The 87,820-nt window shown below is 64.1% G+C and carries 82 protein-coding genes and 1 tRNA gene; 42 read left to right on the top strand and 41 right to left on the bottom strand.

Annotated features, from left to right (window positions below):
• Positions 1-194: hypothetical protein (locus tag QM659_RS06600; protein ID WP_415187821.1), on the top strand; the 194-nt coding region annotated here is incomplete at its 5' end.
• Between the two features lie 128 nt (positions 195-322).
• Here QM659_RS06600 and QM659_RS06595 read toward each other — a convergent pair.
• The 9 genes from QM659_RS06595 to QM659_RS06555 form a co-directional block, all read right to left on the bottom strand.
• The gene (locus QM659_RS06595) at positions 323-1,615 is read right to left on the bottom strand and encodes a CaiB/BaiF CoA transferase family protein (RefSeq protein ID WP_415187820.1); all 1,293 of its coding nucleotides are present in this window, start codon (positions 1,613-1,615) and stop codon (positions 323-325) included.
• Positions 1,612-2,793 (bottom strand): acyl-CoA dehydrogenase, encoded by a 1,182-nt coding sequence (locus QM659_RS06590; protein WP_415187819.1) that lies wholly within the window; start codon positions 2,791-2,793, stop codon positions 1,612-1,614. Before QM659_RS06590 ends, QM659_RS06595 begins: the two co-directional genes overlap by 4 nt.
• Before the next feature lie 114 nt (positions 2,794-2,907).
• Positions 2,908-3,786, bottom strand: a complete 879-nt coding sequence (locus QM659_RS06585) for a hydroxymethylglutaryl-CoA lyase (RefSeq protein WP_415187818.1) — start codon at positions 3,784-3,786, stop codon at positions 2,908-2,910.
• Positions 3,779-5,800 (bottom strand): biotin carboxylase N-terminal domain-containing protein, encoded by a 2,022-nt coding sequence (locus QM659_RS06580; RefSeq protein ID WP_415187817.1) that lies wholly within the window; start codon positions 5,798-5,800, stop codon positions 3,779-3,781. The genes QM659_RS06585 and QM659_RS06580 overlap by 8 nt, the downstream gene beginning before the upstream one ends.
• A gap of 7 nt (positions 5,801-5,807) precedes the next feature.
• Positions 5,808-7,415, bottom strand: a complete 1,608-nt coding sequence (locus QM659_RS06575) for a carboxyl transferase domain-containing protein (RefSeq protein WP_415187816.1) — start codon at positions 7,413-7,415, stop codon at positions 5,808-5,810.
• 89 nt (positions 7,416-7,504) lie between these two features.
• A complete protein-coding gene (locus tag QM659_RS06570) occupies positions 7,505-7,891 on the bottom strand; it encodes a PIN domain-containing protein (protein ID WP_127075681.1) in 387 nt (128 codons plus the stop codon).
• A 99-nt stretch (positions 7,892-7,990) separates the two neighbouring features.
• Entirely contained in the window at positions 7,991-8,362 is a 372-nt protein-coding gene (locus QM659_RS06565) for an AbrB/MazE/SpoVT family DNA-binding domain-containing protein (RefSeq protein ID WP_415187815.1), read from the bottom strand.
• A gap of 88 nt (positions 8,363-8,450) precedes the next feature.
• A complete protein-coding gene (locus QM659_RS06560) occupies positions 8,451-9,614 on the bottom strand; it encodes an isovaleryl-CoA dehydrogenase (protein WP_415187814.1) in 1,164 nt (387 codons plus the stop codon).
• Between the two features lie 74 nt (positions 9,615-9,688).
• Positions 9,689-13,141, bottom strand: coding sequence for an indolepyruvate ferredoxin oxidoreductase family protein (locus QM659_RS06555; RefSeq protein ID WP_415187813.1), 3,453 nt, complete (start codon positions 13,139-13,141; stop codon positions 9,689-9,691).
• Positions 13,142-13,305: 164 nt separating this feature from the next.
• Here QM659_RS06555 and QM659_RS06550 point away from each other — a divergent pair, with 164 nt between their 5' ends.
• Complete coding sequence (locus tag QM659_RS06550; RefSeq protein WP_127075675.1) at positions 13,306-13,794, top strand: Lrp/AsnC family transcriptional regulator; 489 nt, start codon at positions 13,306-13,308, stop codon at positions 13,792-13,794.
• Between the two features lie 16 nt (positions 13,795-13,810).
• On the opposite strand, the gene QM659_RS06545 is transcribed toward QM659_RS06550, so the two are convergent.
• The 5 genes from QM659_RS06545 to QM659_RS06525 form a co-directional block, all read right to left on the bottom strand.
• A complete protein-coding gene (locus QM659_RS06545) occupies positions 13,811-14,233 on the bottom strand; it encodes a hypothetical protein (protein ID WP_415187812.1) in 423 nt (140 codons plus the stop codon).
• A gap of 14 nt (positions 14,234-14,247) precedes the next feature.
• Positions 14,248-14,655, bottom strand: coding sequence for a hypothetical protein (locus QM659_RS06540; protein ID WP_415187811.1), 408 nt, complete (start codon positions 14,653-14,655; stop codon positions 14,248-14,250).
• A 175-nt stretch (positions 14,656-14,830) separates the two neighbouring features.
• Positions 14,831-15,226 carry a hypothetical protein gene (locus tag QM659_RS06535; protein WP_415187810.1) on the bottom strand — a complete coding sequence of 132 codons (396 nt, stop codon included), beginning with the start codon at positions 15,224-15,226 and terminating at the stop codon, positions 14,831-14,833.
• A 168-nt stretch (positions 15,227-15,394) separates the two neighbouring features.
• Complete coding sequence (locus QM659_RS06530) at positions 15,395-16,303, bottom strand: NAD(P)/FAD-dependent oxidoreductase (RefSeq protein WP_415187809.1); 909 nt, start codon at positions 16,301-16,303, stop codon at positions 15,395-15,397.
• Between the two features lie 42 nt (positions 16,304-16,345).
• On the bottom strand, positions 16,346-17,224 hold the full coding sequence (locus tag QM659_RS06525) for an ATP-binding protein (protein WP_415187808.1): 879 nt from the start codon (positions 17,222-17,224) through the stop codon (positions 16,346-16,348).
• A gap of 199 nt (positions 17,225-17,423) precedes the next feature.
• Between QM659_RS06525 and yajC the strand changes: the two genes are divergently transcribed.
• From yajC to pqqE, 9 genes are all read left to right on the top strand, one after another.
• Positions 17,424-17,813 carry a preprotein translocase subunit YajC gene (gene yajC / locus QM659_RS06520; RefSeq protein ID WP_127075666.1) on the top strand — a complete coding sequence of 130 codons (390 nt, stop codon included), beginning with the start codon at positions 17,424-17,426 and terminating at the stop codon, positions 17,811-17,813.
• A 42-nt stretch (positions 17,814-17,855) separates the two neighbouring features.
• Positions 17,856-19,502, top strand: a complete 1,647-nt coding sequence (gene secD, locus QM659_RS06515) for a protein translocase subunit SecD (protein WP_127075664.1) — start codon at positions 17,856-17,858, stop codon at positions 19,500-19,502.
• A gap of 88 nt (positions 19,503-19,590) precedes the next feature.
• Positions 19,591-20,721: a protein translocase subunit SecF gene (secF, locus tag QM659_RS06510; RefSeq protein ID WP_415187807.1), complete on the top strand. Its 1,131-nt coding sequence runs from the start codon at positions 19,591-19,593 to the stop codon at positions 20,719-20,721.
• Between the two features lie 14 nt (positions 20,722-20,735).
• A complete protein-coding gene (locus QM659_RS06505; protein WP_415187806.1) occupies positions 20,736-21,119 on the top strand; it encodes an MTH938/NDUFAF3 family protein in 384 nt (127 codons plus the stop codon).
• 4 nt (positions 21,120-21,123) lie between these two features.
• Positions 21,124-21,984, top strand: a complete 861-nt coding sequence (locus QM659_RS06500; protein ID WP_415187805.1) for a phytoene/squalene synthase family protein — start codon at positions 21,124-21,126, stop codon at positions 21,982-21,984.
• Between the two features lie 10 nt (positions 21,985-21,994).
• A complete protein-coding gene (locus QM659_RS06495; protein ID WP_415187804.1) occupies positions 21,995-22,711 on the top strand; it encodes an ATP12 family chaperone protein in 717 nt (238 codons plus the stop codon).
• Positions 22,712-22,870: 159 nt separating this feature from the next.
• Positions 22,871-23,656, top strand: a complete 786-nt coding sequence (gene pqqC / locus QM659_RS06490) for a pyrroloquinoline-quinone synthase PqqC (protein ID WP_415187822.1) — start codon at positions 22,871-22,873, stop codon at positions 23,654-23,656.
• Positions 23,653-23,973: a pyrroloquinoline quinone biosynthesis peptide chaperone PqqD gene (gene pqqD / locus QM659_RS06485; RefSeq protein WP_415187803.1), complete on the top strand. Its 321-nt coding sequence runs from the start codon at positions 23,653-23,655 to the stop codon at positions 23,971-23,973. Before pqqC ends, pqqD begins: the two co-directional genes overlap by 4 nt.
• The gene (gene pqqE / locus QM659_RS06480; RefSeq protein ID WP_415187802.1) at positions 23,943-25,085 is read left to right on the top strand and encodes a pyrroloquinoline quinone biosynthesis protein PqqE; all 1,143 of its coding nucleotides are present in this window, start codon (positions 23,943-23,945) and stop codon (positions 25,083-25,085) included. The genes pqqD and pqqE overlap by 31 nt, the downstream gene beginning before the upstream one ends.
• A gap of 108 nt (positions 25,086-25,193) precedes the next feature.
• Here the strand turns inward: pqqE and QM659_RS06475 are convergent, their stop codons facing one another.
• From QM659_RS06475 to QM659_RS06465, 3 genes are all read right to left on the bottom strand, one after another.
• On the bottom strand, positions 25,194-25,748 hold the full coding sequence (locus QM659_RS06475) for a DUF3280 domain-containing protein (RefSeq protein ID WP_415187801.1): 555 nt from the start codon (positions 25,746-25,748) through the stop codon (positions 25,194-25,196).
• Positions 25,749-26,244: 496 nt separating this feature from the next.
• A complete protein-coding gene (gene phoU / locus QM659_RS06470) occupies positions 26,245-26,943 on the bottom strand; it encodes a phosphate signaling complex protein PhoU (protein ID WP_303486944.1) in 699 nt (232 codons plus the stop codon).
• 173 nt (positions 26,944-27,116) lie between these two features.
• Positions 27,117-27,389 carry a metal-sensitive transcriptional regulator gene (locus tag QM659_RS06465; RefSeq protein WP_127076326.1) on the bottom strand — a complete coding sequence of 91 codons (273 nt, stop codon included), beginning with the start codon at positions 27,387-27,389 and terminating at the stop codon, positions 27,117-27,119.
• Between the two features lie 195 nt (positions 27,390-27,584).
• On the opposite strand from QM659_RS06465, the gene QM659_RS06460 reads away from it, so the two are divergent.
• Positions 27,585-28,331: a YebC/PmpR family DNA-binding transcriptional regulator gene (locus QM659_RS06460; protein WP_127075646.1), complete on the top strand. Its 747-nt coding sequence runs from the start codon at positions 27,585-27,587 to the stop codon at positions 28,329-28,331.
• 93 nt (positions 28,332-28,424) lie between these two features.
• Here QM659_RS06460 and QM659_RS06455 read toward each other — a convergent pair whose 3' ends face one another.
• Positions 28,425-28,940 (bottom strand): hypothetical protein, encoded by a 516-nt coding sequence (locus tag QM659_RS06455; RefSeq protein ID WP_415187800.1) that lies wholly within the window; start codon positions 28,938-28,940, stop codon positions 28,425-28,427.
• A gap of 135 nt (positions 28,941-29,075) precedes the next feature.
• Between QM659_RS06455 and ppa the strand changes: the two genes are divergently transcribed.
• From ppa to QM659_RS06425, 6 genes are all read left to right on the top strand, one after another.
• On the top strand, positions 29,076-29,609 hold the full coding sequence (gene ppa / locus QM659_RS06450; RefSeq protein ID WP_303486951.1) for an inorganic diphosphatase: 534 nt from the start codon (positions 29,076-29,078) through the stop codon (positions 29,607-29,609).
• A gap of 290 nt (positions 29,610-29,899) precedes the next feature.
• Positions 29,900-30,361: a hypothetical protein gene (locus tag QM659_RS06445; RefSeq protein WP_127075640.1), complete on the top strand. Its 462-nt coding sequence runs from the start codon at positions 29,900-29,902 to the stop codon at positions 30,359-30,361.
• 241 nt (positions 30,362-30,602) lie between these two features.
• Positions 30,603-31,400 carry a 4-hydroxy-tetrahydrodipicolinate reductase gene (gene dapB, locus QM659_RS06440; protein WP_415187799.1) on the top strand — a complete coding sequence of 266 codons (798 nt, stop codon included), beginning with the start codon at positions 30,603-30,605 and terminating at the stop codon, positions 31,398-31,400.
• Positions 31,401-31,435: 35 nt separating this feature from the next.
• On the top strand, positions 31,436-32,056 hold the full coding sequence (locus QM659_RS06435; protein WP_303486954.1) for a 2,3-bisphosphoglycerate-dependent phosphoglycerate mutase: 621 nt from the start codon (positions 31,436-31,438) through the stop codon (positions 32,054-32,056).
• Positions 32,057-32,350: 294 nt separating this feature from the next.
• On the top strand, positions 32,351-33,088 hold the full coding sequence (gene nth, locus QM659_RS06430) for an endonuclease III (protein ID WP_415187798.1): 738 nt from the start codon (positions 32,351-32,353) through the stop codon (positions 33,086-33,088).
• 198 nt (positions 33,089-33,286) lie between these two features.
• Positions 33,287-34,279, top strand: a complete 993-nt coding sequence (locus QM659_RS06425) for an adenosine kinase (protein WP_127075632.1) — start codon at positions 33,287-33,289, stop codon at positions 34,277-34,279.
• Positions 34,280-34,424: 145 nt separating this feature from the next.
• Here QM659_RS06425 and QM659_RS06420 read toward each other — a convergent pair whose 3' ends face one another.
• Complete coding sequence (locus tag QM659_RS06420) at positions 34,425-35,546, bottom strand: putative zinc-binding metallopeptidase (RefSeq protein ID WP_415187797.1); 1,122 nt, start codon at positions 35,544-35,546, stop codon at positions 34,425-34,427.
• 167 nt (positions 35,547-35,713) lie between these two features.
• On the opposite strand from QM659_RS06420, the gene QM659_RS06415 reads away from it, so the two are divergent.
• A complete protein-coding gene (locus tag QM659_RS06415; protein WP_303486961.1) occupies positions 35,714-36,139 on the top strand; it encodes a response regulator in 426 nt (141 codons plus the stop codon).
• A gap of 28 nt (positions 36,140-36,167) precedes the next feature.
• On the opposite strand, the gene QM659_RS06410 is transcribed toward QM659_RS06415, so the two are convergent.
• Positions 36,168-36,785: a hypothetical protein gene (locus QM659_RS06410; RefSeq protein ID WP_415187796.1), complete on the bottom strand. Its 618-nt coding sequence runs from the start codon at positions 36,783-36,785 to the stop codon at positions 36,168-36,170.
• 397 nt (positions 36,786-37,182) lie between these two features.
• On the opposite strand from QM659_RS06410, the gene QM659_RS06405 reads away from it, so the two are divergent.
• The 3 genes from QM659_RS06405 to QM659_RS06395 all read left to right on the top strand — a co-directional run bounded on the left by QM659_RS06405 (position 37,183) and on the right by QM659_RS06395 (position 39,131).
• Entirely contained in the window at positions 37,183-38,097 is a 915-nt protein-coding gene (locus QM659_RS06405) for a diacylglycerol/lipid kinase family protein (RefSeq protein ID WP_415187795.1), read from the top strand.
• Positions 38,094-38,891 (top strand): metallophosphoesterase family protein, encoded by a 798-nt coding sequence (locus QM659_RS06400; protein ID WP_415187794.1) that lies wholly within the window; start codon positions 38,094-38,096, stop codon positions 38,889-38,891. Before QM659_RS06405 ends, QM659_RS06400 begins: the two co-directional genes overlap by 4 nt.
• Positions 38,892-38,957: 66 nt before the next feature.
• On the top strand, positions 38,958-39,131 hold the full coding sequence (locus QM659_RS06395) for a DUF1328 family protein (protein ID WP_127075620.1): 174 nt from the start codon (positions 38,958-38,960) through the stop codon (positions 39,129-39,131).
• 151 nt (positions 39,132-39,282) lie between these two features.
• On the opposite strand, the gene QM659_RS06390 is transcribed toward QM659_RS06395, so the two are convergent.
• Both QM659_RS06390 and QM659_RS06385 read right to left on the bottom strand, forming a co-directional pair.
• On the bottom strand, positions 39,283-39,498 hold the full coding sequence (locus QM659_RS06390; protein ID WP_415187793.1) for a hypothetical protein: 216 nt from the start codon (positions 39,496-39,498) through the stop codon (positions 39,283-39,285).
• 202 nt (positions 39,499-39,700) lie between these two features.
• A complete protein-coding gene (locus QM659_RS06385; protein ID WP_415187792.1) occupies positions 39,701-39,973 on the bottom strand; it encodes a hypothetical protein in 273 nt (90 codons plus the stop codon).
• A gap of 428 nt (positions 39,974-40,401) precedes the next feature.
• Here QM659_RS06385 and ettA point away from each other — a divergent pair, with 428 nt between their 5' ends.
• Positions 40,402-42,060, top strand: coding sequence for an energy-dependent translational throttle protein EttA (gene ettA / locus QM659_RS06380; protein ID WP_127075612.1), 1,659 nt, complete (start codon positions 40,402-40,404; stop codon positions 42,058-42,060).
• 190 nt (positions 42,061-42,250) lie between these two features.
• Here ettA and QM659_RS06375 read toward each other — a convergent pair.
• From QM659_RS06375 to QM659_RS06365, 3 genes are all read right to left on the bottom strand, one after another.
• Positions 42,251-42,325: transfer RNA gene (locus QM659_RS06375), tRNA-Gly, on the bottom strand.
• A gap of 134 nt (positions 42,326-42,459) precedes the next feature.
• On the bottom strand, positions 42,460-42,822 hold the full coding sequence (locus QM659_RS06370) for a rhodanese-like domain-containing protein (protein ID WP_415187791.1): 363 nt from the start codon (positions 42,820-42,822) through the stop codon (positions 42,460-42,462).
• Between the two features lie 31 nt (positions 42,823-42,853).
• Positions 42,854-43,177 (bottom strand): ArsR/SmtB family transcription factor, encoded by a 324-nt coding sequence (locus tag QM659_RS06365; RefSeq protein ID WP_415187790.1) that lies wholly within the window; start codon positions 43,175-43,177, stop codon positions 42,854-42,856.
• A 68-nt stretch (positions 43,178-43,245) separates the two neighbouring features.
• On the opposite strand from QM659_RS06365, the gene QM659_RS06360 reads away from it, so the two are divergent.
• From QM659_RS06360 to QM659_RS06340, 5 genes are all read left to right on the top strand, one after another.
• Positions 43,246-43,599: a carboxymuconolactone decarboxylase family protein gene (locus QM659_RS06360; protein WP_415187789.1), complete on the top strand. Its 354-nt coding sequence runs from the start codon at positions 43,246-43,248 to the stop codon at positions 43,597-43,599.
• Positions 43,600-44,320: 721 nt separating this feature from the next.
• Positions 44,321-45,994: an L-lactate permease gene (gene lldP / locus QM659_RS06355; protein ID WP_303486993.1), complete on the top strand. Its 1,674-nt coding sequence runs from the start codon at positions 44,321-44,323 to the stop codon at positions 45,992-45,994.
• 47 nt (positions 45,995-46,041) lie between these two features.
• Entirely contained in the window at positions 46,042-46,824 is a 783-nt protein-coding gene (locus tag QM659_RS06350) for an FCD domain-containing protein (protein ID WP_415187788.1), read from the top strand.
• A 10-nt stretch (positions 46,825-46,834) separates the two neighbouring features.
• Complete coding sequence (gene lldD, locus QM659_RS06345) at positions 46,835-47,968, top strand: FMN-dependent L-lactate dehydrogenase LldD (protein ID WP_415187787.1); 1,134 nt, start codon at positions 46,835-46,837, stop codon at positions 47,966-47,968.
• 93 nt (positions 47,969-48,061) lie between these two features.
• Positions 48,062-49,249, top strand: coding sequence for an NAD(P)/FAD-dependent oxidoreductase (locus QM659_RS06340; RefSeq protein WP_415187786.1), 1,188 nt, complete (start codon positions 48,062-48,064; stop codon positions 49,247-49,249).
• A 71-nt stretch (positions 49,250-49,320) separates the two neighbouring features.
• Here QM659_RS06340 and QM659_RS06335 read toward each other — a convergent pair whose 3' ends face one another.
• Complete coding sequence (locus tag QM659_RS06335; protein ID WP_127075598.1) at positions 49,321-49,593, bottom strand: GlsB/YeaQ/YmgE family stress response membrane protein; 273 nt, start codon at positions 49,591-49,593, stop codon at positions 49,321-49,323.
• A gap of 265 nt (positions 49,594-49,858) precedes the next feature.
• Here QM659_RS06335 and hrpB point away from each other — a divergent pair, with 265 nt between their 5' ends.
• Complete coding sequence (hrpB, locus tag QM659_RS06330) at positions 49,859-52,330, top strand: ATP-dependent helicase HrpB (RefSeq protein ID WP_415187785.1); 2,472 nt, start codon at positions 49,859-49,861, stop codon at positions 52,328-52,330.
• Between the two features lie 18 nt (positions 52,331-52,348).
• Here hrpB and QM659_RS06325 read toward each other — a convergent pair whose 3' ends face one another.
• Positions 52,349-53,308: a TauD/TfdA family dioxygenase gene (locus QM659_RS06325; protein ID WP_415187784.1), complete on the bottom strand. Its 960-nt coding sequence runs from the start codon at positions 53,306-53,308 to the stop codon at positions 52,349-52,351.
• A 211-nt stretch (positions 53,309-53,519) separates the two neighbouring features.
• Between QM659_RS06325 and QM659_RS06320 the strand changes: the two genes are divergently transcribed.
• Positions 53,520-55,409, top strand: a complete 1,890-nt coding sequence (locus QM659_RS06320) for an OPT/YSL family transporter (protein ID WP_415187783.1) — start codon at positions 53,520-53,522, stop codon at positions 55,407-55,409.
• A gap of 68 nt (positions 55,410-55,477) precedes the next feature.
• Positions 55,478-56,788, top strand: coding sequence for an ATP-grasp domain-containing protein (locus tag QM659_RS06315; protein ID WP_415187782.1), 1,311 nt, complete (start codon positions 55,478-55,480; stop codon positions 56,786-56,788).
• A gap of 17 nt (positions 56,789-56,805) precedes the next feature.
• Here the strand turns inward: QM659_RS06315 and QM659_RS06310 are convergent, their stop codons facing one another.
• Positions 56,806-57,774, bottom strand: a complete 969-nt coding sequence (locus QM659_RS06310) for a hypothetical protein (protein WP_415187781.1) — start codon at positions 57,772-57,774, stop codon at positions 56,806-56,808.
• A gap of 229 nt (positions 57,775-58,003) precedes the next feature.
• Between QM659_RS06310 and QM659_RS06305 the strand changes: the two genes are divergently transcribed.
• Complete coding sequence (locus tag QM659_RS06305; RefSeq protein ID WP_415187780.1) at positions 58,004-59,479, top strand: DHA2 family efflux MFS transporter permease subunit; 1,476 nt, start codon at positions 58,004-58,006, stop codon at positions 59,477-59,479.
• A gap of 71 nt (positions 59,480-59,550) precedes the next feature.
• Positions 59,551-60,573, top strand: a complete 1,023-nt coding sequence (dusB, locus tag QM659_RS06300; RefSeq protein WP_415187779.1) for a tRNA dihydrouridine synthase DusB — start codon at positions 59,551-59,553, stop codon at positions 60,571-60,573.
• Positions 60,574-60,598: 25 nt separating this feature from the next.
• Here the strand turns inward: dusB and QM659_RS06295 are convergent, their stop codons facing one another.
• The 6 genes from QM659_RS06295 to QM659_RS06270 all read right to left on the bottom strand — a co-directional run bounded on the left by QM659_RS06295 (position 60,599) and on the right by QM659_RS06270 (position 67,952).
• Entirely contained in the window at positions 60,599-60,979 is a 381-nt protein-coding gene (locus QM659_RS06295) for a hypothetical protein (protein ID WP_415187778.1), read from the bottom strand.
• 341 nt (positions 60,980-61,320) lie between these two features.
• Positions 61,321-63,693, bottom strand: coding sequence for a heavy metal translocating P-type ATPase (locus QM659_RS06290; RefSeq protein WP_415187777.1), 2,373 nt, complete (start codon positions 63,691-63,693; stop codon positions 61,321-61,323).
• A 557-nt stretch (positions 63,694-64,250) separates the two neighbouring features.
• Positions 64,251-65,234 (bottom strand): efflux RND transporter periplasmic adaptor subunit, encoded by a 984-nt coding sequence (locus QM659_RS06285; protein ID WP_415187776.1) that lies wholly within the window; start codon positions 65,232-65,234, stop codon positions 64,251-64,253.
• Entirely contained in the window at positions 65,231-65,446 is a 216-nt protein-coding gene (locus QM659_RS06280) for a DUF1656 domain-containing protein (protein ID WP_127075580.1), read from the bottom strand. The genes QM659_RS06285 and QM659_RS06280 overlap by 4 nt, the downstream gene beginning before the upstream one ends.
• Complete coding sequence (locus tag QM659_RS06275; protein ID WP_415187775.1) at positions 65,443-67,482, bottom strand: FUSC family protein; 2,040 nt, start codon at positions 67,480-67,482, stop codon at positions 65,443-65,445. The genes QM659_RS06280 and QM659_RS06275 overlap by 4 nt, the downstream gene beginning before the upstream one ends.
• Positions 67,479-67,952: a MarR family winged helix-turn-helix transcriptional regulator gene (locus QM659_RS06270; RefSeq protein WP_415187774.1), complete on the bottom strand. Its 474-nt coding sequence runs from the start codon at positions 67,950-67,952 to the stop codon at positions 67,479-67,481. Before QM659_RS06270 ends, QM659_RS06275 begins: the two co-directional genes overlap by 4 nt.
• 683 nt (positions 67,953-68,635) lie before the next feature.
• On the opposite strand from QM659_RS06270, the gene QM659_RS06265 reads away from it, so the two are divergent.
• Positions 68,636-69,784, top strand: a complete 1,149-nt coding sequence (locus QM659_RS06265) for a trans-sulfuration enzyme family protein (protein WP_415187773.1) — start codon at positions 68,636-68,638, stop codon at positions 69,782-69,784.
• 12 nt (positions 69,785-69,796) lie between these two features.
• On the opposite strand, the gene QM659_RS06260 is transcribed toward QM659_RS06265, so the two are convergent.
• Together QM659_RS06260 and acs are read right to left on the bottom strand one after the other, a co-directional pair.
• Complete coding sequence (locus tag QM659_RS06260) at positions 69,797-70,312, bottom strand: OsmC family protein (RefSeq protein ID WP_303487038.1); 516 nt, start codon at positions 70,310-70,312, stop codon at positions 69,797-69,799.
• Positions 70,309-72,291, bottom strand: a complete 1,983-nt coding sequence (gene acs, locus QM659_RS06255; RefSeq protein WP_415187772.1) for an acetate--CoA ligase — start codon at positions 72,289-72,291, stop codon at positions 70,309-70,311. Before acs ends, QM659_RS06260 begins: the two co-directional genes overlap by 4 nt.
• Before the next feature lie 456 nt (positions 72,292-72,747).
• Between acs and QM659_RS06250 the strand changes: the two genes are divergently transcribed.
• The 5 genes from QM659_RS06250 to QM659_RS06230 all read left to right on the top strand — a co-directional run bounded on the left by QM659_RS06250 (position 72,748) and on the right by QM659_RS06230 (position 78,952).
• Positions 72,748-73,764 (top strand): ABC transporter substrate-binding protein, encoded by a 1,017-nt coding sequence (locus QM659_RS06250; protein WP_415187771.1) that lies wholly within the window; start codon positions 72,748-72,750, stop codon positions 73,762-73,764.
• A gap of 47 nt (positions 73,765-73,811) precedes the next feature.
• Positions 73,812-74,639, top strand: coding sequence for an ABC transporter permease (locus QM659_RS06245; protein WP_303487044.1), 828 nt, complete (start codon positions 73,812-73,814; stop codon positions 74,637-74,639).
• 23 nt (positions 74,640-74,662) lie between these two features.
• Entirely contained in the window at positions 74,663-75,433 is a 771-nt protein-coding gene (locus tag QM659_RS06240; protein ID WP_415187770.1) for an ABC transporter ATP-binding protein, read from the top strand.
• A 49-nt stretch (positions 75,434-75,482) separates the two neighbouring features.
• On the top strand, positions 75,483-77,969 hold the full coding sequence (locus QM659_RS06235; protein ID WP_415187769.1) for a glycyl radical protein: 2,487 nt from the start codon (positions 75,483-75,485) through the stop codon (positions 77,967-77,969).
• A 68-nt stretch (positions 77,970-78,037) separates the two neighbouring features.
• A complete protein-coding gene (locus QM659_RS06230; RefSeq protein WP_415187768.1) occupies positions 78,038-78,952 on the top strand; it encodes a glycyl-radical enzyme activating protein in 915 nt (304 codons plus the stop codon).
• Positions 78,953-79,092: 140 nt separating this feature from the next.
• Here the strand turns inward: QM659_RS06230 and QM659_RS06225 are convergent, their stop codons facing one another.
• Positions 79,093-80,205 carry a YncE family protein gene (locus QM659_RS06225; RefSeq protein WP_415187767.1) on the bottom strand — a complete coding sequence of 371 codons (1,113 nt, stop codon included), beginning with the start codon at positions 80,203-80,205 and terminating at the stop codon, positions 79,093-79,095.
• 277 nt (positions 80,206-80,482) lie between these two features.
• Here QM659_RS06225 and QM659_RS06220 point away from each other — a divergent pair, with 277 nt between their 5' ends.
• The 3 genes from QM659_RS06220 to QM659_RS06210 all read left to right on the top strand — a co-directional run bounded on the left by QM659_RS06220 (position 80,483) and on the right by QM659_RS06210 (position 84,937).
• Positions 80,483-82,771, top strand: a complete 2,289-nt coding sequence (locus tag QM659_RS06220; RefSeq protein ID WP_415187766.1) for a heavy metal translocating P-type ATPase — start codon at positions 80,483-80,485, stop codon at positions 82,769-82,771.
• Between the two features lie 133 nt (positions 82,772-82,904).
• A complete protein-coding gene (locus tag QM659_RS06215; RefSeq protein ID WP_415187765.1) occupies positions 82,905-83,600 on the top strand; it encodes a Crp/Fnr family transcriptional regulator in 696 nt (231 codons plus the stop codon).
• Between the two features lie 107 nt (positions 83,601-83,707).
• Complete coding sequence (locus tag QM659_RS06210) at positions 83,708-84,937, top strand: NnrS family protein (protein WP_415187764.1); 1,230 nt, start codon at positions 83,708-83,710, stop codon at positions 84,935-84,937.
• Between the two features lie 20 nt (positions 84,938-84,957).
• On the opposite strand, the gene QM659_RS06205 is transcribed toward QM659_RS06210, so the two are convergent.
• The 4 genes from QM659_RS06205 to QM659_RS06190 form a co-directional block, all read right to left on the bottom strand.
• The gene (locus QM659_RS06205; RefSeq protein WP_415187763.1) at positions 84,958-85,533 is read right to left on the bottom strand and encodes a DUF3299 domain-containing protein; all 576 of its coding nucleotides are present in this window, start codon (positions 85,531-85,533) and stop codon (positions 84,958-84,960) included.
• Positions 85,534-85,546: 13 nt separating this feature from the next.
• Positions 85,547-86,806 (bottom strand): ABC transporter permease, encoded by a 1,260-nt coding sequence (locus QM659_RS06200; RefSeq protein ID WP_415187762.1) that lies wholly within the window; start codon positions 86,804-86,806, stop codon positions 85,547-85,549.
• The gene (locus QM659_RS06195; RefSeq protein WP_415187761.1) at positions 86,803-87,573 is read right to left on the bottom strand and encodes an ABC transporter ATP-binding protein; all 771 of its coding nucleotides are present in this window, start codon (positions 87,571-87,573) and stop codon (positions 86,803-86,805) included. The genes QM659_RS06200 and QM659_RS06195 overlap by 4 nt, the downstream gene beginning before the upstream one ends.
• Positions 87,566-87,820 (bottom strand): ZrgA family zinc uptake protein (locus QM659_RS06190; protein WP_415187760.1); only part of this gene is annotated, 255 nt, incomplete at its 5' end. The genes QM659_RS06190 and QM659_RS06195, both read right to left, overlap by 8 nt.

Genomic DNA, 87,820 nt, shown 5'->3' with positions numbered 1-87,820 from the left:
GGACACCAAGCGTCAGTGAAGCGTTCGAACGTCCCGTTCAGGCTTTTCAGGCGCAGGTGCCGGCGACCGTCAACGACATCGGACGGCAGATTGAATACGCGGTGCGGACTTACGGACCGGTAAAAGTCGCCACGGCGGCCGCGGCAGGCGGCCTCGTCGCCGGTTTGCTCGCCAGAAAGTTCCGTCAGATTTAAAAGCTTGCCCGCCGCGTTGGCCCCGATGCGGCGGTTCCTTCTTCCCGAAAGGCGAAGCCCATGTGGCCCGATTGATCGCGAACCGCGAGGGCACTCGCGGTTTTCTTTTTGGGCGAGGCATTCCTGCCTTATTCCCCGATCGCGCCGCTTTCACGCAATGCCGCGATCGCATCTGCGTCGAGGCCGATGTCGAGAAGCGTCCGCTTCGTGTCTGCGCCGAGAAGCGGCGGCACGCGGTCATAGGCAACGGGCGTTTCGGAAAAATGCAGCGGATTGCCGGGGAGATCGACAGCGCCGGCCGGATGCTCCATGCGCACGGCCATGCCACGATGTCGGATCTGCTCATGGCCGAAAACCTGCGCGACGTCGTTGATCGGTCCGCACGGCACGCCCGCCGCCTCAAGCACCGCAATCCAGTCGGCGCTGGCGCGTGCGGCAAGGATGGGCTTCAGGAGCGCGACAAGTTCGTCACGATTGCGCACCCGCGCGGCGTTGGCTGCGAACTTCGGATCAGCCGCAAGAGCCTCGCATCCCGCCGCCGCGCAAAAGCGCCCGAACTGGGCGTCATTGCCGACCGCGACGATCACATGACCGTCGCGAGTCTCGAAGACCTGATACGGCACGATATTCGGATGCGCGTTGCCGAGCCGCTTCGGCACCACGCCACCGACGAGCCAATTCGTCGCCTGATTGGCAAGCACCGCCGCCTGCACGTCCAGAAGCGCGAGGTCGATATGTTGGCCCTCTCCGGTGCGGTCCCGATGCGCCAGCGCTGCGAGAACGCCCACGCTTGCATACATGCCGGTGAAGATATCGGCGAAGGCTACGCCGACCTTCATCGGTTCCCCTTCCGGCTCGCCGGTCAGGCTCATGAGCCCGCCCATGCCCTGGATCATGAAATCGTAACCCGCGCGCGCCGCGTAGGGGCCTGTCTGGCCAAAGCCCGTGATCGAGCAATAGACGATGTCCGGTTTCACCGCGTGGATCGCCGCGTAATCGAGGCCGTATTTCGCGAGGCCGCCGACCTTGAAGTTTTCGAGAAACACGTCGCAGGTCGCTGCGAGGCGGCGAACGAGCGTGTTCCCCTCCGCCTTCGCGATGTCGATGGCAACGGACCGCTTTCCTCGATTGGCCGACAGGTAGTAGGCGCTTTCCGCGGTCTCCGCGCCGCTCCCGTCTGTCAGGAAGGGCGGGCCCCAGCGGCGCGTATCGTCGCCCTCGCCGGGCTTCTCGATCTTGAAAACGGTTGCGCCGAGATCGGCGAGAAGCTGGCTCGCCCACGGCCCCGCCAGCACGCGGCTCAGGTCGAGAACACGAACATGCGCGAGCGGCCCCGGCTTCGCGGGTGCTCCCGCTTTTAAGGCCGTGCTCACGCCGTCTTCATCGCGTCCGCACGTTGCTTCATCGCCGCGTCCGCTCATGCCGTAAAAGCCTGAATGCCGGTCTGTGCGCGGCCGAGGATCAGCGCATGCACATCCTGCGTGCCCTCGTAGGTGTTCACCGTTTCGAGATTCGCCATGTGCCGCATCACGTGGAAGCTGTCCGCGATGCCGTTGCCGCCGTGCATGTCGCGCGCCGCCCGTGCGATGTCGAGCGCCTTGATGCAGTTGTTGCGCTTGATGAGCGAGATTGCCTCGGGCGCAGCGGTGCCGTCGTCGAGCATGCGGCCGACGCGAAGCGCGGCTTGCGTGGCAAGCGCGATTTCCGTCTGCATGCCCGCCAATTTGAACTGGATGAGCTGATTTGCGGCGAGCGGGCGGCCGAATTGCTTGCGGGCGAGCGTATAGTCGCGCGCGGCGTGCCAGCAGCACTCGGCCGCGCCCACGACGCCCCATGCGATGCCGTAACGCGCCTTGTTGAGGCAGCCAAAAGGACCGCCAAGCCCCGCCGCGCCCGGCAGGAGATTTTCCTCCGGCACGAACGCCTCGTCGAGCACGATTTCGCCTGTGATGGACGCGCGCAAACTGAGCTTGCCCTCGATCTTCGGCGTGGAGAAGCCGTTGCCGCCGCGCTCCACGATGAAGCCCTTGATCTTGCCGTCATGCGCGTCGGACTTCGCCCAGACGACCGCGATATCCGCGATGGGGCTGTTGGTGATCCACATCTTCTGGCCGGAAACGAGATAGCCGCCGTCGACCTTTACGGCGCGGGTGCGCATGCTGGCGGGGTCGGAGCCCGAGTCGGGTTCTGTGAGGCCGAAACAGCCGACGATTTCACCCCGCGCGAGCCCCGGCAGCCAGCGCTTCTTCTGCGCGTCCGTGCCGTAGGCGTGGATCGGATGCATCACGAGCGAGGACTGCACGCTCATCGCCGAGCGATAGCCGGAATCGACGCGCTCCACCTCGCGCGCGATCAGGCCATAGGCGACATGGCCCACGCCCGCGCCGCCGAATTCCTCAGGGATCGTCGGCCCGAGAAAGCCGAGTTCGCCCATCTCAAGCAGAATGTCCCGGTCGAACCGTTCCTCGCGATAGGCTGAGAGCACGCGCGGCTGCAAACGCTCCTGGCAATAAGCCCTGGCGCTGTCGCGGATCAGACGCTCCTCTTCCGAGAGCTGATCCTCAAGCAGGAACGGGTCTTCCCAGCTGAACGATTGCATGGCGCGTCTCCTTGCCTGGTCTTGCGATGGATATTGGCAGTGGTCATCGCAACGAAACATGTATCGTGACGCCGCGCATCCGGGATCGCGCGGGCATCGGGGAAAGGCGCTGGTTCAGGGCGTGCGCGGCGTTGCCCTCTTCTTGCCCAGCGCCTCGAAGGCGAACCGCGCCGCCTCGATGACGGCGGCGCGATCCACGCCCGTCTCGAAACCGAGGCCGTCGAGCAGATAAACCACGTCCTCCGTCGCCACGTTCCCGGAGGCGCCCGGCGCGTAAGGGCAACCGCCGAGACCGCCCGCCGCGCTGTCCACCACGCGCACACCCTCTTCGAGACAGGCGCGGATGTTCGCGACGGCGCGCCCCTCGGTGTCGTGGAAATGGACGGCAAGGCTGTTCATCGGCACTCGCTCCGCCACCGCCCGCAGCATCGCGCGCGCGGTGTCCGGCGTGCCGACGCCGATGGTGTCGCCGAGCGAAATCTCGTAGCAGCCGAGCGCCGCGAGCCGTTCAGCCACGTCCGCCGCGCGCGCAAGCGGCACCGCGCCCTCGTAGGGGCAGCCGAGGACGCAGGACACATAGCCCCGCACCGCCACGCCCTCCGCCCGGGCGCGCGCTACCACGGGCGCGAACCGCTCGAAGGATTCGTCAATCGAGCCGTTGATATTCTTCAGCGAGAAGGTTTCCGACGCCGCCGCAAAGACCGCGATCTCGCGCGCACCCGCCGCGAGCGCCGCCTCGAGCCCGGTCATGTTCGGCACGAGCACCGGCAGCGACACGCCGCGCCTTCCCTCGAACGCCTTCAATATGGCCGCCGTTTCGGCCATCTGCGGAACCTTGCGCGGCGAGACGAAGCTTCCCGCCTCGATCGTCTTCAATCCAGCCGCGATCAGCTTTTCGATGAAGGCGACGCGTGTGGCAACGGGCAGCGTCACGGCCTCATTCTGGAGGCCATCGCGCGGCCCCACCTCGACGATGCGGATGCGCTCAGCCATTGCGCGGCTCCCCGGCCTCGAAATCCATCAGCGCCGCGCCCTCGGAGACGAAATCGCCGACGGCGACGCTGTAGCGTGCGACGCGCCCGCGCGACGGCGCCCGCACCGTGTGCTCCATCTTCATCGCTTCGAGGATGAGGATCGGAGCGCCCGCTTCGAGGCTCGCTCCCGGCTCCGCGAGGAGCGACAACACCGTGCCCGGCATGGGCGCGAGCGTGCCCGTGGTGGGATGATGAGTGGCCGCTTCCGCCGCGAAAGGATCGACGAACGCAAGGCGGATCGGCTGCGGGCCGTCGAACACCGTGACGGCGCCGTCGCGCAGGACAGCGCCGACTGTGTGCCGCGCGCCGCCGAGTGTGAGCGCGAAACGATGCGGATCGCGCTCTTCGCGCTCGAACGCGAAAAGTGCCCCATCGCCACCGAAGACGAGGACCATGCCCGCGCGCTCCTGTTCGAGGCGGACGGTGAATGCTTCGCCATTCTTGCCGCGAAACTCAAGAACGCGGGCCCGTGAGCCGAACAGCATCCACGGCGCACCCGCAGACCATGGCGACCAAGGGTCCGCCGGATCGCGGCGCGTCTCGTCCGCCTCCCGCGCGAGGATCGCGGCCACCGCCGCCGCGAGATGCAGCGCGCGCGGCGCGGAGCTTTTTTCGAGGCCCGCGCGTTCGCGCTCGATATAGCCGGTGTCCAGCACGTTCGCCGCCACCGCATCCTCGCCGAGAAGCCGCGCGAGAAACGCGATATTTGTCGCAACGCCCCCGACCTCGAAGCTCGATAGCGCGCCGCGCAGGCGGGCGAGCGCGGCGGCGCGTGTCGGCGCGTGCGCGATCACCTTCGCGAGCAGCGGATCGTAATGCGGCGTAACCTCGTCGCCCGCGCCGAAGCCGGTGTCGATGCGAATGCCGAAGCCCGCTTCCGGTGCGCGCCAATGCGTGATGGCGCCGGTGGACGGCAGAAAGCCGGCGTTGGCATCTTCCGCATAAATGCGCGCCTCCACCGCGTGCCCGGCGCGCTTGATTTCGTCCTGTCGCAGCGGCAGCGTCTCACCCATCGCGACACGAATTTGCCATTCCACGAGGTCGAGGCCGGTGATCGCCTCCGTGACCGCGTGCTCGACCTGAAGGCGCGTGTTCATTTCAATGAACCAGGCGTTGGCAGCGTCGGCGACGAACTCCACCGTGCCCGCGCCGACATAGCCGATTGCCGCCGCAGCCTTTCGCGCCGCGTCGTACAGCGCTTCGCGGCGGGCCTCGTCGAGCGATGGCGACGGCGCTTCCTCGACGACCTTCTGGTGGCGGCGCTGGAGCGTGCATTCGCGCTCGAACAGCGAGACGACATTGCCATGCGCGTCCGCGAAGATCTGCACCTCGATATGGCGGGGACGCTCGACGAAGCGCTCCATCATCAGCGTCTCGTCGCCGAACGCCGCCGCCGCCTCTCGTCTCGCCGCCGGAAGCGCCGCTTCGAGGTCATCCGCCGCGCGAACGATGCGCATGCCCTTGCCGCCGCCGCCCGCGACCGCCTTCAGCAGCACGGGAAAGCCGAGCCGCTTCGCCTCGCGTGCGAAGGTCGCCGCATCCTGCTCCGCGCCACCGTAGCCGGGCACGACCGGAACGCCCGCGGCCTCCATCAGCGCTTTCGCGGTAGCCTTCGATCCCATCGCCTGGATCGCGGCGGCGGGCGGACCGACGAAGACGAGCCCCGCAGCCGCGCAGGCTTCCGCGAAGGCGGCCTTCTCGGACAAGAAGCCGTAGCCCGGATGCACCGCCTCCGCGCCGCTGGCCCTGGCGGCCTCGATGATGCGGGCAATGTCGAGATAGCTGTCGCGCGCGGGCGCGGGGCCGATAAGCCGCGCCTCGTCGGCGGTCGTCACATAGCGCGCGCGAGCGTCAGCCTCTGAATAGACGGCGATGGTGCGAAGCCCCATGCGGCGCGCCGTGCGCGCGATGCGGCAGGCGATTTCGCCGCGATTGGCAATGAGAAGCGACGTGAAAGGCCGGGCGCTCGACATGTTCGCCTCACATCCTGAAAACGCCGAAGCGGCCGCGCTCGGGCGGCGCGTTCAGCCCCGCCGAAAGCGCGAGCGCGAGCACCATGCGCGTGTCGGCGGGATCGATGACGCCGTCGTCCCACAGCCGCGCCGTCGCATAATACGGGTCCGCCTGCTCCTCGAACTGCGCGCGGATCGGTGCTTTCAGCGCCTCTTCCTCCGCATCGGCAGGCGTAGCCCCCTTCGCTTCCAGCGACTGCCTGCGCACGATGGCGAGGACGGTCGCCGCCTGCTCGCCGCCCATGACCGATATCTTCGCGTTGGGCCACATCCACAGGAAGCGCGGACCGAAGGCGCGCCCGCACATGCCGTAATTGCCCGCGCCATAAGAGCCGCCGACGATGACGGTATATTTCGGCACGCTCGCCGTCGAAACTGCCGTGACGAGCTTGGCGCCATCCTTGGCTATGCCGCCGGCTTCGTATTTGCGGCCGACCATGAAACCCGTGATGTTCTGGAGAAAGACGAGCGGAATGCCGCGCTGGTCCATCACTTCGATGAAATGCGCGCCTTTGAGCGCACTCTCGGAAAAGAGGATGCCGTTGTTGGCGAGGATGCCCACGGGGTAGCCGTGGATGCGTGCGGTACCGCAGACGAGCGTCGGACCGTAGCGCGCCTTGAATTCGTCGAAGTCGGAGCCGTCGACGAGGCGGGCGACGATTTCGCGGACATCGTAGGGCTTTCGCGCGTCGGCTTCGACGATGCCGTATAGCTCGTCGGCGGGATAGGCCGGAGCGCGGGGCGCCGCGATGTCGAGGAACGCCGGCTTTGTGCGGTTGAGGCGCGCCACGATCGCGCGCGCGATGCCGATCGCATGCGCGTCGCTCTCCGCATAATGATCGACGACGCCGGACTGGCGGGCGTGCACATCCGCGCCGCCAAGTTCCTCCGCCGTGACGATTTCGCCCGTCGCTGCGCGCACGAGCGGCGGCCCGCCGAGAAAGATCGTTCCGTGGCCCTTCACGATGACGCTCTCGTCGCACATCGCCGGCACATAGGCCCCGCCCGCCGTGCACGGCCCCATGACAAGAGCGATCTGCGGGATGCCTTCAGCCGACATCCGCGCCTGATTGTAGAAGATGCGGCCGAAATGGCGCTCGTCGGGGAAGATCTCGTCCTGCATCGGCAGGAACGCACCGCCCGAATCCACCAGATAGAGGCAGGGAAGCCGGTTTTGGCGGGCGATATCCTGTGCGCGAAGGTGCTTTTTCACCGTCATCGGGTAATAGGTGCCGCCTTTGACCGTCGCGTCGTTGGCGACGATCATGCATTCGCGGCCCGAAATGCGCCCGATACCTGCGATGATCCCCGCCGCGTGTGCGTCGCCGCCATAAAGGCCGTGAGCCGCGAGCGCGCCGATTTCGAGGAAGGGCGAGGCGGGATCGAGGAGGAGCGCGATACGGTCCCGCGCGAGAAGCTTTCCGCGCGCTGCGTGCCGAGCACAAGCCTCAGCCCCGCCGCCTTTCTGGACGGTCGCTGCCTTTTCACGAAGCCTCCCGACAAGGGCCGCCATCGCCACGGCATTCGCCTCGAAGGTTTCGGAGCGCCTGTCGATGGCGCTTTTCAGGACTGCCATGCCCGCTCCTCGTTTCTGCCGCGCAAGCGGAACCCTGTTTCACAACAAAGACGAACGGATAAAGGGTCGGGGCGTTCGGAAAGGTCGCCCTAACGCAAGACGTGCACCTCCACGGATAGCTCGATGTCGCGCCAGGTCCGGTCGGCGGTCAGCACCGGCACACGCAGTTTTTCGGCGAGCGCGAGGCAGGCGCGGTCGCCGAGCGAGAGGCCGAAGGGCTTCGTTGCGACGCGCAGCGCGCCCGCGCGAAAGGCCAGGTCTTCGTCGAACGGCATGATGTCGAGGCCATAGCGGGAAAGCGCCGCCCGCACGAGCGGCAGCGCGGCGCCGCGCTCCTGAAGCTTGGCCACCACTTCGGAGAGGTTGACCGTGGAGATCGCGGCGTTTCCGAAAAAAGTCTCCGCCCGTTCCGCCCCCGGTTCGCCGCCGAGATGGGCGAGGATGGCCGAAGCGTCGAGCACGATCGCGGCGCACATCAGCGGCGCCCCGGCAGTGGATCGCCCGCAAATCTGCGAGAGGCCCCGCCCGTGGGAGATCGAAGCGGTTCCCTTTTTTCGCCCCGCGAAGCGGTCGTATCAACCACGCGCTTCCGCCTCCGCTTCGCGGCGCCGATCTTTTATGAGGTCGTCTGCGAGACCGCTTCCAAGCAGCCCCTTCATCATCGCCTGGGCCTGTCTCGCGCCGACGCGCGGGCTGAGTAGATGAAGTTCGCCATCCTCAAGCCAGGCGAGAAGCGCATCGCCCTCCTCCACCTGCATGGCCTCGCGAAGCGCCGCCGGGATCACCACGCGGCCGCCGGGGCCGAGCGTCAGACGCAGGCGGTTCGCGACGCCGAAGCCGGGTTTTTCAGCGTTGTCGACAACGAACGGGGCCTGCGGCGCTTCCTCGAAGCCCCTCCCGCGCAATGGCGCATCGTCCGGCCGTTCGTCCTTTTTTCTGCGCGCCATGTCCGTTCCTCCACTTTGCCTCATCATACAATAATATCAAAAAATGACAATTACTATTTTTTGGCATCTCATCAAATATGACACCAAATCATATTTTGCCAAATAGCTCGCGCCCGATAAGCATACGGCGGATTTCGCTCGTGCCCGCGCCAATTTCGTACAGTTTCGCATCGCGAAGGAGCCGCCCCGTCGCCGTGTCGTTCATGTAGCCGGTGCCGCCGAGGAGCTGGATGGCGTCGAGCGCCACGCGCGTCGCCGCCTCCGCCGCATAGAGAATCGCGCCCGCAGCGTCCTCGCGCGTCGTCTGGCCCCGGTCGCAGGCGCGCGCGACCGCATAGACGTAGGCGCGCGCGGAATTCAGAGCGACCGCCATGTCGGCGACCTTGCCCTGCACGAGCTGGAACGTGCCGATGGGCTTGCCGAACTGCTTTCGCTCGTGGATGTAGGGAAGCACGATGTCGAGCGCCGCCTGCATGATGCCGAGCGGCCCGGCGGCAAGCACCGCGCGTTCGTAATCGAGGCCTGACATGAGAACGGCGACCCCGCGTCCTTCGCCGCCCATGACGTTCTCCTCCGGCACCTCGCAATCCTCGAACACGAGTTCGGCGGTATCCGAGCCGCGCATGCCGAGCTTGTCGAGCTTGGGCGAGACCGAAAAACCCGCCATCCCCTTCTCGATCAGGAACGCGGTGATGCCGCGCGGCCCGGCGGCGGGGTCCGTCTTCGCGTAGACCACGAGCACGTCGGCGTGCGGGGCGTTGGTGATCCACATCTTCGTGCCGTTCAGCACGTAGCGGTCGCCGCGCTTGTCGGCGCGCGTGCGCATCGACACCACATCCGAACCGGCTTCGGCTTCCGACATGGCGAGCGCGCCGACATGCTCGCCGGAGATCAGCTTCGGCAAATAGCGGCGTTTCTGCTCGTCCGTGCCGTTTCGTCGGATCTGGTTCACGCAGAGATTCGAATGCGCGCCATAAGATAGCCCGACGCTTGCGCTCGCGCGGCTCACCTCCTCGACGGCGATGCAATGATGCAGATAGCCGAGGCCCGCGCCGCCCCATTCTTCCTCGACCGTGATGCCGTGCAGACCGAGCGCGCCCATGGGCTGCCAAAGATCGCGCGGGAAGGCGTTCGAGCGGTCGATTTCAGCCGCGCGCGGCGCGATCCTGTCGTCGGCGAAGGCGCTCACGCTGTCGCGCAGCATGTCGGCTTCCTCGCCGAGCCCGAAGTCGAGACCGCGATAAGATGGCATTGAAGCGCTTCTCCCTCGTTATTTTTTTCTCATGAGGCGCTTGAGGCGGGCTTGCTGTCAACAGGGCGGAACGGCTATTCCGCCGCCTCGCGCATGTGTCCGCCGGTTGCGAGCGCGGCCTCAAGCTCGGCATAGCGGGCTTGCGCTTTCGCGATGTTGGCTTCCTTCACATGGCCGAAGCCGCGAACGATGTCCGGCACGGCGGCATAGGCGGTGGCGAGTGCGAGATTGGCCTTGGTCAGCGTCGGCAGAAGACGCTCGATGCGCGCCTCGTAGTCGGCGAGAAGCGCGCGCTCTGCCTTTCGCTCGGAAGCTCGTGCAAACACGTCGAGCCATGTGCCGCGCAGGCGCTTTCCCTTCGCGAGAAGCCGCAGTACGGGCAGCATCCAGGGGCCGAAGGTCATCTTCCTGAGCTTCCCGGTGTCGGGATCGCGGCGTCCGAGGATCGGGGGGGCAAGGTGAAACTTGAGCTTCACGTCGCCGTCGAACTCGGCCTCGATCTGCGCGGCGAACGCGCCATCGGTGTAAAGCCGCGCCACCTCATACTCGTCCTTGATGGCCATGAGCCGGAAGAGGTTCTGCGCGACCACGCGCGTCAGCACCTCGCTTTGCGGCGCAACGGCAATTTCGCGCGCGCGGACTCGGTCGACGAAGGCGAGATAGCGCGCGGCGTATGCCACATCCTGATAGGCCGCCAGTTCGGTCGCGCGAAGTCCGACGATATCGTCGAGCGTCTGCGCGAGCTTCGGCGCGGGATCGAGCAGCGCAGCGACGCGTTCGGGCCAGAGAGCCGCCTCGCGCCCCAATGCGAAGGCGCGCTTGTTTGCGTCGACGCTCGCTCCGTTCAATTCGATGGCGCGCAGGATCGCGCCGCGTTCCAGCGGGACAAGCCCGTTCTGCCAGGCGAAACCCGTCAGCACCATGTTGGCGAAGATCGCGTCGCCAACGAGCGCGACCGCAATGGCCTGCGCCGGGCATTCGTCGAGCGCGCGGGCGCGCTTTGCGAGCCTCGCGGTCATGGCCGGAGCATCGAAGATGACGGCGTTGTCGCGGACGAATTCGGCCGTGGGCGTGACGCGCGGATCGGCGACGACGGCGGTGCGCGTCTCGCTCATCATCGGCAGGCTGTTCTTGCCATGGGCTACGACGATATCGGCCGCCAGCACGAGATCGGCCTGCCCCGCCCCGATGCGCGGGCTGAAAAGGTCCGTCTGCGGCTCGCCGATGCGCAAGTGGGAATAGACGCCGCCGCCCTTCTGCGCGAGGCCGATCTGGTCGACGATGCGCACCTGACGGCCGTGGAGATGAGCCGCCATGCCGAGGATCGCGGCAAGCGAGGTGATGCCGAGCCCGCCGATGCCCGTCATCAAGATGTTGTAGCCGTCTTCCGGGATCGCGGGCAGCGCGGGCTCAGGCATTTCGGGCGAAAGATGCTTCACCTGTCTTCGCCTGCGCGTGCCTCCGTAGACCGACACGAAACTCGGGCAAAACCCGTCGACGCAGGTCGCGTCCTGATTGCAGGTTGATTGATTGATGCGGCGCTTCCGGCCGAACTCGGTTTCGACCGGCTCGACCGAAAGACAATTGGAGGCGCGGGAGCAATCGCCGCAACCCTCGCAGACGCCTGTATTGATAAAAAGCCGCCTATCCGATTGTTCCATAAGGCCGCGCTTGCGGCGGCGGCGCTTCTCGGTCGCGCAAACCTGATCGTAGATAAGAACGCTTACGCCCGGAACGGACCGTAGTTCGCGCTGCACCGCGTCGAGGCGGGAACGATGGTCGAAACTCGTGCCCGCCGGGATCGCGGGGTCCTTAGCGTGGCGGTCGGGATCGTCGCTCACGATGGCGATGCGGGACACCCCCTCCGCCCGCATCTGTGCCGCAATCCGCGGCACGGTCAGTTGACCGTCGACCGGCTGGCCGCCCGTCATGGCGACGGCATCATTGTACAGGATCTTGTAGGTGACGTTCGCGTGCGCCGCGATGGCCTGCCGGATCGCGAGACTGCCCGAATGGAAATAGGTGCCGTCGCCGAGATTGGCGAAGACGTGCGTCTCCTCAGTGAACGGCGCCTGCCCCACCCACAACACGCCCTCGCCCCCCATCTGGGTGAAAACGTCGGTGTTGCGGTTCATCATGGTCGCGAGATAGTGGCACCCGATGCCCGCCGTGCCGCGGCTCCCGTCCGGCACCTTCGTCGAGGTCGAATGCGGACAGCCCGAACAGAAATACGGAGTGCGCAAATGGATCGGTGCGCCGGCAGCCTGTTGCGCGGCCTCCGCGAGGCGCGCCTCGACGGCTTTCATGCGCGGCGTCTTCATCGCTTCCGGCAGAACGCGAAGGATCGCGCGCGTCACATGCGCGGTGTCGATATCGAGCACGTCGCTGACAAGCGGGCGACCTTCGAGGTCGCGCTTGCCGACGATGCGCGGGCGGCGACCGTCCGGCAGACCGTATAGCGCCGCGCGAAGCTGGTGCTCGATCATGTCGCGGCGCTCTTCCACCACGAGCACGGTTTCGAGCCCGTTCGCGAAGGCGCGCGCGCTGTGCTCCTCCAGCGGCCAGACGAGGCCGATCTTGTAAACGCGAAAACCGAGCGCGGACGCCTCCCCATCGGTGAGACCGAGGTCGCGCAGCGCCTGACGTACATGCAGATAAGCCTTGCCGGAAGCCGCGATACCGAAACGCGCGGCGGCGCCGTCGATGGCGAGGCGGTCGAAACCGTTCTCGCGCGCGAACGCCATCGCGGCGGGAAGGCGGAAATGGCGATGAATTTCCTCCTGCTCGGGCGGCGTGCGACCGAGCCTTGCGTTGCGGCCGCCGATCGGCTCGGCGACGCCGTAGGGCGTGAACGAGCGATAGCGCAACGGATCGATACGCACGGTTGCGCTCGCGTCCATGGTGTCGGAAACGGCCTTCAGGCCGACCCACAGCCCGGCGAAGCGCGAAAGGTCGAAGCCCTTCAGGCCGAATTCGATGATCTCGGCGATGTCCGACGGGCCAAGAACGGGAATTTCGGCATCCGCGAAGGCGAAATCGCTCTGGTTCGGCAGCGTCGAGGATTTGCAGGAATGGTCGTCGCCCGCGATTGCCAGCACGCCGCCATTTTTCGCGGTCCCGAAAAAATTCGCGTGCTTTAAGGCATCGCCGGAGCGGTCCACGCCCGGCCCCTTGCCGTACCAGATGCCGAAAACGCCGTCATGACGCGCGCCCGCAAACAGCGCCGCTTGCTGGCTGCCCCATACGGCGGTCGCGGCCAGTTCCTCATTCACGCCCGGCTGGAAGACGATCCGGCTTTCGGCGAGGCGCTTCTTTTCCTGCCACAGTTGCTTGTCGTAGGTGCCGAGAGGAGAACCGCGATATCCGGAGATGAAACCGGCCGTGTCGAGCCCCATCGCCGCATCAATCTGGCGGCGCAGAAGCGGAAGCCTGACAAGAGCCTGCACGCCCGTAAGAAAAACCTGGCCCTGATCGACGCGATACTTGTCATCGAGGCTGATGGAGGGCGCAGACGCGAGCGTGTCCATTGGCTTCTCCCATGGTCGGATTATGAGTATCCCATGGGAAAACTGAAAAGACTTTGCAAAGTTCGGTGAGGCGCTGGAGGCGGCGAGTTAAGGCTTTCACAAGCCGCGATTGAGAGCATAATTTATGCGCAATCGCGCCAATATGCCGCAGAGGAGACGCATCGATGCCCGGTTCCACCCCTTATCCGCTCGATCCCGTCGACCGCACCATTCTCATGCTCCTGCAGGCCGACGCCTCACTTTCCACAGCAGAAATCGCCACGCGAGCCGGCGCGTCGCAATCATCGGTGTGGCGGCGCATCGAGAAGCTGGAGGCGGCGGGCATCATCCAGCGGCGCGTCGCCATCCTCGACCGCAAGAAACTCGGCCTCAACATGATGGTGTTCGCGCATGTGAAGCTTCAGGCGCACGGCCAGCGGACACTGCCCGCCTTCGAGGACGCGATCCGCCGCTTCCCCGAAGTCGTCGAGTGCCACACGCTTCTCGGCGAAACGGATTATCTGCTGCGCGTCATCACGCGCGATACGGAATCCTACGAGACTTTCTTCCGCAAGCATCTGAGCCAGGTCGCATCCGTGCAGTTCACAAACTCGTCCATGGCCATATCGGAAGTGAAAAGCACGACCGAACTGCCGCTGTCGCTCTTATGGTAGGTCGCTCTTGTAACGGTTACTGCGACTTCGGCGCGGGTGCGGGGAAGAGGGCAACCTTCAGCTTGTGTCCCGCCTGATGCTTGCCTTGCTTGCCTTGAAATAGAACGCGGAAAACGACTTCGCCTTCAATCGGCTTTTCGATTTGCCCGATCGTTGCGACGACAACACCCCCCTTCACTTTATTGGGGCAGTTGAGCTTAGTTGGCTTCACGTCTTCCTCGCGAACGCTGAGTATGACGCCGGGAACGTCCTGCAAGACTTCAACTTCTGGCTTGGCGGTCAGCATGGACCGGCAATTAGCCACTCCCCAAACAGGGAAAAGATCGACGGACTCCCCGCTCTTGGCCGCGATCGACCAGTCCGCCGCGCTGGCTGACCCGATGAACAGGGCCATTCCCGCAACCACCAATCCGGCTTTGGCGGATACCTTGTCAAACATAAGGGCCTCGCAAGTTAGGGAACGAGCGTTAACTCGTAATTGTCGGTAAATTTACGGTCACCATCCTTCGTGGGATACGTAATTCGGAGGATCAGCTTCGATACGCTGTAGTCTTCGACCGCACCCGCCGTTGCATAAAGCTTTCCACCAAGCACAGGCTTGGCGCAGTGCTGCGCGCGCGGGACAACTTGCGCTTCCTTCACGGAAACTGTGACGCCCGGAGGACCATCGAGAATTTCCACGCTGGGAAGCCCCTTCAGACTGGATTTGCAATCTGGCGCGTAAAACAGGTCGTGAAGCTCGATTGTCTCATTGCTTTTTAACGCAATCGAAGCGAGGCGCTCGGCTGACCCTGCCTCAGATACAGCAAAGGTGAGAGGAAGGCTTAGCATGAAGCCGGCAAGAACATTGAAACGCCGCATGGGAGCCCCTTTTCGCGGGTCCAAAACCACCTTATTACTTCTAAAATTATTTACTCGCTGTGGACGCAAAGGGTCAAGCTAGCGATATCTTAAAATACAAATATGACGGGATGCGCGCTCATCGCCGCAATCCCGCCATATAAACTCCAAACTCAGACAAGCGCTGCTCGACCCATTACGGGAAGAGCTTGAGGTCGAAGGTATGCGCGGACTGGCGCGTGGCGTCCTTCGTCTTGTACTTCACGCGGAAGGTGAGCGGGCCGTCGAAGGGCTTTTCCACCTTGCCGACCGTGGCCACGACCACGCCGCCGTCCACCTTGTCCTTGCACTTGCCGCCGGGCGGCAGGATCTTGTCCGGGCGAACCGAGAGCGTCAGTTCCGGCGCGCCCTGAAGCACCTCGATCTCGGGCGTCGCCGTCAGCAGCGACTTGCAGTCCTTCACGCCGTACAGCGGCATGATGTCGGAAGTTTCGTTGCTCTTGAGCGCGAGCGTCTTTTCGGCGGCGGAAGCGGCCAACGGGCTCGCGGCGAGGAGCGCCACCGCGGCGGCGGCCATGGAAATTCTGAGCATGATATTCCCTCTATGCTGTGATGGAGCGAAACTTAAGGAACGGCCCCGCGCGGTTCAACGCGCTGCGGCTTTCCGGGCGCCTTAATTCTTGTTTAGTCAGCCGTGTCCGCATGGCGTCGAAAACATGCCCGAATTACGACATCGGATGGGTAAAAGCCGAGCCACACGTCAGAGGCGATTGTGGATGTGTGTTGCGGCGCGGGCAGCCTGCCCCATGCCGACCACGATCTGGTTGAGCCCTTCCGTTACGTCTCCCGCCGCGTAAAGCCCCGGTACGGTGGTTTCCGCATGCGCGGCAACCTTGAGCGCGCCCGCCTCGTTGACGGCGGCGCCGAGCGCCTTCGCCAGGCCCGAGCGGTAATCGCAGCCGATGGCGGAATAAACGATGTCGAACCGATGAACCGCGCCATCATACCCGAGCGCCTCGATGCCGTCGCCGATGCGAACGAGCGTGCGGATCGGTACAGGCACGAAATCGACATCGTGCTCGGCGAGCGTGCTTTGTTCGGCGCGTTCCGGCATCAGCGGCTCGTCGAGCGAAAGCAGAGTGACCTCCGCGCTCCAGGTGCTCGCGATGAACCTCGCTTCCCCGAGCCCGCAGGCTCCGCGCCCGATCACCCCCACGCGCTTACCCTTCGCCTCGTAACCGTCGCAGATCGGGCAATAGCGCACGAGACCTGAGAGAACCGCCGCGTCGGCGTCGGCAAGCGTCGGCGGAATGTCCACCACGCCGCTCGCGAGCAGCACGAATCGCGCGCGAAGCGTCTCCTCGCCATCCCGGTGGCTAAAGCCGACCGCGAAACCGTCGCCCCTCCTTTCGAGCGTCGTCGCCTCGCCGGACAGGATGCGCGCGCCGTATGTCTCGGCATGGTCTCGCGCGCGGCGCAACATCTCCACGCCGCCGATGCCTTGCGCGAAAAACGGCACGTTGTGGCTTTCCGGGATGAGTGCTGCGCGCGGTTTGCCCTTGTCGATAACGACGAAACGCCGCTCGAAGCGTGCGAGATAGAGCGCCGCCGTCAGCCCCGCCGGGCCGCCGCCAATCACAATGCAATCGAGTTCGTCGGCGTTCTCCATAAACGGAGAAGCGCCGAAGCCCGCGCGGGTTCCCGCCGCATGTCAGTCGTCAAGCGTCTGCCGGAGCCGCCCCGCCAGATCCTGCACGAACTGCCACGCCACGCGGCCCGAGCGCGAGCCTCGCGTCATCGCCCATTCGAGCGCCTGCGCCTTCAGATCCTCCGGCGCGATGGTCAGGCCGTGATGCGCGACATAGCCCTCGACCATCGCGAGATAATCGGCCTGCGAGCAGTTGTGAAAGCCGAGCCAAAGGCCGAATCGATCCGAGAGCGAAACCTTCTCTTCCACGGCCTCGCCTTGATGAATCGCGGTCGAGCGCTCGTTCTCCACCATCTCGCGCGCCATCAGGTGGCGACGGTTCGACGTGGCATAGAACAGCACGTTCTGCGGGCGCCCCTCGACGCCGCCTTCGAGCACTGCCTTGAGCGACTTGTAAGCCGTATCGTCCGCGTCGAAGGACAGGTCGTCGCAGAACACGATGAAGCGATGCGGGCTTTCACGCATGTGCGACAGGCAGCGCGGAAGGCTCTCGATGTCCTCGCGGTGGATTTCGACAAGCTTCAGGGCCGACGCGCCGTTGGGGGCAAGCTTCGCGGCCACCTCGGCATGCACCGCTTTCACGAGCGAGCTCTTGCCCATGCCGCGCGCCCCCCAGAGCAGCGCGTTGTTGGCGGGAAGCCCGCGCGCGAAGTTCTCCGTATTGTCGAGAAGCTTGTCGCGCACGCGGTCGACGCCCTTGAGAAGCGCGATCGGCGTGCGGTTCACGCGGCGAACCGCGAGGAAGCGGCTGCCCTCGGCCTGCCACACGAAGGCATCCGCGTCAGTAAAGGTTTCCTTGCCGGCTTCCGGCGGGGCAAGGCGCTCCAGCGCCTCCGCGATGCGGATGAGGAGCGGTTCCAGGGGATGCGGTGTCTGGGGCATGGTGTGAGGTCGCGGTTGTGGATGAAAAAAGCGCAAGGTCCGCGCGCCGATGTGGAAGAACGTGAAACTATGCGCTATTTAGCCACGGACGCAACGGCGCAGAAGTTGCCATATCAGGGCAAGCCATTATAAGAAAGCCACGACCTTCCGCGCGAAAAGGCTCGCGCCCATTCTTTCCGCACATCACGGAGTCCTCTCGATGATCTCTCCCGCATACGCCCAAGCGCCTGGCGCCGGAGCCGGCGACATTTTCGGCATGCTGTTCCCGCTCATCCTCGTCTTCGTCATCTTCTATCTGCTGGTGTTCCGTCCGCAGCAGAAGCGGATGAAGGAGCATCAGGCGATGCTGGATGCGGTAAAGCGCGGCGATACGGTCGTGACGGCGGGCGGCATCATCGGCAAGGTCGTGCGGATCGGCACCGATGGCGAACTGAAGGTCGAAATCGCCGACGGCGTGCAGGTGCGGGTGCTGAAGGCGACGATCACCGACGTTCGCGGCAAGGGCGAGCCGGTGAAGGGCGACACGTCGAAGGACAAGGAAGACGCGCCAGCCGAATCCGGGGCGAACGGCGACAAGACAGCCGCCTAAGCAGCCGGCCGAACACGCAGCGCATCAAGGGGAACAGGGTCGATGAGCGCATTCACGTTGCATTTTTCGCGCTGGGGCGCGGTGGCGACGATTCTCATATCCGTCGCGTCGGTGATCTTCGCGCTGCCGAACGTGATTCCGATCTCGACCTATGAAAGCCTGCCCTCCTGGGCACAGCTTCCCCGCATGCCGCTCGGCCTCGACCTTCGCGGCGGCACGCATCTTCTCTACCAGATCGACACCACGCAGCTGAAGAAGGACTGGCTGCAGTCCATCCAGACGGAATCGCGACGCGCGCTCAGCGAAGCGCGCATCGCCCATTCGGGCGTCGTCATCGCGGGCAATCAGGTGCGTGTGAACCTGCGCGACCCGGCAAATACCGACGCCGCGCTGACGAAACTCAAGACGCTGGCGCAACCGCTTTCCTCCTCGCTCCTGACGGGGTCGGGCGGCGATTCCGGCACGGACCTCTCGGTTCAGTCGACGCAGCCGGGCGTCATCACGCTTGAGCCGACGCAGGCGGGCGTGCAGCGCCGCATCGAAAACGCAATTTCCCGCTCCATCGAAGTCATCCGCCGCCGCGTCGACCCGCAGGGCACGACCGAAGCGACCATTCAGGCACAGGGCGGCGCAAGCGGCAAGGACCGCATCCTTATCCAGGTGCCGGGCCTCGCACCCGACGAAGTGAAGACCCGCGTCGGCACCACGGCGAAACTCACCTTCCAGCTTGTCGACACGTCGATCTCGCCGGAAGAGGCCAAGGACCATGGCGTGCCGCCGGATTCCCAGCTTCTGCCGGATCAGGAACGGCCCGGCCAGTTCGTGCTCGTCCACAAGGAAGTGATCGTTTCGGGCGACGACCTCGTGAACGCCTATGCGGGCTACGACAACCGCGCGGGCGGCGTCGGCGAGCGCGCGGTCGATTTCGAGTTCAACAGCCGTGGCGCTTCGGCTTTCGCGCGGGTAACGCGCGATAATATCGGCCGTCCCTTCGCCATCATCCTCGACGGCAAGGTGATCTCGGCGCCGGTCATCCGCTCCGAGATTCCGGGCGGACGCGGCCAGATTACGGGCAATTTCGGCGTCGAGGAAACGAACCGTCTCGCGCTGCTGCTGCGCTCCGGCGCGCTTCCGGCCGCGCTCTCCATCATCGAGGAGCGCTCTGTGGGCCCGAGCCTCGGCGCGGATTCCATCGATGCGGGCTCCATCGCCGCCGCCGTCGGCTTCGCGGCTGTCTCGCTGTTCATGATCTCGGCCTACGGACTGTTCGGCCTGTTCTCCGTGATCGCGCTTGCGGTCAACATCGCCATCATCATGGCCTGCCTTTCGCTCTTCCATGCAACGCTGACCATGCCGGGCATCGCAGGCATCGTGCTCACCATGGGTGTCGCGGTGGACGCGAACGTGCTCATATACGAGCGCATACGCGAGGAACTGCGAACCGGGCGAGGCATGATTTCGGCCATCGAGGCAGGCTTCGACCGCGCCTACGCAACCATCATCGATTCGCATCTGACCGCCCTTCTCGCCGCGCTGATCCTCTACGCGTTCGGATCGGGCACGGTGAAAGGCTTCGCGGTCACGCTGTCCTTCGGCATCGTGAGTTCGCTGTTCACCGCGATCACGTTGACGCGCCTGATGGTGTCGACATGGCTGCGCCAGACGCGGCCCACCGTCCTTCACATCTAGGGTGTCCCTTAAGGATACCCTGGCTTCTTATTTGTCGAGCAACGCCGCGCCGAAAAGCGGCTCGCTCTAGCGCCGAACGAGCCAAGCCATGCTGCTGAAACCGCTGTTCCGCCTCCCCCAGAAGACGAATTTCCATTTCGTCAAATACTTCCGGCTTTGCTTCGCGCTGTCGATCATCGGCATCGTCGGCACGGTCGTGCTGCTGTTCACCCACGGACTGAACTTCGGCATCGACTTCAAGGGCGGCACACTGATGCAAGTGCAGACGCCGACCGCCGCCGAGGCCGCCAAGCTGCGCACGACGCTGACGCATCTCGGCGTCGGCGAAATCCAGATCCAGAATTTCGGCAAGGCCGACGAACTCCTGATCCGCTTCCCCGAGCAGGAAGGCGGCCCGGAGGCGCAGAAGGCCGCCGCCGACAAGGTGCTGGCCGCGCTGCCCGAGGGCACGAAGGAACTTCGCCGCGAACAGGTCGGCAGCACCGTCTCGCAGGAACTCATCAACTCGGCGATCTGGGCCCTGGTGCTCACCAATCTCGGCATCTTCGCCTATGTCTGGTTCCGGTTCGAATGGCAGTTCGCGCTCGGCGCAGTCATAGCTCTGGTGCATGACGTCATGCTCACCATCGGGCTATGGTCGCTGTTCGAACTCGACTTCGACCTCACCATCGTGGCGGCGCTTCTCACCATCCTCGGCTACTCGATCAACGACACCGTCGTCATCTACGACCGTATCCGCGAGAACTTGCGCCGCTACAAGAAGATGCCGCTGCGGCAGTTGCTCGACCTTTCCGTCAACGAAACCATGTCGCGCACGATCATGACCGTGGCGACGGTGCTCATGGCGCTGATCCCGCTCTATATCTTCGGCGGCGAGGTCATCCGCGGCTTCACCTTCGCCATGATCTTCGGCACGCTGATCGGCACCTATTCATCCGTTTACATCGCCGCGCCGTTTCTGATCCTCATCGGCGTCAAGCGCGACTGGAGCGGCGTGGAGAAGGCATCCGCGAAGCCGGGCGCCCCCGGCGCGAAGCCCGCCAGGCCGACAGCCGCTCCTGCCGAAGATCGACCCGCCAACGAGGCGAGCGAAGCCGCCGCCTTCGAATCGACGGATGCGCCCGAAGTCGAAACGCCGGCTCCCGCGCGGGTCGCTTCAAAGCCATCCGGTTACCGTCCACCCGCCGGCCGCAAAGCCGGGCGCGGCAAGCGCCGCTGACGGGAGCGCGGCCAATGAGCGTTTCCCTGACACGCCTTGGCCCCCGCGCACCCGTCTCCTTGACGCCGGGTGGCGCGCTGCAATTCGCGGGCAAGATCCGCGATACGGCGCTCCTCATCTCGGCCGCCGAAGTCTTCGCTTGGGCCGCAGCGACCGAAGACACGCGGGAAACCGACATTCTCGGCTTTCTCGATACGCGCGAAACGCCCGGCGATTTCCTGCTCTACGGCACCGGCGCAAGCTTGCGCTTTGTCTCGCCCGCCTTCGCGCGGCAGATCGAAAAACGCGGCCTCGGCCTCGAAACGATGGACACCGCCGCTGCCTGCCGCACCTACAACGTGCTCATCGCCGAGCGCCGCCGCTTTACCGCCGCGCTGCTTCCGGTCTCGCGAGGCTGACCGCATGTCGCCCGCCGCCGAAACGCGCGACGACGGGCGAAGCGCAGCGGATCTCGTCCGCTCGCGCGACCGCGACCGCTATTGGGCCGCTATGTTCGCGCGCGAAGCCGCCCGCCCGGCTCTCTTCGCGCTCCATGCCTTCGACTCCGAACTGAACCACGTCCTTGCGGTCGCGCGCGAACCTCTGGCGGGACAGATCCGCCTTAAATGGTGGCGCGATGCGATCGAAAGCGGCGAGGCGAACGAAAAGACCGGCAACCCTCTCGCCGACGCGCTGAACGCCGCGATCATGGCGCATGATCTCCCGCGCGAGCGCCTCCTTGCGATGGTGGACGCGAACGTGCCCGAGCTTTTTGGCGACAGCCCCTCCGACGATGCGGAATTTGCGGCACTCATCGACGATTCGCAGGGCGCGCTGTTCGAACTCGCCTCCGCAGCGCTCGGCGACCGCAGCGAGGCCGCGAAAGGCGCTGCCCGCGAGGCCGGACTCGCGTTGGGCATCGTCGAAACGCTTCGCGGCCTCCCCGACTCCGTCGCGCGCGGACGCCTGCCTCTGCCGCTTGCGCTTCTCGAAGAGAAGGGCGTCGATTTCGAGGCCATGGGACGCGGCGAGGACAGCGGCGCGCTTCGGGCCGCGCTTGCAGAGTTGCGAGACGAGGCGGCAGCAGCCCTTCAGCGTTTCCGAGACATGCAGGCGAACATCGCGCCGGACGCTCGCGCGGCCTTTCTTCCCCTGACGCTTGTCGCCCCCTATCTTCAGGCGATGGCGGCGCCAGACTTTCAGCCCTTGCGCGACAGGATTGCGCTCAACCCGCTCGGCCGGCTCTGGCGCATCTGGCGCGCGGCGCGCCGCAACAAACTCTGACGGACGAACGATGACCGCATCCGACAAAAAGACCCTCAAGCGATTCTACAAGGCCGCCACCGTAGCCGAACAGGACAACGGCTCGTTCCAGATCCATCTCGACGGGCGCGCCGTAAAGACCCCGGCCGGTCGCCCGCTCGCCGTCCCCACGTGCGCGCTTGCCGAAGCCATCGCCGAAGAATGGAACGCGCAAGGCGAAACCATCGCGCCGCACAGCCTGTTCTACACACGGCTTGCCAACAGCGCCGCCGATGCCGTCGCGCCGCGCGAATGCGAGGTTGTCGGAGACATCGCGTCCTTCGCGGCAAGCGACCTTCTCTGCTATCGCGCGCCGTTTCCAGTCGAACTCGCCGCGCGGCAGGCGGAGGTTTGGGACCCGGTGCTCGCCTTTATCCGCGACACCTACGGCGCGACGTTCGAGGTGACCACGGGCGTCGGCCATATTGCGCAGCCGCCTGCCTCGATCGACGCTATTCGTAACGCCCTGACCGCCTTCGGGCCGTTCCGGCTCGCCGCGCTTCACATGATGACGACGCTGACCGGTTCCGCGCTTCTGGCGCTCGCGCATGTGGACGGATTCCTCGATACGGGCGCAAGCTGGGCTGCGGCGCATATCGATGACGCGTGGCAGGCCGCGCAATGGGGCGAGGATTACGAAGCCGCCGAGCGCCTCAAGCACCGTTTCGACGATTTCAGAAACGCGTCGCGTTTCTTCGCACTCGCCTGAACGCGGCCGGTCCGCGCCCGCTGATCGTGCCGCCAAGGATGGCACCAACTCGCTCGCAATGGTTTGTTCCAGTAGCCCCCGCCCGCACGGGCGGCACCCTATCGCGACGCGATTCGCCGGAGACTGGACGAGGCATCAAACAGCGTGGCAACTGGAACCATGAGCGCGGCGGACAACGTGTCGGCAAGCCCGGCCGCGCCCGATCTCGACACGACCGTGCCTGCGGGCGGGTTGTCGCCGGAGGGCCTCGAACTTCTCCTGCGCGAAATCGGCGCGCGCCGTTATCACGATCTGCATCCGTTTCACAAGCTGCTGCATGGCGGCAAGCTCTCCAGGCAGCAGGTGCGGGCGTGGGCGCTGAACCGCTATTATTATCAGGCCACGATCCCGCGCAAGGATGCGGCGCTGATGTCGAAGATGGTCGACCGCGCCATGCGCCTCGAATGGCGGCGGCGCTATTTCGATCATGACGGCATCGGCGACGACGAGGGCGGTATCGCGCGCTGGCTACGCCTGACCGACGCGCTCGGCCTTCCGCGCGATTATGTCGTGTCCGCGCGCGGAATACTTCCGGGCACGCGCTTCGCCTGCGACGCCTATCTCGATTTCGTGCGCCAAACAACGCTCCTCGAAGGCATCGCCTCCTCGCTGACCGAGCTTTTCGCGCCCGGCATCCATTCGGAACGCATCTCCGGCATGCTCGCCAATTACGATTTTATCGACGAGGCGATGATGGGATATTTCACGCGCCGTCTCGGTCAGGCCCCGCGCGATGTCGAGTTCGCGCTCGACTATGTGAAGGAACGCGCGCGCACGGCGGAGGCGCAGCAGGCGGTCGTGGATGCGCTTCTGTTCAAGACGCAAGTGCTTTGGGCGCAACTCGACGCGCTTTATCTCGCCTATGTCGAGCCGGGGCTCGTCGCGCCCGGAGCTTTCCGGCCATGACGAGCCTTTCAAAGGAGCCGCGCCTTTCATCGCGCACGCGCGCAGTCGCGACGGCGGACAGCGCACCCCGAATGCCGCGTCATGTGCGCTTGCAGTTCGATCCGGTGCGGGGCCGCTACGCCGTGCTCGCGCCGGAGCGGGTTTATTGGCCGGACGGCATCGCCGTCGAAATCCTGAAGCTCTGTGATGGCGAGCGGACGATTGCCGCCATGTCGGCGACACTCGCCGCCGAATACGCCGCGCCGGTCGAAACCATCGAAACCGATGTGATGGAGTTCATACAGGAATGGATGGATTTACGCCTGTTGACGCTGTGACAGCCAACCAGGCCCCGCGCGCAGGGCCGCCGCTCGGCCTTCTCGCGGAATTGACGCATCGCTGCCCTCTCCAATGCCCGTATTGCTCGAATCCGCTGAAGCTTCTGAAAGCGGCGGAAGAACTCGACACGGCCGAATGGCTTTCGGCGTTCGCGCAGGCGGCAGATCTCGGTGTACTTCAGGTCCATCTTTCTGGTGGAGAGCCGATGCTTCGGACGGATCTGGAAGAATTCGTGGCGGCGCTCAGCGCACGCGGCATCTATACCAATCTCATCACTTCGGGCGTGATGCTGACGCGCGAACGCCTGGGGCGGCTCGCGGATTGCGGCCTCGATCATGTACAACTCAGTTTTCAGGCGCTCGACGCCGAGACCTCCGACCGCATCGGCAACTACAAAGGGAGCCTCGCGGAGAAGCTTGAGGCGGCGCGATGGGTGCGGGAAGCGGGCCTTCCGCTCACGCTCAACGCGCCGACGCACCGCCACAACATCGGACAAGCCGCGCGCCTGATCGAGCTTGCGCTCGAACTGAACGCGGACCGCCTCGAAATCGCGCATGTGCAATATTATGGCTGGGCGGAGAAGAACCGCGCGGCTCTGATGCCCGACTACGACGCCGTTCTAGAAGAAGCCGCTATCGTCGGCAGCGCGCGCGAGCGCCTCAGGGGCATCCTCAACATCGACTACGTTACGCCGGACACCTACGCAGAATTTCCGAAACCCTGCATGGGCGGCTGGGCGCGCGACGTAATCACGATCACGCCGGGTGGAAAGGTTCTTCCATGCCACGCCGCCGAGAGTCTTCCCCTGCACTTCGACAACATACGGGAAAAGTCACTCGATGAAGTCTGGTATGACGGCGCGGCGTTCAACCGCTTTCGCGGCGACGAGTGGATGAAGGAGCCCTGCCGCACCTGCCCGCGCAGGGATGTCGATTTCGGGGGGTGCCGTTGTCAGGCTTTCGCATTGACAGGCGATGTGGAGGCCACCGACCCGGCCTGCAGCCTCTCGCCTCATCACGGCCTGATGGCAGCACTTGCCGAGGCGAGCAAGGCCGCGCCGCCGCCGTTCCTGTATCGCCGGGTCGGAAAAGGCCACGGCGCCGTGCTATGAACTAGACGCGGCAAACGTTGTGAAGGGTTGTCGAACGATTTCGCTTGCAACGAGCCCGTTTTTAAGCAGACCGACCCAGTGGAACACCTACAGACTCACGCGACACACTCAATTGTCCTCAAGAGCGAGGTGGTGCAGGCAGGTCTGGGCCAAACTGTCCACGGCTCCATTCCAACCCGCATCCGTGTCCTCGCGAATGTCGACGCTCTTGCTTGCGAGAAGTTTGCCGGTTTCCACATCGCGAACGAAGATCGCCATGGCGCGTGTGACATCCTGTACTTTCTGCACCGATCCGGTGATGGAAATCGCGGCATCGACCTTTCGTGCAAGCGCGCCGTCGCATCCGTTGCAGGCGCTCAAATTGAAGGCACGCGCGGATGGCTCCACCGCGCTCAAATCGGCCATCTCGTACTTGCCGGTGCGGACGAGAGCTTCGCGAAAACGGGCTGCCGCTGCCTTGAGCCGCTCCGCCTCTTCGGGACGGCTGCCGAGGCTCGCGGTATCGGAATTCGCATCGACCATTTCGAAATCGAAGACAGCAACGCGTTCCGCCGCCGAAACACCGCCGGCGGCAAGACAAAGGGACAGGGCAAGTGCCGAAGCGAACACACGCATAAGGAGAGTATGACCGCCCTGCTTGGGCTCGGCAACGGCGCACCGCATCGAGATCGTCCTATGGTTAGCGGTTGAGGCCGGTCCCGAATGGATCGTTGCAAAATCGCCACTGGAAGCACAGTGCCCCCCCCCGACTCCTCCAGCCCCGCCATGCTCAGCATATCACGACCGAACGAGCGCTCTCGTCCGTCATCGATGCGTCGAGGCGCGGGATGACGGTAATCGACGAGCTTCATGTTCGCCCGCGCCGACACGCGCCTCTTCAGGGCCGGGGATTAACGGAAAATGCCTTCGCTGTCGAAGCCGTCCAGAACGATTTCGGGCGCCGTCTCGGGCTCAAAGGCACGGCGGCGCGCGCCTTCGGTCCCATGCCTTCGCTTTTGGGATTCCCGCTTGGTGACGCACAGTTTACTTCGTCGCGTGCCCTTTCAACCGAGGCGCCCGCGCGATTCGGCAGCTCTCGCGACGGATGACGTTCGCGTACGCCGAACCGGCGAAGCCTTGGCCGGAAATCTGCGATGCCTGCGGCTTGCGCGCGTCCCGATCACCCTTCGGCTTGCGGGATATCCGCCCTTGGCCGGTTCTCGACAAGCGGCTCGCCGGTAATGATATAGGCTGCGATTTCCGCGATGTTCGTGCAATGATCGCCGATCCTCTCGATGTTCTTCGCGCAGAACAGGAGGTGCGCGGAGAAAGTGATCGTGCGCGGGTCTTCCATCATGTAGGTGAGCAGTTCGCGGAAGAGCGCGTTATACTGGCGATCGATCTCTTCATCGCGGTTCCACACGAGAAGCGCCTGATCGAGATTGCGCTGCGAATAGGCGTCGAGCACCGTCTTGAGCTGCAGAAGAGCGAGATCGCCGATAGCGGTAAGGCTCCTCGTCATCGGCGAAAGCCACGCCTTTTCATCGAACTGCGCGAGGCGCTTCGCCGTGCTTTTCGAGAGATCGCCGATGCGTTCGAGATCGCTTGCAATGCGAAGCGCGCCGAGCACCACGCGAAGGTCCACCGCCACGGGCTGGCGTCTCGCGATGAGCTGGACCGTCATCTCCTCGACCTCGCGTTGCACCGCGTCGATCACCTGATCGCCCGCGATCACCTTGATCGCCTTCTCCGGGTCGGCTTCCGTGACGGCTGAAAGCACAAGCCGCAATTGCTGCTCCGCAAGGCCCCCCATTCGGGCGATGGCATTTTCGAGAGCCTTGAGCTCCTGATCGTAAGCGGTGACGGTGTGGGCAGTCATTTCCCTATTCCTTCTTGAAGGGCGGCTCGGCTGCGAAAATGCATTGGATATTCGGACCAGGAACGGGAAGAGCGCCATGCGCCTGTACCCCCTTTTTGGATGAAGCCGAGTCCGCTTTTGTCACTATCGCCTTTCTTTAAGACAGAAACGTAACACCAATTTAACGCAACCGGTCAGCGCGTGCGACGGTTCAGCACTTCCATGAGTTCCGCAACCTTTCTGCGCTGTTCCTCGGCGTTACCGCTCTGGATGGCGTGCTCGACACAATGGCTCACATGGTTTTCAAGAATTTCGCTTTCGACCTTGCGAAGTGCGGCCTGCACCGCCGCGATCTGGGTAATGATGTCGATGCAATAGCGATCCTCGGCGACCATCCGCGCGATGCCGCGCACCTGCCCCTCGATCCGTGCGAGCCGTCCCAGCCTCTTGTCCTTGCCGTCCTGCATTGGGCATTCATACCACCATGGGGTATCGCTGACAACGAGCCCCCTCGGCGCTCCAGAAGCGCGCCGTGAGCCGGTTTTCGATATGCGCGCACCCGCCAGACGCAAAAGCGTGACGCAAATCTTGTGCTCGCGCGCGAAAATTGCGACAACGCATCCAATCAGCGGACAAATTCGAGACGAACACAAAGGCTACCCATGGCAGGGCATTCGCAATTCAAGAACATCATGTATCGCAAGGGCGCTCAGGACGCGAAGCGCTCGAAGATGTTTTCCAAGTTCGCGCGCGAAATCACAGCCGCCGCGAAGGTCGGTCTTCCCGACCCCGCCATGAACCCGCGCCTTCGCACCGCCATTCTCGCGGCTCGCGCACAGAACATGCCGAAAGACAATATCGAACGCGCGATCAAGAAGAGCCAGGAAGCAGGCGGCGCGGACTATGTGGAGGTGCGCTATGAAGGCTTCGCGCCCGGCGGCGTCGGCATCATCGTGGAAGCGCTGACCGACAACCGCAACCGCACGGCGGGCGAGGTGCGCTCGCTGTTCACCAAGTACGGCGGAAACCTCGGCGAAACGGGCGCGGTGTCGTTCAGTTTCGACCGCGTCGGCGAGATCGAATATCCGATTTCCGCCGGCAGCGCCGAGGAGATGCTGGAAGCCGCCATCGAGGCGGGCGCGGACGATTGCGAGACTGACGCGGAAGCGCACTGGCTGACGACCAGCATCGACGCGTTCAGCGAAGTTCAGGCCGCGCTTGAAAAGAAGTTCGGTCCGGCGAAATCGGCATCCATCGGCTGGCGGCCGCAAAACACCGTCGAGGTGGACGAGGAAAAGGGCGAGAAGCTTCTGAAACTCATCGATTCGCTCGAAGACTCCGACGACGTGCAGAAGGTCTACGCGAACTTCGAGATGAGCGACAAGGTCATGGAAAAGCTCAGCGCCTGATCGCGGAGTGCATCCGCCGCGTTCCCGCGCAAAAGCCGGGAGCGCGCGCTTGCCTCTTCAAACGAAGCCGCGAAACGCCCCGCAGCGTTTCGCTTACGACCCAGCGAAAACGAACTCGTCCACCTTCTTGCAGTCCTCCGGCGTGAGCACCACCACGGCGGGAATTTCGATGCGCTTGAAAACGGCCTCGATCTTCGACGCGCCCCAGCCGTTGTTGTTCGTGGTCTTGTCGAAGATCGGCTTCACATCTTTCACGATGCAGGTTCCGCGCGTATAGCTCGCGGTAAGGCCCATCGCGCGTCTGGCGGAGCCGTGAAGCCCCGGAATCGTGCCTTCGAGCCAACCGGTCGTCGAAAGGGCGTAGGTCTTCGGATCGGTTTCGGTCGCGAAAAAGCTTTCGACCTCGAACTCGCAGGAGAAGGCGCGGCAGTATATGCCGGTCTTTATGTCCTCGATCTGTTCCTTGAATATTGTCTTGACGAAAGACCTGATTTCTCGCGGCTCACCGCCAAGCGCAGGAACGGCTATGCCGAGCGTCATGGCAAGAGCAAGAGAGAACAAACGAAGCGCGGGCATCGGGAAAACCGGCTCAAGTTGCATAAAAAGCATTCCCCCCACCGTCTTCTGCTTCTAAAGAACTGCTCGCCTGGCGCCAAGGGTTATCTGCGCCGTATCGCCGCAAAAAGATGGAAAATCGGCTCCGACTGCGCTACGACACGCTCAAATTATCACAAGGGCAAACGAATGCGCATCGACTCCATCCCGATCGGCAACAATCCGCCTTTCGACATCAACGTGCTCGTCGAGGTTCCCATCGGTGGCGAACCGATCAAGTACGAACTCGACAAGCCATCGGGAACGCTTTTCGTGGACCGGATGCTCTATACAGCGATGCATTATCCGGGCAATTACGGCTTTGTGCCGCATACGCTGTCCGAGGACGGCGATCCGCTGGACGTGCTCATCGCGAACAACCGTCCCATCGTGCCGGGTGCGGTCTGCAACTGCCGCCCCATCGGCGTTCTCTACATGCGCGACGAAGCAGGCGGCGACGAAAAGATCATCGCCGTCCCCTCGGACAAGATTTCGCCGACCTATCGCGGCATCAGGGACTATACCGACCTGCCGGACATGCTTCGCAATCGCATCGCCCATTTCTACGAACACTACAAGGATCTCGAACTCGGCAAGTGGGTGAAGATCGACCGTTGGGGCGGCGAGGCGGAAGCGCGCGACCTTATTCTGAAGGCGATCGAGGACGGCCGGAAAAAGGTCTGATCCCCGGACGCTGACGGCTGTATTCGGGGGGTGCTGGTACAATTGCCGCGCCCCCGTCAAAATTCCGACATCTGATCTTGTACGGATCGGTGTCGGGTTACACCTGATCTTCCATGGGGGCGGCCTTGCCGGCGTAAGGCGAGGCTTTCCGGTTCTGCCGGATTTTGCCTTCGCCTGTGCATCGAACCGCCAAGGGCGATGCGGACACGAAATTCCGGCGCCGCGGCGGCTGCGAAAGCGGAGCACGACGCGGTTAGCTTTCACGCAATAGTCTCAAGGAAGGGATAGCCATGTCATTCGAAGACGATCGGCGGCGTCGCGCAAGCACGAACCCCGAGGAATGGTTCAGCATTCTTCTCGCTCTGTTCGCCACGATAGGTGGCGCATTTTTCATCGGTTCCTACCCGGACTACACGCCGGGCGAGACCGGCGGCGTGGCCTGGGCCGTGCCCGTCTGGATCGGGTTTTTCTACCTCATCATCCAGATGATGTTTCTGCTCTTCTCCGCGAGCCAGATCCGGGCGCTCGGCGTGCTCGATTCGGTGCTCGCCATCGCGCCCGTCGTAGCAGGCGTGGTGATCCTCGTGCAGACCATCATCAGCCCTACCTTCAAGGAGCAGATTTCGGCCTATCAGCTCAATTCGCTGGCCGTTCTGATCGTGGCGGGCGCTTCGGAATTCCTGCTGACGATCTGGATCCGGTTCGTGCTCAACCGCCGTACCGTCTCCTTCGGCGGCGGCGGCGACATGTAAGCGAAAGCTCTTTCCGATCTGGAGGGCGCGCGCCGCAGGGCCGCGCCCTTTTCTTTTTTGCCGGCGGGCGCTCGACTTTTTGCCGGTTTCCCGCGCCGACACGGTCCTCTTTCCGCGAAACTCCGCACAGCCGTCGGTCTTTTCTCGCCGATCAGGGCAGCTGGAACCGCGACCGATCTATGACTCGTAATCCCATCGGCCTTATGATATGCGCCGAAACAAAACAGGCGAGGTACAGGCCATGCGCTTGGCAATCATGGGCGCTGCCGGACGAATGGGGCGCACGCTGATCCGCACCGTTCACGAAACACCGAATTGCGATGTGGCGGGCGCCGTCGAACGCGCGGGTTCGCCCTTCATCGGCAAGGACGCGGGCGAGGTCGCGGGCGTCGGCCCGCTCGGCATCGAGATCACAAGCGACGCGCTTGCGCTCTTCACCCATGTCGACGGCGTGCTCGACTTCACAGCGCCCGCCGCAAGCGTCGAAACCGCTGGTCTCGCTGCGCAGGCGCGCATCGTCCACGTCATCGGCACGACGGGCTTTTCCCCCGACGACGAGGCGAAGATCGAGGCCGCCGCGCGCCACGCCACGATCATCAAGTCCGGCAATATGAGCCTCGGCGTCAATCTGCTCGCCGCGCTGGTGGAGAAAGCCGCCGCAGCGCTCGACGAGCGGTTCGACATCGAAATCGTCGAGATGCACCACAAGCACAAGGTTGATGCGCCATCCGGCACGGCTCTGCTTCTCGGCGAAGCGGCCGCCGATGGCCGTCGCATCCAGCTTGGCGATCACAAGATTACCGCGCGCGAAGGCCACACCGGCGAGCGCCCGCTCGGGGCGATCGGCTTCGCGGCGCTTCGCGGCGGCTCGGTCGTAGGCGACCACAGCGTGATTTTCGCGGGCACCGGCGAACGCATCGAGCTGTCGCACCGCGCCGAAGACCGACAGATTTTCGCGCGGGGCGCCGTTGCCGCCGCGCTCTGGGGCCAAGGCAAGGGCCCCGGTCTTTTCTCGATGCGCAACGTGTTGGGGCTTTGACGCCACTTTTTTCGCGAAACTCGAAGGATACCGCAATGAACAACGTGCTCGTGCTCGTTCGCCACGGCGAGAGCGAATGGAACAAGCTCAACCTCTTTACCGGCTGGCGAGACCCCGACCTGACCGAAAAGGGCGTCGAAGAGGCGCGCAAGGCTGGCGAACTTCTGAAAAAGGACGGCTATACCTTCGACATCGCCTTCACGAGCGCGCTCACGCGCGCGCAGCACACGCTGTCGCTCATCCTCGACGAACTCGGCCAGCGCAATCTTCCCGTCGTCGAGAATCAGGCTCTGAACGAACGCGACTATGGCGACCTCTCCGGCCTCAACAAGGACGACGCCCGCGCAAGATGGGGCGAAGAGCAGGTGCATATCTGGCGCCGTTCGTACGACGTGCCGCCTCCGGGAGGCGAAAGCCTGAAGGACACCGCAGCGCGCGTGCTCCCCTATTATGAGGCTGAAATCCTGCCGCAGGTGAAGGCGGGCAGGAACGTGATCGTTGCGGCGCACGGCAATTCGCTGCGCGCATTGATCATGAAACTGGACGGGCTTTCGACCGAAGAAATCCTGAAGCTCAACCTCGCCACCGGCGAGCCTTATGTTTATCGCCTGAACCCGGACGGCTCGGCCGCGTCGAAGATTACGCTCACCGTATAGTTTTCCTTCTCCGCAATCCGAATCGGGGTGCCCCTGATTCGGATTGCGGCTGCACCCACGCGTCGAAGCCCGAATAAGGCCCGGCGAAGGGTGTTTTGCGGCCGAAACAAGGCGCGCGCGGGTGCGGCGTCGCTCAAGAATACCTCACCTGCGCCTTGAGAACGACAAAGCTCTTGCGCCGACGCTCGCGATGAGGCAGCAAAGGCACGGGCAGCGGAAAATTCCGGCTTTGCTTTCCGATCCATCAAGCCGCCGCCGGACTTTGACTGAAGCATCGAAACTCACCGGCCCGACATGGAAAAGCCCTGTGTTGCGGGAAGCCGAAAGGCTAAGGCCAGGCTGAAGCCCGCTACGAAAGAGAAACGGACGGGCGACACCTCCTCCCTTCTTTCGGCGGAGGAGATCGGTGAGCTTTTCTCCCGGTTCGCGGCCGCCATGCCGGACCCGCGCACCGAACTCGACCACGTGAACCCGTTCACGCTCCTCGTCGCGGTGGTGCTTTCGGCACAGGCGACCGACGCGGGCGTCAACAAGGCGACCGGGGCGCTGTTCCGACAAGCGGACACGCCCGAAAAGATGGTGGCGCTCGGGGAAGAGAAGGTCCGCGACGCCATCAGGACCATCGGGCTTTTCAACACGAAGGCCAAAAACGTCGTAGCGCTTTCAAAGTCGCTCGTCGAAAACCACGGCGGCGGCGTGCCGCAAGACCGCGACGCGCTGGAAAGCCTGCCGGGCGTCGGGCGCAAGTCGGCGAATGTCGTGCTGAACGTCGCCTTCGGCGAGCCGACCATCGCCGTCGACACACACATCTTCCGCGTCGCGAACCGCACCGGGCTCGCGCCGGGGAAAACGCCGCTCGCGGTGGAACTGGGCCTCGAACGCGTCGTTCCCGCCCGTTTCGCGCTGAACGCGCATCACTGGCTCATCTTGCATGGGCGCTACGTCTGCAAGGCGCGAAAGCCGGAGTGCTGGCGATGTATCATCGTCGATTTGTGCCGGTTCGCACCGAAAACCCTAGTGGAGCCAGTTTGACATTTGAGTCCCGGCTGCCGGAGTTCTCGACCGGATATCAAATTGGAAGCTCTAAATCAGGAAGTTGGTAGTGGTCTTGTGATTGCGACATTTGCTCGCGAGGCTGCCGAATACGGATGCAAATGTCGGGAATTCGACCGCTTGTGCCCCGCGACTTGCGGCGGCACCAGTGTCAACTGAAACGGAATACGAAAAACCATGACGAAATCGCTTCACGTGCTCGGGATCGGCCATGCGCTGGTCGATATCATCGCTTCCTGCGAGGATAGCCTCCTCGAAGAGTTTTCGCTGGTGAAAGGCACGATGCGGCTCACTTCGCCGGAAGAGGCGACGGCGCTTTACAGCCGCATGGGACCGGCGGTCGAGGCGAGCGGCGGCTCGGCGGCGAATACCTGCGCGGGGATCGCGTCGCTCGGCGGCAAGGCGGGCTTTGCCGGCAAGGTCGGGCACGACCAGTTCGCCGACGCTTTCGCGCACGACATCAAGGCGACCGGCGTGAGTTTCTTCGGTGCGAAAGACGGCAGCGGCACGCCCACCGGGCGCTGCCTGATCCTCGTCACGCCCGATGGCGAGCGCACCATGAACACCAATCTCGGCGCGGCGGCGGAATATTCCGAGGCCAATCTCGATGCGGACGCCATCGCATCGGCGGGGATCGTCTATCTCGAAGGCTATCTGTTCGATCCCGTACCGGCGCGGCAGGCATTTTTCGCCGCGGGCGAGATCGCGCGAAAGGCCGGCACGAAACTCGCCTTCACGCTGTCCGATCCGTTCTGCGTGGACCGTCACCGCGAAGGCTTCCGCAAGTTCATCCGCGAAAGCGTGGATATCGTCTTCGCGAACGAGAAGGAGTTGCTGGCGCTTTATCCGGGCGCGTCGTTCGACGAAGCCTGCGCGGCGATCCGCTCGGAATGCGCGCTTGCCGCAATCACACGCAGCGAAAAGGGGTCGGTGATCCTTGAGGGCGAAACCACCGTCGCCGTGCCCGCGGTGAAGATCGAAAAGCTTGTGGACGCAACCGGCGCGGGCGACCTTTACGCGGCGGGCTTCCTGTTCGGTCTCTCGACCGGCCGCGACCTCGAAACCTGCGCGAAGATCGGCAGCCTGTGCGCCTCGGAGGTGATCACGCAGGTCGGGCCGCGCCCCCAACGCCCGCTGGCGGGCCTTGCGCAGTCGCACGGCCTCCTCTGATCCCCTCGGCGGTTCCTTTTTCAGGCGAAGCGATCCTTCGCCTGAAGACCCTCCAAAGTCTTGCGGCAAATCGGATATGGCACGACGCTGGAAGTCTGGTTGTCGATCCGCCTCCATGCATGCAATCCGGTTTGACGCTGGCCGATCAGGCGAAGAAGCTGGCGAGCCGCCGGACGAGACCCGGTTCCGAAGCCGCGTGCGCCGATGAAGCTATCGCGCCCTTCGAGCGGACGATCTCGTGGACGACGCGGAGTTTCTCGACGACTGCGGGCGAAATCACGAAGGGATAAAGGTCGTCGATGCCCATGCTGCGGTTGATCGAGTTCACCGCGAAGGTCACGGGAAGCCACGCATCGATGATCGTCTCGAAATCCTTGCGCGTATACGGGTCGAAGCTGACGCTGGCCGCGAGATTGTCGTCCTGTCCGGCACGCGGGCGCACATGCAGGCCGAACGCGTAGGCCGTCTCCAGCGTGTCGACCATGTGGAGATAATGCGCGAAGGTCTCGGCCCAATCCTCGTGCGGGTGCGCGCTTGCATAAGCCGTGATGTGATTGTCGCGCCAGTTCTGGGGCGCGCCGTTCGCGTAGTGGTTCTTCAGCGCCTCGCCGTAATCCGCCGTCTCGTCGCCAAAGGTGGCGAGGAACAGGGCATAGCCCGGCCCGCCCTTCACCAGCCGCTCGAAATAGTAATGCGCGATCTCGTGACGGAAATGACCGAGCAACGTGCGGTAGGGCTCGTGCATGTTCTCGCGGATCTTTTCGCGGATCGCGTCTTCCGCTTCGATGACGTTCAGCGTGATTTCGCCGTTGTCATGGCCGGTGATGATATCGCCCTGCCCGTCCTCTCCCGGCGGAGGCGCGAGAAAATCGAAGGCGATGCCGGTTTCGGGCGCTTCGCTTTTGCTTTCAACGGGCAAGCCCAGCCTCAAAAGGCTGTAGACGAGACGATGCTTGGCCACCTCGATGCGCTGCCAGCGCCGCAGGTTCTCGGGCAGGTCGGGAATGGTGCGGTTCAGAAGACAGGCACGGCAAAGCTCGCCCGGCTGCTCGACGAGCCAGTTGCAGGTGCCATGTTCGAAATTGGCGCAATAGGACACGGTGCGGGACTTGTCTGCGAGCGGCACGAAGCTGCCGTCTCCGTTTGGCTTCAGCGCCGTCATTTGCGCTACATCGGGAAGAAAGCCTAGAGCATAGCCGCACCGCTCGCACACCGTATTCTCGAAATAGATAAGTTGTCCGCAATGCTGGCATTCGAAAAGCTTCATCGTTTCTCTCCCGGGTGGGGAACGCCTCGGATGAACACGGAACCCGCGCTTTCGATCCCGCGCGGTTGTGGCGTCGCGCGACGTTTACTCTGATCAAAAGCCGATGGACGACTTTCGCGCAATTAAGGTAAGGTTCCAGCTCAATCGAAATCTACGGGTTTCAAAAGATGCGGGCTTCCTCTCCGGCGGAACCGACCACTGATCGCGACAAGTCGAATACGGACACTCCCCTCAAGGGCGTGCGCGTTTTTTTCGTGGAAGACGAGGTGCTTGTGGCCATGCTCATGGAGGATTTCCTGGAGGAGCTGGGCTGTGTCGTCGCCGCTTCCGCGCACAGGGTCGGCGCCGCCCTGAAGAAAATCGATCAGGTCAGCTTCGATGTGGCGGTGCTCGACATCAATGTCGCCGGCGAAACGGTAACACCCGTCGCCGAAGAACTTGAGCGGCGGAATATTCCCTTCATCTTCGCGAGCGGCTACTGCGGGAACGGTCTCGACGACCGTTTCGACGGTCGACCGCTTCTCATCAAGCCTTTCGGTCAGGCGGATCTCGCAAGCGCTTTGCTCAAGGCTCTTGCGAAGCACGCGGCATGAGAGAAGACGGCTTTCGCGCTCGCTTCGGTCAGGCCAGCGCGGCAGATGCGCCTTCTGCGCTTTCGATGCGTCGAGAAGGTGCCGAGCCCGCCTTTTCCCGACGGTGGGCCAGAATGCATCCGCGCATCTCGGCCAGCACCTCGCTCGCCGCGATGATGTAATCGCCCTTCCCGCCGAACGCCGCCGCGTAACGCGTGCGGATGCGGCTGTAAGGCGCGGGCGACCTCACCTGCCCCATCTGCCCGGGAAAGAATTCCAGGAGGACATCGGCTGTGGGCAGAGGCTCGGTGCAAAGGTTCACTATCGGAACACCAAGACCGAGCGCCCGCTCGATGTCGCGGCACAGGCGCCGAACGGGGTACCATTGGTGAATGGCGACGCGGTTGAGCCCCGACGCGTCGCGACCGATGAGAGCGCCCGCCGCGCCGTGGGTGATTGACGGCCCGAAGACATCCGGCAGCCTCAGCACAACGCCACGCGGAGCGCTTTCCGACACGGCGTTTTCCAACCGACCAAGCCCCGTGCGGGCCGCCCGAGGATCGAGATAACCCTCATCCAGCGGAAGACCTCGCATCGAATAGACGTCGAGCGATGACAGCAGAACGATCCGCTTCGCTGTTTCCGCCCCGGCCTTCACGAATGGCAAAAGAACGTTCTGACACGTATGATCGTCCGCTCCCGCAGCGACAATAACCACTTCGTCGCAAGGAGGCAGAGCCCCTCCCCCGTGAGACGAGACGCGCCATGTGGAATATGATCCAGAGGAAGAGAGAACGTCTCCGATCGCTTTTCCGGGATCGACGACAAAACGTATCATTATTGCCGCGCAACCTTCATAATTACTCTAATCCAAGCCGATAGCGGCGAATATTTTGTCACAGCGCCAAATGGACGACTGCCAGATCGCCGAAGGATGTTAGAATATATATTCCATTACTGAGAGCAAGTAAATTTAAACGCGGCCACCGCAAATTCGTTTCGCCGAACCGGCACACAATTCGAGTGTTCAAGGATACAATGGCTGAAAAGGCGGGGGAGCGGGAATGCGCGTGCATGCCGTGATAAACAGCCGGGCCGGGCAAGCGCTTGGAGTTTCAGGCGAAGATCTTGCCCGCGAGGCGAGAGCGGCTTTCGAGGCGGTGGGGCATACGATCACGTTGGACCTGGTAGAGCCCGCAATGCTGAGTGCGGCACTCGATCGCGCCGCAGCCGAAAAACCGGATGTGCTTCTGGCGGGGGGCGGCGACGGTACCGTCACCAGTGCGGCGCGCCGCCTGCTCGGCAGCAAGACCGCCCTTGCCATCCTGCCGCTTGGGACCGTGAACCGCCTCGCGCGCGACCTCGGCATTCCGCTGGCCCCCGACGCCGCGCTTGGTGCGCTTGCGTCGGGCGAGTTCCGCAAGATCGACGTCGCCGAGGTGAACGGCGAAGCGTTCCTCTGCAACTCGCTTCTGGGATTGCCGCCGAAAATCAGCGCCGGGCGACAGGCCCTTCGCGGGCGCCCCCTTGGCGAGAGGATACGCGGCTATTTCTCGCTTTTGAAAACGGTGATTGCCTCGCGCGGCCATCTCGACATCGCCATAGATGGCGCGGAGACGGAGCGCAAGCGCGTGCGGGTGTTTTCGCTCGCGGTTTCAAACAATCTCTATGATGAAAAGCCGGGTCTCGTATTTTCCCGCAAGGGCCTCTCCGACGGGAAGCTCGGCGTCTATATTGCAAAGCCGCATAGCGGGCTGGGCCTGATTTGGGTGCTGGCCCGCGCGTCGCTCGGGTTGTGGCGGGGCGACGACAGGCTTGAACGGCTCAGCGCCTCCGAGGTCACCATCATGACGCGGCGAAAAAAGACGCTGCGCCTGTCGAACGACGGGGAAGTCGTGAGGATGCGGACGCCGCTAAAATACCGTGTGCGCCCAGCGGCGCTCACCGTGCTGGTGCCGGTTTCGGAAGACGCGCGATGAAGATCGCCCTTTGCGCGGACCTTCATTTCGGCAGTGTGCCGGTGGGCCTCGAAGAGGCCCTGCGCGACGCGATGCAGGCGGAGGGTCCCGACGTCATCGTGGTCGCGGGCGACCTGACGCTGCGCGCGCGGCGGCGCGAATTCGAGGCTGCGAAGACTTGGCTCGGTGCGCTCGGCACGCCCGCGCTCGTGCTTCCGGGCAACCACGACCTGCCCTATTTCAACCTGTTTCAGAGGTTCGCCGATCCCTTTCATCGCTTCCATCAGGCAACGGGCACACCGCATCTGATGCCGGTGTTCGAAGGCGGCGGCGGCGCGGTTCTGGGGTTCAACACGGCGCGGTCCTGGCAGCCGCATCTGCGCTGGCAGGAGGGCGCGGCGAGACGGCGCGACATCGACGCGGCGGAAGCGGAGTTCGCACGCATGTCCCCGGACATGTTCAAGGCCGTCGCCGCGCATCACCCCATGATGCGCGTGCCGGGCGAGCCACGTGCGCGGCCCGTCCGCCGCGCGGACGAAGCGCTGCGGGCAATTGCGCGATCGGGTGTCGAGCTTGTCATGTCGGGCCACACGCATCGGAGCTTCGCCATCGAGGTGCAGAGCGCTTGGGGCAAGCTGGTTGCGCTCGGGGCCCCGACCGCGCTTTCCGCGCGCTGGCGGGGCGAGGCGAACGGCTTCTGGATCGTCGAGGCGGATGCGGCGGCTATCGTCTGCACGCTCTGGCTGAGAGAGGGCACGGCGGCGCGGGCGGATCGCTTTTCGCCCTCGGCGGCGAAATCCTTTGCTCGCGGCTGATCTCCCGGAACGGGCGGCGTCCACTCGTGTTTGACCTCACGAGAAAGCATTTTCAGGGAGAAAACCATGCTAGGCTGGGCCTTGACCTTCCTTGTGATTGCGATTGTTGCCGGCATTTTCGGCTTTGGCGGTATCGCCGCCGCATCCGCCGGTATTGCGCAGATCATATTCTACGTCTTTCTCGTGCTTCTTGTCGTTTCTCTGATCGGCTATCTGCTGAAAGGGCGCGGCAACATATGACCGTTGCACGATGAAGAAAAAGGAGCCGAAGAGGGCTCCTTTTTTATTTCGCGGGCTCCGCTTCGCTGCGTCGCCCCACGCTGCGGCCCCGGCGCGGCGGCAATTCCAAAAAAGGAGGAACCGTTTTGCGCGGGGAGAAGCGAAAAGGGGCCTATGGATTGTCTTCCGGGGTGCCGGTTCCGGCCGAGTCCTCCGCCATCTCCTCATCATACTTCTCAAGATCGCGCCGGATCTTCTCCTCGTCGGGCTTTTCGCGGTCGCGCCTGTCCCACGCCTTCTGGCCCACCTTCGCGTCGGCGTCGTCGGGCGAAATCGCGTCGTCATCCTCCGGCGAATAGGAGCCGATACCTGTCTTCGTCTTGTTCATTGTCTTCCTTCCGACTGGGCGGCCCAGCGATGAACCTCGAAGCCTTGCTTGGACGCCTTGTTGGGATCGGCACGGACGCCCTGTGCGCCTCGGTTCCTGTTCTTCGGCATTCTGCGCTCCCAATTGGATTCAACGAAGCCCGGCGGACGGTGTTCCCGCCGCCTCGAAGCCCTGCGTTGCGCGGCGGGTGCGGCGGCGGCGTTCAGCGCGCGCCTTCCTTGATGTCTTCGAGGATGCGGTCGCCGTCCGGTGCGACGTCGCTGTCCGGGCCTTCGGATGGCGGGCGCGGCTGGCCCCCAGGCTGCGGCTCTGGCCACACGCCGCCCCTGCCCGGTTTGCCGAAGCCGCCTTCCGGCGGCGCGCCCGGGATCGTATCGGGGCCGGGACCAGTCGGGATGCCCGGCTGATGGTCTGGCGGAATGCCGCCTGGAAGCCCCGCGCCCGCGGGTCCGCCCGGTGCTGTCGGGTCTGTCATGATTGCCACTCCTTTTACAGGGGAAGGAATGGCGGGGCGGGGTGTTCCTCATTGCCGCGAAGCAAGCGAGACATGACAGAGACTAACGCCGTGCCTAAACTTAGGGAGATCTGGACCTCATGTTTTGTTCCCCTTTGCCTCACCGCAATGGCTAGCATTATGCTCATTAGCGATAACCTCTTTCGTTGAGACATCGACACATCCCATGTTGAAGATGTCGCTCATGATAACGCGGTTTGCAGCGCGTAAACCTAGCGAGGGCCTCACCTTGTATTTCCGGTGCGAAATCGCCTCCACGCGTCAACTTAACGTTCCGAGCGATTTGCAGTCGGGCTACGCCCCCCAACCCCGAGGCTGACAACCGCGCGCAACCACGCTACATAGGGGCAAGATTCCCCATTCATCGACGCACACAAGAAGAGAAGCCCATGGCCGCGCCGCAATACGTTTACGTGATGCAGAAGCTTTCCAAGACCTATCCCGGCGGAAAGCAGGTGCTGAACAACATCTCGCTGTCCTTCCTCCCCGATGCGAAGATCGGCGTGGTGGGCGTGAACGGCTCCGGTAAGTCGACGCTGCTCAAGATCATGGCGGGCGTCGAAAAGGAACATCAGGGCGAGGCGTGGGCGGCGGAAGGCGTGCGCGTCGGCTATCTGCCGCAGGAGCCGCAGCTCGACGCGTCGAAGGACGTGCTCGGCAACGCGATGGACGGCGTGGCCGACAAGAAGGCGATGCTCGACCGCTACAACGAGCTTGCGATGAACTATTCCGACGAGACCGCCGACGAGATGGCCAAGCTTCAGGACATCATCGACGGGCACAATCTCTGGGATCTCGACGCGCAGGTCGAACAGGCGCTCGCCGCGCTGAACTGCCCGCCGCCGCATGCGAGCGTGGAAAATCTGTCGGGCGGCGAAAAGCGCCGCGTCGCGCTGACGAAGCTTCTGCTGTCGAAGCCCGACATCCTGCTGCTCGACGAACCGACCAACCATCTCGACGCCGAGACGGTGGACTGGCTGCAGCACTTCCTCGAAGACTATCCGGGCTGCGTGATCCTCGTCACCCACGACCGCTACTTCCTCGATTCGATCACCACATGGACGCTCGAACTCGATCGCGGTCAGGGCGTACCGTACAAGGGCAATTATTCGAGCTGGCTCGAACAGAAGGCCAAGCGCGCCGCGCAGGAAGCCCGCGAGGATGAAGCCAAGCAGCGCACCATGGCGCGCGAACTGGAGTGGATCAGGGCGAGCCCGAAGGCGCGCCAGGCCAAGAGCAAGGCACGCATCACCGCTTACGAAAAGCTGGCTGAGGAAGCCGGACGCGACAAGGTCGGCACGGCGCAGATCCAGATCCCGACCGGCCCGCGCCTCGGCGGCGTCGTACTCGAAGCGGAGGGGCTGAAGAAGGGCTTCAACGGCCGCACGCTGATCGACGGCCTCGACTTCAAGCTGCCGCCCGGCGGCATCGTCGGCGTGATCGGCCCGAACGGCGCGGGCAAGACGACGCTGTTCAAGATGATCATCGGCAACGAGAAGCCGGACGCGGGCTCGTTCCGCGTCGGCGAGACGGTGAAGCTCGGCTATGTCGACCAGAGCCGCGACGCGCTCGACCCGAAGAAGAGCGTGTGGGAAGAAATTTCCGGCGGCCTCGACCAGATCAAGCTCGGCACGAAGGAAGTGAACTCACGCGCCTATTGCGGCTGGTTCAATTTCAAGGGGCCGGACCAGCAGAAGAAGGTGGGGCTGCTTTCGGGCGGTGAGCGAAACCGCGTGCATCTGGCCAAGATGCTGAAGGAGGGCGGCAACCTCATCCTCCTCGACGAACCGACGAACGACCTCGACGTGGAAACCCTGTCGAGCCTCGAAGCCGCATTGGAAGATTTCCCCGGCTGCGCCGTGGTCATCAGCCATGATCGCTTCTTCCTCGACCGCCTCGCGACGCACATCCTCGCCTTCGAGGGCGACGGCCATGTCGAATGGTTCGAGGGCAACTTCCAGGCGTATGAAGAAGACAAGCTGCGCCGCCTTGGCGCCGCGGCGGCCGACACGCCGAAGGCCAAATTCGCGCGCTTCGCCAGGGGGTAACGACAAACCTGCCTGCAATTTGGGGAGCCGCGGAAACGCGGCTCTTTTTTTGGGAAGAGCGCCGGTAGCCGATTGCAGCGAACGCGAAGAAGACAGCACCGCGTGCGGGCGCACGCCGACGCGGCAGGACTGCATTGCCCATTATTGCGGGGAGTGCGGCGGCGGTTGGGTTGGGAAGTTTGGGAGAAACTGGAGCGGGCGAGGCGATTCGAACGCCCGACCCTAACCTTGGCAAGGTTATGCTCTACCCCTGAGCTACGCCCGCTCTGGCGATGCGGCAAGGTCGCGAGGGACTTCGCCGCCGGGTCCGTGACTTATACTCAAAACCGCGCGGAAAGCGAGCCAAAATTTGCATCGGGGCGCTGTTTTTCAGCCAAAGCGCCGAGCTTGCGCCGCTGTTCAGCCGCGCCCCGTGAGCCAGCTCAAGAAGCCCCGGCGCGGAGCGCGCTCCACCGGCAATCCCGCCTGTTTCCATGCCTCTATGCCGCCGTCGAGATTGTAGACGACCGCTTCGGACGAAAGCTCGCCTGCCAGCTTCTCGCACGCTTTCCCGCCGCGCCCGCCGAGCTTGCACATGATGACGAGCTTCTTTCCTGCGTGATCGGGCAGCTTCGCGCAACAGACCGTCCCCAGCGGCACGAGCGTCGCGCCCGCGACATGTTCTGCCGCGTATTCCTGAGGTTCGCGCACGTCGACGAGGATGACATCGCCGCGTTCGAGCCAGGCTTTTACCGAAGCGGGGTCGACGAGTTGAATCGGCATCGAGGTTTTCCTTTAGTTCTCTCTAATGTTTTCAGGGGCGGCAATAGATCAGATAAAGCGTCGAAAGCAGGGCGTGAACCTCCATGCTGCACAGCCGGTAATAAACCATCTGCCCCCGCTTCTCGGCGCCGACGATGCCGGACTCGCGCAGTTTCGCAAGGTGCTGAGAAACAGCGGACTGCGATAAATCGATTGTTTCACAGAGCTCTCCGACCGACTTTTCCCCGCCGATGAGCTGACAGAGAATGAGGAGCCGATGCGAATTCGCGAGTTGCTTCAGCATCTCGGCCGCGGCTTCGGCATGGGCTTTCATCGCATCCGCCGCGCCCGCGACCGTGGCATTCTCTTGCTTCATCTTGACACCATATTAGCGATATCTAATATACGAGGAACGTTTCCGCACACAAGCCCCGAGGAGGCTCCATGGAAAAGAATTACGCCGACATCACGCGCACCATCTCTGCAAACCTGAAGGAACTGCGCAAGGGCATACCCGAAACGATGCAGGGCTTTGGTGCGCTCGCCGCGGCCGCCACCAAGGACGGCGCGCTCGACAAGAAAACCAAGGAACTCATCGCTCTCTCGCTCGGCGTTGCCGCACGTTGCGACGGCTGTATCGGCTTCCACTCCGAAGCGCTCGTCAAGCTCGACGCGACGCGCGAAGAGGTGCTGGAAGTGCTCGGCATGGCCGTCTACATGGGCGGCGGCCCCTCGCTCATGTACGCCGCCGACGCCATCGCGGCTTTCGACCAGTTTTCCGGCAAGCGCGCCGCCTGAAGCGCAATCGCTTATAAATAGCACCTGTAATTGTGCACTCGCCCGTCATCACAAGGCAGCTTGGCGGAAGCTGTCGGGCGAGTGCCATTTGCCCCCCCTGCGCGAACGTCAGGCGGCGTTTACGTCATCACTTGCGAGGCAAAAAGCGGATGGCTTTCGCAGCGCGGCGTTGGGCGACCGGTTCAGCTCGTTCGATAAAGAGAAGCCGGGGCGCATTCCGTTGGAGTGAAGGCGGAACTTCGATCGGTTCCACTCCGCCTACGGGCCTAATCGGGCTGACGCAGAGAAGCTGGCCGACAACCAAAGCTCGCGCACCGCGCGACGCGATAACCCGAAGGCATCCGCAACCGGGTCGACAGCCTCGCACGGCAACCTGCCGGAAACCGTCGCGTTCAAAGCCGGAGTTTTGGTCAAGCCGATACGGCGAGCATGATGCCCGGGCGTTTCCCCAACGATGCGCAAAAGTCGAACCTTCAAGATTGCAGGAAGTCGCTCACACGTAGAATTGAACGCGAGCGAGACGGACCAGGCTTCCTGAATTTCGCGCGGAATAAAGCGGCGTGCACTACTCGCCCGATTTGAGCTTATCGCTCTAAAGCTCCTTTGGTCCGACCAATCCCTTGATCTTCTACCATAGTCTCGTTTGACACATTCCGTCTTTCTCAAGAATAGGTAGCCAGCGTCTGCTCCGGTTGGTCAGACCAAATTTGAGGGGTATGGAATGGCAGTCTGGCAGCAGAACTACGATCCGCTCGGGAATATATGGCTTTCGAGCCTCGTCGCGGCGATCCCGATCATCTTCTTCTTCATCGCGCTCACCAAATTGCGTCTGAAGGGCTACCTCGCAGCAACCATTACGCTGCTGCTCGCCATCGGCATCGGCATCGGCTTTTATCGGATGCCCGTCGAAACCGCCGCGGCGGCTGGCGTCTACGGCTTCCTCTACGGCCTCTGGCCCATCGCCTGGATCATCATCGCCGCGGTTTTCCTCTACCGGGTTTCGGTTGAAACGGGTCAATTCGACATCATCCGCCGCTCGATCCTGCACGTCACCGAAGACCAGCGGCTCCAGCTTCTGCTCGTCGGCTTTGCCTTCGGCGCGTTCCTGGAGGGTGCGGCAGGCTTCGGCGCGCCTGTCGCCATCACGGCCGCGCTGCTCGTCGGTCTCGGCTTCCGACCGCTCTATGCAGCGGGCCTCTGCCTCATCGCCAACACCGCGCCTGTCGCGTTCGGCGCGATGGGCATCCCGATCATCGTGGCGGGACAGGTTTCAAACATCGATCCGTTCCTGATCGGACAGATGGCGGGCCGCCAGCTTCCGCTCCTGTCGATCATCATCCCCTTCTGGCTGATCCTCATCATGGACGGCGTCAAGGGCGTGCGTGAAACGTGGCCGGCGATCCTCGTGTGCGGCATCTCCTTCGCCGTCGTGCAGTTTTTCACCGCAAATTTCATCGGCCCGGAGCTTCCCGACATCACGGCCGCGCTCGCGTCGCTCGTTTGCACATCACTGTTTTTGAAGGTCTGGCAACCGCGCAATATCTTCCGCTTCGACGCCAGGGAAGTCGCGGCCGATGGATCGACCGCCGTCCCGCTGAGCGTGGAGCCGGTCGCTCGCTACACGACAGGCCAGGTCGTCAAAGCGTGGGCACCCTTCCTGATCCTGACCGCGTTCGTCACGCTGTGGAGCATCCCTGCCTTCAAGGCGCTGTTCGCGGCGAACGGTCCGCTCGTGAATACGATCCTCTCCTTCCACGTGCCATTCCTCGACATGCTGGTGCAGAAGGTTCCGCCCGTTTCGGCGCAGCCGAAGCTTCTTGACGCGGTGTTCAAGTTCAACTGGCTGTCGGCGACCGGCACCGCCATCTTCCTTGCCGCTATCGCCTCGATCATCCTGCTCGGCATGCGCCCCGGCAAGGCCATTGCGACGTTCGGGGGTACGCTGAAAAGCCTCGCCATCCCGATCTATTCCATCGGCACGGTCCTCGCCTTCGCCTTCGTCGCCAACTTCTCCGGGCTGTCGTCGACGCTGGCGCTCGCGCTCGCGCATACCGGCCCGGCTTTCACGTTCTTCTCGCCGTTCCTTGGATGGCTCGGTGTGTTCGTGACGGGCTCGGATACGTCCTCGAACGCTCTGTTCGGCGCGCTTCAGGCAACGACCGCCCATCAGATCGGGGTGAGCGACGTGCTTCTCGTCGCGGTGAACACCACAGGCGGCGTGACGGGCAAGATGATCTCGCCCCAGTCCATCGCCATCGCCTGCGCGGCGGTGGGGCTCGTCGGCAAGGAATCGGACCTGTTCCGCTTCACGGTGAAGCATAGCCTTGCGCTCGCCGCGCTCATCGGTGTTATCACCACCGTTCAAGCTTACGTGACGCCCTGGATGATCCCTTGATCGCTCATACCAAAGCACATCAGGCCAAAGCGTCTCCGGCACCGCGCGTGTCGGAGCGTGCGGAAGCCATGATCCAGACCTTCATCGAAGATCATGGCCTTCGCCCCGGCGACCGTCTGCCCTCGGAACGCGCTCTCGCGGAAATGGCCCGGGTCTCCCGGGCCAGCCTGCGGGAAGCCGTGGGGCGCATGGCGGCGCGAGGCTGCCTTACGGTTCGGAAAACCGGGATTCTGGTCGCCGAGCCGCACACCTCGATTGCACCACAAGCCCCCGTTGCTTCCTCGTGGGCGAAAGAAACGATCAGCGCGCCGCTTGCGCCTCTCGTCGCCTACGATACGGGCTATAGCCACGACGTGCTTGAAATCCGTCAGGCGCTTGAGGGCGCCGCGGCCTATTATGCGGCGCTTCGCGCCGATGCCAACGACAAGACCCGGATTCGCGTCGCTTTCGACGCGATGGGGAAGAACCACGGCGCCGTGACCCCGATAGAAGAAGCGCGCAAGGACGCCGCTTTTCATCTCGCCATCGCCGAGGCTTCACACAATGCCGTTCTGAGACAGGTGATGTCGAGCATGTTCGGCCTTCTTCAAGACAGCATCTCGCAAAGTCTCGAAAAGCTCTACACCGTACCCCAGACGTTCGATGCCCTTTCGCAGCAGCATCGCGCGCTCATCGACGCGATCGAGGCGGGCGATGCCGAAGGCGCAAGGCAAGTCTCGGACCGCCACCTCCATTTCGTCGAAACGACGATCAAAAGCATCGATGACGATCTCGCCCGCAAAGCACGGCTTGCCGCCGCGCGTTCGTCAGCATTCCAGAATAAAGGCTGAGTCTCTTTCCATGATCATTTCCGCGACCACAGACTACCGGGAGGCGGCGCGCCGCAGGCTGCCGCCCTTCCTGTTCCATTACATCGACGGCGGCGCTTATGCGGAGCACACGCTGCGTCACAACGTGTCGGATCTGGCCGGCATCGCGCTGCGTCAGCGCGTTCTGAAGAACGTTGCGGATCTCAGTCTGGAAACAGAGATTTTCGGCCAGAAGCTCGCCATGCCAGTAACGCTCGCCCCCGTGGGTCTCACGGGCATGTACGCGCGGCGCGGCGAGGTGCAGGCGGCGCGCGCGGCTGCTTCGCGCGGTGTGCCCTTCACGCTCTCGACCGTCTCCGTCTGTTCCATCGAGGAGGTGCAGAAAAAATCGCCCGCGCCGATCTGGTTCCAGCTTTACGTGCTGAAGGATCGCGGCTTCATGCGGAACGCGCTGGAGCGCGCGCAGGCCGCCGGCATAACGACGCTCGTGTTCACCGTGGACATGCCCGTCCCCGGCGCGCGCTACCGTGACGCGCATTCCGGCATGTCCGGCAAGAACGCCCATTTCCGGCGCATGCTTCAGACCGTCACGCATCCGGGCTGGTCATGGGATGTGGGCCTGCGTGGGCGCCCGCACGATCTCGGCAATATTTCCGCCTATCTCGGCAAGCCGACGGGGCTCGGCGATTATATCGGCTGGCTCGGCGCGAATTTCGATCCATCGATCAGCTGGAAGGATCTGGAGTGGATCCGCGAATTCTGGAAAGGTCCGATGATCATCAAGGGCATCCTTGACGTGGAAGACGCGCGCGACGCGGTCCGCTTCGGTGCCGATGGCATCATCGTGTCCAATCACGGGGGCAGGCAACTCGACGGCGTGCTGTCGTCGGCGCGCGCGCTTCCGGCCATCGCCGACGCCGTGAAGAGCGATCTCACCATCCTCGCCGACTCCGGCATCCGCTCCGGCCTTGACGTCGTGCGCATGCTGGCGCTAGGGGCCGACGCGACAATGATCGGCCGCGCCTACACTTACGCGCTTGCGGCGGCGGGCGAGGCGGGCGTCGCCAACCTCCTCGACCTCTTCGCAAAGGAAATGCGCGTCGCCATGGCGCTGACCGGCGCACGGAGCATTGCGGAGATCACGCGCGACTCGCTCGTCCATTGAGGGCGAGGGCATTGCCCTCCCCTCCCTCTCCCCGGAAGTACGGCCGCAAAACCGCTGGTGCATCGAGAGCGCGACGCCTTATAAAGCGAACGCATGCGCCAGAGCACCACAGATTTCGACGTCATCATCATCGGCGCGGGCGCGGCGGGGCTGATGTGCGCTCTGACCGCCGGGCAGCGCGGCCGCAGGGTCTTGCTGCTCGAACGCACGGACAAGGCGGGCGCCAAGATCCTGATTTCCGGCGGTGGACGCTGCAACTTCACCAACCGCGGGATCGCGCCCGACCGCTTCGTTTCGGGCAATCCGCATTTCTGCGTCTCCGCGCTTCGCCGCTACACGCAATGGGATTTCCTCGCCCTCGTCGAGCGCCATCGCATCGCCTACCACGAGAAGACCCTGGGGCAGTTGTTCTGCGATGGCTCCGCGCGCGCCATAGTGGACATGCTGCTTGAGGAGTGCGAAGGCGGCCAGGTGACGCTGCGTTTCGGACAGGGCATCTCCGGCATCTCGAAACCGGACGGTTTCAGGGTGGAGACGAACGCAAGCGTCTTCACGGCGCCCGCGCTGGTGCTGGCAACGGGCGGACTTTCCATCCCGAAAATGGGGGCCACGGGCTTCAGCCATGATGTGGCGCGGCATTTCGGCCTGCGCGTTACCGAGACTCGGCCGGGGCTTGTGCCGTTCAGGGCAAAGGCGGAGGCTCCCGGTTTCGATGCGTCTCTCGCGGGCGTTTCCCTCGATGCGATCGTCTCTTGTGAGAGACGCTCGTTCCGCGAGAGCATTCTTTTTACCCATCGCGGTCTATCCGGTCCGGCAATCCTGCAAATTTCGTCATACTGGCGACCGGGCGCTTCGGTTGCCGTCGATCTTCTGCCGGGTATCGATGCCGCCGCGTTTCTGAAGGAGCGCAAACGCACGCGGCCAAGGGCTTCGGGGCGCGCCGTGCTTTCGGAGGTTCTGCCCGCCCGACTTGCGCAAGTGCTGGCTGACATTCACCTTCCGTCCACCGAGATGGCCAACATCCCGGACCGGATCCTGTCGGCGCTCGCGGAGCATCTGAACAGCTGGCATTTCGCGCCGCTGGAAACGGAGGGGTTCGCAAAGGCCGAGGTGACCGTGGGCGGCATCGATACGCGGGATCTGTCGTCGAAAACGATGGAAGCGCGCGAGGTGAAGGGGCTTTATGCGATTGGCGAAGCCGTCGACGTCACCGGATGGCTCGGCGGCTACAATTTCCAGTGGGCCTGGTCGAGCGGCTGGTGCGCGGGACAGGCGGTTTGACCCGGACGGATGATGCGGCACAAAAAAGGGCGCCTCCCCGGCACCCTTTTCGCAACGGCCGGCCAGACCCTTTAGAGGCGCGAGGCCGTGCCGGATCTCCTCACGAGACCGATAAGAAAAAGCAGGATGACGGCACCGATCGTCGCGCTGACGATCTGCCCGAGCAAGTCGCTGCCAGTGAACAGCCCCAGCCGCGGCAATATTGCCCCTCCCAAGAATGCACCAAGAATTCCAACAACGATATTGCCGATTATCCCGAAACCGTATCCCGTGACGATCAGGCCAGCCAGGAATCCCGCGACTGCACCGATTATCAGCCATACTATCAGTGTCTCGACTGCCATGACTCTCCTCCAGAATTATTGCCACCACGCAAATCCTCAGTCAGAGAAAAACTTGGCGGAAGCCTCCGTTCCGTTAAATATGTGATTATTTGTATAACGCGAAGTCTCAGCCTTGGGCTTACATCTGCCCGGACTTGAGCGGTTGCATGCCCATCCGTTTCAGCGGCCCCGCCCGGCTTACCGATTTGATCGGATCGGACCGGGCTCGCGAAGATCAACGCAGATTGCGCTTGCGATGCGGAATTTGCGCCTCGATACAAACGGCATGAAGTTCGATACGCCGCTTCCGATCGACGATGTCCTCGATGCCTTGAGAGGTGCGCTCGGCGCGCGCGCCTCGGCGGTCCTTGTCGCACCGCCGGGAGCCGGGAAAACGACGCGCGTCCCGCTCGCGCTGATGGGGGAAAGCTGGCTCGGCGGGCGCAAGATCCTCGTGCTGGAGCCGCGCCGCATCGCCGCCCGGGCTGCCGCCGAGCGCATGGCGCGCACGCTGTCGGAGAGCGTTGGCGAGCGCGTCGGGCTTCGCGCGCGCATGGTCTCGAAATCGGGGCCGAAGACGCGGATCGAGGTGGTGACGGAGGGCGTCTTCACGCGCATGATCCTCGACGATCCAGAGCTTTCCGGCGTCGGCGCGGTGCTGTTCGACGAGTTTCACGAGCGCTCGCTCGATGCCGATCTGGGGCTTGCGCTGGCGCTCGATTGTCAGCGGGGATTGCGCGACGATCTTCGCATCCTGCCGATGTCGGCGACGCTCGACGGCGCGCGCGTGGCGAAGCTTCTCGACGACGTGCCCGTGATCGAGAGCGAAGGCCGCGCCTTCCCCGTCGAGACACGTCATCTCGCCCGCGATCCGAACGCACGCATCGAGGATCAGATGGCGGACGCGGTGCTGCGTGCGCTGCGCGCGGAAACCGGGTCAATTCTCGCATTCCTGCCGGGACAGGGCGAAATCCGCCGCGTCGAGGAACGGCTGAAGGAGCGCGTCTCCGATCCGGCGGTGGTTCTGGCTCCGCTCTATGGCGCAATGGACGCGAAGGCGCAGGATCTTGCGCTCGAACCAGCACGCGCGGGCCAGCGCAAGGTCGTGCTCGCCACCTCCATCGCCGAAACGTCGATCACCATCGAGGGCGTGCGGGTCGTCATCGACTGCGGCCTCGCGCGCGTGCCGCGCTTCGAGCCCGATGTCGGCGTGACGCGGCTCGAGACCGTTCGCGTGTCTCGCGCCGCCGCGGATCAGCGAAGGGGCCGCGCCGGCCGCACCGAGCCGGGCGTCTGCTATCGCCTCTGGGACGAGCCGCAAACGCAAAGCCTGCCCGCCTTCGGGGAACCTGAAATCCGCTCCGCCGACCTTTCGGGCCTCCTCCTCGATTGCGCCGAATGGGGCGCGACCGATCCGCTTTCGCTGTCGTGGATCGATCCGCCGCCTCGTACCGCGATCGAGGCCGCGCGCGAGGAACTGACAGAGCTGGAAGCGCTCGACGCGAAGGGCCGCATCACGGCCATGGGAAAGCGGCTGCGCGCCCTGCCCTTGCCGCCCCGGCTCGCCCGCATGGTGATCGCCGCCGCCGGAAACGGCCAGGCGGACGAAGCCGCCGAAATCGCCGCGCTCATGGTGGAACGCGGGCTTGGCGGCAACGATATCGATCTTGCGCTGCGGCTGGAAGGATTCCGCCGGGACCGCTCGCGCCGCGCGGGCGACATGCGAAAGCTCGCTGCGGGTTGGGCCCGTGTAGCAAGCTCGGGGCACGCCGCCGCGTTGCGGGAAGACATGTCGCTCGCGCGGCTGCTGGCGCTTGCCTTTCCGGAGCGGATCGGCAAGGCGCGGGGCGCTCCCGGCCAATTCCTTCTCGCCAATGGTCGCGGCGCCAATCTCGATCCGGCGCATCCCCTCGCGCGCTCGCCCTATATCGTCGCGGCGGAGCTTTCCGGCTCGGCGGCCTCCACGCGCATCCTGCTTGCGGCTGCCGCCGATGAAGCCGACGTCATCGCCGCCGCAGGGCACCGCATCCGCGAGGCCGATGAAACGGACTTCGATCAGGAAACGGCCACTCTCAAGGCGCGCCGCGTCCGGCGTCTCGACGCCATCCGTCTTGCAAACGAGCCGCGCGCGGTGGTGGCGAGTGACGAAACCGCACGCATGCTGGCGGCAGGCATCGCAAAGCTCGGCCTCGGCCGTCTGCCGTGGAGCAAGGCTCAGATCCAGCTTCGGCACCGCGTCGGCTTCCTGCGCGCCGCCGGGGGCGAAGAATGGCCGGATCTGTCCGACGATGCGCTCGCCGCCACGGCGGGCGAATGGCTTGGGCCTTTCCTCGACGGAAAGACGAAGCTGGCGGAAATCGGCGCGGACGATCTGGGCGCCGCGCTCGACGCGCTTTTGCCATGGACCTTGAAGCGGCGCGTCGACGACGAAGCGCCCACGCATTTCGAGGCACCGACCGGAAACCGCCATGCCATCGACTACGAGACAGCCGGAGCGCCCGCGCTGCATATCCGGGTCCAGGAGTTGTTCGGGCTGACGCGGCATCCCTGCGTCGCGGACGGCAAGCTGCCGCTTACGCTGCACCTGCTTTCGCCCGCGCATCGACCGATCCAGATAACGCGCGATCTTCCGGGCTTCTGGAAGGGGTCATGGGCAGCGGTGAAGGCCGAGATGAAGGGCCGTTATCCGCGCCATCCGTGGCCCGACGATCCCGCATCGGCCGCCCCGACAGCACGGGCCAAGCCGCGCGGAACGTGACGCCTTCCCGAGCACGGTCTATGCGGCGCGGGCGTCGTTCCCCATCGCGACGAGCACCAGCCGCTCGCCGGTGAACGATGACCGCCCATGAAGCGCGATGCGGTTGTCGACGAGCAGCACATCGCCCCGACGCCATTGGAACGCGCGCAGCTCCGCCAGAATCGCGGTTCTGATTTCATCGACCATCCAGGGCTCGATTTCGTCGCCGTCCTCAAACCGGCAGTATTGTGGGAACTCCTCCGCCGCGCGGTCCGCGCCTTCTCGACCGCCGCCGAGTTCGCTCGTGCCGCGATACCATGTGTCGAGCGGGCAGAACAAAGCCTCCGCCCCCGTGACCGGATGCACCTTGAACGGAATAACGGTCTCCTCGACGTGGAGCGCCCCGTCCGGCTTCCAGCGGAAGCGCGCGCCGCTGGAGTTGAGGAAGGCCTCGACCTCGCCTTTGTCCCCGGTTTCGTAAGCCGCCATCCACGATTTTCCAGCACCGGTGCCGCCGTGCAGATTCTGGATATAGGTGATTTTCGTCGAGCGAAGCCGGTCCTTGAGGCGCTTGCTCAGCCTTTGCCAGACGCGGCGGCCATCGGCGAGAGGCGTCGCCCCGCCCGTGGCTGCCACCGTCACGCTGCAAAAGAGCACGAGATCGGGGTGCAAGACCGAGTAGGATTTTTCATTGTGGGCGGCGAGCGTCCGGTCTGCGGGCATCTCGGTTGAGTTGTAGACGCCGCGGCCAAGCTGGTGCCGCCGCGCCACGCCGCCGCGATAATCCAGCAGAGGCCCGGCCATCCGATTTCCTGCGGCGCCGAACGCCGTCTCGTCGACGATATCGAATCCGCGAAAAAGGATCGCGCCATGCCTGTAGAGCGCCCGTCGAAGAGAAGGCTCGTTCAAGGTGAAATAGTCGATGAGTGAAACAGGACACGGCGCCTGTTCCACTGACGCGATGAACGGCAACGCATCGCACGTGTCTTCGTGAACCATCTCTTTCTCATCCGGGCTGCGGGCGCGATCAGGCTCCCTGCCGGCACGGCTCATGCCTTCGCGCACCTCTTCCCTGACTGGACCACAAAAACTTCAAAAGTCCTTCCGCGAGCGCGCGGCAATCGAGTTCGTTCGCAAAGCTCGGTTTTGCTGATCCATTACGAAACCTTTCATGCGTATCGTGGGTTGAGTTGCCGCGCGCGATGGGACCATGGATCACTCGCTAGACCCCTCTGGCATACCCGAACGGGTCACGCGGCCCGACAGGTCGCCGCTTCGAGCGATTACATGGCAATCCGTCATTGGCGCCGCCCTGATCTCGTCGCTTGTCGCGGGCGCCTATCCCTACATCGTCCTCAAGCTTGGCTTCGGTCCGAACGCGAGCGTGGTGTCGGCCTTTCTGGGCGCGATGTTCCTCAACGTCACCGCCTACCGCACGCGCGGCCAGAACCGCTTTCTCAACAACGTCATCCAGACCGCCGGGACAAGTGCGGCTTCGACCGCGTTCATGTGCGTTGTCGCCGCCGCATTCGGCTATCTCGACCTGAACGACACCGTCGAGATGCACCTCAAGATCGAACCGTGGCCGATGTTTCTGTGGCTGACCTGCTCGGGGATGATCGGCGTCGTGTTCACGGTGATTTTCCGAAGGCACATTCTGGATGACCCGAGAATGGTTTTCGCAAGCGGCGTGGCTGCGGCGGAAACCATCGAGGTTCTCGACTCTCATCCGAGCGAGGCGCGGCACAAGATGCGCGCGCTCGGACTGGCTGCGCTCGCCTCGGCCGCAGTGGTGTGGCTGCGCGAAGGGCTGTCGTGGCTGCCGACGCTCTATTTGTCGAAACCCTATCGCATGGGGTTCGAGTGGAGCTTTCTCAACATCGGCAGCGGCCTGCTCGTCGGGTTGAATGTCGGGCTTTCCATGCTGCTCGGCACGCTCGTGACGGGATACATCATCGGCCCCTGGGTGATCGGGTCGGGGATCGGGGACAGCATCGTCCGGGGCCAGATCGCGCCCGAATATTGGGACAGATGTCAGGCGCTCGTCGCGCTCGTCAAACCGACGCGCGATCAGGCGCTGTTCATCTCCCAGCATTGCGGGCTCATGCAGAACATGCACGCCCAGAAATATTTCCCGATCGTCGTCTTCTGGGTGATGTGGCCCGCGACCGCGCTCATGGTGACGGCGACCTTCACGACGCTGTTCATGAAATGGCGTTCGATCATGGAGATTTTTCAGGATCTCCACATCGAGCGGGGTTTCAGAGAAAAGGATATTCCGCTACGAGCCGTCGCCGTCAGCGCCGTATGCCTGACGGTGCTGCTCGCCTTGATCCAGCACGCCTTTTTCCAGATGTCCTACCTTCAGACCTTCGTTGCGGTGCTCGCATCGTTGCCGCTCATGCTCATCGGCATGCGCGTTCAGGGGGAGACCAACATCGGCCCGGTCTCGGCCATGGCGAACGCCCTTCAAGCGCTGTTCGCGGTGTTCTGGCCGACGCATATCAGCTCGAACCTGATCGCGGCGGGCATAGCCGGAAACATAACCTCGCAATCCGAGGGGATGATTCAGGACTACAAGACCGGCAGGATCGTCGGCTCGTCCCCGCAAATTCTCACCTATGTGCAGATCGCGACCGTTCCGATCGGCGCGGCGGCCGTCGCCATCATGTACCCGATCCTCATCGACAAATACGGTCTCGGCGGCGATGGCCTCGTCGCACCCACGGGGCTCAAGATCGCCAACATGGCCGTGCTGCTTTCCAAGGGCGTGGAGGCGTTGCCCGACTATGCGCTCATTGCGACAATCATTGCCGCTATCGCCGGGGTCGCCGTCAGCGTCGTCAGGGAGATGTCGGACAGGGCATGGGTTGGCTGGATACCGAGCGTCACAGGGTTCGGGTTCGCGCTCATTCTTCCGGGGGAATTGAACATTCCCATTGCGCTTGGCGGCATAGCGGGCTTCGTCTGGAGGCGCCTCCACCGGCAAACCTACGACCGGTATGCGATCACCGTCGCTTCGGGAATGATCGCGGGCGAGGCGGTGCTTGGAGGTCTGCTCATTCCCCTGCTGGCCGCCGTCGGGGTGCACATCAGGTAAGGCTATCGAAATCGAAGGGATTTTCGCACATCGTACGCCCGGTTCGGAACTGACGCAGAGAGCGGAACATGGCTGTGGATGTGGCCCTGATACTCGGCTACGACGCGCTTGGCGGGGTTGTACCCGCGATCCAGGCCGCCAAGGCAGCGGCCCTGACACCGATCGCGATCCTGAACCGGGCCGGTGCCGATTACAGCGGCTGGCTGCCCGACCGGCAGATCCTGCGGTCGGCCAACGTCAATCGCGATCACCGCGCGCTGGCGGACGAAATCCGCCGGCTTGGGCGCTTCCTCGGAGAAAGGCGCATCCGCGTCAAGGCCATCCTCAACGGGCAGGACCGCATGTGGCTCTGCTACCTCGACCTCAGACGCGCCTTTCCCTCGGCGGCGGGGATGCCCCCGTCTCATATCGTCAAGACGTCGGTGAAGCCCAATCTGCGGTTCCTCCTGAGGCAGACGGAGCATCACGTTCCCTATGTTCTCCTGCCGAGGCGTTACGTCGCCAGCCCGGACATCCTTCGATTTCCGCCGTTGCGCGCGCTGGCGGAGCGGAGCGGCAGCCTGATCGTGAAGCCCGTCGTGGGCTCGGGCGGGCTCGGCGTGACCCTTGTCGGGAACGGCGATGCGTTCGAGCGCAATCTTGGGCGTGCGGCCGAGAAAGCCCTTTCCCTGCAGCGTGGCATGTACGGCGACAGGATCGCAGCGCCCTTTCTGGAACTCGCCAGCCGTCGCCCGGTGAACGATTTCGTCCTCGTCGAGGCCTATATCGAAGGAACCGAACAGAGCATGGAAGGCTTCGCCACTCCGGGCGGCGGCATCGACTATTTCGTGGCGCAACGGAAAACGAGAAGGGTGGAGGAACCGGTTTTCCGCGACCTGGAATATCTCGTCTGCAACGATCATCCGACTAAACAGGCCGTCGACTGCGTTTCATCGCTTCTGCGCATTCTGGGGTTCGAGAATTCGCCCTTTCATATCGAGGTGAAGGGATCGGGCAGATACGGAATGAAGCCGGTTGAATTCAATCCGAGGGTTGGCGGCGGCTCGATTGCGGACCTTGTCGCTTCGATGCACGCGATCAATCTGCATGAGCTTGGCATCAGGACCGTGCTCGACAAGGTCCGCGTCGACCGGAGCTTCGTTACCGTCGTGGTCCAGCCGGAGAAATCCGGCACGGTGGCGAGCTACCGAGGGCTCGACAAGGTGCAGAAGCAGTCCGACTGCGTATTCATCAGGAAGCTCGTTCCCGAGGGGAGCGAAATCGACCGGATGGACAGGGAAGCCTATCTCGTCGAGTTCTGCGTGTCGGGGAAGACGGCCGCCGCCGCGCAACGCAGAGCCAACGAACTCTTGGGATGGATCGGCGTCGAAATCGAGTAGCGGGCACCCCCCGCGCATCACAGGTGCACCCAATGCCAGGCGCCGATCTCGATCCGCCCTGCACGCCGCGCCGCTTGCAGCGACCAGGGGTTTTTTGCCGAAATCGTACCGATGATGACCGCTTCGGGCGCGGTCATCGCAACCGCCTCGGCGAAGAGCTGATGGACCGTCGGTCCAAGCCTCTGGCCGCGCACGTGACCGTCAAGCACAATCTCCACCATGAAGACGCCCCGGATGCCGGCAAGCGTCCGCCACTTCGCGGCAACGACGCCGGCCCATTTGCCGTCGACGAGAATCTCGAAAAGGAAGCCGTGCCTGAGACAGAAGCCAAGGCTGTCCTCTGTCTCGGTTCGCACCTCTCCGCGCAGTCCCGGGCGCTCCACATAGGTCGCCTCGTAGACGGCCTTGTAACGCGGGTAGAATGCGAGGCTGGAGCTTCGCTTCAGTGTGACGCGCATTGACCCTGCGGCCTTCGGCATCCCGCTCATTTTCCCGACGGGAGCAGCAAGGAGGTGATCGTCGATCCCCGCGGTTTCCACACAGAGCGGAAGATGGGACGGATGGAAGAAAAGAACCTCCCCCGGCCCGAACGCGGCAAATCGACGGAGAAGCCGCCGCTTCAGGCCGGGCCAGTCCGCGATCATGCCCGGCGGCACTGTCGACCGGAAAAGACGGATGAACGGATGGCCGCCCGCCGGGTTATGAGCATCGAGCGTCGCAATCAGCCGATGGCCGTCGAACTCGATGAGACGGCTCATGTCTGGCGGCGGCGGCGAGGCAAAAAACGCCCGACGCCGCCCCGCTCCTCCTTCGACAGCCGCGCGGATTGCGTCGCGCTGCGCCTCGCGCAACTCCGCGTCGGTGGCGATGGCGCCCCAGTCGCGGATCAGCGGATGAACCTGCGCCAGCGATGCATCGACGAAGAGCCGGTCGACAGCTTCGATCCGGGCTTCATCAGGGTCGAACAGGAGAGCGTCCGTCTGCATCGTGAACCTTTTTCTCGGCGAGCAAAGCGACTGCTTTTCAAGGCGACGATTCTAGTGGGCGCTGGTTCACCGCAAATAAAGGCCCGAAGAAAGATTATCAGAGCAATATTCTTTAGATGTGAAAGAAGAGCATCGACAATGTTTCATTTAGCCAAGGCTCGGCTTGAAGGATTTACTCGAACAATCAGCCCATGATTTCCAAACCAGATCCGGGCAGACAGCAGACAGAATGGACGATCAAGTCAGCACCCGTCGAACCGAAACGATGAACGCTTCCCCGGAGCCGTCCGAGGCGGTCAAGCGGCTTGTCCCGTGGCTGGTCGCGGTCGCCTATTTCATGGAGTCGCTCGACACGACCATCCTCAACACTGCCGTGCCGGTGATCGCGCAAGCGATGAACGTGCCTCCGCTCAGCATGAAGGCCGTGCTGGCGAGCTATACACTCAGTCTGGCGATCTTCATTCCCATCAGCGGATGGATGGCGGACCGCTTCGGCACGCGCCGCGTGTTCGCGTGTGCGATCGGGCTGTTCACTTTGGCGTCATTGCTGGCCGGCTTCTCGCAAAACATCTACATGCTCATCGCCTGCCGAATCCTTCAGGGGTGCGGCGGCGCCATGATGGTGCCGGTGGGTCGGCTGACGCTGGTGCGGACGTTCGACCGGACCGAGTTCATCCGCGTGTTAAGTCTTGTCACCATTCCGGGCTGGGCGGGGCCTGTCATCGGCCCGACGATTGGCGGCTTCATGGTCGCTCACCTCCACTGGAGCTTCATTTTTTTCGTGAACGTCCCGATCGGAATTCTCGGCCTCATTCTGGTCGCCCGCTATCTTCCCGATTATCGCGAAGCGAGAAGGCCCCCCGATATCCTCGGCTTCGTGCTCTTCGGAGCGGGCATCGCCCTGATGTCCTATGTCCTAGAGATCTTCGGCGAGCATGTCTTGACGCCAAGCCAAAGTCTCGCGGCTCTTGCTGTTTCCGTCGCCCTCATTCTGGCGTACGGCTACCACTCGATGCGGACGCGCTGGCCGCTTCTTGAGCTGAGCCTGTTCCGTATCCGCACGTTTCGCATCTCGGTCAGCGGCAGTTTTTTCACCCGCCTCGGAGTCGGCGGCGTGCCCTTCCTCCTGCCGCTTCTCTACCAGATCCCGCTGGGCTTCACGCCGATGCAGTCGGGACTTCTCATCATGCCTCAGGCCATCGGCGGCATTCTCGCCAAGCTTGCGCTGTCGCGCATCCTCGACAAGCTCGGCTATCGCAACATGCTGACGTCGAATACCATCATTCTCGGTGCGCTCCTGATGCTGTTCGCGACGGTGGGACCGCAAACGCCGGTCTGGCTCATCGTCTTGCAGGCGTCGCTCTATGGAGCTTTCAGCTCGTTGCAGTATACAACGATGAACAGCATGGCCTATGCCGACATGGACCCGCACAAGACGAGCAGCGCAGGCTCCATTGCGAGCACGGCGCAGGAACTCTCCATAAGCTTCGGGATCGCCGTCGCGGGCCTGATAACGGCGTTCTTCATTCCGGAGCATCCGCCTTCCCATATGAAGGAGATGATGGGCTTCGGCCTTCACGAAGCCTTTATCGTCCTCGGGATCATGACGATCCTCTCGACGTTCATCTTCGGCGGATTGAAGAGAGAGGACGGAGAACGTGTCGTCCACCGCAGTCAGGTTCGTATGAACCGGGGCTACCGCTGATCGCGAGCAGGCACGCCAACGGACTGCGGCCATGTTGCTGGCCGCCGCAAAGTGGTGATACGTTTCGGCCCATGCTCGATGACGCACCGCATTTCCCGGCAGGCGAGGCCCGTTTGCGCCCGATCCGCCTCGGCGGACTGACGCTGCAAAGCCCGGTCATCCTGGCGCCGATGTCCGGGGTCACCGACCGGCCCTTCCGCCGCATGGTGCGCAAATTCGGCGCGGAGCTGGTCGTGACCGAGATGCTCGCCAGCAAGGCGGTGATCCGGGAGCACCGGAAGACGCTGAGAATGTCGGAGCGGGAGGCAACGGACGAAGGGGGCCTTCTCGCGGTGCAACTGGCGGGCCGCGACCCCGAAATCATGGCGGAAGCCGCCCGTCTCGCCGAGGAGCGGGGTGCCGACATCGTCGATCTCAATTTCGGCTGCCCGGTGAAAAAGGTGGTCAGGGATCAGGTGGGCGCGGCGCTCATGCGCGACGAGGTTCACGCGGCGAAGATCTTCGATGCCGTGGTGAAGGCTGTAACGGTGCCGGTAACGGTCAAGATGCGGATGGGCTGGAGCCCGGATCAGCTCAACGCGCCTCGTCTTGCGAAGATCGCCGAAGAGCGCGGCATCGCGATGGTCACCGTGCATGGCCGCACGCGATGCCAGTTCTACGGCGGCGACGCCGACTGGCGCTTCGTCGCCCGCGTCAAGGAGACGGTTTCCATTCCGGTCGTGGTGAACGGCGACATTCGCGGACCCTCCGACGCGGCGCGCGCGCTGGCTCTGTCGGGCGCCGATGGCGTCATGATCGGGCGCGGGGCTTATGGACGCCCGTGGATCATCGCGGAGGTCGCCGCATTTTTGCGGGGGAACGCCGCACGGGGTGCCCCCGCCATGCGCGAGCAGGCCGAAACGGTGGCGGAGCATTTCGAGGCAATGCTTGGATACTACGGCGAGCGCGCGGGTGTGCGGATCGCGCGAAAGCACCTCGCCTGGTATGGCGAGGGCCTGCCGGGAGCAGAGGATTTTCGCCGCGCCGTCAACGGAGCCGAAGAAGCGGGGGAAGTGCGCGCACTGATCCGCGCTTTCTGGGCGCCGCTGGTGTAGATTTGCGAGGATCGGCAGGAGCTACCTATCGGGCGAGGCCGCCGAAGAGAGAAGCAACGCCGCGAAAGAACGGAACGTTGGAGTTGCGGGTTTGCCGTGAAGGGGGCTGTGTTCGCGCTCGCCTGCGCTGCGCATCGGCCTGCTGCGACACGGCATTGGCCGCCGGTCTCGCCGCCGCGGCAGCACCCGCGCCTGACGCCGCCGAGGGGCCAGCCGCCGAGGTTTGGGACGCGGTCTCACCGTCCTTTTTCTGCATCCACGGTGGGAGGTACGACTTGCCGCCTCCGTTTTCGGTCTGAGGCGTGCCGTTGGCCGGCGCTTCGTCGGTCGCGGCAAACGCGGTGGCGCTCACCGCCATGGTCAGCGCCACAAGCGACGCGCCCAGAACTTTCACCGTGTTTGCCATACTTGACCTCCTCGAAAGCGCCCTGGCCTCCGCGACTGTCGCGGAACCGTATTACAGAGTTGCGACCCTGGCAGAACTCACCCGCAGGAATAACACGCCGGGATGCGATTGAGCTTAAGCTCGCCGCGCCAATCTCTGCGCCGAAAATTGTATCGCGCTTACCACTCGGCCGAGGTCTGACGGGTAATGCGAAATTTTTCTGACAAACGGGCTCAAAACCTGGCGGCTCCCGCCTGCGGCCGGTCCAAAGCCTCATGCCGCAAATGGGGCGCGGCGCCTCGGATTTGTCTTGCCGATCAGCTTGTCTGCATCGCATCAATGCCGGTTCAGCGCGAGCTGATCTATAACCTCGCATCGCGCAGCCTGAGCGCGTTTGCGATCACGCTCACCGATGAAAGCGCCATCGCCGCCGCCGCGATCATCGGCGAAAGCAGGATGCCGAACGCAGGATAGAGCACACCCGCCGCAATCGGCACGCCCGCTGCGTTATAGACGAAGGCGAAAGTGAGGTTCTGACGGATGTTGGCGAGCGTCGCTTCCGACAGACGCCTTGCGCGCACAAGACCCATCAGGTCGCCCTTTAGCAGCGTGATGCCAGCGCTTTCCATGGCGACATCCGCGCCGGTTCCCATCGCAATGCCGACATCGGCGGCGGCGAGCGCGGGCGCGTCGTTCACGCCGTCGCCCGCCATGGCGACGACACGACCTTGCGCGCGCAGGCGCTCGACCACCTTCGCCTTGTCTTCGGGAAGCACGTCTGCCTCGACATCCGCGATGCCGAGTTTCCGCGCCACCGAGCGCGCCGTCGCAGCGTTGTCGCCGGTCAGCATGACGACGCGGATGCCGTCGGCTTTCAGCGCCGCAAGAGCCGCGGGCGTGCTCGTCCTGATCGGGTCCGCGATGGCAGCCACGCCAGCGGGTGCGCCATCGATGGCGATGAAAACCGCCGTTGTACCTTCGGCGCGGAAGCGGGCGGCCTCGGCTTCGAGCGCGCCCGGTTCGACGCCCGATTCGCCCAGCATGCGCGCATTGCCGATGGCGACGCGCTTGCCGTCGACGATACCGGCGACACCCTTTCCGGTCGGGGCGTCGAAGCTTGTCGCATCGTCAAGCGCCAGTCCGCGTGCCGTCGCCGCCCTTACGATGGCCTCCCCCAGCGGATGCTGGCTCGTGCGTTCGAGGCTCGCCCCGATGCGCAACACCTCCGCCTCGTCGAAGCCGGGTGCAACGTGAAGGGCGGCGAGCGCGGGCTTGCCTTCCGTCAGCGTGCCGGTCTTGTCCACAACGAGCGTGTCGACGCGCTCCAGCCGCTCAAGCGCCTCCGCGTTCTTCACGAGCACGCCCGCTTGCGCGCCCCGCCCGACGCCGACCATGATCGACATCGGCGTTGCGAGGCCGAGCGCGCAGGGGCACGCGATGATGAGCACCGAGACGGCCGCGACGAGCGCGAAGGTGAGGCGCGGTTCGGGTCCGACAAGCGCCCAAGCCGCGAATGCAGCGGCAGCGGCTGCGAGCACGAGCGGCACGAACCAGCCCGACACGCGGTCGGCGAGGCGCTGGATCGGTGCCCGGCTTCGCTGTGCGGTCGCGACCATGGCGACGATCTGCGAGAGCATCGTCTCGCGGCCAACCTTCTCCGCGCGCATGACGAAGCTGCCGCTCTTGTTGATGGTGCCGCCGATGACCTTCGCACCGGGCTCCTTCGACACAGGCATCGACTCCCCGGTAACAAGCGACTCGTCCACGGCGCTCGCGCCCTCGATCACCTCGCCGTCGACGGGCACGGCCTCGCCGGGGCGGACGCGCAAGCGGTCGCCCTTTGAAACGACGCCGAGCAAAACGTCTTCTTCCGTACCGTCCGCTCGAATGCGGCGCGCCTGTTTCGGCGCAAGGTCCAAAAGCGCGCGGATCGCCCCGCCGGTTGCCGCGCGTGCGCGAAGTTCCAGCACCTGCCCCAGCGCAACCAGCACCGTGATTACCGCCGCCGCCTCGAAATACACCGGCACGGCCCCGTCATGCCCCCGGAACGCGGGCGGAAACAGGCCCGGCGCCAGCGTGGCGACGACACTGTAGGCGTAGGCGACGCCCGTGCCGATGGCGATCAGCGTGAACATGTTGAGATGGCCGGTCCGCACCGATTGCCAGCCGCGCACGAAAAATGGCCATCCACACCACAGCACCACGGGTGTCGCGAGTGCGAATTGCAGCCAGTTGAGGCTTTGCCGGTCGAGCGCATGCCAGCCGAAAAAGTGCGAGCCCATCTCGGTGACGAACACCGGGAGCGTGAGCGCAAGGCCGATGCTGAAGCGGCGGGTCATGTCGATGAGTTCGGGGTCCGGCCCGGTATCGGCGGCGGGCATCTCGGGTTCGAGCGCCATGCCGCAGATGGGGCACGTGCCGGGGCCGATCTGGCGGATCTCCGCATGCATCGGGCAGGTATAGACAGTGCCCTCCGGCACCGGCGCGGATGGAGGTGCGCTGTCCTTTTCAAGGTATCGGCGCGGGTCGGCCTCGAACTTCACCTTGCAGCCGTCGCAGCAGAAATAATAAGTGCGGCCCGCATGAGCTGCGCGATGCTTCGCGCTATGTGGATCGACGGCCATGCCGCAGACGGGATCGATGGCGCGCAAACTCTCCGCCGGATTGCCGCCCTCGCCCTTTTGCCCGCCGCCGCGGCAGGCGCGGTGCTCGTTCGGGGACTTGTGTCCGGTCATGGCAGGCTCTCCTTGCCCGCAATCTATACCCCCGTATGGTATATTTCAACGCCTAGTGGTCCGATTCCGACATTTGCATCCGTTTGCAGCACGCTTGCGAGCAAATGTCGGAATCGAACGGACCACTAGCAACATCATGATTCTAGTGGAGCTTTTGAATTTGACATTTGAGTGAGAGCTCACAGCAACCGGGACTCAAACGTCAAATTCGCTCCATGAGGCGTTCGCGAAGACGTGTCGTCGTCGGCCTCGGGCCTTCGGAACAGGGCAAGGTTTGCGAACCCGCCCTGACTCGCGGATTATACCTGCAATAGGGGAAGGAGTGCTCACAGCGGCCTTTATGGCAACATCGGCCATCCTTCTTAGCCGGGGACCGGCCAACACGATGCCGGCGGCGTCCGGCGCAACGCCTGGATGGCTCAGTGCCGTGCTTCTGCCTGTTGCCGAGACGGTGGGCTCACGCGGTCGCCATCTCGATTTTCGCCCTTATTTCCTCGATCGCGAAGAACGGCGCAGCCCCTGAAGGCATTTTCCGCGCCGCGTTGCCGCTCCCTATGTCATCGCGATCTTTTCGCCTGAATGTCTCCTTCCGTGGACAAGGATGCGCTGGTATCGAGCTTGAGGTCCGGCACCCACTTCTTCAGCGCTCCGTTCTCGATGAACACGGTCGCCGTTCGGCCAGACACGAGCTTCTCGCGGTCGGCCACGTTATCGAGCGCGATACGGACCGGCACACGCATCGCGAGCCGCACCCATGAGAAAGTCGGGTTCACGTTCGGAAGAAGCTTCGCGCCGGAACTGCGCTCGCGGTCTTCCACGCCTGCGGCGATGCTTTCGACGCGGCCCATCAACTCCATGCTCTCGCCCATCAGCCGGATGCGCGCCTTGTCGCCGACATGGATGCGTCCGAGCTTCGTTTCCTCGAAATAGCCTTCCACGCGCAGGCTGTCCTCGTCGAGCAGAGCAAAGACGCCCTGACCGGTGGCGACGTAAGCGCCCGGCAAGAGCGACACGTTCACGAGGCGCCCGTTGACCGGTGCGCGCACGGTGGAGCGTTCGAGGTTGAGCTTCGCGACGGCCTTGTCCGCAATCGCCTGATCGTAGGCCGCCTTCGCGGTGAGCTTGGCTTCGAGCGCTGCCTCGACCTTCTGCTTTGAGACGGCGATTTCGGTCATGGTGCGATAGCGGTCGTAGTCGCTCGATGCCTGTTCGAGCGCGGCCTTGCGGCCCTCCAGCACCGCGTCAGCCTGCGCCAGCGCAAGACGGAACCGCTCGGGATCGATGCGGAACAGGACATCGCCGCGCTTCACGCGCTTGTTGTCCGCCGCGAGCACTTCCGTCACGAGGCCGGGCACATCCGGCGCGACGGCAACGACATCGGCGCGCACGCGTCCGTCGCGCGTCCAGGGTGCATCGATGTAGTAATACCAGAGCGAGGCTCCGATCAGCAGCGCCGCGCCCGACATCGCAAGTGTCACCAAAAAGCGCAGGAGAAAGGGAGCGGACGCCTTCGACGGCGAGGTTTTTGCGGGTGTTGTCATGATCCGGGTAACAGGCTCGTTTCGAGCGCGACGACCGCGCCCAGCACAATAAAATAGAGGGAGATGTCAAACAGCGCGCGGTGCCACGCATAGCGGTAGAGGCCAAGACGCTGGCACAGGCTGCGCAAGACGGCGGTGACGGCGTAGGCGATCAGCATCCAGAAGAGCAGCGCCGGCGCGAACACGCCGTAGATGTCGAGTTCGCCGATCATGCCGCCACCGCTCTTTGGTCGGCGAACCGCGTCAAGCGAGGGTCGGGAGCGGCGGGGAAGAGCGCCCGTCTTAGTCCCGCAAGGCCAAGCGTCGCATGTTGGGCGGCGCTCGTTTCCGGCTCGCGAACGCAGACGGCAAGCGCGGCGTCGATGGCTTCGATGAGCGCGGCAGACGGTTTGTCGCCGCCGCTTCTGAAGTGGCGCGCGACTTCGGCAAGGACTTGGTTGATGGCAAGCCGCGCGGACTTCGAGACCTGCCGCCGCACGCGGCGCAGTTCCACGACGTTGATGCCGATGCGCACCTCCCGGAGCAGCGTGGCCGACAATGCGGACTTGTCGGGCGGCTGCTTGGAAAGCCGTGTCGCCATCAGCGCGACGCGGTCGAGCATGAGGGCTGCGAGTTCCAGACCGCTCTCGCTGCCCCGCCCGCTCGCCGCCAGCGCCAGGCTCGCGCGATTTTGCGCGTGGAGCCGCCTTGCCGCCCATCCGGAATCGAGCGAGCGGAAGACGGCAATGGATGCCGTCGCGATCCACACCCCCGCGACGAGCGCCAGCCCCGAATTTGCGAAGGCCGCGAAGTCTGCCGAATAGTGATCCTGAATGGCCAGCGCCATGGCGCCGTTGACGGCGGTGCCGAGGCCGATGGCGGCGGTCGCCGGGTTCGTCATGAGAAGGCCGCTCAAGATAAGGCCGGGCGCGAGCGCCAGCGCAATCATCTCGAACGAAATTGCGCGAGGCAGCAACGCGAACTGATGGAACAGGGCGCCAACCACGCCCAGGATGGCGGCGGTGGCGAAGCCTATCATGGCGGGAACCGGATCGTCCTGAGTAGCGAAGAAACAGCACGCCACGGAAGCGAGCATCGCCGCGGCGGCCCCGTCTTGCCACCCCGTCGCGATCCAGACCGCGCACACCATGACAATGGCGACGAAGGCGCCGAACCCGGAAAAAACTGCCATCATGTGATCGCGATGGCGCACCTCCCGGGCCTTCGCCGTATATTGGAAGGCGCACGGTGCCGCAAGCGGGCCGCCTGTCTCGATATTCGCGCGAAGGTGGCGGATATCCTGCTTGAGGTTCACGAGTTCGCGCAGCCGCTCGACCAGCCCTGCAACGAGGAGGTCGCGCCAGAGATCGCCCTCGCGCAGGCTGTGTTCGAACGCATCGAGGCGCGCCAGCAGGATGGCGGCATCCTCCGGGGCTGGGGCGTCGGCCTGAAACCAGTCGGCCACGTCGTCGAGGACAGGCTGGAGAGCGGCAGCCGCTTCCGTTCCGTCGATCGCCTTGAGGCGGTCGGAAACGGAGGTCAGAAGCGGGAGAAGCATCAGCATATGCTGGCGCAGCAGCGCGAGCGCTTGCTCCGAGACAGGAGAGCTTGTGGCCTCGTGAGGAAGTTGCGCGGCGAGCGCTTCCAGCGCAATCGCGTCGGAGGCGAGCCGTAGCCGCCCGGCCCGCGTATCCATCACGGCACGCGGCTCGCGGCGCAGCACTTCGCGCGTCCAGGCTCTTGCGGACGTGAGCCACGCACCGAGTTGCGCGGCAAAAACCGGCGCGGCGGATCGCGGCAGCACGAGGCCCGACACAAGCGCCGCGCACAGGATGCCGAGCGTGATTTCCTCGGTCCGTGACACCGCCGCCTCAAAGATGCCCGCCGGGTCATCGACCGCCGGAAAACCGATCAGCGCCACGGTGTAGCCCGCGAGCATGGCGGTGTAGCTCCGCGCCGTGCGGTCGAGCATCGAGATGTAGAGACAGACCGCAACCCAGAGCGCGATGGCAAGCACGGTCAGTTCAGGCGAGTTGACGACATTTGGCAGGATGGCGACCGCCGCCGCAGCGCCAATGGCGGTCCCGAGCGCGCGATAGATCGCCTTCGATTGCGTCGCACCGTCGAAGGCCTGGCTCGTGATGTAGGCGGTGGCGAGCGCCCAGTAGGGACGACTGAGCCCGGCCCACATCGAGATGTAAAGCGCGAGCAGCCCGGCGGAGAAGACCTTGACCGAAAAGACCCACGCGCGGAAATCGGGAAGGGTCACTCGTCCACTCCTGCCGCTTCGGTCCGGTCACGGGTGAAATCGCGCATGGCGGCGAAGACGCGAAGCGCTGCTTCGATGTCGCGCTGATCGACGTCGGCGAAGGCCGCGTCGCGCAATCTTTCAAGTTCCATCTGGATTTCGGCGACGAGATCCTTGCCCGCCCTGGAGAGGCTTACAAGTTTCGCGCGCCGGTCGTCCGGGTTTTCGCGCCGGTCGATCCGGCCCTGCTTTTCGAGTTGGTCGAGAAGCCGCACGAGCGTCGGCCCTTCGATGCCGATTTCGCGGGCAAGTTCGATCTGTGTCACGGCGCTGCCGAGGCTGTCGATGACGATGACCACGAGCGCCGTCGCGTGCGAGAGGTCGCGGCTTTTCATGGTCGCGTCGGCGAGCGCTTTCCAGCGGCGAGACGCGAGGATGAGCGAGCGCGTTAACGACGCCCGAAGTTTGCGGACGGACTCGTCCGGCGGCATATCGCTCCCATATTGCTGCATGGCTATTAATTAGTATGCTAATGATATGGATGCAAGACGATTGTGCCGGCATGACGCGAATATGCGTGATGCGAGGATAGCCCACCGGGACAGCCGCGCTGTTTTCCATGAACTGGCAACCGGGGACCTCCGTGATCGGCGCTGCATGATGGTGTGTTCCCGTTGCGGGTGCGGATTGTCGCGCGGCCGATGTCACGACAAAGCCGGCCCGCGGCTTGGCTGAAGCTCTGCGGCAAGCGTTTGGTAGCTGAGCCCGGCCCTTATCTTTTCGGCGGCGACGGTCGGCTGAAGCGCATCGAAGGCAAGGGCGTTAGCGGAAGCTTGAACGGGCCGGACGCTTGAGCGAGGGAGCCTTGAGGGTCCATCGCAAAAGACGGCCAATGGCGCGAGGTTAGGCTGAAGCGGCCTCCCGAAGCGTGCCGCCCTCAAGCCTCACCCATCGGTTCGCGACTTTCGCAAGCGCCCTCGGAAGGCTGACGAACCCTGCGGTTGCGCCGCGAGGGCGAGCGAGTGCCCTGAGTTTCCCTCTGCACGAGATTTCGGATGAAATCGCGTTCGAGAATCAAGGGGAGGTGATAGGGTTTCGACAAGATCCGAAGCGCCACAACGCGCGCAAATATGGGACGATGCTCAGGAGACCATCCAACCGGACGAAACCCGACATGACAAAGAAACGTCCCGAAACCGTCGCGGCCAGCGCGCTTGGCCGGGAAGACGAAGCGACGGGGGCACTCATTCCCCCGCTCTATCCGACGACGACCTATATCCGCGATCCCGACAATCTCTATCGGCGCGGACGCGTCTACTCCCGCGCACAGAACGCCACCTTCGACACGGCGGCCGAGACGCTGACCGCGCTGGAAGGCGGCGCCGAAACGGCGCTGTTCGGCTCGGGCATGGCGGCGGCGAACGCCGTGTTTCTGGCGCTTACGCCCGGCGATCATGTCGTCGTTCCGCGCGTGATGTACTGGGCGTTGCGGGCATGGCTCGAAGGCTTCGCGTCACGCTGGGGGCTTGTGGTGGATTTCGTCGATGCGGGCGACATCGACGCGCTGAAAGCCGCGATCGCTCCGGGCCGCACGAAGCTCGTCTGGCTCGAAACGCCGGCGAATCCGCTGTGGACCGTGTACGACATCGCGGCGGCTGCCGAGATCGCGCATGCGGCGGGCGCGCGCCTCGCAGTCGACTCCACCGTCGCCACGCCGGTTCTCACGCGGCCGCTCTCGCTCGGCGCCGACATCGTGATGCACTCCGCCACCAAGTATCTCAACGGCCATTCGGATGCGGTCGTCGGCACGGTTACGACTGCGCGGCAGGATGAGTTCTGGGCGAACATCAAGACGGTTCAAAGTCAGAACGGCGGCGTACCCGGCACATTGGAGGCGTGGCTTCTTCAGCGCGGCATGCGTACGCTGTTCGCGCGCGTTCGCTGGCAATGCGCCTCGGCGCAGGCGCTGGCGGAACGCCTTTCCGCCCATCCAGCGGTTGCGGAGGTTCTTTATCCCGGGCTGCCTGGCTTCAAGGGCCACCAGCTCGCCAGCCGCCAGATGCAGGGCGGCTTTGGCGGGATGCTCTCCATCCGGGTGCATGGGGGCGAGCGGGCCGCTATCGCCACGGCTGCGCGCGTATCCATCTGGAAGCGTGCAACCTCGCTTGGCGGCGTCGAAAGCCTGATCGAGCATCGCGCCAGTATCGAAGGGCCGCGCTCGCCCGTCCCCGAAGATCTTTTGCGCCTTTCGGTGGGCCTCGAAGCGGTCGACGATCTTTACGAAGACCTTTCGGAAGCGCTCGGAGAGGCGCGCGCGGAATAGCCGGGGCGGCGCTTATGCCGCCGTCGTCCTGACGGTAAGACCGAGGTCGGCAGGCTTCGCAAGCGTCTGATAAACGACGCAATAGCGCTCGGTCAGCTTCACGAGCTGGTCGATGCGCTCCTGCGGCTCCGAGGTTTCCAGATCGAAGGCGAGGCGGATGGCGCGAAAGCCCACGGGCGCGTCCTTCGCAACGCCGAGCGTACCGCGAAAATCGAGGTCGCCTTCCGCCGACACGACGCCGCCCCTGAGCTCGAAGCCGATGGCTGTCGCAACCGCCTTCAGCGTCACGCCCGCGCAGGCCACGAGCGCATCGAGCAGCATGTTGCCCGAGCAGGCGAAAGCGCCCGTTCCGCCGGTCGCGGGATGCAATCCCGCCTCGACGAGCGCCTTGCCGGTGTCGACGCGGCAGACGACGCTGTCGGCGTCGAGGTCGCCGCGAGCCTTCAGCGTGATGGTGGCAGCCTCGGGCTCGGCTTTGTAACGCTCCTTCAGCGGCGCCTGAAGGGCGCGGAGGTCGTCGGCGTTCATGCGTTTCCTCTTTTTGTTCTGGCGGCTTCGGTTCTGGCGAGTTCGGCCTTGCGGCGTGCGACGATGTCTTCGACGATGGAGGCATCGGCGAGCGTCGAGGTGTCGCCGAAATCCGAAAAATCGTTGTTGGCAATCTTCAGGAGAATGCGGCGGAGAATCTTGCCCGCGCGGTTTTTCGGCAGCGCCGGCGCCCACTGGATAACGTCCGGCGAAGCGATCGGGCTGATGCGCGCGCGCACCCATTGCGTGATCTCGCGCCGTAATTCGTCCGTTTCGGGCACCTCCGCCTTGAGCGTGACATAGGCAAAGACCCCCTGCCCCTTCACGTCGTGATTGTAGCCGACGACCGCGGATTCCGCGACAGCCGGGTGAGAGGCAATGGCGCTTTCGAGTTCGACAGTGCCGAGCCGATGACCCGATACGTTGATCACATCGTCCACACGTCCGGCGATGCGGTAATAGCCGTCCTCGTCTCTGGTGACGCCGTCGCCGGAAAAGAACCGCCCCGGAAACGGCGCGAAGTACGTTTTCAGGAACCGCTCGTGATCGTGCAGGATGGTGCGCGCCTGCCCGGGCCACGAGCCACGGAAGCACATGTTTCCATCCGCCGGGCCTTCGAGCGTAACGCCTTCGGGGCTGACGACCTCGGGACGAATGCCGAAATAGGGTTTTGCCGCCATGCCCGGCTTGTTCGGAATCGCGCCGGGAATCGGCACGAGCGTCACCGCGCCCGTTTCGGTCTGCCAGTAATTATCGACGATGGGGCAGCGCCCTCCGCCGATCACGGAATGAAACCAGCGCCACGCATCCGGATTGATCGGCTCGCCGACCGAGCCCAGCACGCGAAGGCTCGACAGATCGTGCTTTCTCACCGGGGCCTCGCCTTCACGCATGAGCGAGCGAAGCGCCGTCGGCGCGGTATAGAAGATATTGACCCGGTGCTTTTCGATGATCGACCACCAGCGCGAAGGGTCGGGGTAGCTCGGCACGCCCTCGAACATGACGGTTGTCGCGCCATTGAGCAGCGGCCCGTAAAGCTTGTAGCTGTGCGCCGTGACCCAGCCGACATCGGCCGTCGACCAGAACACATCCCCCTCATGCCAGTCGAAGATGATGCGCCACGACGTGCCCGCATGCACGAGATAGCCGGCGGTCGTGTGAACGAGCCCCTTCGGCTTGCCGGTCGAGCCGGATGTATAGAGAATGAAAAGCGGGTCTTCCGCGCCCACCTCGACCGGCTCGCACCACGGCTCGGCCGCCTCCGTCGCCTCGTCGTACCAGAGATCGCGGCCCGGCGTGAACGGAACGTCGGCGCCCGAGCGGCGCACCACGATCACGTGTTCGATGCTCGGCTGATCTCGCACTGCGTCGTCGGCGTTGCGCTTCAGCGGCGACACGCGCCCGCCGCGAAACCCTTCGTCGGCTGTGATGAGAACCTTCGCTTTCGAATCGGCGATCCGGTTTTCGAGCGACTCCGCCGAGAAACCCGAAAACACCACCGTATGAACCGCACCGATGCGGATGGTGGCCATCATCGCCACCATGACTTCCGGTATGACGGGCAGATAGACTGCAACGACGTCCCCCTTGCCGACGCCGAGGCTTTTCAGCACGTTCGCGAGCCGGTTTACCTTGTCCGCGAGTTGGCCCCACGTGACGACGCGGCTTTCGCCCGGTTTATCGCTTTCCCAAAGAACGGCGGGCTTGTTCGCCTTCGCCGGAAGATGGCGGTCGATGCAGTTGACGGAACCATTGAGCGTGCCATCGGCGAACCAGCGAATGCGGAAATCGCTCAAATCGAAACTGGTGTCCGACACCTCGGTAAACGGCTTGATCCAGTCGAGGAACGCGGCCTCTTCACGCCAGAACCCGTCCGGATCCTCGATGGACCAGCGATAAAGGCGTTCATAGGCGGCCGAGTCGACATGCGCGCGGGCGGCAAAATCCGGCGGCACCGGGTAAACTTCGGAATGAGCCATGTGCATTTCTGATTTGGAATTGGCGACGCGGCGCAACGAGCGGCCACCCGGGCCCGCTCGGGGCAAGCCCAGAATCCGATGATTTATAGAGAGACGACACGAATGGTCCAGTCATTTTTGAGTAGATCGCTAGACGTACTTAGATACCTTTTCACTTTGAACGCCAGTTTGCCGGTTCCCGCGCTTTCGGCACCGAAGTCCTCATGACGATCCCGCTGGGCGTTGCTGATGCCTGTGAATGGCCAATGAGGGGCTGTCTTTCGCATCGCATCGGATTATGAGGGGAAGCTTTTGCCTCCACGGAGGTGGAATTTGATTTCACTGGAGAAAATCTTTGCGTTGACAACGCCCTCATCGTCTATAAAAGATATCATCATAAACTTTGAGAGGATTACCGTGAATAGCAGGATCAGCCGGTGGGTGCGCATTGCATCTTGTGCAGCAGCAGTGTCGATGATGGTTGGGGTGAGCGCTCCCGTGGCGCGCGCCGACGTTCTGCCTTCAATTAATCTGCAGCTGACGCAGTGGACCGTGATTGCGCGGGAAAAGGGTTTCTTCAAAGAAGAGTTCGACAAGATCGGGACGACGAAGATCAACCTCATCGCGGGCGGTGCCGCCGATCTTCTCGGCGCTGAAGCCGCCGCGGTCGGTGGCGGCGCTATCGCCATCGCGCAGCGCATGATCTATCCGGCGACCATTCACCGCGCCAACGGCCTCGACGGCGTCATCATCTGGGCGTCCGAGCCCTCGAACCGCTATCGCGCGCCGATCCTGGCGCGGGCCGATAACGACGCGATCAAGACCGTCAAGGATCTCGACGGCAAGAAATTCGGTTCCAGCCGTATCAGTTGCTACTGGTCGTCTCCTTTCGAGCAGTTGACCCAGGCGGGCCTGCCGTTCGATTCACGCCTGAAGCAGGGGCGCGTGCGCTACGAATCCATCGACAACTCGGCCGTTGCGATTTCCGCCGTCCTTTCCGGCGCGACCGACGCCACGACCGCGCATCTTGCCGCCAGCGCCTTCACCGGCCCGTGGCTTTCCGGCAAATTCAAGGTCGTGAGCCGCTCCCCTGATGACGGCATCTACGTGAATCACGCCGGCCGCGTCACCTATTTCGCGCGGCGCGACTTTGTGAACAAATACCCCGAGGTGGTGAAAGCGTTTCTGATCGCGCGCGAACGCACCCGCGAATGGGCGCTCGACCATGTCGAGGAAGCCACTGAAATCGTGGCCCGCGAAACACGCGTTCCGGCTGAGGTCGCCCGCTTCCAGATTACGCACCCCGGCGAGTGGGAATTCATGGCCGGTGAGCCGCGCGCGGACAAGGCTCGCCTCGCCATCAAGACCTTTCAGGAATGGTATGTGGCCAACGGCGACGACATCCTGAACGAGCGCAGGCTGACCGATGACCAGGTCGACACCTTCATCGACGGGCGGTTCTTCGTCGGCGGCGAGTACTCCATCTACAACTAGTTAATTTCGGGCGCCTCCAGAGCGAGGCGCCCGTCGGGCGGATGGAAATGAGCACCACAAGCAGCTATCTGGACCTGGCAGAAGCCCGGCCGCCCTCGCGAAGGGCGGCAAGGTTTCTCGGGAAAATCAACGTCATCGGGCTTCTTTTGCCCCTCATCATCGTCACGCTCTGGCAGGCGGCTTCCACCTACCAATGGGTGGAGGCCGTCTTCCTGCCTGCGCCGGTCAAGGTGGCCGAAGCCTTCTGGCTGATGATCACGAAGCAGCGCCTCGCCAACGACTTCATTTCGAGCGTGTCCATCGTCGGGCAGGCGCTGGTCTACGGCGCGACCGCAGCCATCGTGCTCGGCATCGCCGCCGGGCTTTCAAAACGCGTCGAGCAGTTTTTCGGGCCGACATTCGATACCTTGCGCCATATTCCCGGCATCGCCTGGCTGCCGCTCATCGTTCTTTGGCTCGGCATCGGTGCGCCCGCGAAGGTGCTCGTCATCGCGAAGGCTGTCTTCTTCCCTGTGTTTCTCAACACCCTTCAGGGCATCAGGAACGTGGAAAAGAGCCATATCGAACTGGCGAACGTACTGACGCTGACGCGCTGGCAGATGGTGCGGAAAGTCGTCCTGCCTTCCGCCTTCCCTTCGATCATGGTTTCGCTGCGCTACGCAGCCGGTCTCGCATGGGCGATGGTCGTTATCGCGGAAGGACTGAGCGGCCTCGAAGGGCTCGGCTTCCTGATTTTCCGCGCGCAAGGGCTGCTGCTCACCGACCAACTCGTCGTCTGCATGATCATCATCGGCCTCGTGGGCTTCACCATCGACAGGATCATGTACCTGGCGCAGCGCAGGCTGTTGCGCTGGAAGCAGGGTTTCGAAGGCTGATCGATCTCAAACGGAAAACACAGATGTCCAAACTGCAAATCAGGTCGGTCGGCAAACACTACCAGGGCCACGACGGCGGACGCCTGACCGTCCTCTCGAACATCGAACTGAACGTCGAATCCGGACAGTTCCTCAGCATCGTCGGCCCTTCCGGCTGCGGAAAGTCGACGCTGCTTCGCCTGATCGCGGGTCTCGATCAGGATTACGAGGGAAGCATTCTTCTCAACGGGAAACAGATCTCGGGGCCGAGCCTCGCGCGGGGCATCGTCTTTCAGGATCACCGGCTGCTGCCCTGGCTGACGCTTGAGCAGAACGTCGCGCTGAGCCTCGAAAACGCGCCCGGGTCGTCGAAGGAAAAGGCGAAGATCGTTCGTGAGCATATCACGCTCGTCGGGCTGAACGGCTTCGAGCAAGCCTACCCCTACCAGTTGTCGGGCGGCATGGCCCAACGCGCGGCCATCGCCCGCGCACTCGTCAACAAGCCGGAAGTGCTCCTGCTCGACGAGCCGCTCGGCGCTCTCGACGCGCTCACCAGGCTGCGCCTTCAGGACGAGTTGCTCCGCATCTGGCGCTTCGAGAAGACGACCATGATCCTCGTAACGCACGACGTCGGCGAGGCGATCTTCCTCAGCAACGAGATCGCCGTGATGAGCGCCAAGCCCGGCCGTATCTCCCGCCAGCTCACCGTCGATCTCGACTATCCCCGCAGGCGCTCCAGCCCCGAATTCGTGGCGCTGCAAAGCGAAGTGCTTGCGGAAATGAACGTCTTCGAGGCCGCTTCGGAAGCGGCCTGACCCCACCCGCGCCTGCAAATTCAAATTTCACACTGAAGGAGCCCGCTCCATGCCCGTACAGAACGCCTCACCGGAGGCCTTGCTCGTATCTTCGATTCCCGGCCTCAGCCCGTTCCGCGCGGACGGAAAGCTGACGGACGCCGCCCAGTCCGCTCGCTGTGCCGAGGCCGCCTCGCGCGCAAAGGAATTTCTGCTCGACGCCCCTCAGAAGATCGACACCGAACGGCTGACCCATCTCCTCGACGTGTATCGTGAATACGCGCAAGAGCCGACCGTGGTTCTTCGCGCCCGCGTCTTCGAGCGCGTTCTGCAAAAGAAGACGCTCTACATCGACGACAACCCGCTCGTCGGCACGGTGACGAGCAAGCCCGCTGGCGTTTACCCCTATCCCGAATGGGGCGCGGAGTGGATCCTTCGCGAAGCCGATCAGCCGATGGTGAGCCATCTGGGCGAAGTGGAGTTGAGCGATGAGGAACGCGCGACCCTCATCGAGACCGCGAAATACTTCCAGACGCGCTCCGCCGAGGCGCGGGCCCGCGAGCTTTCGCGTGAGCTTCACGGCTTCGATCCGCGCGACAGCGTCGCCGCTGGCCTCATCACCGAAACCGCGCCCTACACCATCGGCTCGGGCACCCTCGACTATGCAACCTTCATCCGGCGCGGCCTTGGCGACATCATCCGCGAAACGGAAGGGCGGCTGAAGGCGCTTCCGCTTACTCAGGACAACGCGTCGAAGATCGACTTCTATCGCGCAGTGCTGATTTCGCTCAACGCGCTGATCCATCTCGCGCACCGCTACGCAGATCTCGCCGACAAGCTCGCGGGCGAGACGGGCGACGCCGTGCGCCGCGCGGAGCTTCTGCAAATCGCCGAAGTGTGCCGCCACGTGCCGGAGAATCCGCCGCGCAACTTCCGCGAGGCCATTCAGTTCTGGTGGTTCCTGCATCTCGGCAACCAGATCGAACAGAGCGGCTGCGGCTCGTCGCCCGGACGCATCGGCCAGTATCTCGACCCTTGGTTCCAGGCCGACAAGCTGCAAAACGGTTTCACGCGGGAAGACGCGCAGGCATGGTTCAAGTGCCTTTTCGTGAAGATCCTCGAATATGGCTATTATCAGGGTCTCATCTCGGCGCGCACCAACTCGGGCCACACCGGGCACACCATCAATCTCGGCGGCTTCAACGCGGCCGGACAGGATGCCACGACTGAACTCGATTACGTCCTCCTCGACACGCAAATCGAGCTGCAAAACATCCAGCCGACCATCACCATCCTCTATCACGACGGCCTGAAGGAAGACTTCCTGCTCAAGGCCGTCGAACTGGAACGCACGGGCCTCGGCCAGCCGCAATGGATGAACACGCGCCTCATCATCGAGCGGACGCTCGCGCGGCACGCCAAGGTCGGCGTCACCATCGAGGACGCGCGCGCCAGCATCAACATGAGCTGCGTCGGCACGGGCGTCGAAGGGCGGACTGCGTTCATTCATGAAGGCGGGACGTTCAACCTCGCGAAGTGCATCGAACTCGCGCTGCATGACGGCGTCGACCCCGGCACGGGCCTCTTCGTCGGCGCCCGCACCGGCGACGCCCGCGCGTTCAAGAGCTTCGAGGACGTCTATGCCGCGTGGCTCCGCCAGGTGGAGCACCTCTTCAACGTCCAGCGCGCGTTCGGTTCCGTCTCGACCAAGGCGCTCGGCGACACGATCGCGCCCGCGTTCCGCTCCGCGCTTTACGGCGGTTGCCTCGAACGCGGCAAGCACGTGTTCGACGGCGGGGTGGATTACTACCTCTATTTCGTCATCAGCAATGCGGGTATCGATGCCGCGAACTCGCTCGCCGCGATCAAACATCTCGTGTTCGACACCCAGCGGCTGACACTCGGCGAACTGCTCGATGCCGTCGACGCAAACTTCGAAGGCCATGAGCGCATTCAAACGCTGTGCCTCAACGCGCCGAAGCACGGCAACGGCGATCCCGAGATCGATGCGCTTGTGCGCCGCGTCTATGACGACGCCTTCAAGACGTTCCACGCCGCCGGCTACAGCTACTTCGGCGACCACATCGCGAACATCGAGGCCTACTCGCTCTCGATCCACAACTACTACGGCCTGAAGACCGGCGCGCTGCCGAGCGGACGCCAGAAAGGCCGGCCGCTGACGGACGGCAGCGTGTCCGCGACGCCCGGAACCGACAAGAAAGGACCGCTCGCGCTGATCCAGTCCGCGGCACAAGCCGTTGACGCGGTGAAGTACGGCTCGAACCACTTCAACATGAAGTTCCATCCGAGCGCTCTTTCCGGCATCGGCGGGGCGCGGAAACTTCTGTCCCTCATCAAGACGTACATGGATGCGGGCGGTTCGCACATTCAGTTCAACGTGGTGACGTCGGACACCCTGCGGAAGGCGCAGGCGAACCCGGACGCCTACAAGGGGCTGACGGTGCGTGTGGCGGGCTTCAGCGCCTACTTCACGCGCCTGCACAAGGGCGTGCAGGACGAGATCATCGCGCGCACGGAACTGACCTTCGACTGCTGACAAAACCGCGGGCGAGCCCGATGGCGGCTCGCCCGTGCCCCGCATGCCGGGACCAGGAACCATCTCACATGAAACCGGCGGACAATCCGAGCGGCATCGTCTTCGACATCCAGCATTTCAGCGTGCATGACGGCCCCGGCGTCCGCTCGACCGTCTTTCTCAAGGGCTGCCCGCTGACGTGCCGGTGGTGCAGCAATCCCGAGTCGCAGAAGCACCTGCCCGAACTTCTCCATTTCGAAAAGCTCTGCACGCTGTGCGGCATTTGTGTCGAGGAATGCCCGAACGGGGCGCTCGCCGTCGCGGATGATGAACTGCGCCGCGACGAAACGGCCTGCAAGCTGTGCGGGCTTTGCGTTTCGGTCTGTCCGCAGGATGCGCGGCAATTATCGGGCCGACGCATGACGGTGGAGGAAGTCTCGACGGAGGTGCGCCAGCATTGGCGGATCTTCATGCAAAGCGGCGGCGGCGTCACGCTGAGCGGCGGCGAGGCGCTGGCACAGCCCGCATTTACTGGCGCGCTTCTCGGCTTTCTGCATGATGAGCTTGGCTTTCACACCTGTCTCGACACGACCGGCTTTCTGCCGTGGGAGAGCTTCGAGACGCTTCTCCCAGCGATCGATCTCATCCTGCTCGATCTCAAGCACATGGACGACGCCCGCCACCGGGAGGCCACCGGCATAGGCAACGCCCGCATCCTCGAAAACGCGCGCCACCTCGGCGAACGGGGATTTCCGGTCATCGTCCGGCTGCCGCTCATTCCCGACTACAACGATACGGACGACAATCTCCACGCGCTCGGCCGCTTCATGAAGACCGCGCGTCTGCCGAAGATCGAAGTCCTGCCTTACCATGAGTTCGGCGTGTCGAAATATACCGCGCTCGGAAAGACCTACACCGTTCATTCGCGGATAGAGCCGAAGGCGGAGCGCGCCGCTTCCATTCTCGGCAGCTACGGGCTCGACGTGACTGTCGCGCCCCGGTAGGGAGCAACGGCGTCATGCCGCAAATCTGCGGGCACGACGCTGCGATTTGCGTTGTCGATCGAGCCTGTCTGCTTCAAACAGAGTTTAGCGCAGGCTGATCCAGCCTGAAGCGTCTTCGGGATTTGAGGACAGGCTTCTGTTCAGTGGCACACGCCATAGCCGCCAGCCATGACGGCGAGCGACGGCGAAAAATCGAGTTTTATCCGCCCGGCCACGGCGCGCGACGCGGCATCGATCACGAGCAACTCCCCCGCATCGGCGACCGGAAGATAAAGCTTCGTGCTTTCCGGCGTGACGACACCGGGCCCCGGCGCGCCCGGAAGCGGGATTTCGTCCAGGGGCTTCAGCCTGTCCAGATCGTAGACGAAAACCGATTTTGCGCCGGGCACGAAGGCGACGGTATCGAAAAGTCCGCTGTAAGCGGCGTAGACGCTCGCATCTGCGCCGAACCGGGTTGGCTTCCGTCCACCGTCGAGCGGCAGCAGATCGACGGTCCGCGATGCGGGATCGGGAAGGAGAAGCCAACGAATCGCCGGGTAGATGGCCGCTCCGCGGCCCGGCATTTCCGAGAAGGCACCGGTCTCCATGTCGAAGCGTGTGACGAACCGCGCATCTCGCGCATCTTCGGCGGATAGGGCAAAGCCGTCGTGTCCGACAAGCGAACGCGCCAGCGCGCTGGCCTGCCGCCGACCGATAATCGAGGTTCGTTTCCCGGTCGAGGCGTTGTAGACGGCGACGCCTTCTACGGACTTCGCGGCGATGAAGATGGATCGTCCGTCTCGCCGGGCCATCAGGTCGCGGATGCCGGTTGGCCCATCGATCCGCACTTTTTCTCGCAACGCCGTCAGATCGAGAAGCGCGATTTCGCCGGTCTCGTCCCTTGCGGCTATCGCGGTGCGCCCATCTGTCGTCAGCACGAGGCGCACCGGCACAAACCGAAGCGGGACAACACTGACGAAGCCTGAAGCCAGATCCGCCACGAAGACGCCGGCGCTCTTGCCGTCGACCGCCACCAGCTTGGCCAGCGCCTCCGAGACCTGAATGCCGCGCGGCACCACGCCAAGGTCGATGCCGCCGACGAGAGTATCCGTATCCGTGCGGACAGCAACGACCGACGTCGTATCGCGCCCCGCCACGAAAACCAGCCGCTGAACATTCGCAAGGCCGTCTGACGCTGAAGCCGGACGCATCAGGATCACGAGGACCAGCAGGAGGCTCAGACGAAAAAGGGACGGCTTCACAGCGTTGATCACATCGGTTGTCGTTATCGGCCTCAGGCCGACGTTAGGGCGCACAACACCTTTTGCGCATAAGATTCCGGGCGCGCTTTCCGGCGGCTATTCGCTCTCAGGCTATGCCAAAACTCTCTCGATCAAGTCTATCGAATAACAGGCAACGCGAGGTTCCGCCACTCCGTTTCGCGCTTCGTGCGACAAGACGCGACCTCTCCACGCGCACCTCCAATCAAGATTGGAGGGCGGGGGCGAGGAACGCGCACGGCGCCCGTGCTGGCGGCAAGAAAGGTCCGCGATGATCGGTCAACGGTTCATACGGCGCGGATTGATCTTCTATTCGCTTGTTGCGCTTGCGGCGGGGCTGGCGGCGTACTCCGTGCGAAGGCCGGAGACTGCGCAGTTATTCTGGCTTCTCGGCACGCTGCCTGTCCTCCTCGCGCTTGGCGTATCCATCGCCCGCGATCTGGCTGCGGGCCGGATGGGCGTCGACGCCGTGGCCTTCATCGGCATGGGGGCCGCGGTCCTTCTTGGAGCGAACCTCGCCGCGATCGTCGTGGCCGTCATGTATGCGGGCGGAAACGCGCTCGAAGATTTCGCGGTAACTCGCGCCGAGCGCAATTTGAAAGACCTGCTGGACCGCGCCCCTCGCCTCGCTCACCGGCTTGTCGGCGACCGTCTCGACGACGTGTCGGTCGACGCGATCGGAACCGGGGACAGGCTGCTCGTCCGCGCGGGCGAGATTGTTCCGGCCGATGGAACTCTCCTCGCCACGAAGGCTACGCTCGATGAATCGGCGTTGACCGGCGAGCCCATCCCGGTGGAGCGCAAGGCGGGCGAACCGGTGCGAAGCGGCGCCGTCAACGCGGGGGAAGCTTTCGAGATGCAGGCCACCGCCTCCGCAGCCGACAGCACCTATGCGGGCATCGTCAAGATGGTGACGGCCGCCCAGACCGCGAAGGCGCCGTTCATCCGCATGGCGGACCGTTATGCCTTGCTGCTTCTTCCGGCGACGCTCGCGCTGGCCGCCATCGCGTGGTTCATCTCGGACGATCCCATGCGCGCCTTGGCGGTGCTCGTCGCCTCTACGCCCTGCCCTCTCATCCTCGCGGCTCCCGTCGCCTTCATCGCGGGCGTTTCCCGGGCCGCGCGCCATGGCATCCTCGTCAAGGGTGGCGCACCGCTCGAGGCGCTCGGCCGCGTCCACACCGCGATGTTCGACAAGACCGGCACGCTGACCGCTGGCGGAGCGCGCCTGTCGGCCATCGAAACGGCGCCGGGCGAGGACGCAGACGAAGTGCTGCGCCTCGCCGCCGGTCTGGAACAGGCCTCCCATCACGTCATCGCCTCGGCCATCGTCGCCGCCGCGAGGAATCGAGGGCTTTCACTCGATTTCCCCGCAAATGTCCGTGAAGAGGCCGGTTCGGGGCTCGAAGGCATGTTGGCAGGGCAACGTGTCAGGGCCGGATCGGCCGAACTGATTTTCGGCGGACGAAGCCTGCCCGACTGGGCGACGCGGGCCCTGCGGCGAGCCAGCTGGCGCTCGGCTCTCTGTGTGTTCGTGGCGCGGAACGGTCAGGTAATCGGCGCACTGCTTTTCGCCGACGAACTGCGCAGGGAAGCGCCGCGCGCGATCCAGACGCTGCGGGCGTCGGGCGTCCGCCGCATGGTCATGGTCACGGGCGACCGGGCGGATGCCGCCGAAACCATAGCCGCCGCTCTCGATCTCGACACGGTTCTGGCCGAACGCTCGCCCGCGGACAAGGTCGATGCCGTGGCGACCGAGCGCAAGGCCCACGCGACGGTCATGGTGGGAGACGGGATAAACGATGCCCCGGCTCTGGCCGCGGCCGACGTCGGTATCGCCATGGGGGCGCGCGGTGCGACGGCCTCGTCCGAGGCGGCAGACGTCGTCATTCTCGTGGACCGCCTCGACCGGGTGGCGGAAGCCGTGCAGATCGCGCGCCGCACGGTTGCGATTGCGCGCGAGAGCATCGTCGCCGGCATGGCCCTTTCCGGCCTCGCCATGATCGCGGCGCTGCTCGGCTGGCTGGCGCCCGTTCCCGCCGCCATCTCTCAGGAAGCCATCGATGTGCTGGTGATCCTTAATGCCCTTCGGGCACTCGGAGCGGGCAGGAAGCGACCGCCTCTTGCATCGGTAGGGCTTTCCCCCGAGTTTTTCGGAGCGGATCACCGCGCGCTGGAAAAGAGCCTCGATCGCTTGCGCGAGATCGCCGACGCGCTTGACGATGCGACGGGCCGCAGCGCCGCGACGCTCATCGCGGAAGCCAACCGGATCGTCCAGCAAAGCGTCGTCCGACATGAACGCGCCGATGAAAGCGAGCTTTATCCAAAGCTCTCGACATTCCCGGAGCATGTTTCCGCCATGTCGGCGATGAGCCGCGCGCATCGGGAAATCCTGCACCTGGCTCGGCTTCTGGCGCGGCTTGCCGAGAGCCTGTCATCGGGCGACGCCGACCGTTATCTCATTCGCGACGCGCAACGGGTCATCGAGAACCTCGAATCTCTGGTGCGCCTCCACAACGCGCAGGAGGAGGACGTTTACGAGTCCCTCGCAAGCGCATGAAGCGGTTTCGCTGAAACACCATTCCAGACTTGCGTTTGAAGTGGCGACCGGCGTTTTCCTGTATGATGGGTTCCAAGCTTACCGCTGTCGGCTCGGAAACGATCGAAGAGCGGCCAGGAGAAAGGCAGTCATCGTGGCGTTGGACAAGGGCGTGTTCAAGGGATTTGCGCTGTTCGCATCGATGACCGACGCGCAAATCGAGCTGCTCGCATCGCGTGCCACGGCGCGACGTGTCGCCGAAGGAGCGGCCGTCTTCGAACAGGGTGCGGCGGCCACGTCTTTCTATCTGCTCCTCGACGGCCGCCTGAAGGTCCACCAGATCGCCGCCGACGGTCAGCAGATCATCGTGCGCATCGTCAATCCGGGCGACCTTCTGGGCTTCGCCTGTGCGCTCACCCGCCCCGATTACCCTGGCACCGCGACGGCCGTGGTCGACAGCGTCGTCGCGGGGTGGCCCTCCGCCAACTGGAACGCCTTCGTCGAGGCGAACCCGAATCTCGCCATGAACGCGATACGAACCATCGGGCAGCGGCTCGATGAGGCCCACACGCGCATCAGGGAAATGTCTACACAGGAAGTGGAGCGGCGCGTGGCGCACACAGTGCTGCGGCTCGTCGATCAGGCGGGCAAGGCGGATGCGGGCGGCACGCGCGTCGATTTCCCCATCAGCCGGCGCGACATCGCCGAGATGACCGGCACCACGCTGCACACCGTATCGCGCATCCTGAGTGCTTGGGAGGCGCAAGGGCTTGTCGAAGGTGGACGCCGGAAGCTCGTGGTGCGCGATCCCGCGAAACTCGCAAGGCTCGCCGACGCAACGCGCGATTAACCCTTCTCCCGACCGAAAGAGGAGCGAACCGCTTCTGAAGTTGCGCCGCGACAAACAGGCGCCCGCCGGAATTCCGCTAAAGTGAGGCGAACGAAGGATTTTCGCCCATGACCAGCGCCACAGCCACAGCTACCGTCTCGCCCCGACCCGCCGCCGCTCCGCGCGGAGGCACACCGCGCGGCCTCGCCCGCACCGGCCCGGTTCTCTTCTCCTACGGCTTCCGGCCGTTCTTCCTCGGGGCGGGCATATGGGCCTTTGCGTCGATGGCGCTCTGGATCGCGGCGCTTGCCGGACACCTGCCCATCGGCGGCAGCTACGGGGCGACATACTGGCACGCGCATGAATTGCTGTTCGGCTTCTCCACCGCAGCGCTCGCGGGCTTCCTGCTGACGGCCATACCCAACTGGACGGGGCGCCTGCCCGTCTCTGGCTGGCCGCTCGCGGCCCTGTTTGCGATCTGGTGCGCGGGGCGCGCCGCCATGCTTGCGCCGGACACGCCAGGCGTCACCTCCTCCGCCGCAATCGACGCGGTGTTTCTGCCTGCGCTTGCCTTCATCGTGGCGCGGGAACTCATCGCGGGGAAGAAATGGGGCGATCTGAAAATCCTCGCCGCGGTGCTGTTCCTGACAGGCGCGAACGTCTGGTTTCATGCGGCGGTCATCACCGGCGGCGACGAGACCACCCCCGCGCGGCTCGGCGTCTCGGCCTTTACCGTGATGGTGATGCTGGTCGGCGGCCGGATCGTTCCGAGCTTCACGCATAACTGGCTCAACCGCTTCGGGAAAAGCCCGTTGCCAGCGCCTTTCGGCCGCTACGACATCGCCGCCATAGCCGTGGGGGCGGTCGCGCTCGGCTTCTACACAGCCGCGCCGTCGACCCCCTGGACCGCGTTCCCGGCGGCCCTCGCCTTCGCGATGCAGAGCTACCGCCTCTATCGCTGGCGCGGCTGGAAGGCGGCAAACGACCCGCTGCTCTTCATCCTGCACGTCGCCTATGCGTTCGTGCCGCTCGCATTCGCCGCCATCGCCGCCGCCGCGCTCGACCTCGTGCCGACATGGTCGGTGCTCCACATCCTGACGGTCGGCGTCATCTCCACCATGATCGTGGCCGTGATGACGCGGGCGAGCCTCGCGCATACGGGCCGGGCGCTGGCGGCCTCGCGCATCACGCAGGCGAGTTATGTCACGCTCGTGCTGGCGGGGCTGTCGCGGCCGCTCGCCGGGTTTTTCCCGGACCATGCGATGGTTTTTTATACGGCTTCGGGCGTGCTCTGGCTCGCGGCGTTCGGCCTGTTCCTGATCCAGTACGCGCCGATCCTCGTGTGCGAGCGCCGGTAAAACCGAAAGGTCGGGGCGCGCTACTCCTTGCGCGTCTCGACCGCGTCCGCGTCGATGGCGTAGCCCGTTTCGGCGAGCCCGGTGAATTGCGAGGCGACCGAAATCCTGCCCGTCACCCATACGGGATCGAACGAGCCTGCCACGTCGAACCCGTTCGAAACCTTCACATAGATGATCTGGTTCGGCGGCGGCGGCGGAACGTGGATGCAGGCGCCGACGAAGGGCACAAGCAGAAACTCCTTCACGTTCGTCGCGTCGAAATCGAGCGGCACGACATAGCCGCCGATCTTGACGCGCTTGCCGTCCAGTTCCTGCACCACCGGCACGGGTGCGCCCGCCCCCGGCTGATTGCGCCGCTCGGAAAGCCACGGCCTGTCCTCGCCGGGCGGAAGCAGCGGCGGTGGCGGCTCGCTGCCGCCGAGCGCGGGCGAAGGCGTCGCGCCCGACAGGAAGCTTTTTGACTTCACGTTCGGCGGCACGACGGGCGCGGGCGGAACAAGCTTGCTCCACCCGATTTCAACCGGCGGCTCGTTGTCGATCGGCGCGAAAGCCGTCGTCAACAGAAGCACCACGCATGCCGCCGCCAGTCTCTTCATCTGTCCTTCTCCGTCAGGTGCGGACCGTCATGCCGTCCGCGAGCGAGAGGCGATAGGCGCGAAGCGCAGGCAACAGCCCCGCAAGGAAACCCGCCGCCACGATGCCGCCGAGGATCTTCAACTGATCCGCGCTCGGCGGATCGACCGCGATATGAAGCCCGTAAGTACGGTCAATATAGGGCTGAAGCCCGATCAATGCGCCATAGAGCAACAGCGTTCCGGCGAGAACCCCCAGAAAAGTCAGCACGCCCGCCTCGACGACGAGCAGCGAAAGGATCGTGGACGGCCGCGCGCCAACCGAACGCAGGATCGCCATTTCGCGGCGGCGTTCGTTGAGCGTCGTCAGGATCATCGTCACCATGCCGAGCAGCGCCGTGACGACCACCATGCCGGAGACAGCCGAAAGCGCGGTTTCCGCCGTGCCGACGAGGCCCCAAAGCTCCTGAAGCGTCGCGCCCGGAAGAATCGCGGAAAGCGGCTCCTGCCGATAATTGTTCACCTCGCGCTGCACGCGGAAGGCGGCGAGCCGCGACTTGAGCCCCACGAAGGCCGCCGTGATCGCCTTGGGCGTCAGATCCATCCTGCGCACGTCGTCGGCAGACACGGCCTTCGTCGGATCGCGCGAGCCGCTCTGCCAGTCGACATGGATCGCTTCGATGGCTTCGAGGCTCACATGCACGGTGCGGTCGACCGGCGTGCCGGTCTTCGCGAGAATGCCCGATACGCGGAAGGGCTTGTCGTCGTGCTCGACGAAAGACACCGCGCCCGCCCCATGCGCGACGACGATCCTGTCGCCCACCTTGTAGCCGAGCTGTTCGGCAACGTCGGCGCCGATGACCGCATCGAAAAGATCGCTGAAAGGCGCGCCCCCCGAGAACGCGAGCGGCTGGCCGCGCCGGTAATGATAATGCGTGAAATACTCGGGCACCGTGCCCATGACGCGGAAGCCGCGATGGCTGTCGCCGAGCGAGATCGGCACGGTCCACCCGATGTCCGGGTGCTGCTTGATGTCCTGATAGGTCTTCCAGGTGATGTTGTTGGTCGCGTTGCCGATGCGGAAAACCGAATAGAGCAGCAGGTTCAGATTGCCGGACCGCGCGCCGACGATGAGGTCGGTGCCGGAAATCGTGTCAGCGAAACTCTGGCGCGCGCCGGTGCGCACCTTCTCGACGCCCAGCAGAAGCATCACGCTGAGCGCGATGGAAAGGATCGTGAGGCACGCCGTCAGCCAGCGGTTGGCGAGCGACTGCAGCGCGAGGCGAACGATAATCATGACCGTCCCCCGCGCGAGGTTTGCGCGATTTCGGCAAGGTCGGAGACGCGCGAGAAGCGTCCCGCGAGGCTCTCGTCGTGGCTCACCATGACGAGCGTGGCGCCCGCCGCTTCCACTTCCGCGAACAGGAGGTCGAGAAAAGCCTGCTGGCGGTTGCGGTCGAGCGACGATGTCGGCTCGTCGGCGATGACGATTTCGGGCGAGCCGATGAGCGCGCGGGCCGCGGCGACCCGCTGCTGCTGGCCGACACTGAGGCTCGCAGCATTGCCGCTCGCGATCAGCGAAGGCTCGATCCCGAGATTGGCGAGGAGCCGCGCCGCTTCGGCGCGTCCGCCGCCGCGCTCATCGGCCCGCTTTGTCCGTGACGGCGAGAAACTCAGCGGCAGCAGCACATTGTCGAGCACAGAGCCGTAAGGCAGGAGGTTGAACATCTGGAAGATGATCCCGTAGTGCTCGGCGCGGAAGCGGTCGCGGGCCGCGCCGTCGAGCCGCGCGATGTCGGTGCCCAGCACATCGACCTTGCCCGCGTCGGGCTTCGCGATCCCGGCGAGCAGGCTCAGGAACGTGGACTTGCCGCTGCCCGAGGGGCCGATCAGCAAGAGCCGCTCACCTTGTCCCAGGGAAAAGCCGTCGATGCGGAGCGTGAACGGATTGCGGCCCGGCCATGTGAACCGCACACTGTCGATGCGGACGACGTCCGCGCCACCTTCGTGGCGGCGCGGCTTGTCCTCGGTGGAAGGAGACGGTGAAGCGATCACCTCAGACACCTTTAAGTTCGAGCTTCGGCTTGTCCTTCGTCACTTCGTAGCTCGATTGACCCTTCGGTGTGATGACAGACACATCGAGTTCTTGCGCATTCGGGAACTGCTTGAAATAGCCAAAGGTCAGGCTCGTGATCTTTTCCGGCGCGGAGCAGTGGAACGAATATTCGACGTGGAATTCCGAGTGGTGATGCTCGCCGCCCTCGTGGTCGTGGTCGTCATCCTTGGCGTCGGCATTCTTATCGTGCTCGTG

This window comes from Rhodomicrobium sp., assembly GCF_047605405.1.
Lineage (GTDB): Bacteria > Pseudomonadota > Alphaproteobacteria > Rhizobiales > Rhodomicrobiaceae > Rhodomicrobium > Rhodomicrobium lacus.
Note: the sequence above shows the minus strand (reverse complement) of the source record. Positions and strands in the feature narration are given on the sequence as shown.

Bases quoted from the DNA above. Each gene is read 5' to 3' on its own strand.
- lldP (WP_303486993.1), top strand. From the start codon at position 44,321: ATGGCAGTCTGGCAGCAGAACTACGATCCGCTCGGGAATATATGGCTT.
- secD (WP_127075664.1), top strand. From the start codon at position 17,856: ATGAGCGCATTCACGTTGCATTTTTCGCGCTGGGGCGCGGTGGCGACG.
- QM659_RS06560 (WP_415187814.1), bottom strand. From the start codon at position 9,614: ATGCCATCTTATCGCGGTCTCGACTTCGGGCTCGGCGAGGAAGCCGAC.
- QM659_RS06570 (WP_127075681.1), bottom strand. From the start codon at position 7,891: ATGTGCGCCGCGATCGTGCTCGACGCTTCGGCCATCCTCGCCCATCTC.
- QM659_RS06260 (WP_303487038.1), bottom strand. From the start codon at position 70,312: ATGAACGCCGACGACCTCCGCGCCCTTCAGGCGCCGCTGAAGGAGCGT.
- QM659_RS06590 (WP_415187819.1), bottom strand. From the start codon at position 2,793: ATGCAATCGTTCAGCTGGGAAGACCCGTTCCTGCTTGAGGATCAGCTC.
- QM659_RS06245 (WP_303487044.1), top strand. From the start codon at position 73,812: ATGAGCACCACAAGCAGCTATCTGGACCTGGCAGAAGCCCGGCCGCCC.
- QM659_RS06500 (WP_415187805.1), top strand. From the start codon at position 21,124: ATGTCGCCCGCCGCCGAAACGCGCGACGACGGGCGAAGCGCAGCGGAT.
- QM659_RS06390 (WP_415187793.1), bottom strand. From the start codon at position 39,498: ATGAACAAGACGAAGACAGGTATCGGCTCCTATTCGCCGGAGGATGAC.
- QM659_RS06595 (WP_415187820.1), bottom strand. From the start codon at position 1,615: ATGAGCGGACGCGGCGATGAAGCAACGTGCGGACGCGATGAAGACGGC.
- QM659_RS06250 (WP_415187771.1), top strand. From the start codon at position 72,748: ATGGTTGGGGTGAGCGCTCCCGTGGCGCGCGCCGACGTTCTGCCTTCA.
- QM659_RS06265 (WP_415187773.1), top strand. From the start codon at position 68,636: ATGACAAAGAAACGTCCCGAAACCGTCGCGGCCAGCGCGCTTGGCCGG.
- QM659_RS06320 (WP_415187783.1), top strand. From the start codon at position 53,520: ATGGATCACTCGCTAGACCCCTCTGGCATACCCGAACGGGTCACGCGG.
- QM659_RS06360 (WP_415187789.1), top strand. From the start codon at position 43,246: ATGGAAAAGAATTACGCCGACATCACGCGCACCATCTCTGCAAACCTG.
- QM659_RS06395 (WP_127075620.1), top strand. From the start codon at position 38,958: ATGCTAGGCTGGGCCTTGACCTTCCTTGTGATTGCGATTGTTGCCGGC.
- QM659_RS06555 (WP_415187813.1), bottom strand. From the start codon at position 13,141: ATGGACACGCTCGCGTCTGCGCCCTCCATCAGCCTCGATGACAAGTAT.
- QM659_RS06545 (WP_415187812.1), bottom strand. From the start codon at position 14,233: ATGTTTGACAAGGTATCCGCCAAAGCCGGATTGGTGGTTGCGGGAATG.
- QM659_RS06505 (WP_415187806.1), top strand. From the start codon at position 20,736: ATGAGCGTTTCCCTGACACGCCTTGGCCCCCGCGCACCCGTCTCCTTG.
- QM659_RS06400 (WP_415187794.1), top strand. From the start codon at position 38,094: ATGAAGATCGCCCTTTGCGCGGACCTTCATTTCGGCAGTGTGCCGGTG.
- lldD (WP_415187787.1), top strand. From the start codon at position 46,835: ATGATCATTTCCGCGACCACAGACTACCGGGAGGCGGCGCGCCGCAGG.
- QM659_RS06370 (WP_415187791.1), bottom strand. From the start codon at position 42,822: ATGCCGATTCAACTCGTCGACCCCGCTTCGGTAAAAGCCTGGCTCGAA.
- hrpB (WP_415187785.1), top strand. From the start codon at position 49,859: ATGAAGTTCGATACGCCGCTTCCGATCGACGATGTCCTCGATGCCTTG.
- QM659_RS06285 (WP_415187776.1), bottom strand. From the start codon at position 65,234: ATGACAACACCCGCAAAAACCTCGCCGTCGAAGGCGTCCGCTCCCTTT.
- QM659_RS06425 (WP_127075632.1), top strand. From the start codon at position 33,287: ATGACGAAATCGCTTCACGTGCTCGGGATCGGCCATGCGCTGGTCGAT.
- pqqC (WP_415187822.1), top strand. From the start codon at position 22,871: ATGAGCGCGGCGGACAACGTGTCGGCAAGCCCGGCCGCGCCCGATCTC.
- pqqE (WP_415187802.1), top strand. From the start codon at position 23,943: ATGGATGGATTTACGCCTGTTGACGCTGTGACAGCCAACCAGGCCCCG.
- QM659_RS06200 (WP_415187762.1), bottom strand. From the start codon at position 86,806: ATGATTATCGTTCGCCTCGCGCTGCAGTCGCTCGCCAACCGCTGGCTG.
- QM659_RS06495 (WP_415187804.1), top strand. From the start codon at position 21,995: ATGACCGCATCCGACAAAAAGACCCTCAAGCGATTCTACAAGGCCGCC.
- QM659_RS06405 (WP_415187795.1), top strand. From the start codon at position 37,183: ATGCGCGTGCATGCCGTGATAAACAGCCGGGCCGGGCAAGCGCTTGGA.
- QM659_RS06585 (WP_415187818.1), bottom strand. From the start codon at position 3,786: ATGGCTGAGCGCATCCGCATCGTCGAGGTGGGGCCGCGCGATGGCCTC.
- QM659_RS06205 (WP_415187763.1), bottom strand. From the start codon at position 85,533: ATGAAGAGACTGGCGGCGGCATGCGTGGTGCTTCTGTTGACGACGGCT.
- QM659_RS06435 (WP_303486954.1), top strand. From the start codon at position 31,436: ATGAACAACGTGCTCGTGCTCGTTCGCCACGGCGAGAGCGAATGGAAC.
- secF (WP_415187807.1), top strand. From the start codon at position 19,591: ATGCTGCTGAAACCGCTGTTCCGCCTCCCCCAGAAGACGAATTTCCAT.
- acs (WP_415187772.1), bottom strand. From the start codon at position 72,291: ATGGCTCATTCCGAAGTTTACCCGGTGCCGCCGGATTTTGCCGCCCGC.
- QM659_RS06235 (WP_415187769.1), top strand. From the start codon at position 75,483: ATGCCCGTACAGAACGCCTCACCGGAGGCCTTGCTCGTATCTTCGATT.
- QM659_RS06305 (WP_415187780.1), top strand. From the start codon at position 58,004: ATGGACGATCAAGTCAGCACCCGTCGAACCGAAACGATGAACGCTTCC.
- dapB (WP_415187799.1), top strand. From the start codon at position 30,603: ATGCGCTTGGCAATCATGGGCGCTGCCGGACGAATGGGGCGCACGCTG.
- QM659_RS06325 (WP_415187784.1), bottom strand. From the start codon at position 53,308: ATGGTTCACGAAGACACGTGCGATGCGTTGCCGTTCATCGCGTCAGTG.
- QM659_RS06475 (WP_415187801.1), bottom strand. From the start codon at position 25,748: ATGCGGTGCGCCGTTGCCGAGCCCAAGCAGGGCGGTCATACTCTCCTT.
- QM659_RS06310 (WP_415187781.1), bottom strand. From the start codon at position 57,774: ATGCAGACGGACGCTCTCCTGTTCGACCCTGATGAAGCCCGGATCGAA.
- QM659_RS06210 (WP_415187764.1), top strand. From the start codon at position 83,708: ATGACCAGCGCCACAGCCACAGCTACCGTCTCGCCCCGACCCGCCGCC.
- ppa (WP_303486951.1), top strand. From the start codon at position 29,076: ATGCGCATCGACTCCATCCCGATCGGCAACAATCCGCCTTTCGACATC.
- QM659_RS06335 (WP_127075598.1), bottom strand. From the start codon at position 49,593: ATGGCAGTCGAGACACTGATAGTATGGCTGATAATCGGTGCAGTCGCG.
- QM659_RS06525 (WP_415187808.1), bottom strand. From the start codon at position 17,224: ATGCCCCAGACACCGCATCCCCTGGAACCGCTCCTCATCCGCATCGCG.
- QM659_RS06415 (WP_303486961.1), top strand. From the start codon at position 35,714: ATGCGGGCTTCCTCTCCGGCGGAACCGACCACTGATCGCGACAAGTCG.
- QM659_RS06270 (WP_415187774.1), bottom strand. From the start codon at position 67,952: ATGCCGCCGGACGAGTCCGTCCGCAAACTTCGGGCGTCGTTAACGCGC.
- yajC (WP_127075666.1), top strand. From the start codon at position 17,424: ATGATCTCTCCCGCATACGCCCAAGCGCCTGGCGCCGGAGCCGGCGAC.
- QM659_RS06290 (WP_415187777.1), bottom strand. From the start codon at position 63,693: ATGACCGGACACAAGTCCCCGAACGAGCACCGCGCCTGCCGCGGCGGC.
- QM659_RS06575 (WP_415187816.1), bottom strand. From the start codon at position 7,415: ATGGCAGTCCTGAAAAGCGCCATCGACAGGCGCTCCGAAACCTTCGAG.
- phoU (WP_303486944.1), bottom strand. From the start codon at position 26,943: ATGACTGCCCACACCGTCACCGCTTACGATCAGGAGCTCAAGGCTCTC.
- QM659_RS06385 (WP_415187792.1), bottom strand. From the start codon at position 39,973: ATGACAGACCCGACAGCACCGGGCGGACCCGCGGGCGCGGGGCTTCCA.
- QM659_RS06340 (WP_415187786.1), top strand. From the start codon at position 48,062: ATGCGCCAGAGCACCACAGATTTCGACGTCATCATCATCGGCGCGGGC.
- QM659_RS06240 (WP_415187770.1), top strand. From the start codon at position 74,663: ATGTCCAAACTGCAAATCAGGTCGGTCGGCAAACACTACCAGGGCCAC.
- QM659_RS06365 (WP_415187790.1), bottom strand. From the start codon at position 43,177: ATGAAGCAAGAGAATGCCACGGTCGCGGGCGCGGCGGATGCGATGAAA.
- dusB (WP_415187779.1), top strand. From the start codon at position 59,551: ATGCTCGATGACGCACCGCATTTCCCGGCAGGCGAGGCCCGTTTGCGC.
- QM659_RS06530 (WP_415187809.1), bottom strand. From the start codon at position 16,303: ATGGAGAACGCCGACGAACTCGATTGCATTGTGATTGGCGGCGGCCCG.
- QM659_RS06230 (WP_415187768.1), top strand. From the start codon at position 78,038: ATGAAACCGGCGGACAATCCGAGCGGCATCGTCTTCGACATCCAGCAT.
- pqqD (WP_415187803.1), top strand. From the start codon at position 23,653: ATGACGAGCCTTTCAAAGGAGCCGCGCCTTTCATCGCGCACGCGCGCA.
- nth (WP_415187798.1), top strand. From the start codon at position 32,351: ATGGAAAAGCCCTGTGTTGCGGGAAGCCGAAAGGCTAAGGCCAGGCTG.
- QM659_RS06465 (WP_127076326.1), bottom strand. From the start codon at position 27,389: ATGCAGGACGGCAAGGACAAGAGGCTGGGACGGCTCGCACGGATCGAG.
- QM659_RS06540 (WP_415187811.1), bottom strand. From the start codon at position 14,655: ATGCGGCGTTTCAATGTTCTTGCCGGCTTCATGCTAAGCCTTCCTCTC.
- QM659_RS06295 (WP_415187778.1), bottom strand. From the start codon at position 60,979: ATGGCAAACACGGTGAAAGTTCTGGGCGCGTCGCTTGTGGCGCTGACC.
- QM659_RS06460 (WP_127075646.1), top strand. From the start codon at position 27,585: ATGGCAGGGCATTCGCAATTCAAGAACATCATGTATCGCAAGGGCGCT.
- ettA (WP_127075612.1), top strand. From the start codon at position 40,402: ATGGCCGCGCCGCAATACGTTTACGTGATGCAGAAGCTTTCCAAGACC.
- QM659_RS06455 (WP_415187800.1), bottom strand. From the start codon at position 28,940: ATGCTTTTTATGCAACTTGAGCCGGTTTTCCCGATGCCCGCGCTTCGT.
- QM659_RS06420 (WP_415187797.1), bottom strand. From the start codon at position 35,546: ATGAAGCTTTTCGAATGCCAGCATTGCGGACAACTTATCTATTTCGAG.
- QM659_RS06565 (WP_415187815.1), bottom strand. From the start codon at position 8,362: ATGGCGCGCAGAAAAAAGGACGAACGGCCGGACGATGCGCCATTGCGC.
- QM659_RS06280 (WP_127075580.1), bottom strand. From the start codon at position 65,446: ATGATCGGCGAACTCGACATCTACGGCGTGTTCGCGCCGGCGCTGCTC.
- QM659_RS06315 (WP_415187782.1), top strand. From the start codon at position 55,478: ATGGCTGTGGATGTGGCCCTGATACTCGGCTACGACGCGCTTGGCGGG.
- QM659_RS06535 (WP_415187810.1), bottom strand. From the start codon at position 15,226: ATGCTCAGAATTTCCATGGCCGCCGCCGCGGTGGCGCTCCTCGCCGCG.
- QM659_RS06220 (WP_415187766.1), top strand. From the start codon at position 80,483: ATGATCGGTCAACGGTTCATACGGCGCGGATTGATCTTCTATTCGCTT.
- QM659_RS06580 (WP_415187817.1), bottom strand. From the start codon at position 5,800: ATGTCGAGCGCCCGGCCTTTCACGTCGCTTCTCATTGCCAATCGCGGC.
- QM659_RS06445 (WP_127075640.1), top strand. From the start codon at position 29,900: ATGTCATTCGAAGACGATCGGCGGCGTCGCGCAAGCACGAACCCCGAG.
- QM659_RS06550 (WP_127075675.1), top strand. From the start codon at position 13,306: ATGCCCGGTTCCACCCCTTATCCGCTCGATCCCGTCGACCGCACCATT.